Source organism: Chryseobacterium sp. JV558 (assembly GCF_033712365.1).
GTDB lineage: Bacteria > Bacteroidota > Bacteroidia > Flavobacteriales > Weeksellaceae > Chryseobacterium.
This window is the reverse complement of sequence record NZ_WJHU01000002.1, coordinates 921,587-1,036,929: the sequence shown is the minus strand read 5'-3', so window position 1 is coordinate 1,036,929 and position 115,343 is coordinate 921,587. Positions and strand designations below refer to the sequence as shown.

At 36.2% G+C, this 115,343-nt stretch carries 112 protein-coding genes and 1 riboswitch (2 of these 113 running past the window's edge); of the genes, 59 read left to right on the top strand and 53 right to left on the bottom strand.

Annotation, left to right across the window (positions count from 1 at the left end; all coding sequences use genetic code 11):
* The 6 genes from GFU89_RS10525 to GFU89_RS10500 form a co-directional block, all read left to right on the top strand.
* Window positions 1-352, top strand: partial view of a CorA family divalent cation transporter gene (locus tag GFU89_RS10525; protein WP_318847085.1) — the 3' portion only. 548 nt of this gene lie to the left of the window's left edge; 352 of the gene's 900 nt are visible here — the last part of the coding sequence; the start codon falls outside the window, past its left edge; its stop codon occupies window positions 350-352.
* A gap of 140 nt (window positions 353-492) precedes the next feature.
* Window positions 493-2,079, top strand: coding sequence for a patatin-like phospholipase family protein (locus GFU89_RS10520; RefSeq protein WP_318847084.1), 1,587 nt, complete (start codon window positions 493-495; stop codon window positions 2,077-2,079).
* Window positions 2,080-2,112: 33 nt separating this feature from the next.
* Window positions 2,113-3,582 carry an FAD-binding oxidoreductase gene (locus GFU89_RS10515; protein ID WP_318847083.1) on the top strand — a complete coding sequence of 490 codons (1,470 nt, stop codon included), beginning with the start codon at window positions 2,113-2,115 and terminating at the stop codon, window positions 3,580-3,582.
* Window positions 3,583-3,591: 9 nt separating this feature from the next.
* A complete protein-coding gene (locus GFU89_RS10510) occupies window positions 3,592-4,092 on the top strand; it encodes a DUF2199 domain-containing protein (RefSeq protein ID WP_318847082.1) in 501 nt (166 codons plus the stop codon).
* Entirely contained in the window at window positions 4,093-4,317 is a 225-nt protein-coding gene (locus GFU89_RS10505) for a hypothetical protein (protein WP_318847081.1), read from the top strand.
* 17 nt (window positions 4,318-4,334) lie between these two features.
* Complete coding sequence (locus GFU89_RS10500; RefSeq protein ID WP_318847080.1) at window positions 4,335-4,787, top strand: hypothetical protein; 453 nt, start codon at window positions 4,335-4,337, stop codon at window positions 4,785-4,787.
* Window positions 4,788-4,833: 46 nt separating this feature from the next.
* On the opposite strand, the gene GFU89_RS10495 is transcribed toward GFU89_RS10500, so the two are convergent.
* Window positions 4,834-5,364 carry an NAD(P)H-dependent oxidoreductase gene (locus GFU89_RS10495; protein ID WP_318847079.1) on the bottom strand — a complete coding sequence of 177 codons (531 nt, stop codon included), beginning with the start codon at window positions 5,362-5,364 and terminating at the stop codon, window positions 4,834-4,836.
* Between the two features lie 91 nt (window positions 5,365-5,455).
* Between GFU89_RS10495 and GFU89_RS10490 the strand changes: the two genes are divergently transcribed.
* Both GFU89_RS10490 and GFU89_RS10485 read left to right on the top strand, forming a co-directional pair.
* Window positions 5,456-5,821 carry a helix-turn-helix domain-containing protein gene (locus GFU89_RS10490; RefSeq protein ID WP_318847078.1) on the top strand — a complete coding sequence of 122 codons (366 nt, stop codon included), beginning with the start codon at window positions 5,456-5,458 and terminating at the stop codon, window positions 5,819-5,821.
* A gap of 81 nt (window positions 5,822-5,902) precedes the next feature.
* Complete coding sequence (locus GFU89_RS10485) at window positions 5,903-6,412, top strand: hypothetical protein (RefSeq protein ID WP_318847077.1); 510 nt, start codon at window positions 5,903-5,905, stop codon at window positions 6,410-6,412.
* A 136-nt stretch (window positions 6,413-6,548) separates the two neighbouring features.
* On the opposite strand, the gene GFU89_RS10480 is transcribed toward GFU89_RS10485, so the two are convergent.
* Window positions 6,549-7,109, bottom strand: coding sequence for a DNA-3-methyladenine glycosylase I (locus tag GFU89_RS10480; protein WP_318847076.1), 561 nt, complete (start codon window positions 7,107-7,109; stop codon window positions 6,549-6,551).
* 170 nt (window positions 7,110-7,279) lie between these two features.
* Between GFU89_RS10480 and GFU89_RS10475 the strand changes: the two genes are divergently transcribed.
* From GFU89_RS10475 to GFU89_RS10465, 3 genes are read left to right on the top strand one after another with little or no spacing between them, the layout of a single operon-like run.
* Window positions 7,280-8,194, top strand: a complete 915-nt coding sequence (locus tag GFU89_RS10475) for an alpha/beta hydrolase (RefSeq protein WP_318847075.1) — start codon at window positions 7,280-7,282, stop codon at window positions 8,192-8,194.
* A 17-nt stretch (window positions 8,195-8,211) separates the two neighbouring features.
* Window positions 8,212-8,589 carry a hypothetical protein gene (locus tag GFU89_RS10470; RefSeq protein ID WP_318847074.1) on the top strand — a complete coding sequence of 126 codons (378 nt, stop codon included), beginning with the start codon at window positions 8,212-8,214 and terminating at the stop codon, window positions 8,587-8,589.
* A gap of 54 nt (window positions 8,590-8,643) precedes the next feature.
* Window positions 8,644-9,657 carry a TQO small subunit DoxD gene (locus tag GFU89_RS10465; RefSeq protein ID WP_318847073.1) on the top strand — a complete coding sequence of 338 codons (1,014 nt, stop codon included), beginning with the start codon at window positions 8,644-8,646 and terminating at the stop codon, window positions 9,655-9,657.
* A 167-nt stretch (window positions 9,658-9,824) separates the two neighbouring features.
* Here the strand turns inward: GFU89_RS10465 and GFU89_RS10460 are convergent, their stop codons facing one another.
* From GFU89_RS10460 to GFU89_RS10435, 6 genes are all read right to left on the bottom strand, one after another.
* Complete coding sequence (locus GFU89_RS10460; protein ID WP_318847072.1) at window positions 9,825-10,421, bottom strand: hypothetical protein; 597 nt, start codon at window positions 10,419-10,421, stop codon at window positions 9,825-9,827.
* A gap of 402 nt (window positions 10,422-10,823) precedes the next feature.
* A complete protein-coding gene (locus GFU89_RS10455; RefSeq protein WP_318847071.1) occupies window positions 10,824-12,401 on the bottom strand; it encodes a DHA2 family efflux MFS transporter permease subunit in 1,578 nt (525 codons plus the stop codon).
* A gap of 141 nt (window positions 12,402-12,542) precedes the next feature.
* Window positions 12,543-13,646 carry an HlyD family secretion protein gene (locus GFU89_RS10450; protein ID WP_318847070.1) on the bottom strand — a complete coding sequence of 368 codons (1,104 nt, stop codon included), beginning with the start codon at window positions 13,644-13,646 and terminating at the stop codon, window positions 12,543-12,545.
* A 16-nt stretch (window positions 13,647-13,662) separates the two neighbouring features.
* Window positions 13,663-14,979 (bottom strand): TolC family protein, encoded by a 1,317-nt coding sequence (locus GFU89_RS10445; protein ID WP_318847069.1) that lies wholly within the window; start codon window positions 14,977-14,979, stop codon window positions 13,663-13,665.
* The gene (locus GFU89_RS10440; RefSeq protein ID WP_318847068.1) at window positions 14,963-15,589 is read right to left on the bottom strand and encodes a TetR/AcrR family transcriptional regulator; all 627 of its coding nucleotides are present in this window, start codon (window positions 15,587-15,589) and stop codon (window positions 14,963-14,965) included. The genes GFU89_RS10445 and GFU89_RS10440 overlap by 17 nt, the downstream gene beginning before the upstream one ends.
* Before the next feature lie 287 nt (window positions 15,590-15,876).
* The gene (locus GFU89_RS10435) at window positions 15,877-16,995 is read right to left on the bottom strand and encodes a DNA polymerase III subunit delta' (RefSeq protein WP_318847067.1); all 1,119 of its coding nucleotides are present in this window, start codon (window positions 16,993-16,995) and stop codon (window positions 15,877-15,879) included.
* Between the two features lie 251 nt (window positions 16,996-17,246).
* On the opposite strand from GFU89_RS10435, the gene mdlD reads away from it, so the two are divergent.
* From mdlD to GFU89_RS10415, 4 genes are all read left to right on the top strand, one after another.
* Window positions 17,247-18,566 carry an NAD(P)-dependent benzaldehyde dehydrogenase MdlD gene (gene mdlD, locus GFU89_RS10430; RefSeq protein ID WP_318847066.1) on the top strand — a complete coding sequence of 440 codons (1,320 nt, stop codon included), beginning with the start codon at window positions 17,247-17,249 and terminating at the stop codon, window positions 18,564-18,566.
* 185 nt (window positions 18,567-18,751) lie between these two features.
* The gene (locus GFU89_RS10425; protein ID WP_318847065.1) at window positions 18,752-20,059 is read left to right on the top strand and encodes a hypothetical protein; all 1,308 of its coding nucleotides are present in this window, start codon (window positions 18,752-18,754) and stop codon (window positions 20,057-20,059) included.
* 1 nt (window position 20,060) lies between these two features.
* Complete coding sequence (gene lptC / locus GFU89_RS10420; protein WP_318847064.1) at window positions 20,061-20,651, top strand: LPS export ABC transporter periplasmic protein LptC; 591 nt, start codon at window positions 20,061-20,063, stop codon at window positions 20,649-20,651.
* Window positions 20,652-20,662: 11 nt separating this feature from the next.
* Window positions 20,663-21,706, top strand: a complete 1,044-nt coding sequence (locus GFU89_RS10415) for an anhydro-N-acetylmuramic acid kinase (RefSeq protein ID WP_318847063.1) — start codon at window positions 20,663-20,665, stop codon at window positions 21,704-21,706.
* A 51-nt stretch (window positions 21,707-21,757) separates the two neighbouring features.
* Here GFU89_RS10415 and GFU89_RS10410 read toward each other — a convergent pair whose 3' ends face one another.
* Entirely contained in the window at window positions 21,758-22,147 is a 390-nt protein-coding gene (locus GFU89_RS10410; protein ID WP_318847062.1) for an SRPBCC family protein, read from the bottom strand.
* A gap of 36 nt (window positions 22,148-22,183) precedes the next feature.
* On the opposite strand from GFU89_RS10410, the gene GFU89_RS10405 reads away from it, so the two are divergent.
* A complete protein-coding gene (locus GFU89_RS10405; RefSeq protein WP_318847061.1) occupies window positions 22,184-22,795 on the top strand; it encodes an NUDIX hydrolase in 612 nt (203 codons plus the stop codon).
* Between the two features lie 82 nt (window positions 22,796-22,877).
* Here the strand turns inward: GFU89_RS10405 and GFU89_RS10400 are convergent, their stop codons facing one another.
* Together GFU89_RS10400 and gldJ are read right to left on the bottom strand one after the other, a co-directional pair.
* On the bottom strand, window positions 22,878-24,149 hold the full coding sequence (locus tag GFU89_RS10400; protein ID WP_318847060.1) for a UDP-N-acetylmuramoyl-tripeptide--D-alanyl-D-alanine ligase: 1,272 nt from the start codon (window positions 24,147-24,149) through the stop codon (window positions 22,878-22,880).
* Window positions 24,150-24,302: 153 nt separating this feature from the next.
* Window positions 24,303-25,904 (bottom strand): gliding motility lipoprotein GldJ, encoded by a 1,602-nt coding sequence (gene gldJ, locus GFU89_RS10395; protein ID WP_318847059.1) that lies wholly within the window; start codon window positions 25,902-25,904, stop codon window positions 24,303-24,305.
* A 164-nt stretch (window positions 25,905-26,068) separates the two neighbouring features.
* Between gldJ and porU the strand changes: the two genes are divergently transcribed.
* Together porU and porV are read left to right on the top strand one after the other, a co-directional pair.
* Window positions 26,069-29,971, top strand: coding sequence for a type IX secretion system sortase PorU (porU, locus tag GFU89_RS10390; protein WP_318847058.1), 3,903 nt, complete (start codon window positions 26,069-26,071; stop codon window positions 29,969-29,971).
* A 59-nt stretch (window positions 29,972-30,030) separates the two neighbouring features.
* Window positions 30,031-31,194, top strand: coding sequence for a type IX secretion system outer membrane channel protein PorV (gene porV, locus GFU89_RS10385; RefSeq protein ID WP_047378455.1), 1,164 nt, complete (start codon window positions 30,031-30,033; stop codon window positions 31,192-31,194).
* Between the two features lie 147 nt (window positions 31,195-31,341).
* Here porV and blaCHM read toward each other — a convergent pair whose 3' ends face one another.
* Entirely contained in the window at window positions 31,342-32,100 is a 759-nt protein-coding gene (blaCHM, locus tag GFU89_RS10380; protein ID WP_318847057.1) for a CHM family subclass B1 metallo-beta-lactamase, read from the bottom strand.
* Window positions 32,101-32,418: 318 nt separating this feature from the next.
* Between blaCHM and GFU89_RS10375 the strand changes: the two genes are divergently transcribed.
* A complete protein-coding gene (locus tag GFU89_RS10375; protein WP_318847056.1) occupies window positions 32,419-34,683 on the top strand; it encodes an FUSC family protein in 2,265 nt (754 codons plus the stop codon).
* On the opposite strand, the gene GFU89_RS10370 is transcribed toward GFU89_RS10375, so the two are convergent.
* Window positions 34,664-35,278: a 4'-phosphopantetheinyl transferase superfamily protein gene (locus tag GFU89_RS10370; protein WP_318847055.1), complete on the bottom strand. Its 615-nt coding sequence runs from the start codon at window positions 35,276-35,278 to the stop codon at window positions 34,664-34,666. The genes GFU89_RS10375 and GFU89_RS10370 overlap by 20 nt on opposite strands.
* Before the next feature lie 197 nt (window positions 35,279-35,475).
* Window positions 35,476-35,994 carry a pyridoxamine 5'-phosphate oxidase family protein gene (locus GFU89_RS10365; RefSeq protein ID WP_318847054.1) on the bottom strand — a complete coding sequence of 173 codons (519 nt, stop codon included), beginning with the start codon at window positions 35,992-35,994 and terminating at the stop codon, window positions 35,476-35,478.
* A 167-nt stretch (window positions 35,995-36,161) separates the two neighbouring features.
* Between GFU89_RS10365 and ahcY the strand changes: the two genes are divergently transcribed.
* The 7 genes from ahcY (at window position 36,162) to GFU89_RS10330 (ending at window position 44,812) form a co-directional block, all read left to right on the top strand.
* The gene (gene ahcY, locus GFU89_RS10360) at window positions 36,162-37,475 is read left to right on the top strand and encodes an adenosylhomocysteinase (RefSeq protein ID WP_124533807.1); all 1,314 of its coding nucleotides are present in this window, start codon (window positions 36,162-36,164) and stop codon (window positions 37,473-37,475) included.
* 103 nt (window positions 37,476-37,578) lie between these two features.
* Entirely contained in the window at window positions 37,579-38,382 is an 804-nt protein-coding gene (locus GFU89_RS10355) for a hypothetical protein (RefSeq protein ID WP_318847053.1), read from the top strand.
* Between the two features lie 120 nt (window positions 38,383-38,502).
* Window positions 38,503-39,300 (top strand): hypothetical protein, encoded by a 798-nt coding sequence (locus tag GFU89_RS10350; protein WP_318847052.1) that lies wholly within the window; start codon window positions 38,503-38,505, stop codon window positions 39,298-39,300.
* 354 nt (window positions 39,301-39,654) lie between these two features.
* Window positions 39,655-40,047 (top strand): inner membrane protein YiaA, encoded by a 393-nt coding sequence (gene yiaA / locus GFU89_RS10345; protein ID WP_318847051.1) that lies wholly within the window; start codon window positions 39,655-39,657, stop codon window positions 40,045-40,047.
* A gap of 184 nt (window positions 40,048-40,231) precedes the next feature.
* The gene (locus GFU89_RS10340) at window positions 40,232-41,554 is read left to right on the top strand and encodes a BspA family leucine-rich repeat surface protein (RefSeq protein ID WP_318847050.1); all 1,323 of its coding nucleotides are present in this window, start codon (window positions 40,232-40,234) and stop codon (window positions 41,552-41,554) included.
* Window positions 41,555-41,563: 9 nt separating this feature from the next.
* Entirely contained in the window at window positions 41,564-43,237 is a 1,674-nt protein-coding gene (locus GFU89_RS10335; RefSeq protein ID WP_318847049.1) for a BspA family leucine-rich repeat surface protein, read from the top strand.
* A gap of 15 nt (window positions 43,238-43,252) precedes the next feature.
* Window positions 43,253-44,812: a BspA family leucine-rich repeat surface protein gene (locus GFU89_RS10330; RefSeq protein WP_318847048.1), complete on the top strand. Its 1,560-nt coding sequence runs from the start codon at window positions 43,253-43,255 to the stop codon at window positions 44,810-44,812.
* A 54-nt stretch (window positions 44,813-44,866) separates the two neighbouring features.
* Here the strand turns inward: GFU89_RS10330 and purE are convergent, their stop codons facing one another.
* Together purE and GFU89_RS10320 are read right to left on the bottom strand one after the other, a co-directional pair.
* Window positions 44,867-45,370, bottom strand: coding sequence for a 5-(carboxyamino)imidazole ribonucleotide mutase (purE, locus tag GFU89_RS10325; protein WP_034699885.1), 504 nt, complete (start codon window positions 45,368-45,370; stop codon window positions 44,867-44,869).
* Between the two features lie 52 nt (window positions 45,371-45,422).
* Window positions 45,423-46,253 (bottom strand): AraC family transcriptional regulator, encoded by an 831-nt coding sequence (locus tag GFU89_RS10320; RefSeq protein WP_318847047.1) that lies wholly within the window; start codon window positions 46,251-46,253, stop codon window positions 45,423-45,425.
* An 86-nt stretch (window positions 46,254-46,339) separates the two neighbouring features.
* Between GFU89_RS10320 and GFU89_RS10315 the strand changes: the two genes are divergently transcribed.
* From GFU89_RS10315 to GFU89_RS10295, 5 genes are all read left to right on the top strand, one after another.
* Entirely contained in the window at window positions 46,340-47,350 is a 1,011-nt protein-coding gene (locus GFU89_RS10315) for a zinc-dependent alcohol dehydrogenase family protein (RefSeq protein ID WP_318847046.1), read from the top strand.
* 125 nt (window positions 47,351-47,475) lie between these two features.
* Window positions 47,476-48,381 carry a DMT family transporter gene (locus tag GFU89_RS10310; protein ID WP_318847170.1) on the top strand — a complete coding sequence of 302 codons (906 nt, stop codon included), beginning with the start codon at window positions 47,476-47,478 and terminating at the stop codon, window positions 48,379-48,381.
* A 123-nt stretch (window positions 48,382-48,504) separates the two neighbouring features.
* Window positions 48,505-49,203 (top strand): hypothetical protein, encoded by a 699-nt coding sequence (locus GFU89_RS10305; RefSeq protein WP_318847045.1) that lies wholly within the window; start codon window positions 48,505-48,507, stop codon window positions 49,201-49,203.
* A 70-nt stretch (window positions 49,204-49,273) separates the two neighbouring features.
* Window positions 49,274-49,840: a hypothetical protein gene (locus GFU89_RS10300; RefSeq protein WP_318847044.1), complete on the top strand. Its 567-nt coding sequence runs from the start codon at window positions 49,274-49,276 to the stop codon at window positions 49,838-49,840.
* Window positions 49,841-49,846: 6 nt separating this feature from the next.
* Window positions 49,847-51,970 (top strand): cation:proton antiporter, encoded by a 2,124-nt coding sequence (locus GFU89_RS10295; RefSeq protein WP_318847043.1) that lies wholly within the window; start codon window positions 49,847-49,849, stop codon window positions 51,968-51,970.
* A gap of 217 nt (window positions 51,971-52,187) precedes the next feature.
* On the opposite strand, the gene GFU89_RS10290 is transcribed toward GFU89_RS10295, so the two are convergent.
* Window positions 52,188-53,300 (bottom strand): 5-(carboxyamino)imidazole ribonucleotide synthase, encoded by a 1,113-nt coding sequence (locus tag GFU89_RS10290; protein WP_318847042.1) that lies wholly within the window; start codon window positions 53,298-53,300, stop codon window positions 52,188-52,190.
* A gap of 25 nt (window positions 53,301-53,325) precedes the next feature.
* Entirely contained in the window at window positions 53,326-53,877 is a 552-nt protein-coding gene (locus tag GFU89_RS10285) for a DUF1543 domain-containing protein (protein WP_318847041.1), read from the bottom strand.
* A 97-nt stretch (window positions 53,878-53,974) separates the two neighbouring features.
* Here GFU89_RS10285 and GFU89_RS10280 point away from each other — a divergent pair, with 97 nt between their 5' ends.
* Window positions 53,975-54,805 carry a sulfite exporter TauE/SafE family protein gene (locus GFU89_RS10280; protein WP_318847040.1) on the top strand — a complete coding sequence of 277 codons (831 nt, stop codon included), beginning with the start codon at window positions 53,975-53,977 and terminating at the stop codon, window positions 54,803-54,805.
* Window positions 54,805-55,188, top strand: coding sequence for a DUF1634 domain-containing protein (locus GFU89_RS10275; RefSeq protein ID WP_149833103.1), 384 nt, complete (start codon window positions 54,805-54,807; stop codon window positions 55,186-55,188). The genes GFU89_RS10280 and GFU89_RS10275 overlap by 1 nt, the downstream gene beginning before the upstream one ends.
* A 3-nt stretch (window positions 55,189-55,191) precedes the next feature.
* Here the strand turns inward: GFU89_RS10275 and GFU89_RS10270 are convergent, their stop codons facing one another.
* Window positions 55,192-55,569, bottom strand: coding sequence for a VOC family protein (locus GFU89_RS10270; protein ID WP_318847039.1), 378 nt, complete (start codon window positions 55,567-55,569; stop codon window positions 55,192-55,194).
* A 35-nt stretch (window positions 55,570-55,604) separates the two neighbouring features.
* The gene (locus GFU89_RS10265; RefSeq protein ID WP_318847038.1) at window positions 55,605-56,045 is read right to left on the bottom strand and encodes a nuclear transport factor 2 family protein; all 441 of its coding nucleotides are present in this window, start codon (window positions 56,043-56,045) and stop codon (window positions 55,605-55,607) included.
* A 110-nt stretch (window positions 56,046-56,155) separates the two neighbouring features.
* On the opposite strand from GFU89_RS10265, the gene GFU89_RS10260 reads away from it, so the two are divergent.
* Window positions 56,156-57,238, top strand: a complete 1,083-nt coding sequence (locus tag GFU89_RS10260) for an endonuclease/exonuclease/phosphatase family protein (RefSeq protein ID WP_318847037.1) — start codon at window positions 56,156-56,158, stop codon at window positions 57,236-57,238.
* Window positions 57,239-57,283: 45 nt separating this feature from the next.
* Here the strand turns inward: GFU89_RS10260 and GFU89_RS10255 are convergent, their stop codons facing one another.
* The 11 genes from GFU89_RS10255 to GFU89_RS10205 form a co-directional block, all read right to left on the bottom strand.
* The gene (locus tag GFU89_RS10255; protein ID WP_318847036.1) at window positions 57,284-57,427 is read right to left on the bottom strand and encodes a hypothetical protein; all 144 of its coding nucleotides are present in this window, start codon (window positions 57,425-57,427) and stop codon (window positions 57,284-57,286) included.
* Window position 57,428: 1 nt separating this feature from the next.
* A complete protein-coding gene (locus GFU89_RS10250) occupies window positions 57,429-58,487 on the bottom strand; it encodes a diphosphomevalonate decarboxylase (protein ID WP_318847035.1) in 1,059 nt (352 codons plus the stop codon).
* A gap of 129 nt (window positions 58,488-58,616) precedes the next feature.
* Complete coding sequence (locus GFU89_RS10245) at window positions 58,617-60,386, bottom strand: long-chain fatty acid--CoA ligase (protein WP_318847034.1); 1,770 nt, start codon at window positions 60,384-60,386, stop codon at window positions 58,617-58,619.
* Window positions 60,383-61,396, bottom strand: a complete 1,014-nt coding sequence (locus GFU89_RS10240; protein ID WP_318847033.1) for an NAD-dependent epimerase/dehydratase family protein — start codon at window positions 61,394-61,396, stop codon at window positions 60,383-60,385. Before GFU89_RS10240 ends, GFU89_RS10245 begins: the two co-directional genes overlap by 4 nt.
* A gap of 259 nt (window positions 61,397-61,655) precedes the next feature.
* Window positions 61,656-62,660 (bottom strand): MvdD family ATP-grasp ribosomal peptide maturase, encoded by a 1,005-nt coding sequence (locus tag GFU89_RS10235; RefSeq protein WP_318847032.1) that lies wholly within the window; start codon window positions 62,658-62,660, stop codon window positions 61,656-61,658.
* Window positions 62,653-63,609, bottom strand: a complete 957-nt coding sequence (locus tag GFU89_RS10230) for an MvdC family ATP-grasp ribosomal peptide maturase (protein WP_318847031.1) — start codon at window positions 63,607-63,609, stop codon at window positions 62,653-62,655. Before GFU89_RS10230 ends, GFU89_RS10235 begins: the two co-directional genes overlap by 8 nt.
* 72 nt (window positions 63,610-63,681) lie before the next feature.
* Window positions 63,682-63,906, bottom strand: coding sequence for a microviridin/marinostatin family tricyclic proteinase inhibitor (locus tag GFU89_RS10225; RefSeq protein WP_223599316.1), 225 nt, complete (start codon window positions 63,904-63,906; stop codon window positions 63,682-63,684).
* A 52-nt stretch (window positions 63,907-63,958) separates the two neighbouring features.
* Window positions 63,959-64,195 carry a microviridin/marinostatin family tricyclic proteinase inhibitor gene (locus GFU89_RS10220; protein WP_318847030.1) on the bottom strand — a complete coding sequence of 79 codons (237 nt, stop codon included), beginning with the start codon at window positions 64,193-64,195 and terminating at the stop codon, window positions 63,959-63,961.
* A 114-nt stretch (window positions 64,196-64,309) separates the two neighbouring features.
* Entirely contained in the window at window positions 64,310-65,089 is a 780-nt protein-coding gene (locus tag GFU89_RS10215; RefSeq protein ID WP_318847029.1) for an alpha/beta fold hydrolase, read from the bottom strand.
* A 5-nt stretch (window positions 65,090-65,094) separates the two neighbouring features.
* On the bottom strand, window positions 65,095-65,814 hold the full coding sequence (locus GFU89_RS10210) for a pyridoxine 5'-phosphate synthase (RefSeq protein WP_318847028.1): 720 nt from the start codon (window positions 65,812-65,814) through the stop codon (window positions 65,095-65,097).
* 160 nt (window positions 65,815-65,974) lie between these two features.
* Entirely contained in the window at window positions 65,975-67,243 is a 1,269-nt protein-coding gene (locus GFU89_RS10205) for a mechanosensitive ion channel family protein (RefSeq protein ID WP_318847027.1), read from the bottom strand.
* A 272-nt stretch (window positions 67,244-67,515) separates the two neighbouring features.
* Here GFU89_RS10205 and GFU89_RS10200 point away from each other — a divergent pair, with 272 nt between their 5' ends.
* From GFU89_RS10200 to GFU89_RS10190, 3 genes are all read left to right on the top strand, one after another.
* Window positions 67,516-68,697: a carboxypeptidase-like regulatory domain-containing protein gene (locus tag GFU89_RS10200; protein WP_318847026.1), complete on the top strand. Its 1,182-nt coding sequence runs from the start codon at window positions 67,516-67,518 to the stop codon at window positions 68,695-68,697.
* A gap of 78 nt (window positions 68,698-68,775) precedes the next feature.
* On the top strand, window positions 68,776-69,267 hold the full coding sequence (locus GFU89_RS10195) for a DUF456 domain-containing protein (protein ID WP_318847025.1): 492 nt from the start codon (window positions 68,776-68,778) through the stop codon (window positions 69,265-69,267).
* Window positions 69,268-69,283: 16 nt separating this feature from the next.
* Window positions 69,284-69,796 (top strand): hypothetical protein, encoded by a 513-nt coding sequence (locus GFU89_RS10190; RefSeq protein ID WP_318847024.1) that lies wholly within the window; start codon window positions 69,284-69,286, stop codon window positions 69,794-69,796.
* Here the strand turns inward: GFU89_RS10190 and GFU89_RS10185 are convergent.
* Genes GFU89_RS10185 through GFU89_RS10170 form a run of 4 tightly spaced genes read right to left on the bottom strand, consistent with a single transcriptional unit; the run spans window position 69,783 to window position 72,418 of the window.
* Window positions 69,783-70,424 (bottom strand): uracil-DNA glycosylase, encoded by a 642-nt coding sequence (locus tag GFU89_RS10185; protein ID WP_318847023.1) that lies wholly within the window; start codon window positions 70,422-70,424, stop codon window positions 69,783-69,785. The genes GFU89_RS10190 and GFU89_RS10185 overlap by 14 nt on opposite strands.
* A 36-nt stretch (window positions 70,425-70,460) precedes the next feature.
* Window positions 70,461-71,465, bottom strand: coding sequence for an acyltransferase (locus GFU89_RS10180; RefSeq protein ID WP_318847022.1), 1,005 nt, complete (start codon window positions 71,463-71,465; stop codon window positions 70,461-70,463).
* A gap of 48 nt (window positions 71,466-71,513) precedes the next feature.
* Entirely contained in the window at window positions 71,514-72,035 is a 522-nt protein-coding gene (locus tag GFU89_RS10175) for a GNAT family N-acetyltransferase (RefSeq protein ID WP_318847021.1), read from the bottom strand.
* Between the two features lie 44 nt (window positions 72,036-72,079).
* Window positions 72,080-72,418 carry a hypothetical protein gene (locus GFU89_RS10170; RefSeq protein ID WP_318847020.1) on the bottom strand — a complete coding sequence of 113 codons (339 nt, stop codon included), beginning with the start codon at window positions 72,416-72,418 and terminating at the stop codon, window positions 72,080-72,082.
* A 235-nt stretch (window positions 72,419-72,653) separates the two neighbouring features.
* On the opposite strand from GFU89_RS10170, the gene GFU89_RS10165 reads away from it, so the two are divergent.
* Window positions 72,654-74,801, top strand: a complete 2,148-nt coding sequence (locus GFU89_RS10165) for an endonuclease MutS2 (RefSeq protein WP_318847019.1) — start codon at window positions 72,654-72,656, stop codon at window positions 74,799-74,801.
* Between the two features lie 90 nt (window positions 74,802-74,891).
* On the opposite strand, the gene GFU89_RS10160 is transcribed toward GFU89_RS10165, so the two are convergent.
* Window positions 74,892-75,995: a GEVED domain-containing protein gene (locus GFU89_RS10160; RefSeq protein ID WP_318847018.1), complete on the bottom strand. Its 1,104-nt coding sequence runs from the start codon at window positions 75,993-75,995 to the stop codon at window positions 74,892-74,894.
* A 258-nt stretch (window positions 75,996-76,253) separates the two neighbouring features.
* On the opposite strand from GFU89_RS10160, the gene GFU89_RS10155 reads away from it, so the two are divergent.
* Entirely contained in the window at window positions 76,254-77,054 is an 801-nt protein-coding gene (locus GFU89_RS10155) for a hypothetical protein (RefSeq protein ID WP_318847017.1), read from the top strand.
* Window positions 77,055-77,088: 34 nt separating this feature from the next.
* A riboswitch (cobalamin riboswitch) is annotated at window positions 77,089-77,269 on the top strand.
* A 116-nt stretch (window positions 77,270-77,385) separates the two neighbouring features.
* A complete protein-coding gene (locus GFU89_RS10150; protein WP_002977578.1) occupies window positions 77,386-77,769 on the top strand; it encodes an acyl-CoA thioesterase in 384 nt (127 codons plus the stop codon).
* 56 nt (window positions 77,770-77,825) lie between these two features.
* On the opposite strand, the gene GFU89_RS10145 is transcribed toward GFU89_RS10150, so the two are convergent.
* Both GFU89_RS10145 and GFU89_RS10140 read right to left on the bottom strand, forming a co-directional pair.
* Window positions 77,826-78,416, bottom strand: a complete 591-nt coding sequence (locus GFU89_RS10145) for an HD domain-containing protein (protein ID WP_318847016.1) — start codon at window positions 78,414-78,416, stop codon at window positions 77,826-77,828.
* Window positions 78,417-78,424: 8 nt separating this feature from the next.
* Complete coding sequence (locus GFU89_RS10140) at window positions 78,425-79,120, bottom strand: XAC2610-related protein (protein WP_318847015.1); 696 nt, start codon at window positions 79,118-79,120, stop codon at window positions 78,425-78,427.
* A gap of 557 nt (window positions 79,121-79,677) precedes the next feature.
* Here GFU89_RS10140 and GFU89_RS10135 point away from each other — a divergent pair.
* The 5 genes from GFU89_RS10135 to GFU89_RS10115 all read left to right on the top strand — a co-directional run bounded on the left by GFU89_RS10135 (window position 79,678) and on the right by GFU89_RS10115 (window position 84,228).
* Window positions 79,678-80,007: a PadR family transcriptional regulator gene (locus GFU89_RS10135; protein WP_047378510.1), complete on the top strand. Its 330-nt coding sequence runs from the start codon at window positions 79,678-79,680 to the stop codon at window positions 80,005-80,007.
* Window positions 80,008-80,018: 11 nt separating this feature from the next.
* Window positions 80,019-81,740 (top strand): PspC domain-containing protein, encoded by a 1,722-nt coding sequence (locus GFU89_RS10130; RefSeq protein WP_318847014.1) that lies wholly within the window; start codon window positions 80,019-80,021, stop codon window positions 81,738-81,740.
* Window positions 81,741-82,055: 315 nt separating this feature from the next.
* The gene (locus GFU89_RS10125; protein WP_318847013.1) at window positions 82,056-82,634 is read left to right on the top strand and encodes a 1-acyl-sn-glycerol-3-phosphate acyltransferase; all 579 of its coding nucleotides are present in this window, start codon (window positions 82,056-82,058) and stop codon (window positions 82,632-82,634) included.
* Between the two features lie 39 nt (window positions 82,635-82,673).
* On the top strand, window positions 82,674-83,102 hold the full coding sequence (locus GFU89_RS10120; protein WP_318847012.1) for a hotdog fold thioesterase: 429 nt from the start codon (window positions 82,674-82,676) through the stop codon (window positions 83,100-83,102).
* A 157-nt stretch (window positions 83,103-83,259) separates the two neighbouring features.
* The gene (locus tag GFU89_RS10115) at window positions 83,260-84,228 is read left to right on the top strand and encodes a chorismate-binding protein (protein ID WP_318847011.1); all 969 of its coding nucleotides are present in this window, start codon (window positions 83,260-83,262) and stop codon (window positions 84,226-84,228) included.
* Window positions 84,229-84,573: 345 nt separating this feature from the next.
* On the opposite strand, the gene GFU89_RS10110 is transcribed toward GFU89_RS10115, so the two are convergent.
* The 11 genes from GFU89_RS10110 to GFU89_RS10060 form a co-directional block, all read right to left on the bottom strand.
* On the bottom strand, window positions 84,574-84,774 hold the full coding sequence (locus GFU89_RS10110) for a hypothetical protein (RefSeq protein WP_318847010.1): 201 nt from the start codon (window positions 84,772-84,774) through the stop codon (window positions 84,574-84,576).
* 5 nt (window positions 84,775-84,779) lie between these two features.
* A complete protein-coding gene (locus GFU89_RS10105; protein WP_318847009.1) occupies window positions 84,780-85,382 on the bottom strand; it encodes a MarC family protein in 603 nt (200 codons plus the stop codon).
* A gap of 44 nt (window positions 85,383-85,426) precedes the next feature.
* Window positions 85,427-87,166: a BatD family protein gene (locus GFU89_RS10100; RefSeq protein WP_318847008.1), complete on the bottom strand. Its 1,740-nt coding sequence runs from the start codon at window positions 87,164-87,166 to the stop codon at window positions 85,427-85,429.
* Window positions 87,166-87,903: a tetratricopeptide repeat protein gene (locus tag GFU89_RS10095; protein WP_318847007.1), complete on the bottom strand. Its 738-nt coding sequence runs from the start codon at window positions 87,901-87,903 to the stop codon at window positions 87,166-87,168. Before GFU89_RS10095 ends, GFU89_RS10100 begins: the two co-directional genes overlap by 1 nt.
* 99 nt (window positions 87,904-88,002) lie before the next feature.
* Complete coding sequence (locus tag GFU89_RS10090; RefSeq protein ID WP_318847006.1) at window positions 88,003-89,010, bottom strand: vWA domain-containing protein; 1,008 nt, start codon at window positions 89,008-89,010, stop codon at window positions 88,003-88,005.
* A complete protein-coding gene (locus tag GFU89_RS10085; protein WP_318847005.1) occupies window positions 89,010-90,002 on the bottom strand; it encodes a VWA domain-containing protein in 993 nt (330 codons plus the stop codon). Before GFU89_RS10085 ends, GFU89_RS10090 begins: the two co-directional genes overlap by 1 nt.
* The gene (locus GFU89_RS10080) at window positions 89,995-90,891 is read right to left on the bottom strand and encodes a BatD family protein (protein ID WP_318847004.1); all 897 of its coding nucleotides are present in this window, start codon (window positions 90,889-90,891) and stop codon (window positions 89,995-89,997) included. The genes GFU89_RS10085 and GFU89_RS10080 overlap by 8 nt, the downstream gene beginning before the upstream one ends.
* A 56-nt stretch (window positions 90,892-90,947) precedes the next feature.
* Window positions 90,948-91,811 (bottom strand): DUF58 domain-containing protein, encoded by an 864-nt coding sequence (locus tag GFU89_RS10075; RefSeq protein ID WP_318847003.1) that lies wholly within the window; start codon window positions 91,809-91,811, stop codon window positions 90,948-90,950.
* A gap of 53 nt (window positions 91,812-91,864) precedes the next feature.
* The gene (locus tag GFU89_RS10070) at window positions 91,865-92,323 is read right to left on the bottom strand and encodes a GNAT family N-acetyltransferase (RefSeq protein ID WP_318847002.1); all 459 of its coding nucleotides are present in this window, start codon (window positions 92,321-92,323) and stop codon (window positions 91,865-91,867) included.
* A complete protein-coding gene (locus GFU89_RS10065; RefSeq protein WP_318847001.1) occupies window positions 92,323-93,327 on the bottom strand; it encodes a MoxR family ATPase in 1,005 nt (334 codons plus the stop codon). Before GFU89_RS10065 ends, GFU89_RS10070 begins: the two co-directional genes overlap by 1 nt.
* Before the next feature lie 283 nt (window positions 93,328-93,610).
* A complete protein-coding gene (locus tag GFU89_RS10060; protein ID WP_318847000.1) occupies window positions 93,611-94,918 on the bottom strand; it encodes a hypothetical protein in 1,308 nt (435 codons plus the stop codon).
* A gap of 235 nt (window positions 94,919-95,153) precedes the next feature.
* Between GFU89_RS10060 and GFU89_RS10055 the strand changes: the two genes are divergently transcribed.
* From GFU89_RS10055 to GFU89_RS10015, 9 genes are all read left to right on the top strand, one after another.
* Complete coding sequence (locus GFU89_RS10055; RefSeq protein ID WP_318846999.1) at window positions 95,154-96,488, top strand: peptide-N-glycosidase F-related protein; 1,335 nt, start codon at window positions 95,154-95,156, stop codon at window positions 96,486-96,488.
* A 262-nt stretch (window positions 96,489-96,750) separates the two neighbouring features.
* The gene (locus GFU89_RS10050; protein WP_047434092.1) at window positions 96,751-97,224 is read left to right on the top strand and encodes a DinB family protein; all 474 of its coding nucleotides are present in this window, start codon (window positions 96,751-96,753) and stop codon (window positions 97,222-97,224) included.
* A 114-nt stretch (window positions 97,225-97,338) separates the two neighbouring features.
* Window positions 97,339-98,088, top strand: a complete 750-nt coding sequence (rlmB, locus tag GFU89_RS10045; RefSeq protein WP_318846998.1) for a 23S rRNA (guanosine(2251)-2'-O)-methyltransferase RlmB — start codon at window positions 97,339-97,341, stop codon at window positions 98,086-98,088.
* Between the two features lie 3 nt (window positions 98,089-98,091).
* A complete protein-coding gene (locus tag GFU89_RS10040; RefSeq protein ID WP_318846997.1) occupies window positions 98,092-99,213 on the top strand; it encodes a serine hydrolase domain-containing protein in 1,122 nt (373 codons plus the stop codon).
* Between the two features lie 13 nt (window positions 99,214-99,226).
* Window positions 99,227-100,276, top strand: coding sequence for a DUF6263 family protein (locus GFU89_RS10035; RefSeq protein WP_318846996.1), 1,050 nt, complete (start codon window positions 99,227-99,229; stop codon window positions 100,274-100,276).
* 65 nt (window positions 100,277-100,341) lie between these two features.
* On the top strand, window positions 100,342-100,572 hold the full coding sequence (locus tag GFU89_RS10030) for a hypothetical protein (RefSeq protein WP_318846995.1): 231 nt from the start codon (window positions 100,342-100,344) through the stop codon (window positions 100,570-100,572).
* A gap of 31 nt (window positions 100,573-100,603) precedes the next feature.
* A complete protein-coding gene (locus GFU89_RS10025) occupies window positions 100,604-103,144 on the top strand; it encodes a YfhO family protein (protein ID WP_318846994.1) in 2,541 nt (846 codons plus the stop codon).
* Window positions 103,145-103,218: 74 nt separating this feature from the next.
* Window positions 103,219-103,527 (top strand): GIY-YIG nuclease family protein, encoded by a 309-nt coding sequence (locus tag GFU89_RS10020; protein WP_318846993.1) that lies wholly within the window; start codon window positions 103,219-103,221, stop codon window positions 103,525-103,527.
* 58 nt (window positions 103,528-103,585) lie between these two features.
* The gene (locus GFU89_RS10015) at window positions 103,586-104,872 is read left to right on the top strand and encodes a glycosyl transferase family 1 (RefSeq protein ID WP_318846992.1); all 1,287 of its coding nucleotides are present in this window, start codon (window positions 103,586-103,588) and stop codon (window positions 104,870-104,872) included.
* A gap of 63 nt (window positions 104,873-104,935) precedes the next feature.
* Here the strand turns inward: GFU89_RS10015 and GFU89_RS10010 are convergent, their stop codons facing one another.
* Window positions 104,936-105,577, bottom strand: coding sequence for a hypothetical protein (locus GFU89_RS10010; RefSeq protein ID WP_318846991.1), 642 nt, complete (start codon window positions 105,575-105,577; stop codon window positions 104,936-104,938).
* Between the two features lie 131 nt (window positions 105,578-105,708).
* Here GFU89_RS10010 and GFU89_RS10005 point away from each other — a divergent pair, with 131 nt between their 5' ends.
* Window positions 105,709-106,674: a YpdA family putative bacillithiol disulfide reductase gene (locus tag GFU89_RS10005; protein WP_318846990.1), complete on the top strand. Its 966-nt coding sequence runs from the start codon at window positions 105,709-105,711 to the stop codon at window positions 106,672-106,674.
* A 94-nt stretch (window positions 106,675-106,768) separates the two neighbouring features.
* On the opposite strand, the gene GFU89_RS10000 is transcribed toward GFU89_RS10005, so the two are convergent.
* On the bottom strand, window positions 106,769-107,950 hold the full coding sequence (locus tag GFU89_RS10000; protein ID WP_318847169.1) for an MFS transporter: 1,182 nt from the start codon (window positions 107,948-107,950) through the stop codon (window positions 106,769-106,771).
* Between the two features lie 301 nt (window positions 107,951-108,251).
* Between GFU89_RS10000 and GFU89_RS09995 the strand changes: the two genes are divergently transcribed.
* Window positions 108,252-109,130, top strand: coding sequence for an AraC family transcriptional regulator (locus tag GFU89_RS09995; protein WP_318846989.1), 879 nt, complete (start codon window positions 108,252-108,254; stop codon window positions 109,128-109,130).
* Window positions 109,131-109,219: 89 nt separating this feature from the next.
* A complete protein-coding gene (locus GFU89_RS09990) occupies window positions 109,220-111,160 on the top strand; it encodes an oleate hydratase (protein ID WP_318846988.1) in 1,941 nt (646 codons plus the stop codon).
* A 136-nt stretch (window positions 111,161-111,296) separates the two neighbouring features.
* Here the strand turns inward: GFU89_RS09990 and GFU89_RS09985 are convergent, their stop codons facing one another.
* On the bottom strand, window positions 111,297-112,967 hold the full coding sequence (locus tag GFU89_RS09985; RefSeq protein WP_318846987.1) for a glutamine--tRNA ligase/YqeY domain fusion protein: 1,671 nt from the start codon (window positions 112,965-112,967) through the stop codon (window positions 111,297-111,299).
* A 152-nt stretch (window positions 112,968-113,119) separates the two neighbouring features.
* Here GFU89_RS09985 and GFU89_RS09980 point away from each other — a divergent pair, with 152 nt between their 5' ends.
* Both GFU89_RS09980 and GFU89_RS23345 read left to right on the top strand, forming a co-directional pair.
* Window positions 113,120-114,250 carry an alpha/beta hydrolase gene (locus GFU89_RS09980; protein ID WP_318846986.1) on the top strand — a complete coding sequence of 377 codons (1,131 nt, stop codon included), beginning with the start codon at window positions 113,120-113,122 and terminating at the stop codon, window positions 114,248-114,250.
* 424 nt (window positions 114,251-114,674) lie between these two features.
* A complete protein-coding gene (locus tag GFU89_RS23345; protein ID WP_413228585.1) occupies window positions 114,675-114,842 on the top strand; it encodes a bacteriocin-like protein in 168 nt (55 codons plus the stop codon).
* On the opposite strand, the gene GFU89_RS09975 is transcribed toward GFU89_RS23345, so the two are convergent.
* Window positions 114,843-115,343: the 3' portion of an o-succinylbenzoate synthase gene (locus tag GFU89_RS09975; protein ID WP_318846985.1), read on the bottom strand. Its footprint extends 519 nt past the window's final position; 501 of the gene's 1,020 nt are visible here — the last part of the coding sequence; the start codon falls outside the window, past its right edge — the gene reads right to left on this strand; it ends in the stop codon at window positions 114,843-114,845. It abuts the gene before it with no gap.

The following is a 115,343-nucleotide window of genomic DNA, read 5'->3' as shown; positions in this document are numbered from 1 at the left end:
TACGGATGCTATTAATAAATTTAAATTATTGAATTTACAGGACTCCGAAATTGTCGATTTGAAGGATAAACATACAGATGTAGTGGCGGATTTTGATCATTTGAATATTCAGATTACCAACCTTATTTCTATGTTCCTGGCACTTTCGGATCAAAAGGCCAACCAGGTGATGAAAGTTTTGGCGATCTATTCTATTTACTTCTTACCCATCACCTTTATTGCAGGGGTTTATGGGATGAATTTCGATAACATGCCTGAACTTCATCATAAATATGGATATTTTATAACGCTGGGAGTCATGGCTACCATTATGATCAGCACTTTTATTTATGTGAGAAGAAAACAGTGGTAATTAATTTTTATATCAACGCAAAGACGCAAAGAATATGCAATAGTATAATATTTTAAGGCGCAAAGATTTTATCTTCGATAAAATATAAATTGGTTGATTACTTTTTGTCTTTAACCAAAACACCACCAAAACAGAATATCATGACCGCTGAAAACCTCAACAAAATTCTGGAAGATTCTTCTCTTTCGCAGGCCTCCAAAGAAAAACTGGCTGCCCTGCATGAGACTCTATCTGCCAAAGAATTCTCTGATCTTATGGATTCATCTGGAAATCAGTATATAGAGTTTGTACAGGAAGGTGGTGGTGTCTGGGGGAGTGCATTGGTTGGTTATCTTTACGGCCTGGAAATCTTCGGAATCCGTTTTCTGAAAGTGGCCGGAACGAGTGCCGGAGCCATTAATACCATGCTTATTGCGGCCTGTAAAACCAAAGAAGAACCCAAAAGTGAGCTTATCAAAGATATCCTTTTCAGCTGGGATTTTTCTGATTTTATGGATGGAAAAACCTATGTGAAAACAACGCTCCATGCGATGCTTAACAATAAGGATTTTTTTAAGATCAATGCCATTATTGCTGCGATCCTTTTCATAATCCTGATCAGTATTCCTTTTTTGGCTTCTTCAACCACAATACTGAATGCCAAACTGATGTTTTTGATTCCTCTGATTCCGGCTGTCATCCTTTTTTTCTGCATTCAAAAGCTGTACAATAATTTCAGAAAGGAAAACAGTGGTCTCAATCCCGGAAATGTTTTTCAGAATACCATGCAAAATGCCCTGGATCAATTTGGAATAAAAACAGTGACCCATCTCAACGAAAAATTTATTCAGAAAGAACAGGATCTAAATCTCAACTACCGATATGGAAACGGCCAGGAGTATTATACAATGACTCTTCAAAGTATCGAAAAGATTAAAATAAAAAATAAGGAACATATTGATCAGACCCGATATAGAATTTTCTATGAAAGTGCCCTCAATAATGATTATTATAAGAATAACCCGTTTTACCTTCTCAAATCTGAATATGTTGTCATTACCACCGACATCAATGCAAAAATTAAGGTGGAACTTCCTACGATGGCCAATCTTTACTGGTCCGAAGAGGAACTGAAACATGTTAGCCCGGCTGAGTTTGTAAGAGCATCTATGGCTGTTCCTTTTTTCTTTGAACCTTTTCAGAAACAAATCAATAAGAACGACAGTTCCGTAAAGTATGCCTGGAGATATTGGATGAATACCCAACCTGAAGATATCAACCCAGCCGGAGTTTTCATTGATGGAGGCAGTATTTCCAACTTCCCAATCGATCTGTTTCATGCTGATGAAGTTTTTTATCCGAGAATGCCCCTTTTCGGAGTTCAGCTGACGAGTGATTCTGCTATTCTTTCGGAAAGAGGAAAAACCAGTGCAGAAATACTTAAAACACCTTTCAGCTATGCCGGAAATATCATCAGTACATTAAAAGGTTTTAATGACAAAACCTTCCTTACCAAACATACTTTTTACCGTTTATACAGCATACAGAGTGTCAACTGCGGTACCAGCAGCTGGCTGAATTTCTTTATGAAAAGAGACGAAAAGGAAGAGCTTTTCAACAGAGGTTTCCAGGCTGCCCTTGATTTCCTTAATGGATTCGACTGGGAAAAGTACAAATATGAAAGAATGATGCTCACCATGAAAGAGAAGAAAATACTGAAAGAAGAGGATACGCCTACGGTGGGATAAGGATTTTTAAGTATTTTAGCTTTTTAAATTTCCATGAAAAAGATACATTTTTTTATACTTGGGATCGCCATGATTCTCATTTTCCTTTCTATTCCGGTTATTCATGTTCTTAAAACAAAATGGAACGAATCTGATGTTAAAAATGAAATCCCCACAGGATATACCAATGATGCCAGCCAGTTGAATTTAACAAAGATTGATACGCTGATCAAAGTCCCAACGTCTAAAAATAAAATTGAAAACCAGCTTCGTCAGATCCTGAAATATGCTAAAGAAAAACAGTTAAAAATCTCTATTGCTGGAGCTCAGCACAGTATGGGCGGACATACCATCTACCCTGACGGCATCCTGCTGAATATGCTCCCTTATAAACATATGGAACTGGATGAAAAAACCAACATTCTTACCATCGGTTCCGGTGCTCTTTGGGAAGACGCTATCAAATACCTGGACAAACATGGGAAGTCTATCGCCGTAATGCAGGCTTTTAGTTCTTTTTCAGTAGGTGGATCTATGAGTGTAAACGGTCACGGATGGCAGAAAAACCTTCCCCCTATTTCTTCCAGTGTTGTTTCCTTCACATTGATGGATCAAAGTGGTAAAATTCTTAATTGCAGCAGGGAAGAAAACCCGGAGCTTTTCAAGCTGGTAATCGGGGGTTATGGACTTTTCGGGATTATTCTTGATGTGAAATTAAAAGTGGTTGATAATCTTGCTCTTCAGTATCAATATGTACGCTTAAGTTCTGATCATTATACCGATTATTACAAAAAATTTATTTCTGAAAATCCGAATGTTAATCTTGTTTTCGGAAGACTGAGAATTTCTGATAAACATTTCCTTGAGGAAGCTACCATCAATTATTTTGAAAAGGCAGATGAAAAGCCTTTACCACTCCCCCTTCAAAATGCTAAAAATGCTGAGACAAAGCGTCTTGTTTTCCGTAGTACCGTAAACAGTGAGTACGGAAAAAGGCTGCGATGGGATCTGGAAACGGGAATGAATAAAATGACTAAAGATGCTGTTTATTCCAGAAATGAACTCCTCAACGATCATGTTTCACTCATTGAAAATAAAGACCCTAATTCTACAGATTTACTGCAGGAGTATTTTATTCCGGATAGAAATTTTAATCAGTTTATTAAAGATATAAAACCTGTTTTGAGAAATTCTGGGTTGGATCTCCTGAATATCACCATCCGCGCAGTGAATGAGGATGAAGACAGCTATATGAATTACGCCAGAGAACATGTGTTCGGATTTGTATTACTTTTTAACCAGAAGAAAACAGATAAACAGGAAGATGCCATGAAAGTTCTCACCAACAAACTGGTAGATATTACCCTGAAAAACGAGGGTACTTTTTACCTTCCTTACCGTCTTCATATTGACAGAGAGAAAATGAGAAAGATATATCCGCAGGCAGAATCTTTTTTTGAGCTGAAAAGAAAATATGATCCTTCTGAGATCTTTGATAATAAATTTTACCAACATTACAAATAAAACACCCGTATGAAATACATCTGCCAATGCTGTGGGGAAGAAAAGGAAGACTGGCCTGCACTCGCCTACAACGAACCCTATTTCTATTCGTGTTTATCCGAAGAAGAATTAAAAAATGCTGAACTCAGTTCAGATTTATGTGTCGTGGAAGCTTCTGATTATACTCACAGATTTATCCGTACTGTTCTTATTCAAGAAGTCACAGATGATTGCAGAGATCTGGATTATGGAATCTGGGTTTCATTGAGTGAAAAAAGCTTTAATGAGTATGTTGAAAATTACGACAATAAAGAATTTGAAGCTGAATATTTCGGATGGCTTTCTACGTATCTTCCAGATTATGAGTTTGAGGAAAGCGTTCCTACAACTGTGGTGGTAAATAATTCTATCGGCCGACCGTTTGTTTTTCCTCATGAAAGCTATGATCATCCGTTTGTAGATGATTTTTATAATGGAATTACAAAAGAAGAAGCAGAGAATAGAATCAACAGGGTCTTAAATGGAGAATAGATGAAATCAGTTTATAAATACATCATTTTCTCTGGATTATCAATGGTTGTCCTATCCATTATAATGTTTTTTACATCTGTTGGATTATTTACAGCAAGAGGAGATTATCCTGAAATCATTATCAAACTAAGTGTGATTTCTTTTGTCCTATGGCTTCCTTTTTTAATCATGGGAATATTTTTAACCATAGTAGGAATAGTTGGTAGATTGAAAAAAAATCAATAAAAATATATACACTGAATATGAAAAAATTTGTGTCAGAAAAATTTCATATTATTCTTTTGGTACTCACTTTAGGATTTATTATATTCTGGTTAATTAGTGCTAATTTGGGAATTAATGACCTGCTCAAAAGCCCAAAATACACCATTGGAGAAGCTATATCAGACTGGCATCACAAAAATAATAATGGCGTAGGAATAGATTACAAATATGATGTTAATGGTATTACCTATTCTAAAACAGCTAATGTCTCTTATCAGAAAGGAGATAAATTCCTGATTATTTTTGATTCTATAAAGCCTGATAATTCAGCCATACTTGACATCTACTCTATTGAGAACTACCTTATAGATTTAAAAGTTCCTTCAAAAGGCTGGAAATATCAGGATGTTCCCTTTAATATTGATAGTAATACTATAAAGAAATATGTGCAGGACTGGAATCCAGAGCCCTTCGAATATATTCAGAAATAAAGTTGAACTCATGTAATTCAAGAGTCCAACTTTACTTTTTACTCTATTATAAATTATCAAGAAACTCCAGATACATGGGAACACTTCTGTTGATCCATTCATCGGAAGAATCTCTTTCAATTCCGTAATAAACGAAAGGTTCTTTATAGTCTGCTTTTATATAATCAAAGGTCAGTTCATAAGGTCTGAAAAGTTCCTTCATGGTGTATTTATATTCTCCGGATGTGCTGTACCCTTCTTCATCAATTCCTGCCGTAACAGCCAATGACATTTTCTTTCCAGCCAGTTTGAAACCGCTATTGCTTCCATATGCCCAGCCATACAAAACAACCTCATCCAGCCATTGTTTCAAAAGCGGCGGACTGCTGAACCAATAAAAAGGAAACTGAAATACGATCTTGTCGTAAGATTCCATCAATTTTTGCTCCTGGGTAGCATTAATTTTTCCATCGGGATAAGCTTCGTACAATTGATGAACTGTATATTTTTCAGGATATTTTTTCAATTCGTCAATCCATTTTTTATTAATGACTGATTTTTCAATATCCGGGTGTGTTACAATTACTAAGGTCTTCATTATGTTTAAATTTCTGTTACAAAATTACAATACGTAACTTACATTTCGTACATTAGCTACCTATTGTATGGTACTATAAAAAATGTAAGTAATGACTAAAATAAAGGAAACTTCAACGAATTTTGCCAATAAGAAAGCACTTGCAGATGAATGTCCGGAAATCTATGCTTCCAACATTATCGGAGGACAATGGGCACTGGCTATCTGCTGTTATCTGGTCAACGGAAAAATGAGGTTTGGGGAATTAAGAAAACGTCTTCAGAATATTACTGAAAGAATGCTTACACTTCAACTTCGCAGACTGGAAGAGGACAAGATCATCACCCGAACAGTATTTGCCGAAGTTCCTCCACGGGTAGAATATGAACTTACGGAAATCGGGTATAAACTGAAACCCATTATCCTGGAGTTTGAAAAATGGGGAAATGAGCATAAAGAATTGATGGAAAAAGAATAGAAGCGCATTTTTGATTAAAAATTTTTCGAAGTATTATTTTTTACGTAAATTTATTTCATACCAAATCTTTAAATAATACCTATGAAAAGTCTTATTTGTTTACTCTCTCTTACAGCATTCACTTTTTTAGGAAATCTCCTGAGTGCACAGAAAATTTCTGACGGACAGACCATCGATATTAATGGTATGGCTGTTACTTTTAATATACTCAATAAAGAAAGCGTAGAATCTGGCGGAAAATCCTACGACCGTTATAAAGTTTCTGCCTCAATAAAGAATACCTCAGACAAAACCTACAATATCAGATTATCTGCTTTTCCTCAAATTGTAAGCAATATTGGCCTTGTAGAATTAGACTGCATCAATGCAACAGGAGCCAGACTGACCTCTAAAAAAATAGAGTTAAAAATGAAGGCTCAAATGATCAATGTTACTTATTCTGCCTATGATAAATCCGGAAAATTTGTTAGCAGTACAATCCCTGTAACCGGCAGCTATTACTTTGATCCGGGAGATACCATCAGCGATAATGCTATTTTCATTGTTCCGCAGGGTGAAAAACCGGATGTTTCCGTGAGAAGCTTGAAGTAATAATACGGTTTATCAGCATCAGGAAATGATGAGAAAAGCTTCAAAAAAACTAAAGAATTAAGATTCCTACGGAATGACAGAGTGTGTAAATAATGTCAAACACTTCTATTTATCATTCCGTAGGAATCTCAGTTTGTTATTTATTCAAATTTTCTTTCCATAAAGGCTTTTGAGCCAATACTTTTGAGTGAATCGGGCAGGTTTCATGATGCGCTCCTTTCAGATATCCGGTACTCATGAGAAATTCGTTCACAATTTCTCCGCCTGTGAATTTAAATGTTTTTTTGAATAACTTCATCCATTCTTGTAATGTTTTAGGATGATGATGTTCCAGCCACTTTTCAAATGAGCCAAATTCCTTCTGCAGCTCAATGATGGTTTTAGCATTTTCTATCGCAGCATTCACTTTGAGTTTATTCCTGATAATTCCAGGGTCACCAAGTAATCTTTCACGGTCTTCTTCTGTATAAACCGCTATTTTTTGGATATCAAAATGATCATAAGCTTTTCTGAAGCTGTCTTCCTTTTTCAGAACGGTTTCCCAGCTTAATCCTGCCTGGTTGATCTCCAGAATCAATCTTCCAAACAGCTCATTATCATCATGAATAGGAAACCCATAATAGTTGTCATGGTAATTTTTGTGCAGTTCTTTTCTGCTTTCGGGCTGCATGCCTTCTATTGCTAAACAATAACTCATTTACTATATTTTATATTTTTTGTAAAACATTCTGGAATGTAAAGATAAATCAGGATTGTGACAACTGTCCGTCAGCAGTGATTTTAATTTTTAAATTTAATCATAATTCCATTCGTTTTATCTTCTGCTCAGAGAATATTCAGTAGTTTAGAGGGCTCAAAACAACCGTCATGAAATCACTGTTTTTTATTATTTTCATCATATGTTCAATGTTTTTTAAATCACAGAATTTATATTCTAAAGCCTATGGAAATCCGAAAAATTCTCCTGTAATTTTCATTCATGGTGGTCCAAGCGGAAATTCAACTTTATTTGAAGGAACTACAGCTCAAAAACTGGCTGATAAAGGATTTTATGTAATTGTTTACGACAGACGCGGTGAAGGGCGTTCAAAAGATAAAAATGCCAGTATGACTTTTAAAGAAAGCTTTGAGGATTTAAAAGGAATTTACACCACTTATCATATCAAAAAAGCAAATATTATTGCCCATAGTTTTGGTGGAATCATTGGAACTTTATTCACTTCCCAGTTTCCTGAGAAAGTAAATACTCTTACTCTTGCCGGAGCTTTATTTACCCAGCAGGAAACCTATAATCATATTTTACAACAGGCAAAAGAACATTTTAAAACCGATCCTGCCCAACTCAAAGAGATTTCAGAAATAGAAAATCTTGATAAAAATTCTGCAGCCTATAGAAAAAGATGTTATGAAATGGCCAGTAAACTAAGCTTCTTCGATATGCCCAATCCTACTCCCGAAAGTGAAATGCTGAGAAACGAATACAAAGCGGGTGAATTTTATAAAAACAATATAAGAAATCCTGATTCACCTCTTAAATTCTATAAAAATGAACCGCTGAACAATCTGGATACTACTTCTGCTTTAAAAGACATCAGAAAAAAAGGAATTCCCATTTTTGCCGTGTATGGTAAGAACGACGGAATATTTTCAGAAAAGCAGCTGAATAATCTTAAAAATATCGTCGGAAAGAAAAATTTCAAACTTATTGACAACTGTTCTCATTACTTATTTGTAGACCAGCAGGACGATTTTCTACAATTTAGTAAGCTTACATTGAAATAAAGTGTAGTTTTGTAACCATGCCTCATTCAGGACTCCATATGAAAACCTATAAAGCTGTCATTACGATGCTTGTATTGGTGTTTTCATTATCGCCGTGTTCTGTAAAAAGAAATGTTCTTGATATTTTTGACATTCAGTACATCAGCGGGCTGAATAAGGTAAAGATCACTTCTTCTTTTTCTTCCAGCTGTGAAACGGCATCGGCTTCTACAGGAGTTTCGGTATCAAAAGCTAAAATTCAAGGGCAATACAAAGATTCTTTTTCCAGCTTTTATTCCACTGCAGGAAACACTGCTGAAAAGAAGATTTTTTTCAATAAATACTCAGGGCATTCTACAGGAAACAGCCCACCGAAATATATTCTATTTAAAAGACTGAAGCTTAATCTTGTTTAAAATTTTTTAAGCCTAATTAAAAAATCAGTTTTTTATAATACAATATTAATTTCAATGAAACATACCTTAAACAGCCAGTCTTCGGACCTGGCCGGATTATATACTTTATCCCTCCGCATGGTAATCGGATGGACTTATTTTTCAGCTTTCTGGCGCAGACTTATCCTCGAAAATAAACTTATTCCCGATGAACAGGGATATATTGGGGAAAAATTCAATCATTTTTTACCGAATGCACTCGGAATAAAACCTATCATAGAATACCTGGTTACTCATCCTGATGCCTTACAGCGATCCATGATGATTTTTACTATTATTGAAGCCATTGTGGGATTGCTCATTATTCTTGGGTTATTCACCCGGCTCATGAGTATCGGCATCTTTAGTCTTGCCCTAGGGATACTATTGGGTTCTGGCTGGCTGGGAACAACTTGTCTTGATGAATGGCAGATAGGAGTCTTGGGAGTCGCTGGCGGATTTGTTCTGTTTCTTACAGGAAGCGGTCCTTATTCACTGGATTACTATTTCATGAAAAATAACAAAAGTTTCACGCAAAAAAAATGGTTCCAATGGTTGGGTTCAGGAAGTTTCCCTGTCTCACAACCAAAAATTTTCGTATTAGCAGGCTCGCTTATCATATTTGGTTTGACTCTTTTTACCAATCAGTATTTTCATGGAGGGGTATGGGGAACTCTGCATAATAAATCGGTAAAACCGAAACTGGAAATTTCAAATATTTCTCATAACAATTCGGATTTAAAATTTGAAGTGTACAGAACGGAAGGGGCTGATGTTTATGGTTCATTCCTTATAGGCATCCATATTCTGGACAAAAACGGAAATATTTTAAAAGCACTGGATCATCAACAACTTTCCAGATTGTCTAAAGAAAATATCCAGAATCATTATGTTACCAAAGTAAAACCAGGAAAGCACAGCTTGGTGATTCCCTTGGGAGCAAAGGCTGATATAACTTTGGATATTGACGATATTCTTCAGAAAAGTGAAATTCATGCACTGAAACTCATAGATATCAGTGGAATTGAATGGATTGAGAGTATTAAATAGATTAAAATTCAAGGTCCCGGATTCGGGGTGCAGGCTTTATGTTTTGGCTAAAGCCAATCCTTAATTTATAATGGTAAAAGCGGACTAAAGTCCGCTTTTACTAATATTTGAGTTCAAAATTCATTACAATAAGATCAATAGAATCAGCGAAATAGCTTATAAGAATCTTATTTTTCTGAAACCATAATATGATAGCAGCATGAACTGTCCGGATCAAGTTTGAGTACTTTCATTTCCAGTAAAACATCCAGCCCCATAGTATCGCAAACTCCTTGTAAAAAAGGTTTTATGACCGGCCATTTCAACAGACCGGCGATCTGCAGGCTCTGCGTGATTTTATGGTAACGGTCTACTCCTTTGATCAGCAGTTCACATTGGTGGTCATTTAATTCTTTGAATTCAAAATTATATTCGGGGCTGGATGTAAAAATTGCTCCTATCAGTATTTTGGCTACAGCCGGAATACCAGGCTGTAGATTAGGTTTTGTTTCAAGGTTTTTCAGTGTCATTCTTGATCCGAGATCATACATAAAAGTACTGGAAAGCTGGTCAATAGCGTCTGGTCCGTAAAGTCTGCCAATCTGTTTGAGCATGCCTCCATAAAAAGCTCCTGTAATATCTGACAAGCGCTGGGTAAGTTCTGTAAAGGTTCCGGGAAAGAAATCTGAAATAATCTGAGCCTGATTCATTTCAGGAAGATAGAGATCCTGTTTTCTGAAATCTGATAATGCCAGATAGGTTTCCGGCAAGTGTATTTGATTCATATTTAATATTTTGTAAGTATGTTGAGATCATGGTTTAGTTAAATTAATGAGACGAAAGGCAGTATTAAAAAAAACTTTCAGAAATAAGAACATTGTCTTTACTAGATATAAAAACAAAGTAAGAGACAGCGCTCAGTGAGTAATAGTAAAAACTGATATTCAGATAAAGTTCGGTACTCTAGTAGGGAATTCCCTTTTTGAAAAGGGTTTTAAGGGATGAGGGAATTTATTCATATTTTTTCATTTGTTCGCGTAAAGCTAGAAAAAATAATTAAACTCTCCAACAAGTGATATTATTTTTTGTTTAACAAAATTAAAACTGGAAGTGATTGTATTTTATTATTCTACGGCAGAAATAACAAAAAAAAACCTTCGAAAATATCGAAGGTTTTTAATTAAAATTTAGTGCATGGCTTCACTCAAATCTATTTTTTCTTTGCTCTTTCTTTCTTTTACGAGTAAGATAAACGGAATACATATAAGGAATACGATTCCGAGATAAAGAAATACGTCCATATAAGAGAGTACAGTGGCCTGTTTGGTTACTGATAAATCAAGCATTTTATAAGCGGCATTCATTGCGGCATCCGGAGTCATTCCTTTTGCTACAAAATTTGCTTTAAGAGCAGCTAGTCTCTGCTGAACTTCAAAGCTATTTTCGTCCAGGTGAGAAATCAGATTATTTCTGTATTTCTGACCGGCATTAGCAATAAAGGTTGTAATCGCTGCAATCCCGAAAGATCCACCAAGCTGTCTCATCATTCCGGTAAAGGCTGCTCCCTGACCAATTTCTTGCCCTTTCAATGTACTTAATGACAAAGAGGTAATTGGAATAAACAATAGTCCTAACCCTGCTCCTCTTACAATCAGCATCCAGAAGAATGCATCTTTACTGGTATCCGGGGTCAGAATTTTATATCCCCAGAAACTATAGACAAAGAAGATAAACAATCCTAATGAAACCAGAATCTGCTGTTTTGCTCCTTTTGCCAGTAATCTACCAATAATAGGCATCATGAAAGCTGTCGTTAAAGCTGCCGGAATCATCAAAGCTCCCGACTGAAGAGCCGTCCATCCTAAAATACTCTGGGTATACAGAGGAACAATAAACGTGGAACCATAAAGCCCAAATCCAAGCACGAATGACATCATAGTCCCGATTCTTAGATTACTATTTTTAAGTACCCTGAGCTCAACGATTGGGTATTTAAAGGTAAGTTCCCGCCAGAGGAATAATATAAATCCTAAGACACCCGCTACTGTAAATGCTACAATCATTCCACTGGCAAACCAGTCTTCTTCATGACCTCTCTCAAGAATGAACTGTAATGAGCCTACCGTCACTGCTAATAAAGCAATACCCAGCCAGTCAACATCCGAAACTTTACGTTTTTCTGCATATTTCGGACTTTTTACAAACTGCAGCGTCATTAAAGTGGCAGCAATTCCAATCGGAATATTAATATAGAAAATATATGGCCAGCTGAAGTTATCAACGATATACCCCCCAAGAGGCGGACCTAATGTAGGGCCGATAATTACTCCCAGACCATAAATAGCCTGAGCCATACTTCTTTTTTCAATCGGATAAGATTCCGTAATGATCGTTTGTGAAGTTACCAATAAGGCTCCCCCACCGATTCCCTGCATCAATCTGAAGAACACGAGTTCCCAGATATTGGTCGCATTTCCACATAAAAATGAAAATATGGTAAATATAATGATGGATGCCGCAAAGTAATTTCTACGCCCAAACTGCTGGGAAAGCCAGCTCGTCATTGGTACTATAATTACGTTACCAATGGCATAAGCCGTAATTACCCATCCCACTTCTGAAAGTGTAGATCCAAGATTCCCCTTCATTTCATTCAAGGCAACATTGACAATCGTGGAGTCTACAATTTCAAGAAGGGCACAAAGTATAGCCGTAATCGTAATGATTACTCTCCGCGCTCCATATTCTACTAATGAATCTTGCATAAGTTTTTATGATGTAAAAAATCAATGGCAAATTTTGCTTCGCAAGTGAATCGTAAATTGTAAAGCAGTCTATTTTAAACTGACTACCAGGCTAATTCACTATTGACAACGAAGTTCATCGACTTTCAACAATTTTAAATGTTATTTCAAAGCAACTTCTGCTTTCACGTTCATTCCTGTTCTTAATCTTTTTGAAATATTTTTGTCAAGATTTACAAAATCGATTTTTATAGGAAGTCTCTGAACTACTTTTACGAAGTTACCACTCGCATTATCCGGAGGAAGAATAGAGAAAGTAGCTCCTGTAGCCGGAGAGAATGAGCTTACCACTCCTTCAAACTCCTGATCAGGGAAAGCATCAATCTCGATTTTCACTTTCTGTCCTTCTACCATTTTATCTACCTGCGTTTCCTTAAAGTTGGCCACCACCCATTTCTGGTCGTTTTTTACCAAAGCAAACAATTGTGATCCTGCCTGCAGATACTGACCTGCCTGTGTAGACACTTTCCCTACATGGCCGTCTTCAGGCGCAAGGATTACGGTATAAGATAAGTTTAATTTTGCATTTTCTACATCCACTTCTCTTTGTTTAGCAACAGATCCGGCAACACTTATTTGTTGTGAACTTGCAGCCGTCTGAGAAGAAGCAATATGGGTTTGCTGAGCAATTTGATTTCTCTGATCAACTAAAACCTGTAACTGTCTGTCTGCAGATTGTTTTGCCGCTAAAGCCTGCTCATATTGCTGTTCTGTAATAGAATGGTCTTTTACAAGATTGGCATATCTCTTCAAATCCTGAGAAGTTTTCCAAACATTTACTTTTGCTGCTTCTATCTGAGCATTAGCAGTTACTACTGCTGCCTCCGAAGAACCGATATTTTTTGAAGTAGCCGTTGTGGTAGCTTCTGCATTTGAAATATTACTTCTAGCTGTAGATAATGCTGCCTGAGCCTGTTCAAGGGCCATTTTCTGATCTCTGTTATCCAAAATCACCAACGTATCTCCTTTCTTTACAAACTGGTTGTCTTTTACTTTTACCTGTGCAACATATCCTGAGATTTTAGAAATCACAGGTGACATATTAGAAGTGATCTGAGCATCGTCAGTTTCTTCATGATACTGTCCGTAAGTGAAGGCTTTGTAACCATAGATTCCTCCTCCGATTACTACTGCTGCTAAAATGATAGGAAAAACTAAACTTTTTTTCTTTTTAGGTTCAAGTACCTCTGTATTATTATTTTCCATTTTGGTTTCGATCTGATTATTTAATTGTTAAAGTTCCTGTTGTCTGTAATAGTTTTCTGTATGCCAGTGCAGCATCTGCCTTAGCATTGATCACCCCAACGTTGGCAGCAATCTGAGCCGCGTCTGCATCCAGTAATTCTGTCATTGTTGCAAGACCGTTATCGTATTTGTTTTTTGTAATTCTGTAATTTTCATTAGCCTGCTCAGCAGATTTTTCGAAAACAACAATTCTCTTTTTTGAATAGTCTGTATTCTGATATTCTCTGTTGACATCAAGTTTAATGTTGTCATTCAATAATTCATCCGTAGCTGCAAGCTGTTTTTCTCTCGCCTGCGACTGTCTTAATGAAGAATTTTCTTTCCATAAGTTGGATAAGTTATAAGAAACTCCAATTCCTACATTGATTGCATTGTAAACGGTAAGAAACTTAGGAATATCTGCGGCTACATAACCTCCGGTAAATGCAATAGAAGGAAGATTTTCTGCTTTTGCAGCTTTTGAACCTAATTCTGCAGCTTTTCTCTGTTGTACTAAAGCCTGTAGATCTTTACGGTTTTCTCTGGCTTCAGTCACATAAAAATCAACCGGCTTCACGTCTGAACCTTCTTCAATATAGTTCTGATCAATTTCTAGTTCTGTAGTTTCAGGGATACCTAATAACAGATCCATATTGATATTGGCGATATTGTAGTTGTTTTTCGCTTCCAACAGCTGAAGTTCGATATTCGAAGTCTGAAGATTTGCTTTTAATCTATCGTTTCTTGCGATCAAACCATTATTTTCCATTTTAAGGAATGTTTCATCTCTTTTTTGAGAAGCAGCAAGATTTTCTTCAAAAACTTTGATAGACTGATTGGCTTTAAATAAGTTGTTATAAGCCTGCGCAACATTATAAGCAATTGCAATTTTATCGTTCTCAGTGCTTAATTTAGATGCTTCCACTAAATATTTAGCCGACTGAATACCATATTTGATTCTTCCCCCGCTGTAGATGGGTACGCTAAGATTAGCGGATCCGTAAAGCACCTGATGTACTTCCGGACCGCCTGCTCCGCCTGAAAGACCTGGAAGTTTGATATCAACATTTGGTTTTATCGGAAGATACATATAGCTACCTGATACTTTCAATTCTGGTAACTGCCTGTTTTTAGCTTCCAAAAGATCAGCTGTAGCCTCTTCGATCTTGGCTGCATCGATCTTGAGATTCTTGCTGTTCTGGATTCCCAGCTGTACGGCTTCGTCAAGAGAAAGTGTTTTTTTCTCCTGAGCATTTGCATTTGCTATTCCTACGAATAGTGATAATGCAATCACTGAGTTATTTATTCTCTTCATAACCTAAAAGGTCTTTTAGTAAATATTTTATATGTTTATTAAGTTCTGTATAGTATTTTTCATCAAAAGTTTCCTCATCTTCTGTTTCATTCAGGAACTCTTTATACATTTCTTTAGCATTGAATGCATAAAATAAGGTTCCGCTTACGGTGGAATGAAGGAGATAAATAGGTGGATTTTTGGTGAAAATTCCATTTTTAAGACCGCTTTCCAATATTTGTGAATACATAGAAAGGAATCCCATTTTGGTTTGCTTCAAAAATTCTACAATCTGAGGATTCTTGGTATATACCTGCTCTCTCTGCATAATCCTGTAAAAGCATTTTTGAGTTCTTATCTTGTTAGAAAACTGATCAATTACTTTTTCAATCTTCTGCCATTCATTCATATCAGTTCTTTCTAAAATATCTTTTGAAAAAAACTGACCTTCAGTCATCCTGTATTCCACTAATTTCTCATAAAGTTTTTCCTTAGAGCCAAAATAATATGAGATCATAGAGATATTTACATTAGCCTCCTTTGCTATTTCCCGGGTGGAAGTCCCTTCGAATCCCTTTTCTGCAAAAAGCTTCTCGGCAGCGAATAATATATTTTCTTCTTTTGAAATCATGCTAGTGTTCATTTTTCAAGGCGCAAATTTACACAAGTTTTCATTCAAATCAAACGATTGATTGATTTTTTAATATAGATTTAATGTATTAGAAACAAAAGACGATTTCTATAATATGATATAAGAACGATAGGAAATCGTCTGTATAAGGAAATAACCCGTAATTATTTTGATATTTATTTAAAAATCCGAAAATGAATCAAAAAAATTGAATCATTTGTTATTTCAAAAATGGTGAATCATGAAAAAATATAAACAATAAACTCCGGTAGATGCCGGAGTTTATTTTATGTGCTTTTGTGAATATATCTTGATAGTTTTATCCCCAGATCGGTCCATACAATTTTAGGATTTCCGTTTCGGGTCAAATGCAGATCGGCTGTATTGATTTCTTCTAAAATATTTTCAATATTGGCACCACTGATAAATTTTGAAAACCCTGTCCAGTTGAATCCATTCACATTGATCTTTTTATATACCAAATTTTCGGACTGATAATTCTGAAGCAATGCTAATCTGAAGATTTCAGAACAGTAGTTCAGGAAGTTTTTCTGCTTTTCTCTGTTCCACCCTGCAATTTCCCTTGCCCAAACAATAATACTTCTCAGGTACTCTGGTTTCTTTTTTACCATAAAAGCATCTCTCACCCACTGTACAAAGAGCTTTTCAAATTCATTGGTTTTATCTCCAGAATTCAGCAGTTTTATAGCATCATTAAGATTCCCCTGTGCTTCATGAACAATTTCTCTCACTTTTTCTTCGGAAACAGAAAAGTTCTTTTTCAGATGGTTTTCAATATCTTCATCATGTATTCTCGGGATTTCTACAATCTGCGTTCTGGAAAGGATGGTAGGAAGAATATCATTGGAGCTTTCTGCGGTAAGGAGAATGACCGTTTTTGCAGGGGGTTCTTCTAAAAATTTCAAAAATTTGTTTGAAGCCGCGATATTCATTTTATCAGCTCTCCAGACAATGAGGATTTTGGTTCCTCCTTCAAAACTTTTCAAAGAAAACTTCTGATTCTGGTCATCAATCTCATCTGCTGAAATAAACAGCTGTTTGTTTTCTGATTCTAAAAAAGCAGTCCAGTCATCATAACTTGCATAAGGAGAAGCCATGATCATTTCTCTGAATTCATCAAATTTATTCTTGCTTAAAGAATTTTTATTGTCAGTAAAAACAGGAAAGCTGAAATGCAAATCCAGATGATTGAGGTGTTCTACTTTCGCTGCAGCATGTTCATTTTCACGATTGAGAATCTCTTTTGCATAAGCCAAAACCATAGGTAGTGTTCCGTATCCCTCTTTTCCTACAAAAAGTTGGGCATGGCTCACTCTGTTTTCGGCAATGCTTTCTCTAAGAAGTTTTTTCAGATTCGTCTGTCCGGCGATGTTCTCCCAATTCATGTTTCAAAGATAAAAAATCTTATTTCAATTTATAAAATTAAGTCTGCTTAAAATGTATAAAACTACAGATTACAAATTTCAAAAACGCATCATGCTGTTCTCTTATAGGAAATATCAATAATAAGATTAGAATAAAACTTAAAATTAAATTTTACACAATTTAATTTTAAGCAATAAATTTGCTGAGTAATTTTTTTTGTAAATTCATTACCATTTCACATCATTTTCAAATAATAAAAAATCATATACCAATGGATACAAACCTGGAACAAAAAATTAAAGGAATATTTCAACAGCAGAAAACCTTTTTCAGAACCAATCAGACTAAAGATATTGAATTCAGAAAAACACAGTTAAGAAAATTCCGTGAAGTTTTTTTACAACATACGGATGATCTTTGTGAAGCCTTATCTATTGATCTGGGGAAAAGTAGAAAGGAAGCAGAATACGTGGAAATTCAAATTGTCATCAGTGAACTGGATTATTTTCTGGAGAATATTGATGAGTGGGCAAAACCTACTCCTGTCCCATCAAAGCCGCATCCATCCGGAGCAGAAGTAGTGAGCAAAGTAATGTATGAACCTTATGGTGTCACTTATATTATTGGTCCCTTCAACTACCCTGTTCAGCTTACATTCAGCCCGCTTATTGGTGCTTTGGTTGCCGGAAATACAGCGATTCTAAAACCTTCTGAAAATACACCTCATGTTGCCAAAGTTCTTGAAGATATTGTAAAAGAGTCTTTTGATGAATCTTATGTAGCAGTCATTCAGGGAGCCATTGAAGAGAATACTTTATTATTAAGTCTTCCTTTTGATTATATTTTCTTTACAGGAAGTCCGAATGTTGGAAAAATTGTGATGAAAGCGGCTGCAGAGCAATTAATTCCACTGGCTTTGGAGCTTGGAGGTAAGTCACCCACTATTGTTCATAAAGATGCAGATTTGGATAAAGCAGTAGCAAGGATATCTTACGGAAAATGGATTAACTGCGGGCAAACATGCGTTGCTCCAGACTATATTTATATCCACGAATCTATAAAGGACGCCTTTATTGAGAAGTTTAAAGCTCATTTAAATACTACTTATGAAGGAAAGTCACTAGGAAAAATCGGGAAAATTGTAAGTCAAAATCAAATCAAACATCTGGCAGGTTATTTGGATGCAGCTCCTGAAAAAGTAATTTATGGAGGCGGCTATGATCTGGAAACCCGCCATTTTGAAGCTACTTTAATGGATAATATCACCTGGGATGATCAGGTGATGCAGCAGGAAATCTTCGGTCCTATCCTCCCTATTATGACCTATAATGACATTAATGAGGCCTTGGAAGAGATCAATAACCGCCCGAAACCACTGGCATTGTATGTTTTCACAGAAAATCAGGAATTTGCAGATTATGTTTTACATCATACTACAAGCGGAGATGCTGAAATCAACAGTACAATTATCCATGTAGGTTCACATTATTTGCCTTTTGGAGGTGTGGGAACTTCAGGAATGGGTAAATATCATGGTAAATTCAGCTTTGAAAGCTTTAGCCACAGCCGTTCGGTATTACAGGTAAAATAATATCTTAGCATAAACAAAGGCTGTTCAATATAGGACAGCCTTTTTTATATAACAGAATTGATATTTTAACTGATGAAAATTTGCATTTTTCTTTTAAAGAAAGCCCCTTAACAAACTTTAACCACATATAATTTTTACAATTCATTAATATTTAAGATATTTGCGCATTGTTTTAAAAATAAAGAATGAAAAAAATCTTTGTAGTATCATTCATATCAGTTGGATATTTTCTGAATGCACAGAGTCTAAGCAACTCACCTTATGCAACGTATGGAATTGGAGATGTGAAATATGATAATACGATCGAGACTACTTCTATGGGAGGTATATCAACTGCTTTTATAAGTGATTTCACCAGTAGTTTCAATTTTGCCAACCCGGCAAACAACGCCAATTTCGAACTTACGAGTATCAGATTGGAAGCTACCAATGAAAACAATTATTTCAAATCGAACTATAACGATATGAAATCTACAAAGCATTCTACGTATCTTTCTAATATTTCGTTGGCATTTCCGCTATCTCCAAAAGTAAAAATGGGGATCTCTTATCAGCCATACAGTTCTAAAAGTTACGATATCGTAAATGAACAATTGGCTGCAGACGGAACTCCTATGTACAAAAATAACTTTAAAGGAAGTGGAACGTTGAACGCTGCACAGGTTGCTGTTTCTTATAAAATTAATCAGGAACTTTCTGTAGGGGCAAGAGCAAACCTTTATTTTGGAGACCTTAATGACCTTAATGAATTCCGTGCTTATAACACTGCTACAGGCAGTTATGCCGGTGAATATGTTAATGGCTATCAAACTAAAAACAGAGTCAGAAACTTTAACTTTACACTGGGTACAAGTTACCAGACTTTAAATACCCGTACTGATAAGAAATTCACCTTAGGAGCTACTGCTACTTTTGGTAATACCAGCAACATGACGACTGAGTACGTCAACAGTACTTACAGATATTCTGATGTTCAGGAAACCAATAAGGTGTATGAAACAATCATAGACCAGCAGGAAACAAAATCTAAAAACCTTCTTCCATTCCAGGCATCCGTAGGGGTTGGATATGGAAGTGAAAACCATTGGTTCCTATCAGGACAGGTGGATTATAAAAAAGGAGAAGACATCGCTTATTTTGGTAAGACTTTCGACTTCCAGGATACTTACAGAGTTTCTGCTGGTGGATGGTATCTTCCTAACTACAATAACTTCAGAAACTATTTCTCAAGAGTAATCTACAGATATGGAGCTTTCTATGAAAGAGGAAATCTGAAACTGGAAGGGACAAGCATCAACAAATTCGGTATTTCTGCCGGAGTAATGCTTCCATTCAAAACAAGTAGTATCACAAGAATGAGTGGTCTTGAAATAGGACTGGAAGTAGGTAAAAGAGGAACTCTTAAAAATAACCTGATCAACCAGAACTTCGTCAACCTGAAAATAGGCTTTAACTTTGCTGATAAATGGTTCAGAAAGACTCTTTATAACTAGAATGAATTTTTCAAAAAAAATATCATATAAAAATATAGCATGCCTTTTTAGTTGTGCTATATTTTTTATATTGACATCCTGTGAAGAGGATCTTACCAAAAGAAACGGCAGCAAAAGCAAAAATTTTCCTTCGCAGATCATCAACAACGCAAATATTATACAGCGTGATTCCGGGTTCATCATGATGAAGGCTAAAGCGCCTATTATAGAAAAATATGAGCTTATTGACAGTCCTTATACTGTAGCTAGAAAAGGAATTGATATTGAGTTTTTTGACAAGAAGAAGCCAAAAACTCCCGGTACCATTAAAGCAAAATATGCTAAGTTCTATGACTATAAAAAGTTTTACGAAGCCAAAGGTGATGTAAGGATAAAAACCAATGAAGGGCAGAGATTTGCAATGCAGAGTATTTATTGGGATCAAAAAAAGAACAGAATCTATACTAAAGATACGGTATATGTTACCATGGAAGACGGCTCTACACTGGTAGGTGCCAATGGAATGACTGCAAAAGATGACTTTTCAGAATATACTTTTTATAACAACTCAGGAGATTTCAGTTCAAAAAGAATTTCTGAGAATAAAAAATAAATCCAAAAACAATGAAAGCTCTGGCTATTGGACTCATGTCTGGGACAAGTCTGGACGGTTTGGATATCTGTCTTGCTGAATTTGAAAAACAAGACCAATGGACCTTTCAGATCCTGAAAGCTGAGACAATTCCCTATTCTGAGGATTGGGAAAACAAACTTAGAAACTCTATCCACCTTTCTGCTCAAGACTTACTGGAACTGCACTCAGATTATGGTTTTTATCTCGGTCAGCAAGTAAAAGAATTTATTCATAAACATCAGCTTGAAAACATTAGCCTGATAGCATCTCACGGCCATACAGTTTTCCATCAACCTAAGCGAAAATTCACCCTTCAGATAGGTGATGGCAGAGCGATCAAACTTGAAACCGGATTACCCGTTATCTATGATTTCAGAAGCCAGGATGTCCTGATGAAAGGAAATGGAGCACCGCTGGTTCCCATAGGTGATGAATTGCTCTTTTCAAAGTACAGCGCCTGTTTAAATCTTGGTGGATTTTCCAATATTTCTTTACTCTCAGACGGAAAAAGAATCGCTTTCGATATAGCTCCGGTTAATATTGTATTGAATCATCTGGCACAACACATCAATAAAAGTTTTGATGAAAACGGAGAGCTTGCTCAAAAGGGAAAAATAAATGAAACTTTACTGAACGAACTTAATGCTTTAGATTTCTATCAGCATTCACACCCAAAATCTTTGGGAATAGAATGGTGTCATGAGCATATATTTCCGGCTCTTAAGAATATTGAAGTCTTAGATGCGCTGGCGACTTTTACAGAACACACCGCTCAGCAGATTGCCAATGTTATCAATAAAAACAATATAAAGGACATCCTCATCACTGGAGGAGGTGCTTACAATTCGTTTTTAATTGAAAAAATAAGATCAAAAACACATGCTGAAGTGATCATTCCTAAAAAAGAAATCATCGATTATAAGGAAGCCCTGATCTTCGCTTTTATGGGAGTTTTAAAAATAAATAATGAAATAAATGTCCTTTCTTCTGCTACAGGAAGCTCCTATGACCACTGTTCAGGAGTCATAGCATAATAAGAAACATCACATCAAAATAAAAAAACCTTCATTTTGAAGGTTTTTTTATTATTTATAGGCTTCGATTTTATCGGTAAGCGTATTGATAAAGTTCTGTAATGGTTTTTCTACCATCATTTTGATGAATGGGTTGAATTTCCCTTCAAATAACATCTGAACTTCAGTCTGATTATCACTGATTGGGTTTAAAGTTGCCGTTAAAGTGAAGTCCAAACTTGAACTTGCAGATCTTAAAACAGCTTTTTGGTCATCTACTTCATCTATTTTTAACGCGATTTCTGGCATTCCCTGTAATCCAAATTTAAATCCGTTATCTCTTGTTTCAAATTTTTGAAGACCATCCGGCATAAAATCTTTGTAATTTTCTGGCGATTTCAGCAACTCGGTAAGTTCTTTAGATGATTTATTGACAATAATCTTTCGTCCTTCTAAATTCATTTTTTATTTTTGTATTTAAATTCTTAACTATTACAAATGTATAAAGTTTTTGTCAACGAAAAAAAATTATTGATATCTAAGCATCCTGAAGAGCTTGAAAAAAAGCTTGGGTATGAAAATTATACAACTTTAGAGATCGCTTTGGATCTTCTGGAGAATACTTCTGTGCAGGAACTTAATGTATATGGAGAGAATTTGGATGAAATCTGGCAGGAATTCCAAAAGCTTTTCAGAATTATAGAAGCTGCAGGAGGTCTTGTGAATAATCCTGAAGGTAAAATTCTTTTTATTAAACGACTTGGTAAATGGGATCTTCCAAAGGGAAAGATGGAAAAAGGTGAATCCAGAGAAGAGTCTGCCGTAAGGGAAATAGAAGAGGAAACCGGACTGAGTGATGTTGAACTTGTAAGCTTCATCAATACCACCTACCATATCTATATTGAAAGAAATGGAGAGAAAATCCTAAAATGTACCCACTGGTTTGAAATGAACTTTGACGGAGAGGATACTTCCAAGCCACAAATAGAAGAAGGCATTACCGAGGTTGCCTGGAAAACGACCTCAGAAATTGAGCAGGAAGTTTTCCCAAGTACCTTCAAAAATATTATACTGATCGTACAGGAATTCTGGGATTTAAAGATTAAATAATACCAAACCCCCGAAATTAGAAGAGAGAACAGGTTTATTTTCTAACCTGTTCTCTCTTTTAATATTTTGAATGTTCTGAAATCTATACAAAATCGATCAGCTTCTCAAGAGCAATTCCTCTGGAACCTTTCAACAATATATTTTCAGACTGAATTTTATTCTGCTTTAGATACTCTATCAGCACTGTTGTATTTTCAAAAGCAAGATCTGAAGGATTAACTTCTTTAAAATGTTTCCCTACAGTGATAATTTCATTAAAATTAAGATCCTGAGCCAGTTTTAAGATGTTCTGATGCTCTTTCTCACTTTCATCACCCAATTCCAGCATATCCCCGATAATAATGGTTTTACGACCTTCAAAACTGATAAAGTTATTCAATGAAGCGGTCATAGAACTTGGGTTAGCATTATAAGTATCCAGCACCAAAGTCCTGCCCTCTTTTTTCACAACCTGCGATCTCATATTGGTAGGTGTATACAATTCCAGGGCGTGCTTTATCTTTTCAAAACTGATTCCGAAGTGAAGTCCTAAACTTGCAGCTGCACAAAGATTGGTGAAATTATATTCTCCTGTCAGTTTTGAAACAGCTTTTACTCCCTGATAAGTAAATCCTACAAAATGTTCTGCTGAAAAAGATTCAAAATTATAATCTGATGTCTCTTTTCCAAAAGTAATCTTAGGTGAATAGTTTTCAGTTTTTTCGGTCTGGATAGGATCATTTTCGTTAACAAGAATAGTTCTGTTATTATTTTTAAGATAATCATAAAGCTCAGACTTCCCTTTAATCACCCCTTCAAAGCCGCCGAATCCTTCTAAATGAGCCTTCCCAAAATTGGTAATGTATCCGAAATCAGGCTGAGCGATGGTACATAACAATTCAATTTCTTTTTGATGATTAGCACCCATTTCAATCACAGCCATTTCATGTTCAGGTTTAATGGAAAGGATTGTTAGAGGAACTCCGATGTGGTTATTCAGATTTCCAAATGTATACTGTACATTATATTTTTCTGAAAGAACAGCATGAATCAATTCTTTAGTAGTAGTTTTTCCATTGCTTCCTGTAAGCCCGATAAAAGGAATACTAAGTTTGCTTCTGTGGTAGAGAGACAGCTGTTGTAAAAACTCAAGGGTAGACGGAACATAGAAAATATTTTTATCTCTGTTTTCGAATTCCGGAAGTTCAACAATTACTGCCAAAGCACCATCATCGATGGCTTTTTCCGCTAAGGTAGCTGCATTGAAATTCTCACCGGAAAAGGCAAAGAAAATATCATTCTCTGCTATTTTTCTGCTATCAATAGTCACTTTTGCAGCCTGCAGAAATAAAGGATAAAACTGTTCTATATTCATTTGGAAATATCTATTTTTTTTAAGAAGTCACATGCAACCGCCAAATCTATACAAGTGTTTTTAGACTTTTTAGCCAAAGCGATTTCATGATTCAAAAATAAAAAAACCTTCCGAAAGTTCGGAAGGTTTTTTATAAGTATTTTTTGATAAATATTATCTTCTTGTTCTACCCTTATCATTAGTTCTAGAATCCTGTGCAACACGGAATCCTACCCAACCATAAGCTCTGTTTTGATTTTTATATCTTCTTTGTCCCGGATCCAGCCAATATGCTGTATCCTGCCAAGAACCTCCTTTTACAACTCTAACCTCGTTAGAAATTCCTGAAGTTCTATCTTTAGTATCTTTCTGTAATTTCACTCTACCAGTTCCATCTACAACAAAGCTTGTTTTAGGAGCGTTGTACATATCGAATCCGGCAGCAGAATCAGAAGCTCTGTAATATTCTAAAGAAGATTGTCTGTCACCATCTCTGTAGTTTCTGTAATCAGCGATAGTTTGTCTTTCAAATTGTCCAGGAAGTCCTTTATAAACTAATCTTCCGTCAGCCAAAGTATCATATTTGATAGTACCTTCGTCGATCATTTTATAAGTTCCGTCACCGTTTCTTACGATAGCCTGAGGCATATTTCCTCTATAGTAGTTGAAATCGCTGTAATCTTCGTCAATGATAGGTCTGTAAACATCGGCAGTCCATTCTGAAACGTTTCCGAACATTCCGTATACACCAAGATCGTTAGATGGATATTTTCTTACATCAGAAGTCTGTGCAGAACCATCGTTCTTCCATCCTGAGATACCTGAATAGTCACCTTTACCCATTTTGAAGTTTTCAAGAAACATTCCTCTGTCTCTTCCTTTGGTACCTCTTAATCTTTCGATTTCAGGTTTTTTACCCAGGTATTGGTTGTATTCTCTGGTTTTCGCCATACCAAGAGCTGCATATTCCCATTCTACTTCGGTAGGAAGTCTGAACTTCTGTACCATTGCAGAATTTGGAGCTCTGTTAGCGGCAAGCAATCTCTGGTTTGTGGTTTTCATACCAGTTTTTTGCTGCATTCTTTTTTCATTAATATATCCTTGCATTTCAGGATCATTCGATTTGAATTTATCCATGTTAAATGCAGTCCCTCCCTGGTTGTTGGATTCGTTGATATACAAATCTTTGGCAATAACACCAGACTGCATCAAAGCTTTTTCATTTGCTCTGTCTGTCAGCCACTCACAGTATCTGTTTGCCTGAGTCCAGGAAACTCCTACCACCGGATAGTAATCAAACTCCGGAGAACGCAGATAAGTTTCATTATAATCGTTTCTTGCTAATTTGTTGTCCCATAATAAGGTATCCGGCAATGCACCGTTATAGATTTCCTTAAAACTAGGATCACTTGGTGGGAATACATACTTCAACCATGTAAGGTATTCGCGGTATTCGTAGTTAGTAATTTCTGTTTCTCCGATGAAGAATGAACTTACCTGCATTCTGCGAGGTGTGTTATTCCAATCGTGCATAACATCATCTTTCACTAATCCCATCGTAAAAGTTCCACCTTCTACATATACCATTCCAGGCCACCCCTTCTGCTTTTGTTGCTTTCCTGCAAAAAACCAACCTTGTTTTTCGTTTGGTTTCCAACCCGTTTTACTGACAAATTTTTTGGTACCGCCACCTTTGCTGGTTCCTGATCCGCCACAACTGGTTAATGCAAGTGTAGAACTTAATGCTATTAATGAAAACAACTTTAGTTTTTTCATAGTCGATATAAATATTTTCAAAGTACAAAGAAAAAATAAATTATTCAATAAATCAAGTAAACATTTGATTTTTTTGAAAAACGTTAACAATTTAATTTTATTGTATCGCAATTTAATTCTAAAATTTTCATTTATTTTGTAATTTAGCAATTTCAATAGTAAACATGAGACGAAAAATTACGCTTTTATCTTTAATCGCTTTTGCATCAACACTTTACGCCCAAAGAAACACCATAGAATGGAATGGTTCGAAAATTCAGGATTTTGGCGACACAAAATTAAATCTTCCTAATTTTAAAAATGAGGGTTTTTCTTTCAGCCAAAATAATGTTTTTATAGTAACCAAACAAAAAATCGGAGAAAAGCAGCTGAAAATTTCAGACCTTGTCTGGGAAAGTGTTCCCACTCAGGATTTGTTTGAATTAGATAAAGGAAGACTTCCCGATTATGATGTGGCAGATGTTTCATATTATACTTTAGAAGGAGACAGCTATGCCAGTATCAGTATTGCTTTATTTAAAAATGTAAAAGGCCGTGTACAGAGATTATCTTCGTTTAATGTTTCAGAAGCCTCTTCATTTTTAAATACGACAGGGACTGTCAATAAAATAGGAACAACAGCCAACCCATTATCAAGTGGGAATTTCTACAAAATAAAGGTAGACAAGTCCGGAGTATTCAAAATCACTTCACAGTTTTTAAAAGATAACGGAATCAATCCTAGTTCTGTAAATCCTAAAAATTTCAGAATTTATGGAAACGGAGGGGTATTGCTTCCTGAATACAATCAGGATGCAAGATATGGAGCTTTGCAGGAGAATGCCATTCAGGTAGTAGGTGAAGATGACGGGGTATGGAATGATAATGATTATGCTCTTTTCTACGCTCAGGGTCCTGATGGATATAACCTTTATGACACTTCCAACGGAAATGGTTTCAAAAGAAAGGATACCCGATTCAGCGAAAGAAGTAATAATGTCAAAAATATATATGAAGATTTCTCTTATTATTATATCAACTTTGACAAAGGTTCGGGGAAAAGAGTTCCTACTGTTGACGGAACCCTTCCTGCCCAGATGATTACAAGGTATGACAATTACCAGGTGATCAACAAGGATCAGAAAAACCTGTTGAAAGTGGGGAGAACATGGGTGGAAGACACTCCTTTCAGTAATGAAAAAACAGTGACGCTTGCTACCAATTCACCAATACAGGCTGGTGATGTTATACGATACAGAACTCAGGTGGTAGCATATAATTCTCAACAGAATACGATTGATTTTAAGATCAACAATTTAAATCCGCACCCACTGCAAGTTATCCCTACGGATACTTCATCTTATCAGTATACCTTCTATCCTGTAACCTATTCTGGAACGCTTACCAATCTTACCGGAAATCAGATTACAATGGTTTATAATCCTGATATTTCTAAAAACCCTAACGGAACTTTCTATTTTGACTATGTAGAAGTACAGTATAAAGAAAATCTGGCTTTCAATGGTTCTCAGATGAACTTCAGGGATTATTCAATTGTAAGTGGAAGTAATACAGATTACGGTTTCAGCATTACCAATGCTGCCAATATAGAACAGGTATGGGATGTAACGGATATTACCAATGCGAGCCGAAGAGTGAATAAAGCCGGAGCCGGCTCTTTCAACTTTGCTTACACAGCTGCTGACCAGAATTTCAATAATGAATTTGTGGCGTTCCGTGCTGATGCAGCTTTCAGTCCACAGTTTGTAGGAAGAATTTCCAACCAAAATCTTTCTGCTCTGCAAAATATCGATTACCTGATTCTTACGGTTCCTGAAATGATGGGGCAGGCACAGAGACTTGCCAGCTATCATCAGACCGCACATAATTATAAAGTGGAAATTGTAGACGTCAACAAAATCTATGAAGAATATGGCAGCGGAAGTAAAGACCTGACGGCTGTAAGAGATTTTGTCAGCAAGCTTAATACTCCTCTTGGCAGACTTCAATATGTATTTATTCTGGGCGATGCTTCATTTGATTATAAAAACAGAGTTCCCAATAATACAAACGTTGTTGCCAGCTATCAGAGTGAGCAGTCTTCAGATTATGTATCCTCATTTGTAACGGATGATTATATTGTAATGACCAAGCCGCAGAATACCTTATTAATTGAAAACAATTTACCGGATCTGCCTGTGGGAAGAATTCCAGCTGCAAATGCCAGTGAAGCCGGAAATATGATCAATAAAACGCTGGCTTACTACAACTCTCTTCAGGGGCAGTCCACTCCTTTCGGGGACTGGCGTATGAGACTTGATTTCGTTGTGGATGATAATAACGAAGGAGGAAGTCCTTTTCATAATGTAATGGACAACAGTCTGGCTAGTATATTTGAACAACCTAATCAGCTTGAACTGAAAGAATACAACGTTAAAAAATTATATATGGATGCCTTTACCGCTCAGAGTACATCTGGAGGACGAAGATATCCGCAGGTAAATCAGGCTATTTCCAATGCTATCGGAAACAGTTTGTATCTGTTCTATTTCGGACACGGGGGAATCAACGGCTGGGCACAGGAAAGAGTATTAACAAGTACTGAGGTTCAGAATGCCAATAACTTTTCTAATGTATACAGCAGGTTTCCGTTTGTCTCTACCATCACATGTGAATTTACACTTTGGGACGAGCCGGCAACAAACTCTGTAGGAGAACAGTTTATCAAAATGAAACAGGGAGGTGCATCCACAATGATTACTTCCAGCCGTGCTATTGGTGTAGATTACGGACGTGATTTCACGAATACATTTACCCAGAATATTTTTAAACTAACCAATGACGATTTCAATACATTAGGAAACGCCCATTTATTAGCTAAAAAACAAAAGGGTCCAAACAATAACCATTTAAAAGTAAACTTCCTGGGTGACCCTGCTATGAAATTAAGCAGACCACAAAGACTTCTTACCATTGATAACATTGAAACTCCTGTTCCGGGACTGATCAGAGGTTTGGATTTTGTGAAGATAAAAGGACGTATCAATAATACGAATGGAACCCTGAACACTACCTTCAACGGAAAAGTCAGCATCAATATTTTTGATAAGAGATTAAATAAGAAAACATTAAATAACAACGGAGTTCTTACTCCTATATTAGATTATACAGAGGAAGGAAGTGCTATTGTAAAAGCTGCCGGAACTGCTGTAAACGGTATATTCACTGCAGAATTCTATGTGCCTAAAGATATCAACTATGCAGTAGGCCAGGGAAGAATCTTAGCTTACGCAGATAACAAGGCAACAGATGTTTTCAACAATCAGGCAGTACAGGTAGGTGACATCAATCCTAATGGGGTTAATGACAGCCAGCCTCCAAAAGTAAAGTTGTATATGAATAACACCAACTTTGCAGATGGTGGAATTACCAACCAGAACCCAATGCTTCTTGCTTGTCTTACGGATGACACAGGAATCAATTCCACAGGATCAGGGGTAGGTCACGATATTACAACATATCTGGACGGGCAGATTATCAATACCGTTGTTTTAAACGATTTTTACGCTGCCGGAGAAGGAAACGGATGTTTAAATCCAGGTCTTGCTGACTACCAAAAAGGAAATGTAACCTATCCTTTCAGAAATTTAGCCATTGGACAACACCAATTGACATTTAAAGTTTGGGATATAAACAATAATTCTACATCTGCTACGTTAAATTTTGAAGTTAAAGATGAAGCTGACCAGCACCTGATTATCAACCGTCCGCTGAACTGGCCAAATCCATTTACTAATAAAACTTATATTCAGTTTGAACACAATTGTGATGATATTCTGGATGTGAACGTCCAAATTTATACAATAACGGGAAGATTGGTAAGAACTTTATCACAACCGGTAGTCGCAGAACCGTTCCTACAGGGCTTTAGAACCCCTCGTCAGGCAATAGAATGGGACGGAAGAGATGATTTTGGGTCAACAGTAGCAAAAGGTACGTATATTTTTAAGATATTTGCAAAAAGTCAAAATCAAGAAAAATGCAAAGGAAGTGCTACAGCTGTAGAAAAAATGGTACTTTTGAAATAATTAAATAATACATAGACAATAATATTAATAAAAAACTGATAATATATAAAAGACAACATATGAATTTAACTACTAAACTGCTTTTAGGATTTGGTTTGAGTGCTGGTTTTTTAGGCTATTCGCAAGATTTAGGTAAAGTAAACCCTGTTCTTACCGGAGCTCCTTTCCTAAGAATTGCGCCTGATGCGAGATCAGGAGGTATGGGAGATCAAGGGGTGGTAACCTCTCCCGATGCATTTTCACAATTCTGGAATGCGGCTAAATATCCTTTCAGCAGAACAAGTTCTTCCGTAGGTCTTAACTATACGCCTTACATGGGAAAACTTACCAATGATGTATTCTTATTATATGCTTCGTTTCATAAGTTTCTGGGGCAGGAAGAGAGATCTACAATCTCTGCAAGTATCTATTATTTCAACATGGGACAGGTAGACCTGACTCAGTTGGTAGGTACAGAAATTGCATCAATGGGTACATCAAAACCAAACGAATTCTCAATTGACGTTGCTTATGCTTTGAAGCTTTCTGATTCGTTCTCTGGTGCTGTTACCGGTAGATTTATCCGTTCAGACTTAGCCGGAGGGTTCAACACAGACACTACACTTAAAGCGGCAAACAGTTTCGCGGTAGACGTTTCAGCATACTATACCTCTCCAAGATTCTCCAGTATCGGAGGGTATGATGGTAAAGTGAATGCAGGTTTAGCGATTCAAAACGTAGGTCCAAAACTGGATTATACAGGAAATGAAGAGTCAAGATCTTATCTTCCTACAATGGCAAGATTAGGGGTTGGGTATGACATGTACCTGGATGATATGAACAGAGTTGGAATTTCTGTGGAAGGTTCAAAACTTTTGGTTCCTGGATCTGAGTATGCAGGAATTGATCCGAATACAAGACAGCCTATTTATCAAATTCCGAATGTAGGACCAATGGCTGGTATCGGAAAATCTTTCAAGAACAAAAACAGTATCATGTACAGTGGTGCTTTAGAATATTCTTATGACAATGCATTTTCTGTAAGAGGAGGTTACTTCCATGAAAGTGAAGAGCAGGGAGCCAGACAGTTTGCTACGGCAGGTGTTGGTTTAAGATACCGTTCTTTCGGATTGGATCTTTCTTACCTGATCAATATGTCTAAAATTAACAGTGCATTGGATAACACACTTCGTTTCGGTCTTACCTGGAACATTGGAGAGGAAACATCCAACAACGATCGTTAAAAAAAACTACAGCTATATAAAAAAGCCTCATACATTGTAATGAGGCTTTTTTTATGGGTAATTATCAATACGGCAATCCGCTCCGCTTGTCAATTTCTTTTACATACTACAAAAAATTCACCATTCACTTTGCAAAGCAAAAATTCACTATTGACCTTTAAATAATGTAATGGTATAATCAAGAAGCCTTCCGTCTCCATAATCTCCATGTCCGGGAACTACGATTTTCACATTAGGATATTCTTTTTTTACTTTTTCAACAGTCCCCGGCCAGGCGGCAACATTGGCATCTCCTAAATATCCTTTACCAGCCTCAAGCTCTTTCAGCAAACAGCCTCCAAACAGAATATTTTCACTCGGAAAATATCCAACAGTATTATCTTTTGTATGGCCTTCTCCAAAATACTTTGCAATAATAGCTTTATCCCCCACTTTCAAAATAACAGAATCATTAAAACTGTTTTCAGGAACAACGAAATTATTTTCTTTGGCTAATTCAATTGTTTTAACATATGAATAAGAAGGAATTTTATTTTTATGGAATGCCAGCAATCCTCCTAGACTGTCATCATGAAAATGAGTCGGAACTACTGCATTGATTTTAGCATGAAGTCTTTCATTGATCCATTGTATGAGTTCTTCAGAACTTTTGTCATTAGTGGGGGTATCAAAAACAATCGTTTCATTATTATCTTTTACAATGAGTCCATTACACGGCACATTTCCGAAATCATCCGTCTTTTTAAAGGAAGTATGGATAAAGGCGTTTTCTGAAATCTGGGTAATAATCAGACTATTGGATTTATAAATTTCTTTAGCCTTAAAGTAATCCTTCTTCTGTGAACCACAACTTAGAATGAAAAAAGAAAAGAATATGGCGAAAATATTTTTAATGGTGTCTTTCATGAAGCTGTTTTTTAAGAGTTCAGATAAGCTAAGGTAAGAATTCGTAGAACAAGATATGTTAGCTGTTGTGTTAAAAGTAAATAGTCAATGGTCAATTCGCTCCGCTTGTCAATTTCTTTTATATACTACAACCATTCACTTTACGAAGCAAAAATTCACTGTCGAAATATATTTCGTCAACCCGCAATTATCAATGGGGTTGGTTGTCAGTTTATTTTAAATAGCATAAAGCCCCATTTTAAAAAAATATAATATTTAAGTTTATAAAAGTCTCTTTTTTATGGCGATTTTCTTAAATTCAATATCTATTTTTGTAGTATGAACTATTCGGCGGAATTAAAAAAATTTGTAACCAGTCAGTATGTATATTCTGCTATCAGAATTACATTAGCTACAGTTCTGCCTTGTTTAGTCCTCGCCCACTTCGGAATTTTAAAAGAATATTTTCTTTTTCCTCTCGGAACCAGCTTTGTAGCTCTTACAGATCAGCCCGGTCCTTTTATCAGAAGAAGAAATGCCCTTACTTTTGCGATCTTTTGTTTTGTTTTTGTAGCACTTATTGCAAGTCTTGTGATGAGTATCAAAGTACTGGTCCTCCTGGAGATCATCGTATTTGGGATGTTTTTCTCGCTGATAGGAGTGTATGGTCAGAGATTGGCAGCAGTAGGTTCACTATCTCTCGTTGTACTCGCCATCTTTATTGATGGCCATCTTACGGGAAGTAATATCTTCAAAAGTCTGCTGATTTTTGCTTCAGGCTGTATATGGTTTTTGCTCATATTCCTTATTGTAACAACAATTCGTCCCTATAAACTGGCAAGCCAGATGATTGGAGAAAATTATCTCCAGCTGGCTGAGTTTTTAAAGATTAAAGCCAATTATTATCAGAAAAATCCGGATTTTAACAAACTCACTACTCAGGTTATTGCCAAGCAGATTGAAATAAAAAACCTGCAGGAAGACACCCGAGAAACTGTTTTTAAAACAAGAACCATCGTCAATGAATCTACTACTACAAGTCGTTTATTGATGCTGATGTTTTTGAATTCCATGGACCTTCATGAGAAGCTGATGACTTCTGAAAGTGATTATCAGAAACTTCAGCAGAGTTTTGAGGACAGTATGATCCTTGTTAATATTCATGATTATCTTAATCTTTTGGCAGAAGAGATTACCAACATCGGAATCGCACTTCAAAGTGGTACCAGAGCAAAGCCAATGGCGAATCTGGAACTGGAATTAAAGAATTTAAATTATAATTATTTCGAACTCAGAAATAAACAGCTCTCTCCTGATAACCTGGAAAATTTCATGATCCTGCGTCAGATCCTGATGCGTATCTATGAAATCACCAAAGAAATCAACGAGATCTATAAAGTATTTTCTCAGAATATAAAACTGGCAAAGAGTTTATCTACGGGATTGGACCTTAAAAAATTCATGCCTAATGAGCCCAAACTCAATGCTAAGGTTTTAAGGAATAATATTTCATTTTCCTCTTCCCATTTCCGCCATGCAATAAGAATTACAACAGCTTTACTGCTGGGGTATATTTTCTCGATGTTTGATCTTCTTGGACTGGGGCATACGTATTGGATATTAATTACCATTACTGCCATTTTAAAACCGGCCTATTCTATTACAAAACAGAGAAACCTTCTCCGTCTCTATGGAACAATTGCAGGAGCCAGCATTGCTTATGCCATTCTGCATTTTGTACATATTAACGGTGTTTTATTCGCTATTCTGCTTATCAGTATGATTATGTGTTTCAGTTTCCTGAAAGGGCGGTATTTCTGGGCGGTACTATTCATGACGATTTATGTTTTCCTGAGTTTTAATTTTTTAAATCCCGGGAAAATCAATATCATTTTTAAAGACAGAATTTTTGATACAGCAATTGCGGGAATCATTGCTTTTGCAGTGTCTTATATTGTACTGCCTGTTTGGGAACATACACAAAACCTGGATCTGATGAAAAAGTCTGCAGCAGACAACCTTATCTATTTCCAAAGTGTGATTTCAAAGTTTTTACATGGAAATTTTGATCTTGAAGATTATAAGGTAAAACGAAAAAATGCGATCATTTCCTTAGCCAACCTTTCCGACAATTTCCAGAGGATGATTTCGGATCCTAAAAATCAGCAGAAAAAACTGGAAGTCGTTCACCAGTTTGTGGCAACATCACACCTGATCACAGCCTATACCGCCTCTCTTTCTCAATATTCCAAAAGTAATGAACAATATCCAGAAATAGATGCTGAAAGCTGGAGCCGAAAGATTGAAGCAGAAATGCAGCAAACCTCTACCCTTCTCAATGGGAATGACATCAATGAAACGCTGAAAATGGAAAGCCGTCTTGAGCCGGAAGATTCATCCATTGAAGATATGCTTCTAAAAAGAAAAACGGAGATTGAGGAAAATGATATTGTCGACAGAAGAGATCCTGATAAAATATCCCATTTAACGGAGCTTAAAAACATCCATGATATTTTGGAACTGATCTATGATGTAGCAAAAGAACAGAGAAAAGTCATCGAAAAATACAAGAACGAGACAGATCCTACTCCTCCACAATCGTAAAGCAGTAGTCGTCGAAAAATTCTACCCTCGCCTTGAATTCATCTGAAAACTGCTCGTCATAGACCCTGCAGCTTATTTTATGAAGATGTTTCAGTTCAAAAGGCTTCACTTCATAATTTTTCTTTAAAGACCAGTATTTGGAGTGGTGAATTTTGTACATACTTTCTTTTACACTCCATATAATCGTATAAAAAGTATCTGCTTTATCTTCAGGAATAAATCCACGCTCATTTTCATAGGTAAATTTATCGATCACCCTTAAAATCTTTGGGTTGAACTTTTCAACATCAATTCCTATTTTATTTTTAGAAATAGCAATAGCGGCAAAAGGAAAAGAGTGCGTAATAGAAATTTCCGCATCATTGGGAGAAAGAAAAGGTTCTCTTTCTTTATATAAGATCTTAGAATTGGGCTTTAATCCTTTCAGGAGCTTACGCACCATCAGGACTTCCAATAATTTTTTGGGATGATAATCTTTTACCTTCTCAGCATTTTCTGGTTCCAGAAGTTGATGGATATCCAGTTCTTCACTTTCATCATACTTCCAAACAAGGATGGTGGCATTATCATCTGAAAAATCTCGGTAAAGGGGCATTCTTTTTTTATTGGGTAAAAATAGTGAAAAGATGTGGAAGTTAAAAGGAATGGGAGATGGATGCAGAAAGATGGAAGTTACTTGCAGCCAGTACAATAACTTTAGTTTTAACTGAAAAGAGAATCTATTTATGAAAAAACAGAACTTTCTTAGCTTAATTTTTATAATCTTCCATCTTCCCGCTCCCTCTTCCTTTCTTATTTAGATTGATGATTCACATCATTTCTATGCTCTACAATTTCAAGATTTGCATCTACAAAGTAAGCGCTCCCGAATCCGTTTACATAAGATCCTTTTACAGGCTGTAAGGCAATTAAAATAAAATCTCCCATTTCAGAAATTACGTCTACTACTTTTCCGTGAGTTTCTTTTAGTTTAGCTACTACCTGATTCCATACTTCGGAATCTCTTTCAATTTGAGAAGTTGCTGCCTCAAAAGTTAAACGTTCGCGGGCATAGATTTGTTTGGTCGCTGATTCATCTTCAATAAACATGATAGATGTTTTTCTTCCGTCAGCAAGGTTTTTGGTATGTTTTGCCATGAAAGAAACCAGAATATAAAATGTCTGTTCTACCTGTACAAAAGGTGCGTAGCTGGAATTGGGATTTCCTTCTGCATCTACAGTAGCCAGAATTATACTTTTGGAAGCATTGATCAGTTCTTGTACTTTTGGCGCAACAGGTTTAATTTTCTTTTCTGTATGGGTTTGACTCATAATACATTTATTTATCAGCTAAAATTAGTTATTTAAATTAAGACTAAATAACATTAACTTATGTTTAATCTCATAAAACTGAACTTGATCTACCGTTTTTATATCTTAATTATAAATCGTAATTTTGCCTTTCGTTATCAATTGAATTTAAAAACTATTCATTACATATGAGTACTACTACACAATACGTTCCTTATAAAGTTAAGGATATCTCCCTTGCAGAATGGGGTAGAAAAGAAATTACCCTTGCAGAAGCAGAAATGCCAGGTTTGATGTCTATCCGTGAAGAATACGGACCATCTCAACCCCTTAAAGGAGCAAGAATCGCAGGATGTCTTCACATGACAATCCAAACGGCTGTGCTTATCGAGACATTGGTAGCTTTAGGAGCTGAAGTTACCTGGTCATCTTGTAATATTTTCTCTACACAGGATCATGCTGCTGCTGCTATTGCTGCTGCAGGAATTCCGGTTTATGCTTGGAAAGGTTTAAATGAAGAAGATTTTGACTGGTGTATTGAGCAGACTTTATTCTTTGGTGAAGACAGAAAGCCATTAAACATGATTTTGGATGATGGTGGAGATTTAACAAACATGGTTTTTGATAAATACCCTGAATTCACAAAAGATATCAAAGGTCTTTCTGAAGAAACCACTACCGGAGTACACAGACTATACGAAAGAATGAAGAACGGAACTTTAGTAATGCCTGCTATCAACGTAAACGATTCAGTTACTAAATCTAAATTCGACAACAAATACGGATGTAAAGAATCTGCTGTAGATGCAGTAAGAAGAGCTACAGACGTAATGTTAGCCGGAAAAAGAGTGGTAGTTTGCGGATATGGAGACGTAGGTAAAGGTACTGCTGCTTCTTTCAGAGGAGCAGGTTCTATCGTTACTGTTACGGAAATTGACCCAATCTGTGCGCTTCAGGCTGCTATGGACGGTTATGAAGTAAAAAGATTAGATACTGTGGTAGACAACGCTGATATCGTCATCACTACAACAGGTAACTTCAACATCGTAAGAGGAGAGCATTTCCTTAAAATGAAAGATAAAGCGATCGTTTGTAACATTGGTCACTTCGATAACGAAATCGATATGGCTTGGTTGAACAAAAACTACGGTCAGACTAAATCTGAAGTGAAGCCTCAGGTTGATATCTATACTATTGAAGGTAAAGAAGTAATCATCCTTGCAGAAGGTAGATTGGTAAACTTAGGATGTGCTACTGGCCACCCAAGTTTCGTAATGTCTAACTCTTTCTCTAACCAGACTTTGGCTCAGATCGAATTATGGAACAACTCTGCAGCTTATGGTAATGAAGTATATATGCTTCCTAAGCACTTAGACGAGAAAGTAGCTGCTTTACACCTTAAGAAATTAAGTGTAGAACTTGAAACTCTTTCTCCTGAGCAGGCTGAGTATATTGGTGTAGACGTAAAAGGGCCATTCAAGCCTGAATACTACAGATACTAAGATCACAATAAAACATGATATCATCCCACTATTTTTAAGATAGTGGGATTTTTTTATGCAGGGATATAAAGCAATCCGTATTTTTGTCAGCTAAATTAATAACATGAAAAACTTCTTATTTCTGGGATTGATGAGCTCTGCTCTCTTCTTTAACAGCTGCAGCAGTAATGATGATAATGACGGAAGCAATACGCCTTCCGAACCAAAGACACTATTAAGTAAAGTCACTATCGTTTACTACGACAACCCGGCTCAGCCACAGACCAGCATACAAACGCTTGAATACAATAATCAGGGTGAACTTATCAAAACATTGTCCTCATCAGGATCATCCAAGTTTGAATACAGTAACGGAAAACCTGCAAAGACCACTTATTATAGGCCAGATGGCACCGTAGACTATTATTCATCTTATACTTACAATGGAGATCTATTAACCACTGTTAAGGCAATCTACACTAATAATCCGGATTACAACAGAACAATTACTTATAATTATAATACCAACGGACAGATGATTTCTTCATCTCTTTGCCAGTCGCCAGCTTGTTCCAATCCCATAGTGGATACTTTTACTTATGATGGAAACAATATTTCATCAGAAACTTCAGAAGGTGGAGGATCCAGCTACAGCACTAAAATTGTTTACTCTTATGATGATAAACTGAACCCATACGTAAATATCAACAAATACTTAAAAATTATGATGGGAGGAGCCTATACTGCAAGTAAAAACAATTATCTTACAGAAAAGATAAGCTTCAAAAGCAATGGAGTCTGGACACAAAACCAAACCCGAACTTCCACGATTCAATATAACAGCGCCGGATTCCCAGTGCAGGTTATATCAAAAGAAGCTAATGGAAGCCTTTCCGCTCAATACAACTACGAATATATCACTCAATAATAGGTAAGCTCTCCAAATTGGAGAGTTTTTTATGAACTAAATATTTTCGTCACCATTCTCATGGCTATTTTACAAATAAAGAATATATTTAGTCCTCATTTAAATAAAAACTTTTAATGCATGAAAATACAATTTTTTATAGGGTTGATGAGTTCATTTTTATTCTTCAACTGTAGCAGTAATAATGAAGAAAATGAAACCAATCCTTCTGAACCTCAAATATTATTAAGTAAAGCCACTACAGTTTATCATGGAAATTCGACTAATCCTTCAACAGATGTTGTCAAATTTGATTATAATAACCAAAAGCAGCTTATCAAAATCTCATCAGAAAACACAATCTCCATTTTAGAATATGATGCTACTGGAAGACCTTCAAAAATAAATTACCAGAAAACAGATGGTACAGGAGCATATTATAAGACCTGCACCTACAATGGTGATCAACTGACTATGGTTAAAACAATATATCCCACTAGTACATATAATGCAGCAATAACCTACAATAATGGTAAAGTTACTGCCACATCCCTTTGCGAATCTTCCAATTGTACAAACCCGTCTACGACTTCATATTCATATAGTGAGAATAATGTTTCGGAAGAAAATTCATTGAGTGACGGTATTGGTGGGCCTCATCATTTTAAAAAAGAATTTTCATATGATAACAAAGTAAATCCTTATTCTTTAATCAATAGATATTTTAGGATTTTTATGGGAGGGCCACAGTTTTTAAGTCAAAATAACTATACAACCGAAAAAATAAGCAAGAAAGACAATACAGGAAACTGGAATCAAATTCTAAATATCACCTACCAAATAGAATACAATAATTTTCAATTACCCATTCAGGTCATAGGAAAAGATGACGATGGTAACGAGTTTGTAAGATATACATACGAATATATAACTCAATAATAGGTAAGCTCTTCATTTTGGGGAGTTTTTTTATGAGCTGATCCCGCTATCCGCTCATACTCCTCGCCCATCGGCACTTCCAATCTTGCTGCGGGGTAACCGCTTCTATCGGGGCTATGAGATACGAGGTAAGAGGTGTAGGGTGCGATTATGGGTTTTGGAAGTTTATCCCTATCAACATTCAATAGGAATGGATTTTAGTCCGTTTTTACAATATAATAAAATCCGCTGGCTTTAGCCAAAACTTAAACACATTTCGTTTCTCTATTCAGGGTTTTGCCCATATTTTCTTTCTGTCAGACCTCTATTTATAAAAAATGAATATCTTAGCCCTCTTAAATAAAACATTAAACTATGAAAAAACAAAGAGTATCGAATGCATTCGTCGCGGCATCATGGGTAGCACTGGGAGCCGGAATGATCGGTTTCATCGTGGGTCTCGTAAGAGCTGAAATGCTACTGAATGAGAAAGGATATTATTTCACCATCCTTCTTTATGGCTTATTTGCCGTTGTTTCTCTGCAGAAAGCAGTAAGGGACCGATTAGAAAATATTCAGGTAACCGATATTTATTATGGCATTTGCTGGTTTGCGACATTATCATCCATTATACTACTAGCCATAGGACTTTGGAATGCAACCATTCTTCCAAGTGAAAAAGGTTTTTATGCTTTTGCATTTTTACTCGCTCTCTTCGGAGCCATCGCAGTCCAGAAAAATACACGTGACAATATGCTTCAGGAATAAAATAAAACTCTCCAAAACCGGAGAGTTTTTTATTTGATCAAAATAAACAATATTCAAAATAAAAACGAATAATATTACTGATATTTTAAAATTTTCATATATTTATATCATAAAACAGAGATATAGTTAAAAATATTCACTTATTTCTATTTTTACCTCAGAACTAATACCATAAACTATAATCATGATTTTTAAAAAAATCCCAATACTCATTTTCCTTTTGCTGGTATTCATAGCAAAAGCACAAAATGAATTCATCACCATCTGGAAAACCCAGAATGCACAACTCATTAAATTTCCCGGCCGGGGAACCAATTTCAAGGTATATTGGGAAGAGGTAGGATATCCGCAGCATAACGGAACAATGAATAATGTAACCTCAACTACTGAATTTATTGTCAACCTGGGAACACCTTTGAACCCTTCTCCATCTCAGGCCAGCTACAGAATCAAAATCAGTGATGGAAACGGAAGCTTCGATCAGGTAAGATTCTTCGACAATACATTAATTCCTACTTATAATGCTTCAGACCGTTCAAAAATCACCCAAATTACCCAATGGGGAAATATAAAATGGAAAAGCTTTGACAATGCTTTCGTATACTGCGACTACATGGATGTGACAGCTACTGATGTACCAGACCTCAGCATGGTAACCAGCATGCGCCAGATGTTTTATTTATGTACTTCATTAGTTGGCAATTCTTCTTTCGATACATGGAATACCTCTACCATTACAGATATGTATTATATGTTTGGTGATGATTATCAATTCAACCAGCCACTGGGAAACTGGGATACCTCGAATGTTACAGATATGTCCTATATGTTTGATTTTACAGGATTCAACCAATCTTTGGGTAAATGGAACACAGCTAAGGTCACCACCATGGAGCATATGTTTCATGATTCAGAAAATTTCAACCAGGATCTTCAAAACTGGAATACAGCCAATGTCACCAATATGAACGAAATGTTCCACGATACAGCTTTTAACCAAAATATCGGAAGATGGAATTTAAGTTCGTTAACAACAGCTACCGGCATGTTTCTCAATTCTGCGATGAGCTGCCTGAATTACGACAAGACCCTGTATGGATGGAGCCAGAGTTCATCAACGCCAGCTAATATCAACCTATCAAGTGCTTCTCCACTAGTCTACTCTCATGCTGATGCAGTAGCCGCAAGAAATTATTTAATCAATTCTAAAGGATGGACTATATCCGGTGATGCTTACAACGGATTGTGCAACCAGACCCTTTCAACTTCTGAAAAGGAAATAAACAGCAAAGCAGCTATTTATCCGAATCCGGTACAAGATTATATTTATTTGAAAAACATTCAGAATCCGGTAAGTTATATCATTACCGATATGAGTGGAAGAACTGTTGTCAAAGACCACCTTGACTATGAAAAGGTTAACGTCAGACTTTTGACTCCGGGAAATTATATCCTACAAATTTTGACAAAGAATAAAATCCATTCACTCCAATTTATCAAACAATAAACTATAGCCATGATTCTAAAAAAAATTCCAATGCTCATTTTCCTTTTGCTGATATTCTTAGCAAAAGCTCAGGAAGAATTCATCACGGTATGGAAGCCCAGCCTTCCCCCACCTTCTTATCCTTATGCAGGAATTCCTGTAAACTCAAATAATAATCAGATCTGGTTTCCCGGAATAGGAACTAATTACCAGATCTATTGGGAAGAAATAGGCTACCCGTCTCACAATGCCACTTTAGCAAATGTAACTTCTGTCTATCAAACCCTGATAGATTTCGGAACTCCGCACAATCCCAATCCATCAGATGCTACTTACCGGTTGAAAGTAAGCAATGGAAACGGAAATTTTCACCAGATCAGATTTGCAGACTGGGACATGCTCAATGATAACGGAATTGTAGGAGATGTTCATAAAATCATGGATATAGAACAATGGGGAAAGATTAAATGGACTTCTATGGAACAGGCTTTCCAGGCGTGTAAAATTTTAAATTTTACGGCAACTGACATTCCGGATCTGAAATTGGTAACTGATATGTCTTACATGTTTTCAGGATGTTATGGTTTAGTGGGAAATCCTACGATCAACAACTGGAATACATCCAATGTAACTACATTGCTTGGAACGTTTACAGGGTGCTTTGTTTTTAATCAGCCGGTTGGAAACTGGAATACTTCCAATGTGACGATGATGGGCATCACGTTCAATGTGGCTAAACTTTTCAATCAGCCATTAGACAACTGGGATACTTCTAAAGTAACTTCTACTACAGCCATGTTTAATGGAGCCGCGGAGTTCAACCGACCTATTGGAAATTGGGATATGTCTAACAATCTTGATGCAGAATTTATGTTTTCCGGGGCTACGAAATTCAATTATCCTCTTAAAGACTGGAATACTTCAAAAATCATAGAAATGAATCATATGTTTAATGGAGCAAAGGCTTTCAACCAGGATTTATCTATGTGGAATACAAGCAGTGTCACCATTATGAATGGTATGTTTTATAATGCTGAAAATTTTAACAGCGATATTTCCAATTGGGATACAAGAAAAGTAGAATGGATGCAGGATATGTTCAATGGTGCCAAAAGTTTTAATCAGAATATAGCAAAATGGAATGTAGCTTTAGTAAAAAACATGAACAGCATGTTCAGCAATGCCATTCTTTTTAACCAAAATTTAGGAAGCTGGAACCTGAGTTCTTTACTGTACGCTTCCAATATGTTTAAAAACTCTGCACTGAACTGCCAGAATTATGATGGTACTCTTTATGGGTGGAGCCTGAATCCTTCAACCGCAGCCAATATCAATCTGTCTTCGGTGTCTCCCCTTACCTATTCTCATAATGCAGCGGTAACTGCCAGAAATTATTTAATCAACAGTAAAGGCTGGACAATCAGCGGCGATACTTATAACGGAGAGTGCCAATCTTTCCTTGGAACATCCGATGTAAAGGTAAAAGGTGAAATCAATATCTATCCTAACCCTGCTGCAAATATTATCTATGTAAAAAATTCCAATACGAAAGACTTCAAAATTATTGATATGAGCGGAAGAATTGTTGTAAGCGGAGATCTGGTGAGTGAACAGATTAATATCCAGACTTTAATTCCGGGGAATTATATTTTACAGCTTTATTCAAAAGATAATATTCAGAATTTAAAATTCATCAAAAAATAACCATAAACTCTCAACATGCTATTAAAAAAAATTTCAACACTCTTTTTTCTGATACTGATTTTCATAGCGAAAGCTCAGGATGAATTTATTACCATCTGGAAGCCTGCATCCACTGTATTACCAACAGTGAATGTAGACGCACCTTATCAGGCAACCACACAGCAGATATGGTTTCCCGGGATTGGTGATAATTATGACATTTACTGGGAGGAAGTGGGCTATCCACAACACAATGGTTCCCTCCTCAACGTAACATCTACAAAACAGGTTTTCATTGACTTCGGGACGTCAATCGCAGAAAAAAATGATGCCAAATACAGGGTAAAAGTTACGAATGGTAACGGAATTTTCAGGCAAATAAAATTTGGAACTCCTCAACTATTTCCTACTCCTGAGCAAGTCATCCCTATTTGGCAGGTCAATGGAAGTTCAGATAAAATACTGGAAATAGAACAATGGGGTAATATTTCGTGGACTACTATGGAGAGTGCCTTCAGTCTGTGCAGGCTTATGCAGCTTACGGCAACAGATACTCCTAATCTTAATAATGTTGAAGATGCTTCTTTTATGTTTTATGGTACAACTAGTTTTAAGGGAGCCAGCTCTATGCAAAATTGGAATACTTCGAAAATTAAGAATTTCAGTTTTATGCTGTCTCTTTTATTTGATGTGAATCCATCTTCTGCAGTAATAGAACAGTTCAACTCACCTTATCTGGACAGCTGGAATATGTCTTCTGCTACAAACCTCAGCTATATGCTTGGAAACAGAACTGTTTTTAACCAGACTCTTAATAACTGGGACGTTTCAAAGGTCACAGATATGAGCTGGATGTTTGGACAGTGTTTAAGCTTCAATCAGCGTCTGGATAACTGGGATACTTCAAGCCTAGAAGATATACATTTTATGTTTCATATGATTCCTGTTTTCAATCAGCAGCTCAACTGGAATACGTCTAAGGTTACCAATATGGCTCATGCTTTTCATGGCTGTACATCATTTAATCAGTCTTTAGAAAATTGGGATATGACTAAAGTAACCAAAATAGACCAGATCCTAAATGTTGCATCAAGTTTTAATCAGTCATTAGGAAGCTGGAACTTAGTTTCCGTTACCAATGGTAATGGTGCTTTAACAATGTCAGGCATTAATTGTGAAAATTACAGCAAAACACTTATGGGATGGGCAGACAATCCCAATACAGCAAACAATGTCTCATTAGGTTCTTTAACAGGATTTAAATATGCATCAAATGTGTCAGACAAAAGGGATATTCTCATCAATAAAGGCTGGTCATTAATAGGTGATACTGTAGGAAGCTGTTTGTTATCTTCATCGGATATAAAACTGAATAAAAAACCTCTGCTTTATCCTAATCCTGCAGTGGATGATATTCATATTGAAGGAATAGCTGATATTAAAGGATATAAAATTTATGATGCAAGCGGAAGGCTTGTAAAAGAAGGAAATCCTAATAATGATTTGATCAATGTAAGTTCTTTGCCAAAAGGGAATTATATGATACAGCTCATCATGAAAGAAAAAACTATTTCTTCAAAATTCATTAAAAAATAAAAACAAAAAAGCCTCGCTGAAAAGTGAGGCTTTTATTTTGAGTTTAAAAGTAAACTATTTGTCAAAATGATTAGGATGCTGGGCTTTAATATCATCTACAGTTCCCAATACTTTATCTTTTAAAGAATCCTGGTATTTCTGAAGTTTTGCGGCTACTTCTTCATTTCCGCTTCCTAAAATTTTTGCTGCTAAGATCCCTGCATTCAAAGCTCCGTTCAAAGCTACAGTTGCTACAGGTATTCCACCAGGCATCTGAAGAATAGATAGAACAGAATCCCATCCGTCAATAGAATTACTGGACAAAATCGGAACTCCGATTACCGGAAGTGTAGTACAGCTTGCCACCATTCCCGGAAGATGTGCTGCTCCTCCAGCTCCTGCAACAATTACTTTCAGACCTCTTTCCTGAGCTGTTTTGGCATAATCGAACATTCTTTCCGGTGTTCTGTGTGCTGAAACTACAGTGAGTTCATAAGGGATATCAAGGCTTTTAAGAAAATTTGCAGCCTGTTCCATGATCGGCAGATCACTCTGACTGCCCATAATAATTCCTACCATCTTCAATTTATTAGATCTTCAAAGATAAAAGTCTTCTTTTAAAATAACAACTTTATTCGTTTCTAAATACAGATGGTGATATTCCTTTTACTTTTTTAAAAAACCTGTTCAGATGGCTTTTGTCCGTAAATCCAAACTCATCTGCTATCTCACTGATTCGCATATCACTGTACTGCAGGCGGTTTTCGATGAGTTTCATTTTGTACTGAACCGTATATTCATTTAACGTCATTCCTGTATTATTCTTAAAATAACGCCCTACATAAGTTTTTGAAATGCCAAACATCTTACTGATATTTTCACCTGTCAGTTTTTTAGGATCGTAAATATTCCCCTGAACATACTGAAGAATATCTGCGGCTTTATGATCTGTACTTTCATTTATTTCCAGCATATCTTCCTTTACCAGATTCTGTGCCACTGCAGTGAGAACAGCCTGTACAAGAAGCCTAACCAATTCATTATTATAGAAATTTCTATTTTGCATGGCAATTATCAGACTTTCCATAACTTTTTTAACCATAAGGATATTCTCCTCTCCTTTAATTACGGATCCCTGTAAAGTATGATTGGAAAAAACTTTTTCAAGCTGCTTCATAAATACACTTGTCATTGTATGGAGCTGAAAAAAAAGTTTATTGAATCGTATAAAAAAAAGCTGAGTTTGTGTTTTGAATATAAAACGATGGAAATCTTCCGGCACAAGCAAAAAAAGATCGCCTTCTGCATAAGAAAATGTATTACCATTAATCTCCTGCTCCCCGGTTCCTGAAACTATATAGACAAGTTCAAAGAAACTGACACTGTGATCACCTCTCGGACATACTTCTGCCAATTCTTTTAAAACAAGTTCAAACGGTTCCTGAAGAAAATCTTTTTTCATGACAATATTATACCCTTTTATCATGTAAAAATACAACATATAGGATTAGCAAATCACAGAAATTTGCAGAAGAAAAAAGAAAAGTTATGAATTCACAAAACAATAACACAAAAATGCAGGCTCTTGTATTAGAACAATTTGAAAAACCTTTTGTACTAAAAAAAACAGATAAACCTTCGCCTAAGGACCATGAAGTCCTTATTCAAATCAAATCAGCAGGATTGAATCCTTTAGATCTGAAAATCAAAAACGGACAGGCAGCTCATGCAAGAGTTAATCTTCCCGCTGTCCCAGGAATTGATATGTCCGGAATAGTAATAGAAACAGGAAAAAATGTAAAGAGTTTTAAAAAAGGAGATGAAGTTTTTGGAATGGTGGGTGGAGTTGGTATCCATCAGGGTACATTAGCAGAATATATTACTGCTGATGCAGACCATATCGGTTTAAAACCTGAACACATTTCATTTCAGGAAGCAGCAGCTCTTCCTCTGATATTGATTACTGCCTGGGAAGCTTTGGTTGATAAGATTAATATACAGCCTGATCAAACAATATTAATTCATGGAGGAGCTGGAGGTGTTGGCCATATTGCTGTACAGATAGCTGTTGCAAAAGGAGCAGAGGTATTTGCTACAGTGAGCCCGGAACATTTTGCAAGGATAAAAGAATACGGTGCTACTCCTATAGATTACACCAACCTTTCTGTTGATCAATATGTAAGTGAATATACTGATGGTAAAGGATTTGATGCTGTAATAGACACCATAGGAAACAGTGTACTGGACGATTCTTTTTTAGCTGTAAAAAAATACACAGGACACGTTGTGAGCATCCTTGGCTGGGGAAACCACAATCTTGCTCCTCTATCTTTTCGTAATTCTACCTATTCCGGAGTATTTACATTATACCCTTTATTGAGTGGCGAAAGAAAAAAACATCACGGTGATATTTTAAAAGCAGCGTTTCAACTTCTTGAAACCGGAAAAGTAAAGGTTCGTCTTCATCATCAATCCTATACTTTGGAACAAATAGAATCTGCCTATGAATTGCTTGAAAATAGAAAAGCAAGCGGGAAAATAGTGATTCAAATTTCGTAATGATAAAAAACTGCAACGGATTCTATTCTGCAAACCGACATCTGTACCAGCAAAAATGAAAGCAACTGTACCCATCATAATCATTTTAAAACAATTAAATTTGTTTGTTACACTACTTATTTACGTTGAAAGATTATAAACTTATTTTTGCTGTTCTTACCGTTGCTATGGTTTGGGGAACAACCTTTTTGGCCATCCGTGTTGCTGTAGAAACCATTCCCGCCTGGTTCGTAGCCGGAATCCGTCAGTTTTTAGCTTCTATCATTATGCTTGTCGTTCTTCTTTCGAGAAGAGAATTCAAATGGATTGGCTGGAAAAGCTTGGGATATCAGATTATTTTTTCTTCCCTGATGCTGGTGGTTGCCAATGGTATGACGACTGTGGCTGAAGAAACTGTTTCAAGCAGTCTTGCCTCACTCATCAGTGCATGCTCACCTATTCTGGTGTTTCTGGGAAGTGTGGCTGTTGGATTACAAAAGTTCAGCCTGCGGGCACTTAGTGGGATTATGTTGTGTTTCAGCGGTATTCTCTTTATTTTCTGGGACGGACTGAAAGATCTTGCCAATCCGGATTACAGAATGGGAATGATCTTCCTGTTCTGTGCTATTGCAGGATGGGCTTCAGGAACCATTTTCACTAAAAAATTAAATATCCAAAGCGGCAATATAACGTTGAACCTTTTCTATCAATTCTTATTTGCAGGCGTTGTTCAGATTATTTTGGCTTTCCTATTTTCTGAAAACTATAACTTTGGGAACTGGTCTGTAAAAAGTATTTCAGCCATGTTATACCTTTCTGTTTTTGGTTCTGTAGCTGCTTTTTTTGCTTTCCATTATGCATTGACCAAAATTTCGCCGGTACAGGTTTCTATTCTGGCTTATATCAACACCATCATCGCTATATTTCTAGGCTGGCTGATTATGGATGAAAAAGTCACGTTTAAGTTTATTCTTGCTGCGATACTCATCATTTGTGGTGTTTTTATTATTAACTACAAACCTGAGATGTTCAGGAGGCAGAAAGCATCATAATATGTGAAAAATTTCCTAATTTTTTTATTTGCTTTATTGTATTTCTATTCATTGAAAAGGGTTAAAATTTACAGGTAAGTATCAGAATTTCTTTACATTTGCCCAAATACAACTCTTATAACCATGAAGCAAAAACTATCCATCATTACTGTTTTACTTCTTCCTGCATTTTATTTTTCTCAAAAAGCAGAGCCAAGGGAAGAGATCAAACTGAAAAGTTTTGATTACAAAATCTATATTCAAAACAAAAAAGACAAAGAAACGGATCAGGAATTATATCTGATTCCTAATAAAGGAGATACTATCAGAGAAAATGCTCTTGTTAAAAAAATATCCGGGGAAGAAACTCACAGAGGTATTTATAGAATCAACAACACAGAAATTCATTTTGTGGATATTGATCTTACCACAGAAAAAATCAACCATAAAATCTATAGTCCCAATAAAAAAGGAGTACTTACCTTAGTCAAAGAAAATTCAAATCTGACCTCTTATCCAAAGGATCTTCCGCCAAAATTTAAAGACAATAAACCTCCGCATCCCGAATTCGAAGGTGGTGAAGCAGCATTGGAGCAATGGATTGAAAAAAACATCTATCCGGTCCTGGAAAAGAAATATAAGAAAAGAGAGAAAGGGAATTCTGTTCTTATTTTAGATATAAACCCAAACGGAGTTCCATCTTTTGTAGAAATAAAAAATTTGAATATTTCTGATACCATCAAAAAACAACTCACCGATATCGTAAAAACATTTCCTGTCTGGAAGACCAATATACAAGGATTTGACGTGTCGGGAATTGTCTTTATTCCTTTAGAATACTAAGGAGTATCGTCAGGGAGTATTTTCATATTCCCTCCATTTTCCCTATATTGTATACTCCAACCTATACAATATGCTGAAAAACACATTTTTTTTATTTCTGGCCGCCTCTTTTCTTCTTGTAAGCTGTGATTACAAAGAAAAGGAGAAAAACCTGACAGACAGAGAAAAACAATTATTAGAAAAAGAAAAAGTATTCGCGAAGAAAGAATCCGAATATCAGTCGCTCCTTAAAATGAGGGACAGTATTTTTGCCAAAAAAGATTCTGTAGTCATTACTTCTTCATGGCCCGCGGAAATTTCCGGTCCATGGAATGGAAAGGTCATCTGTACAGAATCCAACTGCAGTGAATATGCGGTGGGCGACCAGCGTACTGATATCTGGGAATTCGATAATGATTCTACCCAGCCTATTACTAAAATTATCAATAACAATAATCTGGTGAGGCTGTACACAGGCAAGTTTGAAAACAATGAGATCAGACTGTCTTTCAAAACCGATTCTACGGCCAAAAAGAATGTAGAAATGAGCGTTCTTCTTAATGATATTTCGGACAACAAGATCAAAGGTACAAGAACCATCACATCGGATGGCTGTACTGCCAAGTTCTCTGTTGAATTAGTACGTTCCACAAAATAAACACTTATGATTTTACTGAGTATACACAACCTGAGTCTTCCTATAGAAGATCCGGTACTGAAGTTCCTGTTGGTACTGGTCATCATTCTGGCAGCACCATTACTGCTAAATAAAATTAAAGTTCCCCATCTTTTGGGGCTTATCATCGCCGGAGCCATCATTGGTCCGAACGGATTCAATGTGCTATCCAGAGACAGCAGCATTGTAGTGACTGGAACCACCGGATTGCTATATATCATGTTTCTGGCAGGTCTTGAGATTGATATGGGAGATTTTAAAAAGAACAAATGGAAAAGTCTCACCTTTGGGCTCTATACCTTTATTGTCCCTTTTGTTTTAGGTTATCTGGGAGGGTATTATCTTCTGCATTTCTCTATGCTGACGTCTATTTTGTTTGCCAGTCTTTTTTCTTCCCATACCCTTATTGCTTATCCATTGGTGAGCAAGTTGGGAATCGCCAAAAACAAGGCTGTTAATATTACTGTTGGAGGTACTATGATCACAGATATCCTCGCATTATTAGTGCTTGCTGTGATTGTGGGAATGTCTCAGGGAGATGTGGGAACAGAATTTTGGGTTAAATTATCTGTTTCTTTCATTGTTTTTGCATTGATTGTACTCATCGTATTCCCTATTATAGGTCGTTGGTTCTTCAAAAGAGTGGATGATAAAATCTCACAATATATTTTTGTACTGGTCATGATTTATCTGGCGGCAATGCTGGCTGAACTAGCTGGAGTAGAAGCTATTATCGGAGCATTCTTTGCAGGATTGGCTTTAAACAGATTAATTCCTCATACTTCTTCTTTGATGAACAGAGTTGAATTTGTGGGAAATGCCATCTTTATTCCATTCTTCCTGATCAGTGTGGGAATGCTGATTGATTTTAAAGTTTTCTTTAAAAGCTGGGAAACGCTGGAAGTAGCCGGAATTATGCTGGTAGCTTCTATCGGAGGGAAATATCTTTCTGCGGTAGCCACTCAAAAAACATTCAGACTGACCAAAGAGGAAGGAAAACTGATTTTCGGGTTGAGTTCTGCATCAGCAGCAGCTACATTGGCTTCAGTAATGGTAGGATACAACATCATTCTTTCTGAAACCGAAACCGGAGAACCTGTAAGATTATTAAACGAGCATGTACTGAACGGAAGTATTTTACTGATCCTCATTTCGTGTACCATTTCCTCTTTCATTTCCATGGCAAGTGCTCAGAAAATTGCGGAAAGTGATAATGAAGATACCGTTTCCGGGAATACTCACGAAGAAGAAAGTATTCTATTGGCCATCAACCATGAGGCAACTGTTGAACGAATGGTGAACTTGGGAATTCTGATCAAAGCACATTCCAATACAGAAGATCTGTTTGCCCTGAATGTCATCAATGAAGATAAAAATGAATCTTCAGTAAAGAATGCGGAGAAACTTCTTCACCAGGCAACGGATGCGGCGGCGGCGGCGGATGTGAAGCTACAGGCCCTAAAAAGATATGACAATGACGTGGTTAATGGAGTCAATAATGTTATTAAAGAACAGAAAATCACCGACCTCATCATTGGATTGGAGGACGAAAAAGGATTCTCCCCTTCTTTTATCTATAATCTTTACAACGGCTATCTGCAGAATGATGATGTGAATGTACTCGTATATCATGCAGCACAACCGCTTTCCACCATAAAAAAATATGCGGTCATGATTCCTGAGAATGCGGATAAGGATGCCGGATTCTTCCATGCATTGCTAAGAGTCTGGAATATTGCCAGAAACTCCGGGGCTACAGTTGTTTTTTATGCTCCTGAAAACATCATTGATATTCTGCAGAAAATCATGAAGAAAGCCAGTATAGAAGCAGAATTTATCATTATGAGCACATGGCAGGATGGTGAAAGAACCGCTGCCCAGCTGAAAGATGATGAAGCACTGATTATTTTGATGGCAAAACGAGGCATGAAATCCTATATTCCACGAATGAGACTGATCCCTGAACTCCTGAACAGGAATCTGAATGATAACAATTATCTTCTGATCTTCCCTTTCTCAGAATATGATAAAAACAGTCCGGAAATACGTTCTGTAGGAAATCACGGAGATTTTGTGGAGATTGGAAATGTAATTCAGAAGATTTTCAAATAAAAGAATTTTAGATAGGCTGAAAGAGGGATGCTGGAAGTTATCTATGTATAAATAATCATTTTTTATTAAATCATCAAACAATTTGAGCCATCAATAGGAACGGGCTTTAGGCGAAACTTAATTTAGATTTTGGCTAAAGCCAATTGAATAATTACATAACAAAAAAGGGAGCTGTTTTTAAAGATAACAGCTCCCTTTTATATTTTTTAAATGTGGTTTACTCAGCAATTACTCTTACCATTCCTTTCACCTGTACAAGCTTTTCCATTAGCTCTTCCCTGGAATCTGCAAGGACATTGATGTGTCCCATTTTTCTTCCTGGTTTGGTTTCGGTTTTCCCATATAAATGGATGTAGGTTTCAGGTAACTTAAGAATATCTTCCATTCCCTCGTATACTACTTTTCCAGCATATCCTTCTGCTCCTACCAGATTCAGCATTCCGCTGTACGTGATGGCATCAGTATCGGCTAAAGGCAGATTTTTTACCACACGGTACATCTGCTCAAACTGAGAATTGGTATTTCCTTCCTGACTCTGATGTCCTGAATTGTGAAGTCTTGGAGCAGTTTCATTTACCCATATTTTACCTTCTTTGTCAAGGAATAATTCGATAGCAAACAATCCTGGAGAGTTCACAGCATTTAAGAATTTCTCTGTAATAGAATCAATCTGCCCCTGAACATCTTCTGTCAGAAGAACCGGACAAACATTGAAATCCAAAAGATTTAATTTTGGATCAGCGACCATTTCTGTTATCGGAAAAACATTGGTTTCTCCTTTTTCATTTCTGGCTACAATGACAGAAAGTTCTTTTTCAATATCCACCAGACTTTCAATAACAGATGCTTCTGTCCATAAGTGCTGATAATCTTCTTCTGTTTTGATCACCTGTACTCCTTTTCCATCATATCCGCCTGTATTCATCTTTTGAACAAATGGCAATGGCATGATAATTTTCTCTTCACTGTTCCATACCACCTGAAATTCCGGACTTGGAATATCATGAGTTTTATAAAATTCTTTCTGAAGGATCTTTTGCTGGATCGTTTTGATGATATTGGCATTAGGAACCACTCTTATTCCCTGCTTTTCAAGTTCTGCCAATGCATCAGCGTTTACGTGTTCTATTTCAATCGTAACAACATCTTTATCTTTTCCGAAGTTCAGAACCGTATCATAGTCATTAAAATTCCCCTGTGTAAAATATGAGATATTATGACATGGTGCATCAGAAGCCGGATCCAGAGTATAAAACTCATCATCATACTTCAGTGCGCTTTGTATCAACATTCTTCCCAGCTGTCCGCCTCCCAGAATTCCTATTTTCATTTTTTATTTTTATTAGATTTACTTCTTATTGAATTTTATCAATTTTTAAATACCCAAGTCCCATCGGGTTCTTCTGATCTTCTGCATCAGATTTTTTAAGAACGATAGCATATTTTTCTTTCATATAGGCAGGAAGAATATCACTCACATTGAAAATATCATCAATATCTACTCCATGCTTATCATCAATATGACTTACAGCGCCTTCAAAGCCCATTGTCTGATAAAATTCAGTAGCTTTTGCCCTTTTTATAATCTCTCCCATAGACTGCCCTACCATTAAGTGCTGCTCATGAAATTCTTCAAAGAAACCAGGTTTGTAACCTCCCAGATTAAGGAAAAACAATTGGTCTTCTGATGACTTCTCTCCTTTCTCTACAATTTCCACTTCATAGCCGTCAGCAAATCTCACTTCCTGATAACAATCCAGATGAATTTTACCTTCTGCTTCCTTCCAAAACTCTTTCATATCCGGAATCAAATCTTTAAGATTCTCTGCTATTCCGAAGAAAACATCGTGCTGCTCAATATTTCTTCCTTTAGGAGTTGCCCCAAGGATAACATAAAATAATTTCATTACATTTTTCATGCATACAAAAATACGTTAAATTTATCTTTTTCAAATGTTTGGCAGACTACTACAATAATTTTATATTTGTAACATTATTTGTAGTATGTCAGAAATCATCATACTCTTCCTTGGCGCAATTTCCGCTGGTCTTTTAGGTTCACTTACGGGTTTAGGAGGAGGAGTTATTATCATTCCTTTATTAACGCTAGGTTTTGGCGTTCCAATGCATTATGCTATCGGTGCTTCACTTATTTCAGTGATTGGTACCTCTTCCGGCGCGGCTGTAGCTTTCGTCAAAGAAGGGTTTACCAATATGAGAATCGGGATGTTTCTCGAAATTGCCACCACCGCAGGTGCTATTGCAGGTGCCCTGGTTTCGGGAATGCTTAACCCTAATACAATCGGAATTATTTTCGCTAGTATCCTTCTTTTAACGGTTATTTTAAATCTTAAAGGTAAGCCTGATCACCAGGAACCTTTGGTCAAAGGAAGTCTGGAAGAGAAGCTGAAATTGTACGGAACATTCCCTGATAAAGGAATATTGAAAAGTTATTCTGCAAGAAATACAGTTCCTGGATTTTTGATGATGATGTTTGCAGGTGCCATGTCTGGACTTTTAGGAATAGGTTCTGGAGCGTTGAAGGTATTGGCAATGGACAATATGATGAAACTGCCTTTCAAGGTATCTACAACAACCAGTAACTTCATGATTGGGGTAACGGCTGTAGCCAGTGCGCTGATCTATTTCCAGAGAGGCGAAATTATTCCTGTGATTGTAGCTCCGGTTTTAATTGGGGTTGTCATCGGAAGTTTTATCGGCTCAAAAACGCTGATGGTATCCAAGACCAAAAAATTAAAAGTATTTTTTGCCATTGTAATTACCATTCTGTCTATTTACATGATGTATAACGGTATCAACAAAAGCTTCAGATAATGAGAAAGAATTTTACAGATGTAGATCTGAACCGCTCCGTAGGAAACCTTCTGAGACTGGGTGTTATTCTTTCTGTGGCCACCTCTCTAATCGGTTTTATCAAGTTATTTTTTGAGGGTTTTAAAATGCCTGAAAAATATACAAGCCTTGTGGTAGGTACTTCTTCAGATAAAGTGTGGGGACATTTCTGGAATTCTCTGTGCAAAGGAGAAGGAATGGCCATTATTCAGTTGGGAATTCTTCTGTTGATTTTCACACCTTTGATGAGGATTGTTTTTGCTTTAATAGGGTATTTAAAAGAAAAAGACTACGTATATGTAGTCATTTCTTCAATCGTGTTAGCAATTATGGCGGTAAGTTTCTTTGCTGGATACGCTCACTAATTTTTACATTTCATAAAACTCTAACGGCAATTGATCGGGATCCTGGGTAAAGAAAAATTCTTTCCCGGTGAATTCATCTATGCGGATTTCTTCACAGTTTAAGCCTTTTTCAATCAGCTCATTTCTTTTTTCTGCCACATTTCCAACAGAAAAAGCAAGATGTCTTAAGCCACACGCTTCAGGTCGCGAAGGCCGTTGTGGAGGATTGGGAAAAGAAAACAGCTCAATCACATAATGATCCCCGATAGCCAGATCAAGTTTATAAGACTGTCTTTCTTCACGGTATACTTCCCGAATGATATTCAGATCTAAAATTTCCGTATAAAATTTCTTTGAAACGGCATAATCTGAACATATAATTGCAATATGGTGAATCTTCATTTTTTTATTTTAAACTAATTTTCAATTGAATTTTATTACTGTATTTCTTTACAGTTATCCTTTCTTCTTGTATCAATAATATACTGGATTTTCCATTCGTTATTCTGCTTTACCAGCTGAAAACTATTGGCCCCGCAATGTGATAATTTCCCCTTTAAATAAAAAGAATAAGGAGTAAATACACTGGCCAGGTTTCCATCTGTATGAACAGCTTCTACTGTGATTCTTTCATCCAGATCCCCTTTTGTAAATTTTGAAACCGAAGCAACGAAATCCGGTATACTGTCACTTTTTACAGTACCGTCTTTCGTGATTGTTTGCAACACTGCATTCTCCGAAAAAGCAGATTTTACGAGTTCTGAGTCTGCATTTTTCATGCCAAGGAACAGGTTACGGATAGGTTTTTCAATATCTTTATTCTGCTGCCCGAAGCCAGAAATACTGATCAGAACAAGAAGTATAACTATTTTATTCATAGTATAGATTTAGATAATTAAAAATAGATAAAATAAAATTTAAATTGATTAACAAATTTTAAAATTCATTTTCCTTAAATTGTAGTCAAAATTATTTCAGAGCTTTTTATATGTGGATTATTTATCTGACTTTGGCCATCCTTCTTTTGGTCATGACCATACTGCCGAAAATACAGCATTCTCACTGGATATTCCGGGTTCCGGAATTTGCTAAAATACAGGTCACTTACCTTATACTTTTCACTTTTCTATTAGGCCTTTTTACTGATTCTAAAGAATATTTCTGGTATTATCAGGGGCTTCTATTGGTCATGTTTGTTCATCACGGCCATACCCTCATCAAATACACCCGTTTTTATCCTGTAAAAAAACACAGACAGCGTCACAAGTCTTCTGATAAACTGCATTTTATTTCGGCTAATGTGTATCAGTTCAATAAAGAGTATGAGAAATTCATTGGCCTTGTTAAAAAATATAATCCTGATTTTTTCATGACTATGGAAAGCAATGGCGACTGGGAAAAAGCAATGAGACCTTTAGAAAATGAATACGGCTTCCAGCATAAAGTGACTCTTGAAAACACCTACGGCATGCATTTCTATTCCAGGATTGAAATCAAAGAAGCAAAGACTCATTATTTTGTAGCTGATGATATTCCGAGTATTGAGATCCATATGAAAACAGCTGATGGCTTTTCTTTTGTTTTCTTTGGGGTTCACCCGCCTCCGCCAAGTCCTACGGAAGAGGAAACATCGAAAGAAAGAGATGGTGATCTTCTAAGTACTGCCAAATGTGTAAAAGACATTAAAAAACCTGTTATTGTAGTGGGAGATTTCAATAATGTTGCATGGTCAAGATCATCTGTACTTTTCAGAAAAACAAGTCATCTGATAGATCCCAGGATCGGGCATTCTTTTGTTTCTACTTTCCATGCGAAATACCGTCTTTTAAGGTTTCCTATCGATTTGATGTTTCACAGTGAAGATATTTTTATTAAACAGCTGAAGACACTGGAAAATTTTGGCTCAGACCACCTTCCGGTATACTGTGAGTTTTTCATAGATCATCACAACGATGAACAGGAAGAATTGATTGAAACAGCGACTTCTGAAGAGAAAGCAGAAGCTGAAATCATGATCGAGGAAGGAAAGAAAGAAGATGGCGAGCGGGAAACTATCGTTACTGAAGATTAATAAAAAAGTGGGCTAAAGCCCACTCCTATTGAATATTATTTTTTATCAGAATCCAAAATTCCAGCCCCAATTGATCGTTCTGTTCCAGCCAAAGGCTACTTTTACTGGACCTGTCTCATATTCACCAAAAAAAATAAATAATAAGGCAATCACAACAGCAATAAGAATATAAATCTTCTTCTTTTTCATACTAGAATTTCATTACATCCTTCACTACTCCATTCTTCTGGGTGAGCTGTAATAATTCAGCTTCAATGAAGGTTTTGATCTGTTCTTCAGAACCATTGTTCGGGAAGAGAAGATGAACATTAGCTCCTGCATCCAGCGTAAAGAATAAAGGCAATTCTGTTTCTCTTCTGAAATCCCAGATCTTGTTGATGACTTCTAAAGTACCTGTTTTCATCAGGATAAAAGCCGGATCACTCATCATCATCATTGCATGCAGTGTAAGTGCTTCATGCTCTACCAACTTGATAAAGCTTTCCATGTCTCCGTTTTTCAGGATCTCTTTCATCGGAACAAAATTCTCTCTTGCTTCCTGAAATCTTCTTTCTGCATAAGGATTCGTATTCATCAAACCATGCCCTACCGTTGAAGAAACACTTTTCTGTCCTTCATGGATCAATAAAACCCAGTCGTTAAAATTTCTGAATACCTCATGAACTTCAGCATCCGGAAACTGTACTCCAAATAAATCTGAGCTTCCTTCTACCTCATCCGTTTCTCCCCACACCACAAGACCGTTATATAAGCTTCGGCATGCACTTCCACTTCCTAATCTTGCTAGAAATGAAGCCTTTCTCAAAGATTTTTCTTCAGAAATTGTTCCTGTAAATGAAGCATCCAATGCCATCAGACATTTTGCAATGGCTCCAAATCCTGAAGCTGAACTTGCAATCCCTGAGCTGTGAGGAAATGTATTTTCTGTCCTGATAACATATTTTCCTTTTAGAATCCAGGGAAGATACTGTTCTATATTTTTGAAATATTTCTCAATCTTTTCTGCAAATTTCACTTCTTCATTACCAGCCAGAAAGGTCTGTACTGAAAAAGCTTCATCTGCGATAAATTCCATTGAGGTATTGGTTTTACAATGGTTTAAAGTGTAACTGATACTTGGGTTGGCAGGAATCTGATCAGCATATTTCCCCCAGTATTTAATCAGGGCAATATTAGACGGGCAGCTTTCTGAAACCGTTTGGGTATGAATGGTGAAGTTTTCTTTTCCTATAAAATCTTGTGTCGTCATAGTTTAATTTAAGTCATTATTTTAAACCACTCCCGTCAAAAATTCTTTGAATTTTCGCCACCCCTCCAAAAGAGGGGAATTTTCACACCTTTATTTGTACTTGACGTGAAAAACAGGAGGTTAAAATTTTTAATACATCTTTTCTATAATATCCGCGTATTTTTTGATCACTACATTTCTTTTGACTTTCAATGTAGGCGTAATTTCGCCTGTATTGATGTCAAATTCTGCCGGCATTAAAGTAAATTTCTTCACTTTTTCATAGTCTGCCAGATGGCTCTGTAATTCTTTAATTTTTTCTTTGTAAAGATTGACTATCTTTTCATTTTTTACAGCATCTTCCCAATTGGTAAAAGGAATATTATTTTTCTTGATATAATCCTGTAAAAATTCAAAATTAGGAACAATCAACGCTGAAACAAACTGTCTTCCTTCTGCAATCAGCATAATCTGCTGGATAAAATTATTGTTGGTCAAAAGGTTTTCGATCTGTTGTGGAGCGATGTATTTTCCGTTGGATGTTTTCATCAGATCTTTGATTCTGTCAGTGATAATCAGGTTTCCTTTATCATCAAATTTTCCTGCATCACCGGTTTTGAACCATCCATCCTCTGTGAACACTTTCTGGGTTTCTTCAGGCTTATTGTAATAGCCTTTCATGATTCCGTTTCCTCTTGCCTGAATTTCATCGTTTTCTCCAATACGCATTTCTACTCCCGGCAATGGTTTTCCACTGGTTCCATGTTCAAAATGAGTCAAAGGGAAAAGAGTCAATGTTGCGGTAGTTTCCGTTAATCCGTATCCTACAGTTACATGAATTCCCACTGAATCAAAGAAACGGGTAACTTCTGGTGACAATGAGGCTCCTCCACAAGGTAAAAACCAAAGTCTTCCACCCATTTTCTCTTTGATTTTACTGAAAACCAACCGATCTGCAACAGCTTCTTTGAATTTTAATCCAAAAGGAATCGGTTTTTCATTTCTCTTCAATTCAGCAGTTTCCCATCCGGTTTTAAGGGCCCAGTCAAAGATTTTTTTCTTCAACGATGAACCTTCTTCTGCTTTTTCCAAAACTCCGGCATATACTTTCTGGAAAAATCTTGGTACCGCACACATTGTAGTAGGTTTTACTTCTTCCAGTGCCTTAGCTACATTTTTAGGGTCTTCCAGAAAATAAACACGGGCACCACCATACAGGCAAAGTAAACTCCAGCTTCTTTCAAAAACGTGGCTCAAGGGTAAAAATGCCAGTGAAAGTTCTTCTTCAAAGTTTTTAAACTTAAAAAATTCAAAGTGAGAATCGAATGCTTTAATAAAATTTCCATGGGTAAGCATTACGCCTTTCGGCACTCCGGTAGTTCCGGAAGTATAGATCAATGTGGCAGTATCATCATTTTCTTTCTTGCAGATCTCCAGCTTTGGGGAAGCTTTTGAAATAAAATCTTCAAGATAAAAACTGTTGAATTCTTTCTTGATCCACACTGCTTTTTTAGAAACAATAATGGTTTCAAGATTGTTTTCTTCTTTATGTAAAAACTCAAGACAGGCATCATACTGCATCTGATTTCCCACTAAAACAGCTTTAGCTCCGGAATCGTTTATGATATGTTCTGCCTGCTCAGCATTATTAGTTGAATAAATAGGCACCGTAACAGCACCGATGGCCATTGAAGCCAGGTCAACGATCATCCATTCGGACGAGTTATCTGAATAAATAGCGACTCTGTCATTCTCCTGAACTCCAGCTTCTTTTAAGGCATTGGCTGTTTTAAAAATAACTTCACTGAATTTTTTCCAGCTCAGCTCTTTCCAGCCTCCCTCTTTCTTTTTAAATCCGATGGCCGCTTTTATAGGATGTTTTTCTACATTTTTAAGGATAATTGCCTCTGCAAGATTCATTTCTTCAGCTTTTTGTCGTTAATATAATTATTCAGGTGAAAGTCTATACTTTCTTTTACGGGAATAAACTGATAGTTCAGTTTTTCTTTGACTTTGTGATTGGAAATGGTGTTGAAGGAAGAAATGGCCTCAATATTTGATTTGGTAACCATTTTCAGTTTGGGAATCAGCCATCCGAAAAGGGTGTTGGCTATTCTTCCGATATTTAATACAGATTGTGAGAGAATTCTGGCATCTTTAAGTCCCAGACGGGTTCTCACCTGTTTTGCAAGGTCTGCATATCTGTTATTTTCAGCAACAATAATAAAACGTTCTCCGAAAAGATTATTTTCCATTAATCCTATGGCGGTATTAGCAACATCTCTCACGTCAACATAAGCAGAACCACCTGAAAAGGTAAAACTATTGTCTTCAAAAGTAGAGAAAAGCTCTCCGCTGCTTTGGGTCCAGTTTCCGCTTCCTACGATCATTCCCGGGTTGATGATGATAACATTAAGACCTTCTGCTGAGGCTCTCCATACTTCCATTTCAGATAAATGTTTTGAAATAGCATACGCAGAGTGTTCTAGTTTTGGATTAAAATCAGAATCTTCGTCCAGCTCTCCTTTTTCATTGAAATTATCAAGAACGGCAACAGAACTTACATGGAGAAATTTTTTAACGTCTGACCCTTCACAGGCAAACAACAGGTTTTCTGTACCCTTGATATTTGTACGGTACATTTCTTTTTCATCTTTGGGATGAAAGCTTACTTTTGCAGCACAGTGATAGACCTCATCCACACCTTGCAGTGCTGTTGTCAAAGAATTGAGGTCATCAAAATCTACGTTTACCCATTCGATCTTATTGAAAAAATCGTCGGGATTCTCCGTATAAAAGCTGTATGAATGCTTTACTTCGTTTATATTGCTGCCCGGTCTTTTGGAAGCACGTACATTTTTACCTCTTTTAAGAAGTTCCAGTACAATTATTCTTCCCAGAATTCCGGTAGCACCCGTTACAAAAATCATTAATTATTTTACTTGATTGCTGACTAAAATATAACAATATTTTCTATCCGGCAATTCTTCCGGATCCGGTAAAAATTCCTTAGAAAAACTGCTTATGCAAATTTGCGATTTTTAAAGCATAATTCAACTTTATTTAACCAATATTATCACTCAGAAATCAACAAACCGGAAAAATTTTAATCACAATAGATCATTATATTTAAAAGTCCTGAAAGAATGTACAACTTTCAGGACTTTTATGATTAAAAATGCTTTGTTCTTAAGCCATTACCTCATTATTTCTTCTTGGAGCTTTATCGCAAAGAACGTCTGCAATGCTCTTGGAAATAAGGTTTCCTTCTGTAAGATTATCCAGCCAGAAGAATTCTCCGGCAGCATTGATCTCGATGAAGTAGTATTCATCTTCAGGAGAAACAATCATGTCTATTGCGCCGTAATCTACATTGTAAATATCGAGAAGTTCAAGCAATTTTGCTTCTACGTCTGCCGGAAGTTCTGTTCTGCTCCATTTATCAATCAGATTGATTCCGTCTTTTCTCCAGTCTATTTTGGCATCTTCAGATTGTTGTGAGTCTATTTCAAATGCATAAACATCTCTTCCCACAATGGTAATACGAAGTTCTTTTTTCTTTTGAATCATCTGTTGAAACTGCATTGGGCAATATAACAATGAATCCAGTTCTTCCAGTTTATTTTCACTGACCACGTTGGTAAACACTACACTTTCCACACCGTCTTCATAGATGGCAAAACCAGTTTGCATTTTTGCCACTACATTCTGATGTTTCAGAATAAATTTTCTGGCTTCATCAGGGCTGTTGGTAAGGCACGTCGCCGGAATCGTCAGGCCTAATTTATCTGCAATTTTCAATTGTTCTTCTTTGCTGTCCAGTCTTCTGTACACACTTGGTTTTCCTAAAGAATACGCATCTACAGATTCAAAGAAACCAAAAAGTGTATTTCTGATTTCTCCCATTGCTGCACCGTAGAACTTAGAGTCCATTTCTTCCTTCAGCCCCTTTCCGATATTGTAAGCTCTTCTGTACCAGATAGCCGAAATATCATCTAAACGGTGTTTTGCATCCGGAGTTTCAAGAAAACTTACCCATTCTCCATCCTGAAAAATGGTGGAAAGCTTATTTTGTAAAGGATAAACGTCAACATCAAAGCGAATGACCTCACAGTTATTTTTTTCAATGTATTCTGTTACTTTTTCAATGGAAAAATTATCTGCGGTATGGGTTATAATTAAAATTTTATTCATGGAAATTAATTCTTTTGATAAGATTATCGGCAATTCTTTCTGCTATGGGAAATCCCAGCTCTTTTTGCAGCATTCCCCACTCTCCCTGTGGATTGACTTCAAGGAAATAATAATTCCCGTCTCTTCCCTTGATCATATCGATAGCCCCTATATAAAGGCCCATTTCATGCATCATGGAAGTGAGATTTACTTTAACGGAATCCGGCAGCTCGTATGCTGACCAGAAATAGCCTTCACGGGCTACTCTCCAATCTGCATTTTCGCTGTTATTGATCTTTCCTGTGAAGAAATCACCGTCTACATAGACGATTCTCAATTCATATTCTTTTTCAATATAAGGCTGAAAAATCATGGGACAGTATGCAATGTCTGAAAGGTTTTCAAGAGATTCTTCTTCAATGATTGTAGTGGAAATCATATTTTCACCAGACATTGTTTTCGCCGTTACTCCATGAAGCTTAGCGATTGCTTTTCCGTGGCAGTATTGATAGAAAAATGTTGTTATTTTCTCTTCATCATTGGAAAAAATAGTTTTGGGGATCGTTAAGTTATTTCTTTGTGCAATTTTCAGCTGAAATATCTTGTTGCCATCCACCTTTTTTTCATTTTCATAAGGGTTGATCCAGGGAACATGCTCTAAGGCAGTCATCAGATTGTAGCGCAGGCTTCCGTATTCGTTCAGGAATATTTTTTCATAATCCTGATCCAATTCTTCGGGAGTGCTGATTCTCCATGCTTTTCTGTGCCATACTCCTTTTATTTCATCAGAGTGGATGGTATTTCCGGACTCATCAGTCAGTTCAAATGAATTTTCATGGATGCTGATTTTCTGAAGGTGATTCAGGCGGTCAGAATTCAGTCTGAAGTAAGGGATATTTTTAGAGGCCAGATATTCGAAAAAGAGATCGATATTATAAAAATCCTGTGAATGGGTGATGCAGAGAATCATTTGCCGGTTTTTATTAAAAAGGGAAACTTAATGTTTAAGTTTCCCCTACTCTATTTTATTGAATTCTACTTATTATAGTGGAATAGTGATTGTATCATCATCACCGTCAGATGGATATTTCAGCGTGTGCATCATATCATCTTTCGGAGAAGTTACAACGTCAATTGCCGGTTTTGTAATTACATCTCTTTCAGGAATTGACATATCAGTTCCTCCTTTTACTGTTTCAGGATCTTTCACCTGTTTTTCCAAGAATGATGCGAAAAATGGCTTCTTCTTTGAGTTTTGGTTTTTCATAATGTTTAGTTTTGGTTTGATATATAATTAAGCTTAAGCTGTATGTATATTCTTACACCTCTAAAACATCCTCATCTCCATCAGAAGGATATTTCATCGTTACATTATCATTATCAGGCTTAGTAACATTATCCTTAAGAGGAGTAGTGATCTGATCCTGAAGGGATGTCGTAATCTGATCTACCAATACAGAAGTAATACCTCCTCCTTTTACTGTTTCAGGGTCTTTAACCTGTTTTTCTAAGAATGTCGCGAAAAACGGCTTCTTTTTTGAATTTTTGTTTTCCATAAGTTAATATTTTTATTGTTTTGGAAATCCAAAGTACAAAAAATTCAACTCATGGAGAAATAATATGACGTTTTAATAAAATTTTAACATAATACTAAAAATCAAAGTATAATATTAATTTAATCCTAGAAACTCCTTCACAACATTTGCAAAATCAACCGGATTTTCTGCCTGAACCCAATGTCCTGCATTTTTTACCGTAACTACTTTAGCTTTAGGAAACTGCTGCTTGATTCCAAATTCATCCTGAGGCAGAATATAATTGGACTTTTCTCCTGCAATAAAGAGCGAATCGCCTTCAAAAACACCGAATTTGACAGCATTGGAAACAAATTCATTATATTTTTCAGATAATGTTTTAAGATTAAATCTCCACCCCAGTTTTTTATTTTCATCCCAATACAGGTTTTTCGTTAAAAACTGTATGGTTGATTTTTCGGGAATATACTGGTTCAGAACTGCTTCCACATCATTTCTGGAGGCTACTGTATTGAAATCTACAGTTTCCAGTGCTTTGATAATTCCCTGGTGGTGCGGCGGATATGCTTTAGGTGAAATATCTACAACAATCAGTTTTTCAACACGTTCAGGATATTTTAAAGCAAACTGCATTACAGCTTTTCCTCCTAAAGAATGTCCCAAAACATGAGCTTTCTGAATTCCATAATGATCCATATAGCGGGCAATGTCATCTGCCAGATCATCATGAGACATACTTTCTGAATGAAAGCTTCTTCCGTGGTTTCTAAGGTCGATCAGATGTACGGGAAGATATTCTCCCAGATCTTTTCCGAAACTTCCCCAATTGTCAAGCATTCCAAATAATCCGTGAAATACAAGAAGCGGCGTATTGGTTAAATTTTCGCCGAATATTTTTGAGTTTAAGATTTCCATATTTATTACCATTTTGCCAGTCTCTTCAGATAAGCCTGAACTGTGTTTTCCAATCCCATATAAAGTGCTTCAGAAACCAAAGCATGCCCGATAGATACTTCCAACAGGTTTGGAATGGTATCTGCAAAATATTTCAGGTTTTCTAAGCTTAAATCATGACCTGCATTAATTCCCAATCCGAAATTGGTAGCTTCAACCGCTGTGTCGTAATATGGTTTTATAGCCTGTTCTTTATTAGTCAGATAATTTTTTGCGTAGGCTTCAGTATATAGTTCTATTCTGTCTGCACCAGCTTTAGCAGCATATTCTACCAGTTCCGGTAAAGGATCAAGGAAAACAGAAGTGCGGATACCTGCCTTTTTAAATTCTGCAATAATCTCTGTAAGAAAATCAAGATGTTTTTTGGTATCCCAGCCTGCATTGGATGTAATAGCATCATCAGCATCGGGAACCAGAGTTACCTGCTCGGGCTTCACCTCCAATACCATATCGATAAAACTCTGATGTGGATTTCCTTCAATATTAAACTCAGTCGTAACCAACGGCTTCAGATCATAGACATCTTTTCTTGTGATATGCCTTTCATCAGGTCTTGGATGGATGGTAATTCCTTGTCCTCCGAATTCCTGAATTTTTACAGCTGCTTCTGTAACACTTGGGGTTTCACCTCCTCTTGCATTTCTTAACGTCGCAATTTTATTAATGTTTACGCTTAGTTTTGTCATTTTTATTTTAGATGTTAGATATGAATGTTAGAAGTCAGAAGCTCGCAGCTGGAAGTAAATCCAGACTTTGTACTTCTATTGGTCTTTCTAAATTCATTATCATTTAAAAGTTTAATTTAAAATTTGTTTTTAAAGTGGGTAAAGCTTCAATCCTCCTACTTTATACTTTCACGCTTACCTGCATCACCTGAAGCTCAAATTCTTTGGATGCTACCAGTAAATGGTCAAAAATATCTGCCTGAATCTGCTCAAAACGTTCCCATTTGGAATCATTGGCAAAACAATACACTTCAAGAGGCAGTCCTTGTGGAGTAATATCCAATTGACGTACCATGCGGGTTCCGTTTTTGTCTACGTCCGGATCGTTTTCAATATATTTTTGAGCATAATATCTGAAAACACCGATATTTGTAAGCTGCCTTCCATTTACGACCTTATCATTATGTTCAAGGCTCTCTTTTTCTTTTTTAATCTCAGAGGCTCTTTCTTCAAGATAATCTGAAATAAGGTTGATCTCCTTTAAACGCTCTACATCTTCGTCTGTCAGAAATTTAAAAGAATTGATATTAAAGTAGATTGATTTTTTTATTCTTCTGGTATTGGATTCAGACATGACCTGCATATTCTTGATTTCTGTGGTCATCAAGTCATAGGTAGGAATAGTGGAAACCGTTTTATCAAAGTTGGTAATCTTGGTAGTTAAAAGGTTTATTTCTGTAATATTCCCTTCAATAGTATACTTGGGAATGCTTACCCAGTCTCCTACCTTCAGGTTTTTAGAAGTCGCTACGTGAAGCCCTGTTACAAATCCTAAAATTGTATCTCTGAAAACCAATACCAGAACAGCCGTAATTGCCCCAAGACTTCCTACGATAGTGGTTCCTTTAATTCCAAAAATCACACAAAGTCCTACTACAGTAAATACAAAAAGTCCTAAAATCTTTACCGTTTCTGAAATGGCATTAAGCGCCATAATTTTGTAGAAATCCTGTTTGATACTGAAATAATTTCTAAAAGCAGTCAGTGATCTGTAGAGCATTCCTGCCAACATCAATACCAATCCCAGATTGATACATCGAATAATAAAAATAGTTGTTTTGGGCAATGCATTTTCTGGAAATATGGATCCCTGAATGCCAGCAACAGCAATTAAAGCGGCAAAATGAGCTACAGAGTTCGTGATTTTTGCCTGATAAATAGATTTTAAAATGGGAAATTTCTGTTCATTATGGAATAGTCTGAAAACAGAATTAATGATAAACTTAAAAGCAAAATCGGTAATAAAAAACAGAACGAGAAGTAAACTCAATTTTACAATAATATGGAAAACCCAATCCAGCCCGGAAGGTGATATCTGGGTAATATAAATGTAAAGCTGTTCGCTCAGCTCCTGTATAAAGTTTTTAGTTTCTTGTAACTGGTCATTCATTACAGCAAATTTATGAAATTAAGAATCATGATTTTACTATTCCCAATCAATTTTCATCCCAAAGAGTATTCCTCGGAAAATATTTAATAAAAATCTTTTTTGAATGAAATTATAAAATATCAAATCTTCTACAACCCTTAATTATAAATGAAAAATTAACTACAAATACCAAAATAAAATAAATAATATTAAAAATAATTACATTTTTTATGTTTAAATATTAAATATTTATTAAATTTGGTTAAAACTAAACCCATCAAAATCAATTAAATATGAAACAAAATTACTTGTTCATCGTACTATGCAGCCTTGTGCTCTTAGTAAACTGTAAAGGAGGTGATGACTCAGTGAATCCAGAAAATCCCAAACCTGTAACCGGAATAGTAGAAGGCAAAGTATTTGCTAAAAATGGAACAAAGCCAATTGGCGGCGCCATAGTATTCACCATTGACAGTAAGAATCAGGTTTACCATACCTATTCTGATGCCGATGGTACATTCAGTCTGACTGCTCCTGAAGGCAATACCACACTTCATATTCAGACCGGCAATGGTCTTAATTTTAGAACTGAAATTCCCGTTACCGTTAAAAAGGACGAAACAACCAATGTTACCAGCAAAGATTCAAAATTGAATCAGATTGCAAAAATAGCGTATGTAGAAGGCAGCTATGACGAAATAGAATCTATAATTACAAGTCTTGGTTATACGGCGACAGAAATCAGCTATCAGGATTTAAAAAATTTCAATACCATTTCTCAGTACGATATTATTTTTCTGAACTGCGGTTCACGTAACTTTGCTTACTCAGGAACTAACACACCGAGTAACGACCTTTCTATTTTCAGTAATCTCTCTACTTTTATCACGAATGGCGGAAGTATTTATACTTCAGACTGGGCTGCTGCCTATCTGGTAGGTGGAGATAAAAATGCTCCGTACTGTGGTATTTATGGAGGTTTTCTGGATCTTACAAAGATATGCTTTAATACCAATGGTAATAGTGCAATGTATAACAACTGCAGCGTTTCCAATGCTGCTATGGCTTCAGCAATAGGATTTAGCACATTAGATATTCAGTATGATCAGCCTTTGTGGCAAAAAATCCAGCATTATGATCCTTCGTTCTGGGAAGTACTGGTACAGAAAGATAATGAACCATTGATGATAAGAACCAATAAGTACGTCAATACAACAGCTCCTAAAATACCTGTGGGGACATCGTTAAACAATAATCAAATGACCATCTGCCATCATACGGCAAATGGCAACAATATTACCATTACCATTAATCAGAATGCATGGAACGCTCACCAGGCGCATGGTGATTATGTAGGATCATGCTCAGCAACTACCAGCAGCGGAAATATCTACTATACCACATTCCATAACCACGCCAGTGGAAATATTGGTAAAGCAGGGCCAATCCTGGAATACGTAATCTTAAATTTGTAATAAAATTTTATAACTCAGTTCTCAAAGTGGTCTTTTATAAGGCCACTTTTTTTATATTGCATCTATATTTTTAAAAGAATGGATACAACGATTATCAATATTTTCTGCCTTGTTCTCCTGTTTGTCGGGATATTGGGAACTTTTCTTCCAGTTTTACCGGGGCTTTTGCTGAGTATCTGCGGACTTCTGATCTATAAATTCGGGACTGATGCAGATCTTCCAATGATTTATATCTGGGCATTTGGAATTCTTACACTAGCTTCTGTAGTATTAAGCTATGTGATTCCGGCAAAAACCAATAGAAAATACGGTGGTACGCGCTGGGGAAGTATCGGTTCTGTGATAGGAACTATTGTTGGTATATTTATTCCGATTCCCTTAGGGTTCCTGATAGGAATGTTTGCGGGAGTATTTATTGGTGAATTACTTCATGACAGCAAGGATATGAATAAAGCTTTACAATCTACCAAAGGAGCATTGATTGGATTCATTTACGGAACCGGATTCAGTTTTGTAGTAGGAGTGGCAATGTTTTTGGTAGTACTTCTTAATATGTTTAACGTTATTTAATAAAATATAAGAAACTATGTTCCATAAAGTTATCATACTCAGCCTGGGAATTTTTGCATTAACGGGATGCGATGCCCAAAAGAAATCTAAGATAAATACAAAAGCTTCTGAAATACAAACCAATCCAAAAGCTATGAGTTCTAATGATCAGAAAGACGGTATTCTGTACCTTAGTGAAGGTGAGAATAAGTTTTTAAGAGAATACCAGATGAATGTGACATTCAAAGGGGTTTCTGAAGACAGCCGCTGTCCTGAAGGCGTCAATTGTATCTGGGCAGGAGCCGCTCTAGCTCAGGTGGAAGTAATGGGAACTGCTACGCGGCCTATGATTCTGAACCTTGCCAGCATAGATTATCCGGGAAGAAATTACCACCAGTCAGCAGAATTCAACGGGTATATTATCACCTTGCAAGATGTTGCTCCCTATCCAAAACAACAGGACGGAACAAAAGCATTAGCTGGAAAATATAAAATCGGAATTACGATAAAAAAGGCAGATCAATCAACAGATTCTTCTACCAGGAAATAGGCTTTTTTCCTTTGGAAACAAGATACTCATTAATTTTTGAGAAAGGTTTGCTTCCAAAAAAACCTCTGTACACAGAAAATGGTGAAGGGTGTGCCGATTTCAGAATAAAATGTTTAGCCGGATCTATGAGTTCGGCTTTTTTCTGTGCAAAAGCGCCCCACAAGACAAACACTACATTCTCTTTTTTGTCTGAAATTTCTTTAATGATAAAATTGGTGAATTTTTCCCAACCCAGATCTTTATGGGAATTGGGTGAATGTGCACGGACCGTTAATGTTGCATTTAACATCAAAACGCCCTGTTTCCCCCAGTCATCCAACTCTTTGGAAGTTCTTACCACTCCTAAATCATCTTTTAACTCAATAAAAATATTCTTAAGTGATGGCGGTGCAGTAACCTGTTCTGAAACAGAAAAACACAAACCATTTGCCTGAAAATCATTATGGTAAGGATCCTGACCAATAATAACGACCTCAACATCATCAAAAGCGGTCAGCTCCAACGCTCTGAAAATCTGATTTTTCGGTGGAAAAACTTTAGTTGTTGCATATTCATTCTTTACTTTTTCCCAAAGGGTTGTAAAGTATTCTGTACTCTTTATAGGGGCTAAAATTTCTGTCCACGTCATACTGCAAAAATAATAATATTAAAATAAGAGTCTATATTATACTTTAAATATCTTCAGTTTTCTTTCGATCAGCATATAAGAAAAGTAGGACAGCAATAATGAAAGAGATATTAACAACAGATTATTAAGATGATAATTATTTATAATAACGAAATCCTGCTTCTTCACCATATAATGGATAATATATAATGAATAAGAGATATTTCCCAGGAAATACACGGCTTTGGTTTCTAAAAATGCTTTTAGATAATTTTGCTTTCCTTCATACAGATACTTTATCATAAATGCCGATAATAAAGGAATAAACAACACTCCTTTTTCAACAAACAACATAGATACAAACAATGTGATGATGATATAAAGGATCAGGTTTTCTTTTTTCATTTTAAATTGTGGCAAAAGAGCAACTCCAATTCCAAGAAAATAGGAAGAAATTGTTCTTAACAAAGAAACAAGACCATAATAATCGTCAAGATACCATAATGATTTTCCCATCTCAACATGAACTTCGGAACCCAGATACAAGTTGTCAGGAAAGTAAGGAAGTACAAACCTCAAAACCAAACTTGAAATAATTAAAATCTCGCTTCGAATTTTGTAATGCAGGACAAGCCACAGCATAAAAGGGAAAATCAGATAGCAAACCCATTCTGTACTGAGTGACCAATAGACAACATTCAGCAGATAATCAGGATTAAAAAAGCATTGTAATAATGTAGCATTTATCAAGAGTCCGCTTATAGAGCTTTTCTTTAAAAATAATACAATAAAGATGACTGATATAATATATACAGGATAGATTCTATTGATTCTTTTTTTATAAAAAACCCCGATTATTTTATAATTCAGTTCTTTAAATTTTTCAGAATAAGAAACAGTCAATAAAAAAGCACTTAATACAAAAAAAATATCTACTGCCACATATCCCTTCCCTACTATATCCTGAATGAATTCATTCCTAAAAAAACTAAAATGAAAAAAAGCGACCCATAACGCAACAATTCCTCTAAGCCCCGTTAAAGATTTTATTTCATTTTTCATATATAATTTCAATCGGTGATAAAGATAGAAAAAAACCTGCTAGATTTCTTATTGGTCATTACCAAACGGTCTTTTTAGGCTAAAAATAATGTTATCCGGAAATCCCTCATCCTTCTTCCCTTCCAACAAAATAAAATCATGCTTTACGAGAAGTCCCTTTGAATTTTCATTGAATGTATTGGTAATCGCTACAATTTCCTGTAAATGCAATTCGGTGAATCCAACATCTAAAACCGCTTTCAATGCTTCAGACATTATTCCCTGTCTATGATATTCCGGCAGCAATTCATAACCAACTTCTGCTGTTTTCCGGTCTTCAGAAAAATTCCAAAGACAGATTGTTCCAATAAGATTCAGTTGATCTTTTAGAGCAATCCCCCAATACACGGTTTGATTGTTTTGAACCCTTTGCTTAATCGTTAAAATAAACTGAAGGGCATCATAGTTTGTCTTGGGTGACACTCTTTTCACAAATTTATTAACCTCCGGATTGCTTCGGATTTTTAAAATATCTTCGGTATGGTTTTCATTGATTCCTTTTAAAATCAACCTTTTGGTTTCCAGTTTCATTGATCAGATAGAATAAGTACTTGTATACTGTTACTTTAATTATTTCATAAGCCTCTTAACGCCAAAGTTTCTGAAAACTCATTCTTGTCTGTATTCATAAATAAATACACCCCGTATTTTACAGAATAACTTCTTTCATAAATGACAATAGACTCATTTTTATCACTGCTTTTTTTCTGTTCTATTTTATAAGGATCATCTTTTTTATGATGATAGCCTACTTTATTTTTAATTTTTTTTACTGAAAGCTTTTTATTATCAGCTTTTTGGGTTTTCCTGCTATTAGGTTTATTCTCAACTTTTTCAATCTCTTTATTTTGAATTTGGGTCTGAGCCTGAGCTCCTACCGAAAGAAAAAGAAGAGCAAGCAGTACATTTTTCATGGTTATAATTTAATTAGTGCAATAAATATACGCTATAAGCACTATCCGTTCAAACTTTTTTCATTTTAACAATAACTATTACGCTTTTGAAACTGGGTCTGAAAATAAAAGCTTCTTTTCATTTCCCTTCTTTATTTTATTATAATGGCTCAAAATACTCATCAATTCAAAGTTAATTTATCCTGTAAATCTCTCAGATATATGTAATAATCAAAATTCTCACTAAATTTGCATTGTGTATATAGATAAAGAAGATTTAGACGAATTAGAGTTTCCGCAATTGCTCGCGGAAATCTCCCCATTTGCGTATTCTCCGAAAACAAGAGAAAAAATTCTTCAACTTCGCCCAATGGAAATAGATGAGGCGGAACTTTCATTAAAAAAAACGTCAGAATATCTGTCGAGTTTTGAAAGTTCAAATGCGATTCCGTTTGATGAATATGAAGATATTGAAAGTGAGCTGAAATTGATGCTGATTGAGAATTACCGACTGGAAAACGCTGCTTTCATCAAAATAAAAACCATCACGGAACAGATCGGAAAACTGCAGAAGTTCTTCCCTACCATGCCGGAAACGTTTCCTAACTTGCTAGAAGAGGTTTCTGTACTGGAATTTAGAAAAGAGATCATTGATAAAGTAGATAAGGTTTTCAACCGTTTTGGTGAGGTAAAAAGTGAAGCTTCCCCAGCTCTGAAAGGCTTGAGAACTGAAATCCAGCTTGCTAAAAAAGCAATTCAGGAAAATTTCAACCGCGCACTTACTACGTATGGACAGAGTGACTTTTTGGATGACATACGGGAAACAATTATTGATGACCAAAGGGTTCTGGCTGTAAAATCAGGATTCAAAAAAAGAGTGGCCGGAAGAACGCTGGGAATTTCCAAAACAGGTTCCATTACTTACATTCAGCCGGACAGTGTTGTAAAGCACTACTTCAAGCTTCGTGAAAGTGAAGAGGAAGAGAAAAAAGAAATCGATAAAGTTCTCCGACAGCTTACCGCCGAACTGTCAGAATTTCAACCTCAGCTATGGAGGTATCAGGCTTATATTTTTGATCTGGACCTTACAAGAGCGAAAGCTAAGTTTTCTGATTTAGTAAACGGAATTCTTCCCAAGATCAATCGTCATAAGACATTGAAACTTAAAGACGCCTATCATCCCTTGTTATGGTTGAGAAATAAAGTAGAGAATAAAACGATCCACCCTCAGACTTTGGCTTTAACGGAGCATAACAGGATTATCTGTATTTCCGGGCCTAACGCTGGTGGGAAATCAATTACGCTGAAAACAGTAGGATTATTGCAGCTGATGATTCAGAGTGGTATTCTGGTTCCGGTTCATCCCAAATCTGAAATGTTTTTCTTTGAAAAGGTAATGACCGATATTGGTGATAATCAATCCATTGAAAATCATTTATCGACCTATTCATCAAGATTGAAGAAAATGTCCGGAATCATCCGCGAGGCTGATGCCAATACCCTTCTACTAATTGATGAATTTGGTACCGGTTCTGATCCGGAATTAGGAGGTGCTCTGGCGGAAAGTTTCATGGAGTTTTTCTATGATAAAAAGAGTTTTGCCATTATCACGACTCACTACACCAATATTAAACTGGTGATAGAACAGCTTCCCAATGCTCAGAACGCAGCAATGCTCTTCAATGAAGAGACACTGGAGCCAATGTATAAACTGGAAGTGGGCCAGGCAGGAAGTTCATTTACCTTTGAAGTTGCAGAAAAGAATAAAATCCCAAGATTTATTATCCATTCTGCCAAGAAAAAAGTAGAACATGATATCGTTAACCTTGATAAGACTATTGTAAAACTGCAGCAGGAGAAATTTGAAGTTGAAAAACTGAAATCCGATCTTGCAGAAAGAAAAGAGTCTGTAGAGGATAAGCGTGACAATCTTCAGAAACTGAATGACCAGCTTCAGCAGAAACTGTTCAATTTCCAGAAATTATATGAAGAGGAACACCGTAAGCTTCAGTTCGGGAATAAGATTGAGACGTTCATCGACAGTTATACAAAGGGCAAATCCAGAAAAGATGTTGTAAAAGACTTTGTAAAACTTCTGGAGCAGGAGAAATTCAGGAAATTAGGCCATGATAAGGATGAAACAAAACGCCTGCAGGTTGTTAAGAGAAAAATTACTCAACAGCTGAAAAAGGAGGAAGTCATTGAAAAAATTGCAGAAACCAATGAAAAACTGGAAGAACAGCGTAAAAGTGACCGTGCTGTTTGGATGAAAATTGGACAGCGTGTTCGTATTACCGGAAGTACCAGTGTAGGAACTATCGAAAAGATTTCCAGAAACAAGGTGATTGTCAACTATGGAACCTTCAAGACAACGATTAATGCGGATGAACTTGAGAGAATTTAATTAATCTAAAATGAGTTTATTTTTAAACTTATTTTACGCAAATACTAAGAGAGAGTGCCTTCTGACACTCTCTCTTTTTTATTCAATATTTTATTTCTTAATGAATTTTAACCGAATTGTATGATTTTTATCTTTCAGCTGAATAAAATAAATTCCTTCTGACAAATGGCTAAGGTTTACTTTATGATCAGAAACTTTTCCTTCACCTGCTTTTTGCCCCAATACATTATAAATCTCATAATCTGTTGCTTCTGAAATTCCGGAGATATTTAAAATATCAGATGCTGGATTAGGATAAATTTCCGGTTTTGCCGATTTACCAGCTTCGTTTACTCCCAGTAAAGGGTTCAGGAAGTTTATCCCATAATCCTCAACTTCTCCATAGGTAAATGAACCACAAGCATCTGCCGGCACCTCTTGTCTGCACATTACCCTCATTACAAGTCCGCAACCATTAATTACAGCGCTAGGCAATGTAGGATAACTGGGGATAGAAAATGTGGTTACAACCGGAGCTGTTGACGACACATTGTTCGCAACCAGTACTCTTTCATTAGAATCAAAAATACCATTACCATTGAAATCTATCCATGCTGTTATAGTGATAGGACTTGAAGTACCTGTCCATGTACTACTTACTGAAAGCGTATTTCCAACACTTCCTGCTAAAAATTTAATTCTCCGGTCTATATCAGTTCTGTAATCGATATAGTTAGAAGCTCCGGAGTTGCTCACCATTGGAGCTGTCATTCCTGATGAATTTACTGTTACATTTGAAATATATACCATTGTTGCATCTGTAGAGGCAGTAGTGCAATAATTGAGTGACGTCGCAAAAAATATTGGATTCGACCACATTCCCTGAGTAGTACATATTTTTGCTACCTGCACTTCATAAACTGTACAAGGCTGCAGATTCGTAATAGTAAATGAATTTTGCCCTGGTGTAGGAGTAACTACCATCCAGGAAGTAGTTCCGGGTAATCTATATCTGATGGTATTATTCGGGGTATCTGGATCAGCAGTCCATGTAACAGTTCCGGAGGTAAGGGTTATAGTGGACATCTGAACACCGGTGGGAACGTTCGTATCACAGTAAAATAAAGATTCCGATCCTGCTTCTATTTTGTTTTCTGCCTGAAAGCTGGAAATCCCCAAAATAAAAGAGAATACACAAAGTAGTCTTTTTGTCATGTTTATTAGTTTTTAAATTCTCTTGAAAAATAGGCATTTTATTGAATATACTGTACATGTCCATCATATATTATTGTATTTTTTCAATAGATTTTAATTATATACGTAAAAAACACAGCTATCCTGTAGGATATTACTGGTAAAATACCTGCTTTTTTATCATTATTTGAACAAATACAAGATTTAAGAGAACTGTAAGAGTATAATTACCTTCCGAAAAGCATTTAATTTATATATTTGGGGGATCAAAAAATTTTCATGATGACTTTCATAAACAAAGCATTCTATCTATCCGCTTTCAGTATTTTTTCTTTAGCCTTTGTAAAAGGGCAGAATAAAGTTCCTTTCGGAGTGGTAAAAGCTGAAGAGGGATATGCCAATGTACGGGTTCATAAAGACAATTACAGAAAAATTGTAGACAAGATCCGTATGCGTAAAGGTGATGTATTTGTTTATGTAAAACCTGCTCCCGGAGAAACAGAATGGATCTGGATCAAATATCCTGAAAAACAAGATGACGACAAGCCGTTTGTACGCTATGAAACGCTTGATAAAGAAGGAATGGTTAACAAAGAGCGTATTGCTTATATTGATCAGCTTCCTGCTTATACGCCTTCCAAATCTAAAAACGGAAAATCACTTATTTTCACAGATAATTCTGATCCGAAAGTCCCTACTGCCCAAAGAAGCAAAGTTGTGATTGATATTTATCCATCCAATGCAGGCTACCGTAAAAAAGAAAAAGATGCAGAAGGAAAACTTCTGACCATTGATAAAGTAAAGCCTTGGGGAATTGGAAATGACCTTCCTGAAGGAATGACCGAAATCAAATCGATCAGGATACAACAGCCCGGAAGAGGTTCTGTCTTTGTAAGAGAAGCCATCAAAAATATGTTCCAGCCTACCATGGATTTTGAGAACATTGGCGTAACCTCCCTAGACACCGACAATATTTTCCTATACATGATAAACGGTTCTGGAGAAAACAGATACACCACGCTGTGGACGATCAAGAAAGGAAGAGTAATCAGCCAGATTATTTACCATAATCCGGAATAAATTCATTATTTTTGCCCCCGAAAAGTTTTAACGCTTATTCATCACAGAAATTGGTTCTGCATCACTGCAGATTAAAAGGGAACCGTGTGAAAATCACGGACTGTCGCGCAACTGTAAGTAACTGAAATCTTTATCAAAGATCCACTGTGCGAGGTATGGGAAGGAGATAAAAGATGTTACAAGTCAGGAGACCTGCCTATTTCTTTAAACAAATAACTTTCGCGATTTGAAGTTGTATTGATCTGATGGATTGTTTCAGGAATTCTATAAGTTCCTGTCATTGTTCTGTTATTTTAATATCATTTTCATTTCGCTTTAATAATAATGATATATGACTACAGAAGAAAGAATTGAAGCATCCGAAACCAGAATCTTTAAAGCGGTTTTCCCTAACACAACCAATCATTACGATACCCTTTTTGGTGGTACGGCCATGCAGCTGATGGACGAAGTAGCTTTTATTACAGCCACCCGATTTGCCAGAAAAAGAGTGGTAACAGTGAGCAGTGACAAGATCGATTTCAAAAAACCTATTCCTGCTGGAACTATTGTGGAACTGATTGGGAAAGTTTCCTACGTAGGAAAAACCAGTATGAAAGTAAATGTTGAGATCTATACCGAGCAGATGTATTCTTATGAAAGAGAAAAAGCCATCGTAGGTGACTTTACGTTTGTAGCGATTGACGAATTCAAGAAACCAATCCAGATACTATAAATAAAAAATCTTCGGGCGGCCTTTGGCCGCCCGAAGATTTTTCTATGTTTTTTAATTTATTTCACAACTTTTTCCGTTTCCAGACTTCTGTTCAGCAGCAGTTCAAAAGCTTCACCCATTTCATCAGAAGCTCTGTTGATTGCATTTTCAAGCATATTTCGGATTTGTTTTTCTGTTACTCCCGCTTCCGTCCAGCTTTTTCCTGAAGTATGAGAATTTAAAATAAACGGCATAATTCTATCAATCCCGCAGGCAAAAATAGCATCAGGGGTTTTCTCATCTTCGAACTCAAGCCATAGATTAAAGAACTCCGTGCGCAAAGGTTCATCAAGAATTCCGAAAATCTTTTGAGCAGATGCATTTTCTCTGTCAAACTTACCTACCATTGCCTTTTCATCAAAAATAAAAGTATCACCAGCTTCTATCTCTACCAAATCATGGATGGAAAGCATTCTTATCACTCTTAAAAGATCAATATCTGCACGGTTTTTAGCATACGGATAAAGGATCTGTGCCAGAATGATAATCTGCCAGGAATGTTCCGCGGTATTCTCTCTTCGGGAATCATCAGCATTGTAATTTCTTCGCTGTACATTTTTCAAGGCATCCACTGCCAGAATAAAGTCAATCTCTTTTTGAATTTTCATCTAACTTTTTATTTTCTATTATATTGATCTGCCGGGTATACCTTTGTTTTGGTAATCCATTTATTATTGATCTTTTCTTTGGTTATTACTTTCACCTGACCTTCAGTGTTCATATCCTCTTCCTTTTCAAAGACTTTATCCAGTCCTTTATTCGGAATAACGGCATATTCAGTGGTAAAAATATCGCAGCACCCGGATTTACCATAGGAGATCAGGCGTTTACGCTTCACATCAACATCAAAAATATCAAGGGCATTAGACGCAAGATCCGTAAGTTCTTTACTCTTTACAAACCCCATTCTGGTACTGTTGAATACATATACATCATAGGAAGCAGCACTGTAGTTTCCCATATTTCCGTTCCTTACCGCAACATCTTCGGTTCCGTCAAAATTAAAATCATTAATGATAACAGAATTCTGCTTATTTGTCAGCTGAATCATTTTTCCCTGCTTAGGTTTTTCAGCCTGATCTACTTCCAATACCAGGTCGTCCGATACAAAAGTCTGCACCTTTGTGTTTTTATGATCAAACAATTCTACACTTCCTTTGCCGCTGCATCGCCCATCATAGCAATTCTCTACCTGGATGATTGCATCGTAATTCTTTGACGCATTTTTAACCTCAAACTGATATTGTCCAAAACAGGCAGGACCAAGTAAAACAAAAGCCGATAAATGCTTGTATGTATTTAATAAATTCATGGTAATAGTAAATAGATTTAGGTGTTTTTGTACCTAACAAAAATACGAATCATAATACCGATCTCAAAATTACAGCCTTATTATATGTAAAAATCTGAAACAATTTAACAGCCTTTACATAAAAGAGTGTTCATTAATAAGAAGCTGTTTCCCGCTATACGCTCATACTCCTCGCACAGCACCTGAAGCCTATCTGCTGTGGGGTAACCGCTGCTATCGGGGCTAGATGATGGCAGTGAGCAATGAAATAATTAATAAATAATGAGTAATTAGTAATGGACCATCTCAATTATTTCTGATTATTTTTCTCAATCCTATCAAAAATCCAACAACTTTTCACCTATTTTTCACCCAAATTCATTTTCCTTAAAATTTAGTGTTAAATTTATTATATTGATTATCAGTATTTTAAATTATTTATTTTAAAAACTTCACTACTTTGTATTGCATAATACCATTTATTTTACATATCTTTGTAATGTAAAATCGAAATAGGTACAACTAGCTAGGTTCCGAACTTCGAAAATTATATAACTAATTAACAAAACTTATCAAAGATGAATACCGAAAATACCAAAGCGCAAATGCGAAAAGGAATTCTGGAATTCTGTATTCTAAGTCTCATCAATAATCGCGAAATGTATGTTTCTGATCTTATTGACGAACTGAAAAAAGGAAAACTGGATGTAGTAGAAGGAACCCTCTACCCTCTTCTTACAAGACTTAAAAACGGAGAGTTTCTCTCTTACAGATGGGAAGAATCTACAGGAGGGCCACCCAGAAAATATTATCAGATCACAGAAAAAGGAAAACTTTTCCTGGATGAACTTCAAAACACATGGAATGAGCTGACAGCCTCAGTAAACAACATCACCCAACAAAATTAAAAAACAACGCTATGAACAAGACACTCTCAATAGGACTCGCAGGTTTTTCTTTTACAATAGAAGAACACGCATATATAAAGCTCAGCGATTACCTGAACGCACTGAGAAGCTCACTGGATGCTTCTGAGGCTGATGAGGTAATGCATGACATAGAAATAAGAATGGTGGAGATATTCAAAGATTCTCTGGGAAAACGTGAAGTAATCAACGATACCGACGTAGAAAAGGTAATCGCACAGATCGGAAGCCCAGAAAAAATTGAAGAACAGGAGGAAGCTTATTTTTCTGAAAAAACATCAACAAGAAATAACTATTCAGGAAACAATTATACCGATAAAAAACAACTGTTCCGTGATCCGGAAAAACAAAAAATCGCAGGTGTTTGCGCAGGTTTAGCTCAATATGTAGGAATGGACATTACTACCATGAGAGCAATCTGGCTGGGAATATTCGTATTAGGAATTTTTACAGCAGCTATTTCATCTTCATTGATCGGTCTTTTATATGTAATCCTTTGGATCGTACTTCCAAAAGCTGAAACAGCAGCAGATTTCCTGAAAATGCAGGGAAAGCCTATGAACTTCGACAATCTTAAGAATGAGTCTAATAAATTGGTACAGTTTGCCAATGAATCTACTCAGAGGGTCGGAGAAATATACAACGAAAACAAGCCTTACATCAACAACGCAAGCAGCGGAGTTTGGAATATATTCAAGTATATTGTTGGAGGATTCTTCGTATTGATGGCTGTAGGAAGCATTATCGGAGTATTCGTATTATTCGGTCTTTTCGGAATGGATACAGACTTTCCTGGAGCTAATGAAATCAGATTCTATATGGATGATCAGGGACTTGACAAAGTACTGGCAGCCATGATGGTAATCGGAAGCTTAATTCCAGCAATTCTTTTCAGCTTATTAAGTATTAAAATATTCTCTCCGAAAACGAAACTGAGAAATATCGGATGGGTAGTAGGAGGTTTATTTCTTCTTCTGATCGGATTAGGAACTTACTTCGGAATAAGCATGGCTAAAAAAGACATGATCTACAGAGGAAGTAAAGAAGATGTAGAGAATGTTGCTATCAACACTCCTTCAGATACAGTATATGTAGATGTAAAGCAGATCAATATTCCTCAGAACTTCAAAGCTTACAATAATGATATTTATTCTGACAAAAGAACAGTTTTCGAAGAAGATTATATCTCTGTAGATGTAACAAGAAAGCCAGATATTAAAACACCTTATCTGATCATTAAAAAAGAAGGAAAAGGATATAACTTCCCAATTCAGATGACAGTTCCTGTAGAAGTTGTAAACAACAAAGTACTGCTTCCAAACTACATCAAGTATCCATATGAACACAGGTTCAGAGATTATAGCCTGAATTATGAACTTGTAGTTCCGCAAAAAACAGTTGTTATCTCTATGAAAAAAGAAGGTATCCATATAGATGGAGATTTAGACGGAGACGGCATCAATGATGAAGATCAGGATGGGGATGAAGATCACAACGGTGTTAGAATTGAAAAAAACAAAATCACGGTAAACGGTTCTAGTATTGAGTACAACTCTGATGATCAGGACAGTATCATTGTAAACGGTAAAAAAGTTCCGAACAACCAGGCAAAGAAAGTAATTGATTCTGCAGTGTCTAATATCAAAAAATCAAATAAAGATATGGACATCAAGATCAAAGACGGAAAAAACGAAATTTCCATACAAACTAAATAATTAACTTCAGAGAGTGGTAGAAGGTGTGGGTGGATGGCAACCGTTTGAAATTCACACCCTTCTTCTCTCAGATAAGTGAAAATAAAACTCTATTTAGTTTCTTATGTAAAAAAAAAGTTTTAATTTCGTAGAGCTAAAATTTAATAACCAATCAACCAAAAACACAGCCTCATCATGATACAATTTGCAATGGAATTCGTAATGAAAATCGTAGATTTAATTAGCGGTTTGTTTTAAGAGCGATAATATTTCAATATATTTGTAAAGTATAACCAAAATTTGGTTATACTTTTTTGTTTTTAATCCAAGAAATCTATGAAAAAGCTGATAGGTAAAGCAATGTTAAAAATATTAGGCTGGAAAGTCGTTCTACAGGGCGATGTGAACAACCTGAACAGATGTATCCTTGTGGTAGCACCACACACCCATAATATGGAATATATTTTAGGAAATTTCGCCTATTGGTCTCTGGAAAAGCCTCTAAAAATCATCATTAAAGATGCTCATACCAAAGCCTGGTACGGAAGTATCGTAAAAGGACTCGGAGGTATCGGGATCGACAGAACCCAAAAAAATGATCTGGTGAATTTCGTAGCCAGCAAGTTTTCTAAAGAAGATTTCAGTCTTGTGATTACCCCGGAAGGAACAAGAAGCTGGGTTCCGAAATGGAGAAAAGGCTTCTATCATATGGCGTTGGCAGCAAAAGTACCTATTGTACTGGCCGCTGGTGATTTCAAAAGAAATGTTGTTTATCTGGGCTATACCATTCCCTACGAAAGAATAGCATCAGTTCCTTTTTCAGAAATCATGCAGGAAATTCAGGACTATTATATCAAAAATGATATTGTACCTAAGGTCCCGGCCAACTGGAATCCCAATATTATGGGGGAATAAATAGAAAACAAATCAATCATCATTTATCAATTATAAGAAATGAAAGGTCAGACAAAAGAAGAAATATTAGCATTCATCAATAACTGGGGCGATGTAACTCTTGCAAAAACTCTTGAAATAAAATTCATCGATATTGATCTCGAAAATGAAATCCTTACCGCGACTATGCCCGTTCTTCCAAGAACGCATCAGCCATTTGGGATCATGCACGGAGGAGCAAGCTGTGTTTTAGCTGAAACATTAGGTTCAAGCCTGTCTAATATCTTTATCGATGGCGAAAAGTATTACGGAGTGGGAACCAATATCAATTCTAATCACTTAAAAAGCAAAAAAGACGGAATTGTAACTGCTACAGCGCGCTTCATCAGAAAAGGGAAAACCATGCACGTTTCAGAAATTGAAATCCGTGACGAAAAAGGAGTTCTCATCAACCACACAACAATGACGAATAATATCATTCACAGATAATTTGCCGCAACATAAAAAATAAAGAGCTTAAAATAAATTTAAGCTCTTTTTATTTTGACATTTTTAAGACTAGTAATACCTTTGCAGAAAGGAAAATCAACTTCGGAATTTTCTCTATTATTTCCGGCAGTTAATTTTCAAAATGTATTCACAACCCATGATTTATTTCAAACTTCCTTTCGACGATAGATTGCAGTCTGTAGATGAAAAAAACAATAAAAATGCAATTCATTTTCATTCTTACAACGGTCTTACCCAAATCAGCTTTAATGGAGATATTTTTGAAATCGACCCTGTTGAATTTAATAAAATGTTCATTACAAATGAACAACTGATTAACAGTACACCCAATCTTATCGCTGAAACCAAAGAGGAATACTGTAATACCTTGCAGCAAGTGATCAGCGTTATTGAAGAGAATCATCTGCCAAAATTGGTTTACTCCAGGAGAAAGATCTTTACAGACTTTAGTACCATTGATTATAAAGAAAGTTTTAAAAATCTTTGTCAGTCTTATCCTAATGCGTTCAGATATTTGTTTAATGACGGAGAGAATGCCTGGATGGGTGCTTTTTCAGAAGTATTGGGAAAATTCAATAAATCGACCCATGAGTTTGAAACCATGGCTTTAGCAGGTACTCTTCCTGTCTCAGAAGGCTGGTCTGAAAAAGAAATTGAAGAACAAAAACCTGTAACTACTTATATTCAGAACATTCTTAAGAATTATTCTGACCATATACAACAGTCGGAAACCTATGACCATATTTCCGGAAATATAAAACATTTACGAACGGATTTCAAAACCAATATCAAACCGGAGGATCTTGATAAGCTTATTCAGGATCTGCACCCTACTCCCGCTGTTTGTGGAATTCCTAAAGATTTTTGCAATGAAAACATTCGTAAATACGAGAAATTCCCACGTGAATTCTATGCCGGTTATATTAAGATCGAAACTGATGAAAGTATTCTGTACTTTGTGAATCTGCGTTGCGCAAGACTATATAAAGATGCTGTACATGTTTTTGTAGGAGGTGGAATAACAGCTCAAAGCAATCCGGAAAAAGAGTGGACGGAAACGGAACTGAAGTCTGAAGCGATATTGAAAAACCTGGTTATTTCTTAGGAGTTTGGACAGTTTCTTATCCGTCAGTTTGTATTTAACCACAGATCTCACACCTTTTCACAAATAAAGGTATTTACATATATTTTTCTACGCTGAGTGTAACGCCTTTGCGAACGATTTCAACGCCATTTATAAAAACCTTGCAAACCTTGCGTTTTTAATATAAGCTTTAGCTAAAGCCCGCCTCTATTGATACAAAAAAACAGTACTGAAATCTAATGGCAACCAGCCCTGCTACCCGCTACCTATTACCTATTACCTATTACCTAATCCCTGCTACCTAATAAAAACAAAAAAACCTCCTTCCAGTGAAAGAGGCTTTATATCTATAATGAAATATTCAATTTATTTCTTTACACCGATTCTGCTCCAGGTATCCATTACAAAAAGCAGGATAAGACCTATAGCAGCAGCTGATGCTGAAAATACAAACCTAATGTTATCTTCATCTCCTAAGATATCTGTTATCTGCCAGTTGATAGCATAAAGATTGATCGCGATGAATACAATAAACAGTACTAAAAATACTTTATAAAACTTCTTCATGACTCTTAAAAATTAATATAATTCTGCACCAACTGGGCAAAATTTGCGGTGAATAATTTAATTGAAATTGCCAAAAGGATAATTCCGAAAACTTTCTGAAGGATCATTAAAGTAGCATCCCCAATTTTTCGTTCCAACCATTTCGCTGATTTCAGCACCAAATATACGAAAATTGTATTAAGAATAATTCCGAAGATAATATTAATATCATGAAATTCAGCTCTAAGAGACAGTGCCGTTGTTAAAGTTCCGGCTCCCGCAACCAGCGGAAATGCGATGGGTACAATAGATGCGGCCTTTGCTTCGGTTGTTTTATTAATTTCAATTCCTAGAATCATTTCCAGGGCTATGACAAAAATCACAAAAGCTCCGGCAATAGCAAAGGAATTTACATCCACTCCAATAAGCTTAAGGATTTTATTTCCTACGAAAAGGAAAACAATCATAATCGCACCAGCAGTGATTGCCGCCTTTCCGGCTTCAATCTGTCCAAACTTCTGCTGAAGACTTACTATAATAGGAACTGAGCCGATAATATCGATCACGGCAAAAAGAACCATAAAGCTGGTAACGACCTCTTTAATAGAAAAAGCATCAAAAATTTCCATCTCTTTGTAATTAAAAATTTCGCAAAAATATGAAAATAAACTGACTATTTGCTAATTTGCGAATATAAATTAACAATTGTTTTCAAAAGTTCTTCAAGCGCATCAGCAGATTTCACAGGATTATACTTCTCCATCTGAACTCTCTGCTGCAATTTACTGTACTCTTCTGCAACTGAAGATCCTTTATGTTTTTCAAGGAAAGTCTTAAACTCTGCTGCAGAGCCTTGGAAATACTGGCTTCTTACTTCCTGATCCAATTCCTCCAGGGTCGTAAAGAACTTTTCATACTCACCATTATCTTTAAGATTTTCCAGATATCCGAAATAATCATTAATATCTGTTTTCAGCAATTCTCTGATCTCTTTTTCTGTTTCAGCCACTGAACCTAAAGGTTTTGACGGTACAGTTTCCCTAACTAATGTACGTTTTTTTTGCCAATTTTTAAATAACAGATACGCAACAAATAAGCTGATCAGAATGGCAATATTCGTTAAAAGGATATTCCAGTGGAACTTACTTTTTTCTTTTACTTTAAACGAAGTGGTTTTTAAAACCGGAGTATTTACTGTTTCCAAAAGGTTATTGGTATACTCATTTACCTTCTCCACTGTAGAGCGGGCTTCTAAGATCTGATCATGAGAAAAAGCATTTAGATCCAGTGTTTTTTGCCCAAGATCTACATATTCTTTGTTTTCAGGATCAAAGAAAGCAAACTGTTCAGTTTTAATAGAAATTGCACCGGATTTTTTTGGAATGATGACATAATTAGCCAGAATCTCCCCTTTCATTCCTGTAGTTCCCGGAGAAACTTTAGAGGTTATTTTCGGAGGAAAAACTTCATAATCCGGAGATGCTGTAATTTTAGGAAGCTCCATATCCGGCAAGTTTCCTTCTCCTGAAACCTTCACTACAACATTCAATGGTTTTTTGGCTTCCGGCTTTTCTTTGGAAGCACTATATACGTTGACATTAAAGTTTCCAACTGCATTTTTAAAACACTCAGGCGCTCCTTCCGGAAGTTTCCTTACATTAATTTTTACTTTATTGGAAACAATTTTGGCTTTATTAGAATAGGTACTTACAGAAGCTGATACCCCAGGAACCTCCACATATCCGGCTTCATTAGGAAATACCATAAACATGGCCAGCACCTGTGAAGGCATATTTCCATATCCGGATGGATCTATCTCTGATTTATCAAAATTGATAGGATGTACATTGATGTTATCCTGCTGTGGAAGATGGATATTTTTCACCTTTCTCAGGTTATCCATATTTCTTGAATATACTCTAAGAACAGCAATGGTAGGCTGATCCTGATATACTTCCCGGTCATCAATCTCCATATTCAGATAAACATCATTGGATGTATTGGCAGCTAAAGCTCTTCTATCAACAATATCACGGATATTGACATCGAAAGGTTCTGTTTTGTAGATTTTGTTGTTGACTGTAACCAGAACTGAACCGATTTTTATTTTTCCTTTTTTCTTAGGTTCAAGGGCAATTCTGGATACTTTTTGAGTAATTAAAGTATTGGTAGCCGGATCAATCACCGTATTGGTAACAGATCCACTTCCTATAATATTAAATTTTGAAAGATCCGGAAGCTGGAAACCTGTCTGCTGTACAAGGTCAGTTCCGTTAAGTTCAAGAACAATGGTAAGGTTTACAATATCTTTCCCTGCATACTCGGATTTATCAGCATCCAGAGTAAGATTTACCTGTCCGTAAGTAATTACGGATGCAAGGGTAAGCAATATGTAAATCAATTTGTGCTGCATCACCAATCTTTCTCGTTGCTTTCAGGCATCGAATAAGAATTTTTGTTTAAAATTCTTCTGGCGGTTTCTTTTTCTTTTTCGTTTATTTTATCTAAGATCGCATTTTCAAGATTCTTAGGCATTCTGCCTTCGTTATTCTGATTCTGCTTAGAATTATCACCCTGATCGCTTTTGCCTTCGTTTTGCGGGCCATTCCCTTGATCCTGTTTTTTGTCACCTTTCTGATCATCATCTTTGTTCTGATCATTTCCGCCGCCGCCTTTTCCTGAGTTATTCTCCTGGTTCTTTTGTTGTTTTTTTTCTTTCTCTTTCAGTTTGGCAATCTCATAATTTTTTCTGGTTACCTCACTGTAGGGATCCTGCTTCAAAGCTTTTTTATAAAAATCAGCAGCTTTTTCCGGCTGATTCATCTGCATATAAGCATTCCCTAAATTATGAAGAGCGGCAGTCTTATCAGGAAGTGTTTGTGAAAGTTTTTCTGCTTTTTCAAACTCTGCTTTTGCCTCTTCGTATTTTTTACTTTTATATAATGCATTCCCCATATTATAATGCGCTGTAAAATCCTTATCATTAGATTTTATAGCTTCCATATATTTTGAGGAGGCTCCGTCATAATCTTTACCGTCAAATCTCTGGTTGCCTTCGTGAACTAAATTTCTGTAGTTTTCCTGCCCAAACAATAAGCCTGAGAACGAGATAGCAACAATAAACGATAAAAATATGATTTTAGTATTCATCACTTGCAAAATTATTCCTTTATATGTTAAGAAACAGAGTTTTATTTGTTAAAATTCGGTTAAAGTACTTGTAGAATTTCTTCTATATAATGAGGAAATTTACACATTAAAGTCCTTTTTAGGATTAAAAATATAAATTAAAAAGAAAAACAGAATAGATACTCCAAGGAAATATTGATAATAATGGTTGGCATTCTGTGATTTCACCATGGTTTCAGCACCTGCCGACTTTTTATTGACTGCATCAACAATTCTGTCTGGAGCTTCATTGATATTATTTCCGTCAATATAAGCTCCGTCTGTAGATTCTGCCATTTTTTTTAAGGCTTCAGTCTGTCTTTTTGAAATAACCGTTCCTCCGTTCACATCTGTTTTGTACCCCATCAGCTGTCCAAATACATATTCCGGAACCGGAGCTCCTTCATCTATACCAATTCCTACAGAAGTAATGCTTATTCCTTCTTTATTGGCCAGTCTTATTGCTGCATTATCATTTCCTTCGTTATCTTCACCATCACTCAGCAGGATCACTTTTCTGGATCCTTTGCTTACATTTTTAAATTTATCAACAGCAGCCTGCATTCCTTTCAGAAAGTCCGTCCCCTGAATCTGCATAGAATTGGTTTCAATCCCGCTGATATAAGTCTCTGCAGAATTATAATCTGTTGTCAGAGGCATGATAGACATCGCATGCCCAGCAAAAATGACAATACCTATCTTGTCATTATTCATTTTCTTCATGGTAGCTGTCATCAGGTTTTTAGCCTCTGTAAGACGGCTTGGGTCTATATCCTCAGCATTCATAGAATTGGATACATCCAGCATAAAGATCACATTATTCAGTTTCTGAGTACTTTTTACCTCTTCCGAACCATTCAAGAGGTCAATGATAGAAAATATCAGAAATAATGTTCCCAATAAATATAACGCAGGAAAAAACTTTGTAAATCCTGAGCTTTTTTCAAATAAGCTATCGTGAAACTGACTGCCTGCAAAAATTTCTCTTTTTTTGTTTCTCCATTTTAAAAAACGGATCAAAAAGATAGCTAACAGCGGCAGAAGCAACAGTAAAAATAAATACCAATAATTTCCTAAAGACCAACTCATCAGCTTAAAATTTTATAAAACACCCACCTCAACAGTGCATCAAACACCAGCATTCCTAAAGCAATCCAAAGGAATATTTTGAAATATTCTTCATAATTGTACAGTTTAGAAACTTTCACATCAGATTTTTCCAATTGGTTGATCTCATCATATACTTCTTCAAGACTACTGTTTGAGGTTGCTCTGAAGTATTTCCCTCCTGTAGTCTGAGCAATTTCTTTCAAAGTATTTTCATCAATGGTCACCTCGGTTTCTGTAAAGATAAGATCTCCAAAGATATCCTGTGATGTCGGCATCAGCGCATACCCATTGGTCCCGATTCCGATTGCATATACCTTTATATTATTATTTTTTGCCAGTTCAGCAGCAACCTGTGGAGGAATAGCATTCTGAATATTGCTTACCCCATCCGTCATCAGGATGACCACTTTACTTTTTGCTTTGCTTTTAACCAAATGATTCACTGCAACGGAAAGCCCTTCTCCGATAGCCGTACCCGGTTCAAGACCTGCAGAATTAAGGTTTTTAATTTCATCCACAACCACCTGATGATCTGAAGTAACCGGAACTCTGGTAAAGGCATCCGCAGCATATGCTACTACTCCTACCCTGTCATTAGGACGTTTCTGAACAAATTTCACAGCAATATCTTTCAACGCTGTAATTCTGTCTGGGTTCAGATCTTTCGCGAGCATACTTAAAGAAACGTCAATTGACAGCATAATATCTACTCCTTTTGTATCATCCCTGTCCTGAGAAATCGTAAACGTTCTCGGTCTGGCCATGGCAATGATCAAAGCAGAAAGAATGATATACTTTGAAATTTTCAGTAAAAAAAGGACACCCTGGATTCCATCACTGTGGGCCATATTTTTTATGGTAGGGACTTTTATACCTTTTCTTTTCCGTCTTCCGGCATCTTTAATTAAAAGTGGGATAAACAGAAGAAAAAGCAATAAGAACCACGGGCTGTAAAACTCAAAATTAAACATCCTTCCTTAAGTTTTCGAATTCTAAATCTTTGGATGATCTTTTCACAAAGTCTCTGATATTGGCAAAATCGGTCTCCATTGTATTTTGATCTGGAAATGTTTTGGCAAATTTCACCAGGTCTCCTCTCAGGAATACATCTTCTATTATTTTTTCATTGTCCTGCGAAATTGTATTGTTCTTTTTCATGACATCAATAAGGTCATCTGTAAGAAGAACATCTGCAGGAAGGTGATATTGTTTCGTAATGAACGTTCTGGAAATATCGATCAGTTCAACATAGAACGAACGGAAGTTTCCTCCTTCAATATATTTTTTCTTTTTAAGGGAATCAAGTTCTTTCAAAGTCTGATTGGTAGCTACTACCGGAGAGCTTTTGGATTTTCTGCCCCATTTTACAATCATAATAATTGCAATGATCAAAGCAATACCCGCAAGTGCTGCCAGAACATAAAACTTATACAGTTCCCAATAATCTTTGGCTTCAAGCTTCACCTGCTTATTATTCATGATATCATTGATCTGATCTGCTTTTTGAGCAGTATTAATGACATCTATTTCATAAGGAATGGTCTTAAGTACTTTGTCACCTACTTTGAATTCCAGTTCCGGAATCGTGAATTTTCCTTCATCAAAAACAGCAAATTCGATCTTCCTTTCATAGGAATTGGCAGTCTGCCCGATACTGTCTTTGGTTTCTTCAAAATGAAAAGGGAGCAGTTCATTTTTCGGGGCGGAAGTTACCTGTTGCTCATTAAGGTTATCAATCTTTATGGTAATATGATTGGTTTCTCCAAGCGCAAGGGTTTTCTTTTCTACGTTAGAGGATAATATCTGTGAAAAAGCATTCGCACAGATCAGAAAAGATAATATTAAAAGTATTTTTCTCAATGTTAAAATAATAAAGGCAAGTGCCTGATGTTTTTATTTACGGGCTGAGCCCTGTGTTATTTTTTCTGAAAATAATTATACAATAATTTTGAATAATCTGAACCGGTATTGATGTTCATAAAGCTTGCCGAACTATTGGCAAAATCTTCTTCCAGAGTTCTCAGTTTTTGTTTCTGAGCTTCTGCAAAAGTATACCGCCATCTTGCACTGGAAGTATTGGCCCAGATCTCCTTTCCTGTTTCTACATCATACAGACGGGCATATCCTACGTCAGGAATTTCGTTATCTTTTTCATCAAAAATCCTCATTCCCAACAGCTGATGTTTCTTTGAAGCCACTCTCAGCATTTTGGAATCATAGTCATCTTCAAAGTCTGAAAACAGAAAAACGAGCGATTTCCTTTTGAAAATACCCATCATATATTCCATTGCTTTGTCTATTTTAGATTCTGCAGGAACATAATCTGCGGTCAGAATATTGCTGATAATGGAAAGAATATGTTTTCTTCCTTTTTGGGGAGGAATTACTTTGTATACTTTATCAGCAAACAGAATCAATCCTACTTTATCGTTGTTTCCGGCTGCTGAAAATCCTAAGCTTGCTGCTATTTCTGCTACATATTCTCTTTTCAGCTGGACTTTCGTACCATAATCCATAGAAGCGGAAATATCAACAAGAATCATCATCGTCAATTCTCTTTCTTCTTCCATTACTTTCACGAATGGCTCACGGAACCTTGCGGTTTTATTCCAGTCGATTCTTCTGATCTCATCTCCAAACTGGTAAGGACGAACTTCAGAAAAAGTCATTCCCTGTCCTTTAAAAGCGCTGTGATATTGCCCCATCAAAGCAGCCTCCGTCTTTTTTCTGGTACGGATTTCAATCTGCTTTACTTTTTTTACAATATCTTTTATCTGCATTGACAAGTTTAAAATTTAATGTTTAATGTGGGTTGCGTGATTCGGGTTTCGAGTTAGTCTTTTAGCTCAATAGAAACATTCAACCATTCATTATCAAACTTCGGACTGTATTTTTTATAAAAATTGATAGCAGGCTCATTCCAGTTCAATACCTGGAACACCATTCCACTATAGTTGTTTGATTTGCCATATTCCAATGTTGCATCAAATAACAGCTTTCCGATCTTCTTTCCTCTCAATCTTTCTGTCACAACGAGATCTTCAAGATACAGCCTTCTTCCTTTCCATGTTGAATATCTGTCGTAATACAGTGATATTCCAACGATTTCGCCTTCAAATTCTGCGACAAAAGCTCCCCAAACCGGAGAATTTCCAAAACCATCCTGAATAAATTCATCCAGCGTCACTGTTACTTCATGCAACGCTTTTTCATATTCTGCCAGTTCTTTTATTAAATCCAGCATGGAAGTACAATCTTCCAGAACGGCTTTTCTTATTGTTACCTCACTCATTATGGTGCCTGGATTTTTGCTAAAATTCTATTAACGATTTCTTCTGATGAAACTTCTTCTGCTTCAGCCTCGAAGGTCAAGCCTATTCTGTGTCTCAACACATCTTTTGCCAATGCTTTTACATCTTCAGGAATAACGAATGCTCTTCCTTTTAAAAACGCATATGCTCTTGAAGCAATAGCAAGGTTAATGGATGCTCTTGGAGAGGCTCCAAAGCTGATATAATTTTTAAGTTCAGAAAGACCATAATTTTCCGGATAACGCGTTGCAAATACCATATCCAGAATATATTTTTCAATTTTCTCATCCAGATAAATCTGGTTGATTAATTCTTTCGCATCTACAATATCCTGAAGGGAAATCACTGGTTTCACAGACGGCTGATGTGAAGTGGAAACCATTCTCATCACCTGTCTTTCATCTTCGAAAGAAGGATAATCTATGGTACATTTCAGCATAAAACGGTCACTCTGTGCTTCAGGCAGCAAATAAGTACCTTCCTGATCAATTGGGTTTTGGGTTGCCAATACCAGGAACGGCTTCGGAAGCTTCATGGTTTCATCGCCAATTGTCACCTGTTTTTCCTGCATTACCTCCAAAAGAGCCGACTGTACTTTTGCCGGCGCACGGTTGATCTCATCCGCCAAAACAAAATTCGCGAACACAGGTCCTTTTTTTATAGAAAAATCATTGTCTTTGATATTGTAAATCATCGTTCCCACTACATCTGCAGGAAGCAAATCCGGCGTAAACTGAATTCTTGAAAACTCACCATGAACAGCATCTGCCAACGTTTTTATAGCAAGGGTTTTGGCCAATCCAGGCACCCCTTCCAAAAGAACGTGACCATTCCCCAAAAGCCCTACCAAAAGACGGTCTACCATGTAATCCTGCCCAATAATAACTTTGTTGATTTCCTGTCTCAGAAGAGAAAATAAGTAGTTTTTTTCTTTTACTTTTTCCGTCAATTGGCGGATATCTTCAGCTTGATATATCTCTGACATAGCTTGATTTAAAATAAGTGGTAAATTTCTGATAAATACTTGCATTAATCAACACAATAAATGCCATTTTTGAGTTAAAGTTTGTTAAAAATTCCGGGATTAACGTGATATTTAAAGCTATAATCCTGAATTTCCTGTCTATAAATAAATCCATATATCCGGGTTATTCCATTAGATTCATCCACCTGCTTTAGCCATTATTCATATAAAAAGTGCTGCAAAATTACTTTCACAACACTTTTCATTTATTTTAATTTTGATCAAAATCTAATTTCCAAATACTTTAAAGCTTGGTTACTGTAATTGTAAATGTATTCTCAGGCGCATCTGTTGTATCATCATAAGCTCCAACATTTATGAAATAATCATTCCCTGATACAGTCGTAATTGTAAGGGTCTCTGCGGCACCGCCTCCACCGTTATCTACTGTATCTGTACATGACAGGTTACTGCAACTTCCACTATATATGCCTATTTGAGGGTCAAAACTACTTCCCGAAGGCATTGTCACTTTAACAGTATATTGACTTCCATCTCCAGCCAGTTTGAACCAAGTTCCATCATTCATTCCCGTATCTCCGTTACTGGTGCAGACACTTATATTTCCTGAATTATTAGTGGTAGACACAGCATCATCCTGGGTATAGCTGTAAGGAAACACAGAGGCAAGGAAAGCTCCCGAACATGCATCATTAGCAGGTATTGCAGGAACCGTTTTAAACATAAATTCTGAACATCCTGAGGATTCAACATTAGCAGAAACAGCCACTATCTTCAAATAATAAGTCGTTCCTGTAGCAAGAGCAGCCGAAGGTGAAAAGGCTGTTCCAGATACGACCTGCTGATTAACAATATTAGCACTTCCCGGACTTGTCCCTATAGAAATCTTATAAGAATCTGCTCCGGAAACAGGAAACCATGTGATACTGGAAGACAAGGAAACATTTTGGGTATTATTGGCAGGATACATAATGAAAGGACAGGCTGGGCCCGCACTAGATGTAAGTCCTGAAATTGTAACTGAGGATTTATAATCCGTTCTTATCCCACCCGGTGGAGTAGAAATGTCTACCACATTACGATCTCCTTTATAATAAAGAGTTGAGTTGGGGATATGAGGATAGACATGAAAGGCTTCATCAAAATTATTAATGTCAATATTCGGAGAATTTTCTTTTGCAGCAACAATCAGATTATCAACATTATTATAAGCAAAAGGAGTTGTAAAAACAACCTGAACTTTATTATTATTCTTGGTTACAGTTCCTGTAAATACTTGTGTCAGCTGTACTGCAGGAATCCAGTCTGTACCGGAAGAAAATGCTGTTTTTGAGGTATGACCGAGGTAAACAGTCCAGTTTGAAGATTCTGTAATGGTTGAAGAAGGATCTATATAAAATGTAAGGCCTGTAATATTACCTGCTGCATTAGCATTTATTTCCTGTTTAGGATAGATCTGCTGCACATAGGAGTAAGAGAAAAAACTACTTACAGGTGCTGTACCCACATTCGCAGCTCCAATATTTATATTGATCTGAGCGTTCACTCCTGTCACTACAAAAAACAAAATTAAAAGTAAAATTCTTTTCATTATTAATAATATTAATCCAAAATACCTTGCTAATTTAACAATAAATACCTTGAACACAACAATAAAAAAATATTTTTCATTATATGATTGAACATAATGAAATTAATTAAATGAAATCAGATTTTAAAATTAAAAAATTAAACATTTACCAATAAAAAAGCACGAATAATAAAAATAAAAGAAAATAAAAGTAATTTTGATACTTAATTAATATATTTACACCAAACATCAATCTATGTATAAAAGGCTATCTTTTTTAAGTATTTTTATAGCAAATCTCGTTTTATCACAAACTACGATGACCAATGTAATTTCAGATGCCGTCTATTATGACGGTTATGCCGCTACGGTATCCAACCCAGTTCCTAACGGCTTGACGAGACTAAACAATGCAAGATATACGAGAAAGCTTACTGATGCCGAACTAGACTCTTTTAAAGCTAAGATCGCTATGCGGGTAACAATAGCAGCATTGTGTGATAATTATGACCGCCTCGGAGAAGTATTTTTAACCATGGTTCCTAAAAACCAATCTACTTATACAATTGATGATCCGAACGTCAAAAGAATTGAAATAGGAAGGTATATTACTCCCTTCATGAATAAAAACAAAACTCCGTCAGAAGTTCCTTATACTTATGATATCAGTAATCTATACAGTGTTTTTCATGATACAGCATTACGTGGTAACTATGATCTTTATATGGAACTTGATGTTTTTGGCGTTCCTTATGCTGCTCAAACTCAGGTTTCCGGCTGCTCAGGCAGAATTGATGTTTTTTCAGGAACCCTTACTTTTTTCTCAACAGATACCGGAGCAACCCCAGGAGATTCTAACAACCTTATACCAATACTAAGCTATAATAAGCTCAATAACTATAACAGCACAGATGTTACAGGAGAAACCGTGAGAATTGTTACTTTTAATCTCCCAAACCCTGTGACTAACGCCCGTTTTTTTGTAATATCTACCCCTCATGGTGCCAACAGTGGTGGTGAAGAATATATCAGAAGACAAAACTATACCTATATAGACGACGTACAGGTACTCACTTACACTCCGGGAGGAACTTCATGTGAACCTTACCGAATATACAACACTCAGGGAAATGGGATCTATGGAGCCACTCCTAAAACTTTCGCAGACTGGACCTCATGGAACAATTGGTGTCCTGGAAATTCTGTTCCTATCAGAGAATTTACTCTTCCAAACTTAACTGCAGGCAATCATACTTTAAAACATACGGTACCGACAGCTGTTTTCAACCAACAGCAGGGAGATGTTATGTTATCAGTTTATATGCAGGGTAAAAGCAATGCAACTTTAGATGTAAAAGATATCAAAACAGTAGACGTCAACATATACCCTAATCCTACTTCTGACTTTGTGCACATAAAATCAAAAACAGACGTAACCTCAATAAGTGTCTTCAACGCAGAAGGAAGGAAACTTACAGAAACTTATAAAGAAAACAGGATAGATCTTTCATCATACAGCACAGGAATTTATTTTTTAAATATCGTTCTAAAAGATGGAACCACATTTAAACATAAAATCATCAAAAAATAAAACTGACTGTAAAACCATATAGCAAACAGAACAATAAAGCCTTCCTGAATCTTTTTACAGGAAGGCTTTGTGTAAATATACACCTTATACGTTTTAGAAAATTAAACGTAAAAACATCATAATAACAATAAAATCTGTTGGAAAACAACCTTAATCTATCCTTTTTCTGAATAGTTAAAAAATTTTAACTTCAATCCTTTACCCAAAAAAATTGTCATTTCCAGTTTATTAAACTATTTTTGGTGATTAAAAATTTTGCAAAATGAATTATCATTTTCAAGCGCACAGACAGGTAAGAAAGAACCTTTTAGACATCCTTCAGAACACATCTCATGAAGATCTGATTTTGATTCCAGATGGTTTCAACAATAATATATACTGGAATATTGCCCATACTGTTGCTACACAGCAGCTTTTGCATTATTACCTAAGCGGAAATCCTTTCCGTATTGACAAATATTGGATTGAAACTTACAAAAAAGGAACTTTACCAAATTTAAATGTTCAGAAGTCGGAAGTAGAAGATTTAGAATTTTTACTTACGGAAACTTCGAAGATTTTAATGAAGGATTATGACAGTGATTTCTTCTCAGACTACACTCCTTACACAACAAGTTTCGGGATGGATCTGAAAAGCATTCAGGATGCCATTATCTTCAACAATATGCATGAAAGCCTTCACTATGGATATGTGATGGCGCAGAAAAGAGCAATTTTAGGAGAGAAAGGGAGATAGTGAATCTTGCTGCGCAAGTCAATGGTCAAATGTGAATATGTACACATAAAAATTGACTTACAACGTAAAATTCACGATTGACAATTCACTCTATAACTATATAATAAATTTTCAATGAAAGACGATTTTATTTTCGGGCTGCGTCCCGTGATTGAAGCAATTGAAGCGGGAAAAACGATTGACAAGGTCTTTGTGCAGAATGCACTTCAGGGTCCTATTTATGCTGAACTAAAAGCAATTTTAGCGAAAAATAAAATCCGTCCCAATTATGTTCCGGTTGAAAAACTGAACCGTTTTACAAGAAAAAACCACCAGGGTGTGGTTGCTTTTATTTCGGATGTACCATTTCATAAAGTGGAGGATATTGTTCCTCAATTATTCGAACAGGGAAAAACTCCTTTTCTTTTGATTCTGGACAGACTTACCGATGTAAGAAACTTTGGAGCAATCTGCAGAACAGCAGAATGTGTAGGTGTTGATGCCATTATCATTCCTGAAAAGGGTGCATCACCTATTAATTCCGATGCTATAAAAACCTCTGCGGGTGCTATTTACAATATTAAAATATGTAAAGAAAACAATCTGGCTCATGTTGTGGATTTCCTTCAGCAAAGTGGAATTTCTGTATATGCTGCCAGTGAAAAAGCTCAGAAATTAATTTATGATGTCAGCTTCACAGAACCATGTGCTATTGTTATGGGGAATGAAGAAACCGGAATTTCTAAAGAAGTTTTGCATCATGCTGACGAAAAAATAAAACTTCCTATTGAAGGAAAAACTCAATCTCTGAATGTTTCTGTAGCATGTGGAGCGATTTTGTATGAAGCGGTAAGACAGAAAATGACCGTAATACCCAATCCTTAAACCATGAATATAAAATCACTTTTACCATTATTTTTTGTACCATTTGCTCTGAACGCACAGACAAAAAATACAGCAACAGATAATCATCTTACAACTGAACTTGATAAAATGGTTCAAAAGGAAGCCCTCACTTATATGCAGAACCCTGCACGTGTAGGACTTTCAATAGGTGTCTTTAAAGATGGTAAAAGTTATTTTTACAATTATGGAACAACGGAAATTGGAAAATCAGAACTTCCAACTTCCAAAAGTGTTTACGAGATTGCATCTATCAGTAAGACATTTACCGGAACACTTCTGGCTCATGCCTTAGCAGATGGTAAAATTAAAATGGATGATGATATCCGAAACTATATAGACGGAAATTATCCTAATCTTGAATTTGAAAAGCATCCGATAACGATCGGTAATCTTACCAATCATTCATCAGGATTGCCTCAGTTTTTACCGGATCAATCTGAAACATTCAAAAAACCGATGGACTCTGTTGCACTGGCATTAGCTGATTTTTATAAAAACTACTCAAAAAAGAAGTTTTATGAGGATCTTCACCAGGCTAAAGTAGATTTTGTACCGGGAACAGAATATAAATATTCCAATGTAGGAACACAGATTGCAGGAGATATCCTGGAAAAAGTGTATCATAAAAGCTATGGTGACTTACTTTCAGAGTATATCACAAAGCCTCTGAAAATGAGCCATACCATTATTGGTACGAATTCTGCACAGCTATTGACTCGTTATAATGAAAAAGGAAGGGTAATGCCCAGAAACTTTACAACAATTATGGCTCCTGCAGGTGGAATCCTTTCCACAACAGGAGATCTGGTGAAATACATACAGTACCATTTGGATGAAAACAATACCTATGTAAAAAGATCCCATACTCCTCTTGTAAAAAAAGAAGGAGATGCAATCGGGCTGTACTGGAGAATACATACCCATGAAGACGGAACCCAAACGGTTTATCATACAGGAGGTACATTTGGCTTTTCAAGCGTGCTTCAGGTCTATCCGTCAAAAAATATGGGAGTAGTTATACTATCCAATGAGTCCGATGCAGAATCTCAGGGAAAACTGTATGATATTGCAGACAATATAATAAGAAATAGTAGTAAAAAATAAAGTTAAAAATCAAATGAAGAACATTGCAGCGCTTGCGCTTATATCATCAATAGCTCTTGTATCTTGTAAAAAAGAAACAGCAAAAATAACGAAAGTAGATCCTAAAACCGGAAAAACAGTAACTGTAGAAGTTCCTGCCGATTCTGTAGAAAAAGTTGTAGAAAACCCGGCTATCAAAGATTCTGCAGGAGTTATTACACAGACTTTTAAGCTTGAAAAAGGAAAAACTTATCCTCTTACCACTTATCAGAGAGATGTAAAAACAATGACGGATCCTCAGGGAAAATCCATCACTGCAACCAGCGAATCTACAGATGAAATGAACTTCGTTGTTAATGATATTAAAGGGAATGTATATGAAATGACCCTTAATCTTGTAGCGAAAAGAAATTCTCAGTCTGCGCAAGGAAAAACAGTAGTGGTAGATACCAAACTTGCTCTTCCTAAAGAAGATGATCTTAAAATGATCTGGAATGTAAACAAAGCACTTACCGGGAACAAACTTGCCATGAAAATGGACACTAAAGGTAATGTAATCTCTATTACAGGATTTGACGCTGTTTATACAAAAGTTTCCAATGCAGTAGGGACTCTTATTAAAGATGCCAATCAAAAAGCGAGCGTTGTAGCAAGCCTTAAAGAATCATTCAATGAAAAGGTATTAAAAGACCAATTCCATAAAAACCTAATGATTATTCCTAAAAAAGGAGTGAAAATTGGTGAAAAATGGTCTACTTCTGAAAATGCGGATGCAAGCGGAGCTGTAAAAGTAACCTCCAATTATGTATTGAAAAGCTTAGGAAACGGAGCAGCAGAAATTGCAGTTACCGGAGGTATTCCTAAGAAGACCGAAAAGAAAGCTCAAGGGCCTATTACACACAGCCTGAGCAGTGAATTGGTTCAGAACGGAACCATTAAGTTTGACGAAAGCACAGGATGGATTACCAACCAGAATATCAACGTAAAAACGACACAGATAGAAAGCATTTCTGATGGAAAACAATCTCAGTCTATGAAAAGCGTTTCCAATTCTTCGGTAATGGTAAACCCATCTGCTAAATAACTGAATTAAATGCATTCAAGGTTTACCCTTTAAAGAGTAAACCTTGAACTTTAAATTTTAACATTATGAAGTACATTCTTGAGTTAGTACTTACTGCTATCATTATTTTCTTTGTCTGGAATATTCTGAAAAGGATTTTCTTTAAGACATTCTATAGTTACCGTTTTAATAACAATAATCAAAACAACGGACAGCAGGATCTACACAACTCGCATAAGGATAATAAACAAAACCTTAAATGGGATGCAGAAACTGTAGACTTTGAAGAGGTGAAAGAGAGTAAGGACAAAAGGTAAACATTCCAAGAAATAAAAGATAATAACCAGCATGGCAAAAAATAAAAACTTCATTTATATTGCAGCTTCATTAGTAGTATTTATAGTTTTAGCATTTTTATATTCCACTCCTGTATTTACAGGAAAACAACTTTTCCAGCACGATATTGTGCAATACAGAGGAGGAGCAAAAGAACTTCTCGACTATAGAGCGAATACCGGAAATGAAACCTATTGGAGTGATTCCATGTTTGGGGGAATGCCGACTTATCAGATGGGAAGCCAGTTCAAAGGGGACATCATCAAGAAAATCGACAGTAATTTAAACTTCCTGCCAAGGCCGGTCAATTATCTCTTCCTGCTGTTTGCAGGTTTTTTCCTTTTGGGAATGGTAGTAGTCAGAAACTGGAAGTATGCGCTTTTAGGGGCCACATTCTTTGGACTATCAACCTATTTTTATATTATTATTGCGGCCGGGCATAATGGTAAAGTAAATACTATTGAATATTTTGCACCGCTGTTAGCCGGAATTTTACTCGTTTATATCAGAAAACAATACATCTGGGGATTCATTGTTACCACTCTTTTTATGGGGCTTCAGATTGCCGCCAATCACCCGCAGATGACATATTATCTGTTCATTGCACTAGGATTCTTATTCTTGTCTGAACTGATCAGAGCAATACTGAAAAAAACACCGATGAAGCATTTCCTTATTTCATCAGGAATTATTGCGGCATCATGCATGATCGGGGTTGGAATGAATTCACAAAGAATCATGGCCAATTCTGAATATGTAAAAGAAACGGTTCGTGGAAAACAGATCTTAAATAACGACAGCCATACTTCAGGAAAATCCGGAATGGATAAAGAAAGTATGTTGATGTGGAGCTATGGACAGCTTGAAACCTTAAACCTTTTCATTCCTAGATTAATGGGTGGTGGAAGTCAGGAACCGGAAGGAAAAGAAATGATGAACAAAGTTCAGGAACTGGTTCAGGAAAATGTAGGTTCACAGGCTGAAATGGACAGAATTTCAAAAGGTTTCAGCGGAATGACCTACTGGGGAGATCAGCCCGGAACTTCAGGACCTGCTTATCAGGGAGCTATTGTATGCTTCCTTGCTTTATTAGGATTTTTCTTTGCCAGAAAAAAATATCGTTACTGGATTTTAGGTGCTTCTATCCTGACTATTTTATTGGCTTGGGGAAGCAATTTCATGCCGTTATCCGACTTCTTTATTGATTATGTTCCGTTTTATAACAAATTCAGAGCACCTTCTTCAATCCTTGTAGTAGTGGAATTATTATTCCCGTTAATTGCTATTCTGGGATTATACAGATTCTTCACAGACGAAGAACTTACTGAAGAATACAAACAGAAAATTCTTATGTATGTTGGAGGTGGAACATTAGGATTTTTGTTAATTCTTTTGATCTTCGGAAAATCATTATTAGGGTTTTCAACAGAAAGCGAAAAGACTTATTTTCCTCCTTTCCTGCTTGATTATCTTGTAGACGAAAGATATAAACTGTTCAGAATAGATGCAATAAAAGCATTTATTTATGTAGCGATCACAGCTGCTGCCCTATTCTTAACTTTAAAGAAAAAGCTTAATCAAAATATTGCTCTGGTAGTAATTGGAGTTGTAAGTTTATTTGATCTTTGGACGGTAAACAAGCGTTATTTGAATGACGAAAACTACGTAGATAAAATATTTGCTGAAAATCCTTTCCAAACAGAAAGTTCAGATCTACTGGCTGAAAAAGTTCAGGGAAATCCCAATCTGGAATCCATTTTATCCAATGTTAATATCAACAAAACATTGGAAACAATTGCTGAAAAAGACAAAACTCACTACAGAATTTACAACCAGACGCTGGGTGTAACAAGTGAAACCAATACCTCTTATTTTAAAGCTTCAATTGGTGGATATCATGCCGTAAAGCTAAGAAGATACGATGATGTTCTGAATGAATACATCAATAATGTAGACAGTGTAAAAACACCTAATATATTAAACTTATTAAATGCCAAATACATGGTTTTCGGAGGACCCGAGCAGCCACAGGTTGTTCCTAATCCAAAAGCCAACGGTAATGCATGGTTTGTAAGTGATTTAAAATTTGTAGATACTCCTAATCAGGAAATTAAATCCATCGGGACTATTAACAACAAAAAAACAGCCGTTATTGCGTCATCTGATAAATCATACTTTGCAGATAAACCAGTTCAGGAAGATTCTACAGCATTTATTAATCTTACAAAATACCAGCCTAACGAACTTGAATTTAAATCTCAGTCGAAGACCCCTCAATTAGCGGTATTCTCTGAAGTTTATTATCCTCACGGATGGAAAGTGATGCTGGATGAGAAAGAAGTTCCTTATGTGAAAGCAGATTACTTACTTCGTGCAGTGCATGTCCCGGCAGGAAACCACCACATCAGAATGGTTTTTGAACCTGAAGTAATTGAAAAAGGAAAATGGCTTTCTCTGCTGTCATTCGGATTATTTATCCTGTTGTCTGCATTTGGAATTTTCTGGATGAACAAAAACAAGAAAAAAGAAATTTTAGCTGAACAAAAAGCTTAATTCTACATAATAAAGCTTAAATAATATTTCGCAATGTCATTCTGAATGAAGCATAGCGTAATGAAGAATCTCAAATGAAAACGTTAGGTACTCACAATTACTATGTCTATATACTGACTAATAAAGCAAAAACAGTATTATACACAGGAGTTACTAATGACTTAAAGAACAGATTATATTGGCATAAGAATCCAGAAATCCTTGATAAGAATTTCACATCAAAGTATAAATGTTTTTATTTAATATATTTTGAACATTTTGATACCATTGAAACAGCAATAACAAGAGAAAAGCAAATAAAAGGCTGGACCAGACAAAAGAAAGAAAACTTAATTAAAGAGTTCAATCCAGATTGGAAATTTCTCAATGAAGAAATAGAGTGAGATTCTTCACTACGCACCGCTTCGTTCAGAATGACATGACATGGAAATCAATTAAAAAATGGAACAGAAGAAAATATTGATTATCACCTATTACTGGCCTCCTGCGGGAGGTCCTGGTGTTCAAAGATGGCTGAAGTTTTCAAAATATCTGCCGGATTTCGGCTGGAAACCTATCATCTATACTCCGGAAAACCCGAGCTATCCTTTGCTGGATGAAACCCTGATGAAAGATGTTCCTGAAAATATTGAAATGGTAAGAACCAAAATCTGGGAACCCTATCAGCTGGCTGAAAAACTGAATAAAAGCAATAAAAAGTTTAAAGCCGGACAATTTGATGTAGGAAAAAATCAAAGCTGGAAATCTAAACTTTCAATCTGGGTAAGGGGTAATTTTTTTATTCCTGATGCCAGAATTTTTTGGGTAAAACCTTCCATTACATTTTTGGAAAACTACCTGAAAGAAAATAAAATAGATACGATTGTGACTTCAGGTCCTCCCCACTCGCTTCACCTGATTGGTTTAGGACTTAAAAATAAAATACCTGACCTGAAATGGATTGCTGATTTCCGTGACCCATGGACAGAAATTTCCTATTACAAACATCTGAAATTAACCAAAAGTTCGGATAAAAAGCACCGTCAGCTTGAAAGTGCCGTATTTAAAAATGCGGACATTACTTTGGCGACAAGTTATACCGATGCGGAAAACTTCAGAAAAGCAGGAGCCAATGCCGTTTGCATTACAAATGGGTTTGATGAAAGTGATTCTCATGAAAACGTAAAAGGACAAACAGGTCAAGCATTTACTCTTAGTTATATTGGTGTTTTGGAACAACTCAGAAATCCTGAAAATCTTTGGAAAGCACTTGATGAACTGGTGAAGGAAAATGTGGAGTTTGCAGCTGATTTCAAATTGAAATTTGTAGGAAGAATAGATGATAAAATCTTAAATTTCATCGAAGATTCAAGTCTGAAAAATCATATACTGAACCTTGGTTATCTTTCTCATGGAAAAGCGGTAGAAGAAATGCAGAATTCAGATTTGCTTCTTATCACCAATTTCCCGAATGAATCTTCAAAAGGAATTATTCCCGGAAAAATATTCGAATACCTGGCTTCAGGAAAACAGATTCTGTCATTCGGTCCAGATAAAGCTGATGTTGCAAAAATTCTGGAAGAAACCCAGGCAGGAAAACATTTCAGTTATAAAGATACAGAAACAGTCAAGAAATTCATTCTTGAAAAATTTGAGCTTTGGAAAAACGGCAGTCTTCTTGAAAACACTCAGCATATTGAGCAGTTCTCAAGAAAAAACTTAACCCGTCAACTGACTGAAATTTTATAACATAAATAATCGGGGCTGGAAACTTTGTTTCCAGCCCCGATTATTTTTACCATCTAACTTCTTTTAGATCGTCCACTGGTCATTCACCACTGCAACCACATAATATTTACCCTGAAATTCTTCAAACACGAAACGAAGTGTTTTCCAATCCATATCACCATACTTTTCAGTTCCTTTGATATAGTTTTCAGTGAAATCATCTTTAGGGTAAATTTCCTTTAAATTATTCAAAGAGTTACCTCCTCCGATGAATTTATTCAGTGAATATTGTGATGCTGTAAAATCTTTAGAAAAGACCCATTTGCCAAGATAATCATTAACCGTTGCTTTATAAGGATCTCCTGAGCCGTCATGGGCACCCCAGGTAAACAATGTTTTGGTAGGCTGATATTTTTCAAAATCTGCTTTAGAAAAATGTTTATCTTCTTTTATATCCACAAAAGCATACATTGAAAAACGAATTCCTTTTTCAGGATGAATCAATGTAGCGAAGCTTGTATAATCTTTATTTTTCAGAGTCTTCAAAACCTCATCATTGGTCTGCTTCAAAACAGCTTCCTTATTCGCAATATTCTGAACGGTACCTGCACTGTCTGTTTTATTTTGTGCGATAGAATCAATCACATTGGGAACAGGTTTTCCAGCCTCTTTCTTACAGGCTACAACCAGACATAAAACAACCAATGGAATAAGTAATTTTCTCATATTTTTAATTTTGCAATTGATAAAAAACACCAAAACTGATGCCAAGCGGTAAATGATTTAAAGAGATAAAGACTATGAGAGTTGATGGATTATAGCTTATTATTTTAAAAATTACATCGTACATTTGTTAGATGGAAATGTTGGATATTCTCATTATCGGGGCCGGACCCATCGGTTTGAACTGTGCCCTTGAAGCTCAAAAAAACAACCTCAGTCATTTAATCATAGAAAAAGGAACCATTGTCAACTCTCTTTACAATTATCCTTTATATATGCGATTTTTCTCCACTGCAGAAAAGCTGGAAATTGATGAAATTCCATTTATTTCTACTGCTCCCAAACCGGGAAGACAGGAAGCATTAGAATATTATCAGGGAATTGCCAGACAAAAAAAGCTTAACATCAATCTGTATGAAAAAGTACTGAATGTTTCGAAAAATGATGAACTCTTTGAGATCAAAACGACCAAAGCAACCTATTTTGCTAAAAATGTAGTGATTGCTACCGGATTCTATGACATTCCCAATCTTATGAATATTCCCGGCGAAAACCTTCCGAAGGTCAAGCATTATTATACCGAACCTTACCCTTATGCGAAACAGAAAATCGTAGTTGTAGGATCAAGTAATTCTGCGGTAGATGCAGCTCTGGAAACCTATAGAAAAGGTGCTGAAGTAACCATGATTATTCGTCATTCCGAGATTTCCAAAAGTGTAAAATATTGGGTGAAACCGGATATAGAAAACAGAATTGCAGAAGACAGTATTAAAGCTCATTTCAATGCTGAAATGATTGAAATTAAAGAAAATACGGTTGTCTTTAAAGATGAGAAAGGAGAAATTCATGAAATTGACAATGATTTTGTATTGGCCATGACGGGTTATCTTCCTGATTTTGATTTTCTGAGAAATTCAGGTATTGATCTCAACGGAGACTGCCTGAACCCGTTTTATAATCTTGACACTATGGAAACCAATATTGTGAACCTTTATCTTGCTGGAGTCGTATGTGGTGGAAAAGACACTCATCTCTGGTTCATTGAAAACTCAAGAATTCATGCCAATATGATTATCAATACCATTCTTTCCAAATCTTAATTGAATCAATACATTGATATAAAAAGCGGATAATTCTAACGTTGAGAATTACCCGCTTTTTCAATTTTAGGTTGATCTATAGGAGAATTTATATTTAAGCCAAATCCTCTTCTGCTTTATTCTTATCCTTAAGCAGCCATGGAATGATAAAGTAAAAACCGATGGCAATAGCAACAGCCAGTACTCCGGTTCCAATCCATAATATACTGAATCCTAGTTTTTCAGCAATCAAAGTTCCTATATAAGGTGTAATGATAAATGCTATGGAAAATGACATTCCGTTCAATCCCATATAAGCTCCTTTATTGTTATCTCCAGAGCGTAATGCGGTAATGGTTGACATAAAAGGGAGTGTCCATATTTCTCCTACACAAAGCAATGTCATAGACAGTACAAGAGCAACCATACTGTAATCGAAAGCCAGCATTGCATAGGAAACTCCGCACAGGAAAGTCCCGATAAGCATCGTAAAAGCTAAAGTAAAATATTTTTCAGCAATCTGTACCAGACCCATTTCAAGCAATACAATCAGAAAACCACTGTATCCGAGAATATATCCGATATTTTGCTGGCTCATATGTGCGATATCTTTATAAAAGATGGTCAGCGTACTGAACAACTGGAAGAAACATATTGAAAACAACATACAGAATATACAGTAAATCAAAAATTTACCGTCACGGTATGGAGAGCTTTCTTTTTTAATGACAATGGCTTCTTTTACTTTTTTTGCCTGTTGTTTGGCTAATCTTGCACGGCCTTTAAAAAACCAGATATACATCAACCCAGCCAGCAAAGCAGCCAGCGCATTACTGAAAAACAGAAATTCATAGGAAATAGCAGATAAAATACCTCCCAATGCAGGCCCGATAGAAAATCCAAGATTGACGGCCATACGGTTCAGTGAAAAAGCCCGGGTTATATTTTCAGGTCTTGCATATTTGGTAATGGCCACTGAATTGGCAGGACGAAATGTTTCACTTACAATACTTTGAGCCAGAATAATTCCAGCCAATCCTGCTTCTGTTGTGAAAAGCGGAATTAAACAAAATAAAGGAACACTGAGAAGCAAGCTTAAGCTTTGTACCCTATATTCACCTATTTTATCCGTAATCATCCCTCCCAGCCATGATCCGATCACCGAACCTATTCCAAAAAAGCTCAGTACAATTCCTGAATTTTCAATACTGAAATGTAAATGATTAGTCATGTAAACTCCCAGAAACGGAAGTACCATAGAACCAGCCCTGTTGATGAGCATTACCAACGCCAGCATCCAACTCTCCTGCGAGAGTCCTTTAAAAGAACTCGTATATACGTTAATTAGTCTCACAATAATATTTTGGGGAAATTTGAAAGTGCAAAATTAGATAAAAATAACCCAAAAGTCCTTGTTTAAACCTTATTTTTGTAAATAACCTCCATAAAACAAACAAAAAACTGTATCCTGAAAAAACGGTTTTATTTAATCTATAAAAAACCAGAAACTTTTATAAAAATCGTAAATTGCAGTAACAACGGGTGTTTTTTACTAAGACTGCTTAAAAACACAATAAAAATTTAACCAATACGTAAGAATGGTAACCTACGAGAATTTACATGATACGCTATCCTTTTACAGTATTGACTGCCGGCAATCTTACTATATTTCTTCCGGAAAACCCATTTTTGAGTTTCCTAAAGCTCCTTTCAGAATGGATTATTATGCGTTTTGCATCTGTACTGCCGGAGAAATCAATATTGAGATAGACCGTCAGAAGTATAAAGTAGATGCACACAGTTTTCTTATGGCTGCCCCTTCTACGATTGTAAAGTTTGGAAAGACCAGTGACGACTTCACTATGAAACTATTGTTCTTTGACAAGAATTTTCTGATTAAAAATATTTCCAATCCCTTTATCATTGAGAAAATGAATCTTTTCTCCAAAGGGTCTTACAATATTGTAAAAACCTCTTCAAAAAATTCTTTGTTACTCCAGAACCTTCTGGATTATCTTGAAAAAAAATCGAAGAAACAGAGTAAATTTACAGATGAGATTATCAGAACTATTATTTTCAATCTGCTGTTGGAAACTGCTGAGATTATGGAACAGGAGAATTCTTCAACTCCCGGAAAAGAGGATGGAAAAAAAGACCTTTATCTAAAATTCAGCAAACTGATCAGGGAAAATATCAGGCAGCAGCGAACGGTTCAGTTTTATGCGGATCAACTTCACGTTTCTAATAAATATCTTATAGAAATTATTAAAAAATCAAGTGGAAAAACACCGCATGAGGTTATTGATGAAACTTTGCTGAAAGAAGCTTACGTCATGCTTGGGAATTCTGAGATTACAATTTCAGAGATCGCATTTGAACTTCAGTTTAATTCGGCTTCTGCGTTTGGACGTTTTTTCAAAAAACATACTACCTTTTCCCCTTCAGAGTACAGAACTAAAGAAAATATTCAGTCATGAGAATTTGGGGATAATAATTCTGAAATTGGGGATATATATCGCTTTTTGAATAGAGGTACCTTTATACTGTTAATTAAAAACAATACAAGATGAGTACGATCAATTCAAAATTCGACAACGTTTTAAATGCCTCAGACCAGTTTGGAAAAGTAAACCACGAACCGGATTCAAGTAAAGAAGTTCAGATTAACACTCCTGAAAAAACTATGCCTTTCTCCGACCAGATCGGAAATTATCAACGTAATAAAGGAATTCCTTTACAGTCTTACGAAAACAGTAAAATCTATATTGTAGGAAGCGGAATTGCCGGAATGTCGGCAGCTTACTATTTCATCCGTGACGGACGTGTTCCCGGCAAAAACATTATTTTCCTCGACCAGCTAAATGTTGAAGGTGGATCTCTGGATGGCGCCGGTAATGCAAAAGACGGCTATATTATCCGTGGAGGAAGGGAAATGGACATGACCTATGAGAATCTGTGGGATATGTTCCAGGATATTCCCGCTCTGGAATTGCCTGCACCTTACAGTGTACTGGATGAATATCGTCTTATCAATGACAATGACCCGAATTATTCTAAAGCGAGATTAATTCATAATCAGGGACAGATCAAGGATTTCAGCAAATTCGGACTTGAGAAAAAAGATCAGCTGGCCATTGTAAAACTACTGTTGAAGAAAAAAGAAGAACTTGATGATCTTACGATTGAAGATTATTTTGCAGAATCCTTCCTGAACAGCAACTTCTGGTTCTTCTGGCGTTCTATGTTTGCTTTTGAAAACTGGCACAGCTTATTGGAGCTGAAACTGTATATGCACAGATTCCTTCATGCAATTGACGGAATGAAAGACTTTTCATGTTTGGTATTCCCTAAATACAACCAGTATGATACCTATGTAACTCCATTGAAAAACTTCCTGGTTGAAAAAGGAGTACAAATCCAGTTTAATACTCTGGTAAAAGATCTTGATATCCACATCAATACAGAAGGAAAAACAGTAGAAGGAATTATTACTGAACAAAACGGAGAGGAAGTAAGAATACCAATTGGTAAAGAGGATTACGTTATTGTAACAACCGGATCTATGACAGAAAGCACTTTTTACGGAGACAATAATACCGTTGCTGAGGTTACTATAGACAACAGCAGTGCTGGACAAAGCGCAGGATGGAAATTATGGAAAAATCTTGCCGCGAAATCTGAAGTATTCGGAAAACCTGAAAAATTCTGCAGCCATATTGAAAAATCTTCATGGGAATCTGCAACTTTAACATGCCGCCCTTCTGCCTTTACAGAGAAGCTGAAAGAAATGTGTGTGAATGATCCTTATTCCGGAAGAACCGCTACAGGAGGAATCATTACGATTACAGACTCTAACTGGGTAATGAGTTTTACCTGCAACAGACAACCCCACTTCCCTACCCAGCCGGATGATATATTGGTAGTATGGGTATATGCCTTACTGATGGATAAAGAAGGTAATTATATCAAAAAAACAATGCCTCAATGTACCGGAAATGAGATTCTTGCCGAATTATGTTATCACTTAGGAATGACAGACCAACTGGATAACGTGATTGAAAACACAATTGTACGTACGGCATTTATGCCTTATATCACTTCTATGTTTATGCCAAGAGCGCAGGGAGACCGTCCGAGAGTAGTTCCTGAAGGATGTACCAACTTAGGTCTTGTAGGGCAGTTTGTAGAGACCAATAATGATGTTGTATTCACTATGGAAAGTTCTGTGAGAACAGCAAGAATAGCCGTGTACAAACTTCTGAATCTCAACAAACAGGTTCCGGACATCAATCCGTTACAGTATGATATCCGACATTTACTGAAAGCTACCCAGGCTTTGAATGATTACAAACCATTCTTAGGAGAAGGTATTATAAGAAAAGTATTGAAAGGAACTTATTTTGAACATATTCTGGTCAACCGCCCTGAAGAGAAAGAAGAACACGAATCTTTCATCATGGAACAGGTAGGCAGATTCCAGGAATGGGTCAAAGGGGTGAAGGGATAATGAATTTGTTAGAAAATATAAACTAGTCAAAATCCAACATAAGACTGCTGCACCTTTGGTTGCGATGACATTATGTACCAATAAAAAAGCAGGACTGATTAAGTCCTGCTCTTTTTTTATCTATTCCTTACAATTATTAAGGTTTAAAAGAATCTTTCAGAGTTACTGTACGGTTAAATACCATATTCTCATCTGTAGAATCCTGATCTTTTGTAAAGTATCCTATTCTCTGGAACTGAAGAGGCTCACCAACAGCGACATCTTTCAGGCTTGGCTCAGCAAAACCTTTTACGGTAGCCATAGATTCAGGGTTGATGAAGTTTAGGAAATCAACATCTTTCTCAGCATCTGGCTGCTCTACGGTAAACAATTGGTTGTAAACTCTTACTTCTACAGGAATCGCATGTTTTGCAGATACCCAGTGTAGCGTTCCTTTTACTTTTCTTAAACTTTCTTCTGTTCCGCTTCCAGATTTACTCTTCTCATCATAAGTTGCGTAAATTGTAGTGATCTCACCATTTTCATCCTTCTCTACTCTTTCGGCCTTAATGATGTAAGCAGATTTCAAACGAACTTCTCCGCCTAATTTCAATCTGAAGAATTTATTGTTAGCTTCTTCTTTGAAGTCTTCACGCTCAATATATAATTCTCTAGAAAAAGGAACTTCTCTTGTTCCTGCATTCTCCTGCTCAGGATTATTTTCAGTCTCCAACCATTCTTCTTTGTCTTCAGGATAGTTTTCGATCACTAATTTTACAGGATCTACAACGGCCATCACACGCTTCGCAACCTTATTAAGATCTTCACGTACACAGAAGTCTAACAACTGAATTTCGATAAGGTTTTCTCTTTTCGCAACTCCTACTTTATCAATAAAGTTTTTGATGGAAGTTGGAGTAAATCCTTTTCTTCTCATCCCTGAAATAGTAGGCATTCTAGGATCATCCCATCCGGTTACTGCCCCTTCTGCTACCAATCTCTGCAGCTTTCTTTTGGAAGTAATCATATAGGAAACATTCATCCTTGCAAATTCTCTCTGCTTGTTTTTAACCCTTCCTTCTTCATAAACCTGATCCAAATACCAATTGTATAAAGGTCTGTGGTTTTCAAACTCCAAAGAACAAAGCGAGTGTGAAATTTGTTCGATATAGTCGGATTCACCATGAGCCCAGTCATACATTGGATAGATTTTCCATGCAGTACCTGTTCTATGGTGAGGTTTGTTCAAAATTCTGTACATAACAGGGTCACGCATATTCATGTTTGGCGAAATCATGTCAATTTTTGCACGAAGAGACATTGAGCCACTTTCAAATTCTCCGTTTTTCATCCTTTCAAATAAATCTAACGACTCTTCAACAGGACGGTTTCTGTATGGAGATTCAATTCCCGGTTCTGCAGGATTTCTTCTTTGTTCTGTAATTATTTCAGATGCTTGCTCATCTACGTAAGCTTTCCCTTCTTTAATTAACTGAACGGCCCAATCGTAAAGCTGCTGGAAGTAATCAGATGCATACAAAACTTTATCCCATTTGAAACCTAACCATTCTACATCTTTCATAATAGAATCTACGAATTCCTGCTCTTCTTTCTCAGGATTCGTATCGTCGAAACGAAGGTTTACGGGAGCATTGTATTTTTCACCCAAGCCGAAGTTGATGCAGATAGCTTTTGTGTGCCCTACATGCAGATAACCATTTGGTTCAGGTGGAAAACGGAAACGAATCTGATCTTTTTTCAGACCGTTTGCCATATCATCTTCTATAATTTGCTCAATAAAATTGAGTGATTTTTTTTCTTCTTCCATTAAGTAGCTTTTATTTTTTAGCAAAAAAAGTTTCACAAAGTTACGGAAAAATAAGCGTTTGTAAAAGTGATAATTTAAAAGCCTTATCGTTTGTATTTCAATAATTTTCATTAATTTCGGTAAAGCTAAAACCATTTTAACCAATTATCACCATGGCCGTTTATATCTTAAGTAACCGGAAGATAATCCGTAACAAAGGTGAAAGAGTAGATTCTTTTTCCAATGATGAATACTCAATTCCCAATTTCAGGATTGCCAAATGTGATTTTGACAACTATAAAGAACCTAGTGCTCAAGCCAAAAAGAAAAAAGATTACACCAACAGGAATATCTTAAACTATAAGTTTTTCTCTGAACCCGAAAAACAGGGCTACGAAGAAGTTTTGGATGTTCTTTTGAGTGAAAAAGGAATTAAAAAATCTCCTCTTACCGCCAATAATCTCGGCGGAACTCAAAGAATGTTCTATGAACTGTACAAAAACATGTCTTCCACTAAAGACCGAAGTGATGTACTGATATTCATCCATGGTTATCTGTATGATTTTGATGATGAATTAAAGGCTATTCTTGATCTTAAAAAAATATTCATCGATAATCCCGCATCCCCTGTAGAACATATTTTATTTGTAAGCTGGCCGGCCTCAGGAAGTATTATTCCTTTGAGCTATTTTGATGATAAAGCCTCCAGTATCAATTCCGGAACATCTCTGATGAGATTGTTTTATTTCTACACCCAGTTTTTAAAAGATATCTTTTCCAACCGGGATCTTGCACCCTGCAATCAAAGAATTCACCTTATGGCCCATTCTCTGGGAAACAGGGTACTTCAAAGTATGCTGTACAGCCTTAAAAGGGAGAATATACTCCGTGTTATCGACCAGGTTCTACTGTTGAATGCAGATGTCAGCTACAAAGTATTTGAAGATTCCGAAGATTCCTATAATAAACTGCCATTACTGGCCAACCGGATTTCTATTTATCTGAACAGACAGGATGCCGTTTTGGGAATTTCTCAGTTTACCAAAAACATTTTGACACCAAGGCTTGGTAAAAACGGACCAAGTGATATTAATCATTACAAAGATATTGTTTCTATTATCGACTGTACATTTGTAAAAGATGATCTTCTGAACAGTTTTAAATATGAAGTGGGAAATCATTGGGGATACCTTTCCAGTTCGCAGGTACAGGCGGATATTTTTCAGACTTTAAACGGAATAGACCGGAATCTTATCATCAACCGATCCAAGGATAACGAAAACATTTTCACAATTATTTCTTAACAAGTAATTAAAATAATTCATAAAAAATGAACTATATGTTAAAATTAGTTCAAGCTTATAGTATGGCATAAATATTGCTAATTCAAACAATAGGGAATTATATTTTTTTATTATGGAACATATTAGAAAACAGTTTTCTTATATATTAAATTATATAAAGAAGGCCATCTTCGTAAAAGATGTCATTTAACTGAATAACAACCTCTAAATCAACAAAGTATTCGATCCAACAATTACTCATCCTTATAAACAGCCCGGAAAAACAATAAAGTTCCTACAAATCTAATGCAGGAACATATTTTCACGTTTAAACATATTTAAACATTTCTTTAAATTTGTTAAATATTGCTAAATAATTCCCCACTTGTTGTATAATTGAAAAAAGTTTTCGACATTTACTTATCAATCAAATAAAATTAATATCATGAAAAATCTAAAGAAAATCAAAAGAGGAGAATTAAAAGCGATCAAAGGAGGAAGACCACCTCTTGGGTGTAATAGCTGGAATCCGGTTGCTATGTGCTGTAGATCATGGGGTCCAGACTACTGTGGACAAACAACATGTCCAGATTCACCTCCACCATTATGCTAATTAACTTTTAATAGTTATATTTTTGAACCATAACAATTCATTTCTGAGTTCCAGATCGGATTCAAAATTATTGACAAATAAAGCTCCAGTGCCCAAACCTTGAGGCATTGGATTTTTTTTTGTAAAAGTATACTGAGCAATGGCGTTCAATCCTATATTGCTTTCCAGGGCTGAAGTAATCCACCAGCCGATATTCTGGTTTTCAGCAAGGGAAATCCATTCATCCGAACCAGAAAAACCTCCTACCAATGCAGGTTTCAGAATGATATATTGGGGTTTTATTTTTTCCAGAAGCTTTTTCTTTTCTTCAGGATCAATAATTCCGATTAACTCTTCATCCAATGCAATTGGTGTAGGTGTTTTAGCGCATAATTCTGCCATATCTTCCCAATTTCCAGCTTTGATTGGCTGTTCAATAGAATGAATATGAAGATCTGCAAGCTGCTGCAAAACAGTAACGGCTTCATCTTTACTGAATCCTCCATTGGCATCCACACGAAG

Bases quoted from the DNA above. Each gene is read 5' to 3' on its own strand.
- GFU89_RS10520 (WP_318847084.1), top strand. From the start codon at position 493: ATGACCGCTGAAAACCTCAACAAAATTCTGGAAGATTCTTCTCTTTCG.
- GFU89_RS10515 (WP_318847083.1), top strand. From the start codon at position 2,113: ATGAAAAAGATACATTTTTTTATACTTGGGATCGCCATGATTCTCATT.
- GFU89_RS10510 (WP_318847082.1), top strand. From the start codon at position 3,592: ATGAAATACATCTGCCAATGCTGTGGGGAAGAAAAGGAAGACTGGCCT.
- GFU89_RS10505 (WP_318847081.1), top strand. From the start codon at position 4,093: ATGAAATCAGTTTATAAATACATCATTTTCTCTGGATTATCAATGGTT.
- GFU89_RS10500 (WP_318847080.1), top strand. From the start codon at position 4,335: ATGAAAAAATTTGTGTCAGAAAAATTTCATATTATTCTTTTGGTACTC.
- GFU89_RS10495 (WP_318847079.1), bottom strand. From the start codon at position 5,364: ATGAAGACCTTAGTAATTGTAACACACCCGGATATTGAAAAATCAGTC.
- GFU89_RS10490 (WP_318847078.1), top strand. From the start codon at position 5,456: ATGACTAAAATAAAGGAAACTTCAACGAATTTTGCCAATAAGAAAGCA.
- GFU89_RS10485 (WP_318847077.1), top strand. From the start codon at position 5,903: ATGAAAAGTCTTATTTGTTTACTCTCTCTTACAGCATTCACTTTTTTA.
- GFU89_RS10480 (WP_318847076.1), bottom strand. From the start codon at position 7,109: ATGAGTTATTGTTTAGCAATAGAAGGCATGCAGCCCGAAAGCAGAAAA.
- GFU89_RS10475 (WP_318847075.1), top strand. From the start codon at position 7,280: ATGAAATCACTGTTTTTTATTATTTTCATCATATGTTCAATGTTTTTT.
- GFU89_RS10470 (WP_318847074.1), top strand. From the start codon at position 8,212: ATGCCTCATTCAGGACTCCATATGAAAACCTATAAAGCTGTCATTACG.
- GFU89_RS10465 (WP_318847073.1), top strand. From the start codon at position 8,644: ATGAAACATACCTTAAACAGCCAGTCTTCGGACCTGGCCGGATTATAT.
- GFU89_RS10460 (WP_318847072.1), bottom strand. From the start codon at position 10,421: ATGAATCAAATACACTTGCCGGAAACCTATCTGGCATTATCAGATTTC.
- GFU89_RS10455 (WP_318847071.1), bottom strand. From the start codon at position 12,401: ATGCAAGATTCATTAGTAGAATATGGAGCGCGGAGAGTAATCATTACG.
- GFU89_RS10450 (WP_318847070.1), bottom strand. From the start codon at position 13,646: ATGGAAAATAATAATACAGAGGTACTTGAACCTAAAAAGAAAAAAAGT.
- GFU89_RS10445 (WP_318847069.1), bottom strand. From the start codon at position 14,979: ATGAAGAGAATAAATAACTCAGTGATTGCATTATCACTATTCGTAGGA.
- GFU89_RS10440 (WP_318847068.1), bottom strand. From the start codon at position 15,589: ATGATTTCAAAAGAAGAAAATATATTATTCGCTGCCGAGAAGCTTTTT.
- GFU89_RS10435 (WP_318847067.1), bottom strand. From the start codon at position 16,995: ATGAATTGGGAGAACATCGCCGGACAGACGAATCTGAAAAAACTTCTT.
- mdlD (WP_318847066.1), top strand. From the start codon at position 17,247: ATGGATACAAACCTGGAACAAAAAATTAAAGGAATATTTCAACAGCAG.
- GFU89_RS10425 (WP_318847065.1), top strand. From the start codon at position 18,752: ATGAAAAAAATCTTTGTAGTATCATTCATATCAGTTGGATATTTTCTG.
- lptC (WP_318847064.1), top strand. From the start codon at position 20,061: ATGAATTTTTCAAAAAAAATATCATATAAAAATATAGCATGCCTTTTT.
- GFU89_RS10415 (WP_318847063.1), top strand. From the start codon at position 20,663: ATGAAAGCTCTGGCTATTGGACTCATGTCTGGGACAAGTCTGGACGGT.
- GFU89_RS10410 (WP_318847062.1), bottom strand. From the start codon at position 22,147: ATGAATTTAGAAGGACGAAAGATTATTGTCAATAAATCATCTAAAGAA.
- GFU89_RS10405 (WP_318847061.1), top strand. From the start codon at position 22,184: ATGTATAAAGTTTTTGTCAACGAAAAAAAATTATTGATATCTAAGCAT.
- GFU89_RS10400 (WP_318847060.1), bottom strand. From the start codon at position 24,149: ATGAATATAGAACAGTTTTATCCTTTATTTCTGCAGGCTGCAAAAGTG.
- gldJ (WP_318847059.1), bottom strand. From the start codon at position 25,904: ATGAAAAAACTAAAGTTGTTTTCATTAATAGCATTAAGTTCTACACTT.
- porU (WP_318847058.1), top strand. From the start codon at position 26,069: ATGAGACGAAAAATTACGCTTTTATCTTTAATCGCTTTTGCATCAACA.
- porV (WP_047378455.1), top strand. From the start codon at position 30,031: ATGAATTTAACTACTAAACTGCTTTTAGGATTTGGTTTGAGTGCTGGT.
- blaCHM (WP_318847057.1), bottom strand. From the start codon at position 32,100: ATGAAAGACACCATTAAAAATATTTTCGCCATATTCTTTTCTTTTTTC.
- GFU89_RS10375 (WP_318847056.1), top strand. From the start codon at position 32,419: ATGAACTATTCGGCGGAATTAAAAAAATTTGTAACCAGTCAGTATGTA.
- GFU89_RS10370 (WP_318847055.1), bottom strand. From the start codon at position 35,278: ATGCCCCTTTACCGAGATTTTTCAGATGATAATGCCACCATCCTTGTT.
- GFU89_RS10365 (WP_318847054.1), bottom strand. From the start codon at position 35,994: ATGAGTCAAACCCATACAGAAAAGAAAATTAAACCTGTTGCGCCAAAA.
- ahcY (WP_124533807.1), top strand. From the start codon at position 36,162: ATGAGTACTACTACACAATACGTTCCTTATAAAGTTAAGGATATCTCC.
- GFU89_RS10355 (WP_318847053.1), top strand. From the start codon at position 37,579: ATGAAAAACTTCTTATTTCTGGGATTGATGAGCTCTGCTCTCTTCTTT.
- GFU89_RS10350 (WP_318847052.1), top strand. From the start codon at position 38,503: ATGAAAATACAATTTTTTATAGGGTTGATGAGTTCATTTTTATTCTTC.
- yiaA (WP_318847051.1), top strand. From the start codon at position 39,655: ATGAAAAAACAAAGAGTATCGAATGCATTCGTCGCGGCATCATGGGTA.
- GFU89_RS10340 (WP_318847050.1), top strand. From the start codon at position 40,232: ATGATTTTTAAAAAAATCCCAATACTCATTTTCCTTTTGCTGGTATTC.
- GFU89_RS10335 (WP_318847049.1), top strand. From the start codon at position 41,564: ATGATTCTAAAAAAAATTCCAATGCTCATTTTCCTTTTGCTGATATTC.
- GFU89_RS10330 (WP_318847048.1), top strand. From the start codon at position 43,253: ATGCTATTAAAAAAAATTTCAACACTCTTTTTTCTGATACTGATTTTC.
- purE (WP_034699885.1), bottom strand. From the start codon at position 45,370: ATGGTAGGAATTATTATGGGCAGTCAGAGTGATCTGCCGATCATGGAA.
- GFU89_RS10320 (WP_318847047.1), bottom strand. From the start codon at position 46,253: ATGAAAAAAGATTTTCTTCAGGAACCGTTTGAACTTGTTTTAAAAGAA.
- GFU89_RS10315 (WP_318847046.1), top strand. From the start codon at position 46,340: ATGAATTCACAAAACAATAACACAAAAATGCAGGCTCTTGTATTAGAA.
- GFU89_RS10305 (WP_318847045.1), top strand. From the start codon at position 48,505: ATGAAGCAAAAACTATCCATCATTACTGTTTTACTTCTTCCTGCATTT.
- GFU89_RS10300 (WP_318847044.1), top strand. From the start codon at position 49,274: ATGCTGAAAAACACATTTTTTTTATTTCTGGCCGCCTCTTTTCTTCTT.
- GFU89_RS10295 (WP_318847043.1), top strand. From the start codon at position 49,847: ATGATTTTACTGAGTATACACAACCTGAGTCTTCCTATAGAAGATCCG.
- GFU89_RS10290 (WP_318847042.1), bottom strand. From the start codon at position 53,300: ATGAAAATAGGAATTCTGGGAGGCGGACAGCTGGGAAGAATGTTGATA.
- GFU89_RS10285 (WP_318847041.1), bottom strand. From the start codon at position 53,877: ATGAAATTATTTTATGTTATCCTTGGGGCAACTCCTAAAGGAAGAAAT.
- GFU89_RS10280 (WP_318847040.1), top strand. From the start codon at position 53,975: ATGTCAGAAATCATCATACTCTTCCTTGGCGCAATTTCCGCTGGTCTT.
- GFU89_RS10275 (WP_149833103.1), top strand. From the start codon at position 54,805: ATGAGAAAGAATTTTACAGATGTAGATCTGAACCGCTCCGTAGGAAAC.
- GFU89_RS10270 (WP_318847039.1), bottom strand. From the start codon at position 55,569: ATGAAGATTCACCATATTGCAATTATATGTTCAGATTATGCCGTTTCA.
- GFU89_RS10265 (WP_318847038.1), bottom strand. From the start codon at position 56,045: ATGAATAAAATAGTTATACTTCTTGTTCTGATCAGTATTTCTGGCTTC.
- GFU89_RS10260 (WP_318847037.1), top strand. From the start codon at position 56,156: ATGTGGATTATTTATCTGACTTTGGCCATCCTTCTTTTGGTCATGACC.
- GFU89_RS10255 (WP_318847036.1), bottom strand. From the start codon at position 57,427: ATGAAAAAGAAGAAGATTTATATTCTTATTGCTGTTGTGATTGCCTTA.
- GFU89_RS10250 (WP_318847035.1), bottom strand. From the start codon at position 58,487: ATGACGACACAAGATTTTATAGGAAAAGAAAACTTCACCATTCATACC.
- GFU89_RS10245 (WP_318847034.1), bottom strand. From the start codon at position 60,386: ATGAATCTTGCAGAGGCAATTATCCTTAAAAATGTAGAAAAACATCCT.
- GFU89_RS10240 (WP_318847033.1), bottom strand. From the start codon at position 61,396: ATGATTTTTGTAACGGGTGCTACCGGAATTCTGGGAAGAATAATTGTA.
- GFU89_RS10235 (WP_318847032.1), bottom strand. From the start codon at position 62,660: ATGAATAAAATTTTAATTATAACCCATACCGCAGATAATTTTTCCATT.
- GFU89_RS10230 (WP_318847031.1), bottom strand. From the start codon at position 63,609: ATGATTCTCTGCATCACCCATTCACAGGATTTTTATAATATCGATCTC.
- GFU89_RS10225 (WP_223599316.1), bottom strand. From the start codon at position 63,906: ATGAAAAACCAAAACTCAAAGAAGAAGCCATTTTTCGCATCATTCTTG.
- GFU89_RS10220 (WP_318847030.1), bottom strand. From the start codon at position 64,195: ATGGAAAACAAAAATTCAAAAAAGAAGCCGTTTTTCGCGACATTCTTA.
- GFU89_RS10215 (WP_318847029.1), bottom strand. From the start codon at position 65,089: ATGGAAATCTTAAACTCAAAAATATTCGGCGAAAATTTAACCAATACG.
- GFU89_RS10210 (WP_318847028.1), bottom strand. From the start codon at position 65,814: ATGACAAAACTAAGCGTAAACATTAATAAAATTGCGACGTTAAGAAAT.
- GFU89_RS10205 (WP_318847027.1), bottom strand. From the start codon at position 67,243: ATGAATGACCAGTTACAAGAAACTAAAAACTTTATACAGGAGCTGAGC.
- GFU89_RS10200 (WP_318847026.1), top strand. From the start codon at position 67,516: ATGAAACAAAATTACTTGTTCATCGTACTATGCAGCCTTGTGCTCTTA.
- GFU89_RS10195 (WP_318847025.1), top strand. From the start codon at position 68,776: ATGGATACAACGATTATCAATATTTTCTGCCTTGTTCTCCTGTTTGTC.
- GFU89_RS10190 (WP_318847024.1), top strand. From the start codon at position 69,284: ATGTTCCATAAAGTTATCATACTCAGCCTGGGAATTTTTGCATTAACG.
- GFU89_RS10185 (WP_318847023.1), bottom strand. From the start codon at position 70,424: ATGACGTGGACAGAAATTTTAGCCCCTATAAAGAGTACAGAATACTTT.
- GFU89_RS10180 (WP_318847022.1), bottom strand. From the start codon at position 71,465: ATGAAAAATGAAATAAAATCTTTAACGGGGCTTAGAGGAATTGTTGCG.
- GFU89_RS10175 (WP_318847021.1), bottom strand. From the start codon at position 72,035: ATGAAACTGGAAACCAAAAGGTTGATTTTAAAAGGAATCAATGAAAAC.
- GFU89_RS10170 (WP_318847020.1), bottom strand. From the start codon at position 72,418: ATGAAAAATGTACTGCTTGCTCTTCTTTTTCTTTCGGTAGGAGCTCAG.
- GFU89_RS10160 (WP_318847018.1), bottom strand. From the start codon at position 75,995: ATGACAAAAAGACTACTTTGTGTATTCTCTTTTATTTTGGGGATTTCC.
- GFU89_RS10155 (WP_318847017.1), top strand. From the start codon at position 76,254: ATGATGACTTTCATAAACAAAGCATTCTATCTATCCGCTTTCAGTATT.
- GFU89_RS10150 (WP_002977578.1), top strand. From the start codon at position 77,386: ATGACTACAGAAGAAAGAATTGAAGCATCCGAAACCAGAATCTTTAAA.
- GFU89_RS10145 (WP_318847016.1), bottom strand. From the start codon at position 78,416: ATGAAAATTCAAAAAGAGATTGACTTTATTCTGGCAGTGGATGCCTTG.
- GFU89_RS10140 (WP_318847015.1), bottom strand. From the start codon at position 79,120: ATGAATTTATTAAATACATACAAGCATTTATCGGCTTTTGTTTTACTT.
- GFU89_RS10135 (WP_047378510.1), top strand. From the start codon at position 79,678: ATGAATACCGAAAATACCAAAGCGCAAATGCGAAAAGGAATTCTGGAA.
- GFU89_RS10130 (WP_318847014.1), top strand. From the start codon at position 80,019: ATGAACAAGACACTCTCAATAGGACTCGCAGGTTTTTCTTTTACAATA.
- GFU89_RS10125 (WP_318847013.1), top strand. From the start codon at position 82,056: ATGAAAAAGCTGATAGGTAAAGCAATGTTAAAAATATTAGGCTGGAAA.
- GFU89_RS10120 (WP_318847012.1), top strand. From the start codon at position 82,674: ATGAAAGGTCAGACAAAAGAAGAAATATTAGCATTCATCAATAACTGG.
- GFU89_RS10115 (WP_318847011.1), top strand. From the start codon at position 83,260: ATGATTTATTTCAAACTTCCTTTCGACGATAGATTGCAGTCTGTAGAT.
- GFU89_RS10110 (WP_318847010.1), bottom strand. From the start codon at position 84,774: ATGAAGAAGTTTTATAAAGTATTTTTAGTACTGTTTATTGTATTCATC.
- GFU89_RS10105 (WP_318847009.1), bottom strand. From the start codon at position 85,382: ATGGAAATTTTTGATGCTTTTTCTATTAAAGAGGTCGTTACCAGCTTT.
- GFU89_RS10100 (WP_318847008.1), bottom strand. From the start codon at position 87,166: ATGCAGCACAAATTGATTTACATATTGCTTACCCTTGCATCCGTAATT.
- GFU89_RS10095 (WP_318847007.1), bottom strand. From the start codon at position 87,903: ATGAATACTAAAATCATATTTTTATCGTTTATTGTTGCTATCTCGTTC.
- GFU89_RS10090 (WP_318847006.1), bottom strand. From the start codon at position 89,010: ATGAGTTGGTCTTTAGGAAATTATTGGTATTTATTTTTACTGTTGCTT.
- GFU89_RS10085 (WP_318847005.1), bottom strand. From the start codon at position 90,002: ATGTTTAATTTTGAGTTTTACAGCCCGTGGTTCTTATTGCTTTTTCTT.
- GFU89_RS10075 (WP_318847003.1), bottom strand. From the start codon at position 91,811: ATGCAGATAAAAGATATTGTAAAAAAAGTAAAGCAGATTGAAATCCGT.
- GFU89_RS10070 (WP_318847002.1), bottom strand. From the start codon at position 92,323: ATGAGTGAGGTAACAATAAGAAAAGCCGTTCTGGAAGATTGTACTTCC.
- GFU89_RS10065 (WP_318847001.1), bottom strand. From the start codon at position 93,327: ATGTCAGAGATATATCAAGCTGAAGATATCCGCCAATTGACGGAAAAA.
- GFU89_RS10060 (WP_318847000.1), bottom strand. From the start codon at position 94,918: ATGAAAAGAATTTTACTTTTAATTTTGTTTTTTGTAGTGACAGGAGTG.
- GFU89_RS10055 (WP_318846999.1), top strand. From the start codon at position 95,154: ATGTATAAAAGGCTATCTTTTTTAAGTATTTTTATAGCAAATCTCGTT.
- GFU89_RS10050 (WP_047434092.1), top strand. From the start codon at position 96,751: ATGAATTATCATTTTCAAGCGCACAGACAGGTAAGAAAGAACCTTTTA.
- rlmB (WP_318846998.1), top strand. From the start codon at position 97,339: ATGAAAGACGATTTTATTTTCGGGCTGCGTCCCGTGATTGAAGCAATT.
- GFU89_RS10040 (WP_318846997.1), top strand. From the start codon at position 98,092: ATGAATATAAAATCACTTTTACCATTATTTTTTGTACCATTTGCTCTG.
- GFU89_RS10035 (WP_318846996.1), top strand. From the start codon at position 99,227: ATGAAGAACATTGCAGCGCTTGCGCTTATATCATCAATAGCTCTTGTA.
- GFU89_RS10030 (WP_318846995.1), top strand. From the start codon at position 100,342: ATGAAGTACATTCTTGAGTTAGTACTTACTGCTATCATTATTTTCTTT.
- GFU89_RS10025 (WP_318846994.1), top strand. From the start codon at position 100,604: ATGGCAAAAAATAAAAACTTCATTTATATTGCAGCTTCATTAGTAGTA.
- GFU89_RS10020 (WP_318846993.1), top strand. From the start codon at position 103,219: ATGAAAACGTTAGGTACTCACAATTACTATGTCTATATACTGACTAAT.
- GFU89_RS10015 (WP_318846992.1), top strand. From the start codon at position 103,586: ATGGAACAGAAGAAAATATTGATTATCACCTATTACTGGCCTCCTGCG.
- GFU89_RS10010 (WP_318846991.1), bottom strand. From the start codon at position 105,577: ATGAGAAAATTACTTATTCCATTGGTTGTTTTATGTCTGGTTGTAGCC.
- GFU89_RS10005 (WP_318846990.1), top strand. From the start codon at position 105,709: ATGGAAATGTTGGATATTCTCATTATCGGGGCCGGACCCATCGGTTTG.
- GFU89_RS10000 (WP_318847169.1), bottom strand. From the start codon at position 107,950: ATGCTGGCGTTGGTAATGCTCATCAACAGGGCTGGTTCTATGGTACTT.
- GFU89_RS09995 (WP_318846989.1), top strand. From the start codon at position 108,252: ATGGTAACCTACGAGAATTTACATGATACGCTATCCTTTTACAGTATT.
- GFU89_RS09990 (WP_318846988.1), top strand. From the start codon at position 109,220: ATGAGTACGATCAATTCAAAATTCGACAACGTTTTAAATGCCTCAGAC.
- GFU89_RS09985 (WP_318846987.1), bottom strand. From the start codon at position 112,967: ATGGAAGAAGAAAAAAAATCACTCAATTTTATTGAGCAAATTATAGAA.
- GFU89_RS09980 (WP_318846986.1), top strand. From the start codon at position 113,120: ATGGCCGTTTATATCTTAAGTAACCGGAAGATAATCCGTAACAAAGGT.
- GFU89_RS23345 (WP_413228585.1), top strand. From the start codon at position 114,675: ATGAAAAATCTAAAGAAAATCAAAAGAGGAGAATTAAAAGCGATCAAA.